Below are 115,343 nucleotides of genomic sequence, written 5' to 3' on the forward strand. Positions count from 1 at the left end.
CAGCGACATTTAAAGACTCCAAAAAATCGGAAGACGTATCGACCCTGGAATTCTCAATATCCTATTAGCTTGAGGACAGTTATTTGCGGCTACTGTGGTGGTTGATTTTGACTCTCGGATTGGCACTTCCGCTGAAGACCTTTGCCGAGTTCGCGCACAAAAGCGAAGGGCAAGTCCGTTTTACATCCAACGCCAATTATGAAAATGGAAGTGAGGACTCAGATTGGATTCTATCTGCAAGGCAATCATCGAATGGACGGTTTTCCCTCGGCGAATTTGGGCTCCGCGGCCAATTGGACAAGTACATTTCTGAGTCCCAAAACGATGCCTTTTCCTGGAGAGGTTCCTTCTCCAGACCTCAGAGTACTGACAATTCTGATTGGACACTATGGTCTGGAATTTTTGGCACCCATTATCTTCAAGGGGCTCCAGGAAACACTGAGTCTAATTTCGACCAGGTTGGTCTCGACATTGGTGCCGAGTTCTTCCATCAACTTGGAACCGCGGAAGCGGCCTTGGGCCCTGCTTATCAATTTAAGTCTTATAGTAACTTCGACGGCCGTAAAGATCACACTCTGTCTGTTTACGGAGAGGTTCTCTTCTCCCCTCAGCGATGGAAACTGATCCCGAGCGGCGATTTTGGCTATACCAATTCAAGCCTCAGCGAGTATTCTAAGCTGTTCCTCACCCTCTCCTTTCGTGCGGAGTTCCAAACCCGGGGTCCGTGGAGTATTGAGGGTGAGTATCTCATCCGCTCGACCAGATTCACTTCGCGCACCATCGCTCAGTCGACAGCCGTGTCACGAGGACGCGGCCAGGTCACCTTTAGTACTGTCGAAACCAACGAAAGTCACAGCTACCGCGAGTTCTCGTTAGCTGGATTTCGGCAACTTTTCGATCAGTGGAAAATCTCCTGCGGTTTTAGGGCCTTAAGTCAGATCTCTAAAAGCGGCATTGAGGATTATTCATCTCTAGAGATGTTTGTCCTCATGACTTCGTCTTACTAATAAACCAACCAAGGGGCTGCTATGTTCTATCGTATTTTTGATCACTTAGGGACGGCACTATTCGTGGGAGTTCTTGCTCTGTCTCTAAATGACACGATCGCGCAGGCTGACGATACAACCGAGATCGAGGCCGCTGAGACGGCCACAGAAGAAGCCTCAAAAGGTGAACACTGGCGCGAAGCTGTCATGGCCAAATATGAAATCTCGGAGGAGCAATACAAAAGTCTTCAGGATCAGGGTCTTAAAGGAAACCAAATTGCTATTGTCGCTGGTCTAGCTAAGGAATCAGGAAAGAGCTTGGACGAAGTTGCTAAGATGAGAACCGAAGATAAAATGGGTTGGGGAAAGATCGCCAAAGAAATTGGCGTTCATCCGAGCACCATCGGACATTCGGTGTCTGCATTGCGCAAAGAGGTGAAGTCGAACCGCCACGAGGCCAAGCAAGAGCGCAAGAGAGAACGACGTCAAGCCAGGGCCGAAAAGCGTGAGGCACGAAGAGCCGCGCGGACGGAAAGAAGAGGTAAAGGACCAAGGAAGTAATTAAAACTGGTCCTCAAAGATGAGCTTCCACTCATCCGGATTGTGGATTTCAATGACCTTGTCCCGCAGATCCTTGCGGGACAATATCTTCTTAAGCACGGGCACAATGTGCTCATCCACTTTGGATAGGATCTTAAACAGCCTAATGGTATGACCGATACTGGCCTCGCGACACCCCTGAGGCAATTCCGATCGCGGCTGCCAAAAGGACTTAGCTTGCCTCTTGGCTGCCCACCAATAATGACGCCATATCGGAAAATTAATAAAAATGATGAGTTGCGCTCTCTCAAAGCGTCTCTCAATGACATCTAGGGGACCGAAGCCGTCAATAATCCATCTATTTTCATCCGCCACTTTGTTGAGAATTTCTCTGGTTTCCTCCTCGGGTCGAGGCTCGAATCCTGACAGGTATTGAATAGAATCCACGTGAGTAATGGGGAGTCGCCTCTTCATTGCAATTTTACGCGCCAAGATGGTTTTGCCTCCGCCACCATTTCCGATAATGGCAATGCGAGTGAAGCGCTCGTCCTGGGTGCCCCGTTCCCTGGGCTCCGGCGTGGATTTCATGCCTAATATTCTATGGATATTCAATTGGAATTGGAAGACCTGAGCCGAGAATAATAGTGAAATGCCCCAGACTCTAGCCTGAGCTTGGGGCATTTCATAGGAAGAAGAAGTGTTTATGAGAAGGAGTCCTTAAGGCCAGCGAGGGCCAAGGACCCGAAAATCCAAATCAATTCATGATCAAATGGTCCAGGTTATTTTTGCTAGAATTGTTAACCGTGTGGCAGACCTGCCTGAGCTCTTCATGAGCAACCTCCAGTCAGCACATCCCTGTTTACCCTGACTTGTTTCATTGCAAGTCACATGCGCGGGTGATCCATCGTCAGATCAAAAAAACCGCTATCTCGGGTATATGTTGATGTTGGAATTGTTACGGCGTCGAGAACTTCGACAGAATTACTTGTGATCAGTCGGCCTCGCTGACACATTTTGGGAGGAAAGCGCCAACTGCTGATCAACCAAGTGATCAAAAACCTGTATGAGATTATCGTGTTGTCGCCTATGCAGCGGGAAGCCCACCGATTCGCCAAGAAGTTCAATTGTCTGGTGAATGGCCTCAACCGTGGACAAATATCCCTGCCGAGGCTGTTTTCGCACGCGAAAGCGGGATTCTCTCTCTGGGGTAAAACAAATCCTCGGTAGCTGAGAAAGGTTTTCGCTTTCTCGAATCATTCTATTGGCTGTTCCCCATGAGCCATCAATCACAAAAACGACCAGTTTTTTCTCAGGAGGAACCAAGTGACTAAGCACCTGATCGTCACACTGACTTAAGTTCAATGATAAACCCTTTGGGTAGAGTATGACTGGGAAAAAGCTTTGGTCTGCTAGGATCTTATTCACTCCCAAATGGTGGCCAAAGCTCTCACCCCTAAAAAGATGGGAATCCTGCAAAACAAGATGGGAGAGCCGTCCTGTCGCAATTCTCTTTCGCGCCTCCACAGGATGGATCAGGATGACGAATTTAATCTTAGGGTCAAAGGCAAGTATTTGGGAGCAATAACAAGCCAACTGTGGTTGAAAGCAAACTCCACAAGAGGGACGAAACCGAGCTCTTTCTCTGAGGTCCTGCTCCAGTTTTTTGGCTCTGTACTGTTGAATATTCAAACCCCATCTCCCAGCAGATTCAACCCTAGCCCATCCCATAAAAAGGGTCTATACTTGCTTTTAATGGAAAATCCTTTTCGCATCAAATACCGTCGCTCAATTCTGATTCCCCTGATTATTGTCATCAATGGAGTGGTTTTCTATAAGTGGCAATCGGCCCCAGCTGACGACCTCAATAGCTATATGGCCCAGAATTTTCTGGTCAGCTGGGAGGCATTGCAACAGGGGCGTGGCTGGGTGCTACTCACCTCTGCCTTTTCTCACCTACACTTTTTCCATTTTTTCATAAACATGTATGTCCTGTTAGGCTTCGGCTCATTTCTTGAAAAAACCCTGGGTAGACTTAGATTCCTAGTTTTTTATTTAATTGCTGGAGTCGTTGGCTCCCTTGCCCACGCCATGGTCTCAGCCTTCTATCTGGGAGACCCCAGCCTGCCCGCTCTGGGAGCCAGTGGCGCCCTGGCGGGTGTCATATTGGTATTTTCGCTCCTATTCCCAAGAGAAAAAATTCTGATCATGGGAATCATTCCTGTGCCGGCGATCTTTGGCGCCGCACTGTTTATTGGCCTTGATATCTGGGGCCTCGTCGCACAGAGCGAGGGGGGAGGGCTGCCAATTGGCCATGGAGCCCATTTGGGTGGCTCTTTTACCGGAATAATTTACTACCTTCTGTTTTTACGTCCCACAATCAGCCGATATCGGCGACAAATCCTGGTGGGATGATAATCTGACGTAAAAGGAGAATCACTGTGAAGACTCAAGGTTTCATGTTGTTAATTGGGATTATACTAGGATGGGCAGGCCCATCCCTGGCTCAACTTGAGGTGAGTAAAATTCCTGAAACCATTGAGCTCAAAGAGAAGGACGGCGGGTGCCTGGATGGTTCGCCGTGGTCAAGCTCAAGCCTCAGCGAAAAGGGCAAGGTTCAGGTTTTGTTCTATGTCGACCCGGATGAAAAAGATGCCAACACCAAATTTGAAGATGAACTCAAAGTGAAGGCTGACGACGAAGGCTACGAGTTTGACTCCGTGGCCGTTATCAACATGGCTGCCACCTGGAAGCCCAACTGGATTATCTCTTCTATTCTGGAAGGAAAGCAGAAGAAATTCCCCGACACCCTATACCTAAAAGATCTTAAAAAAGTTTTGGTCAGTAAGTGGAGCCTAAAAGATGACGCCTACAATGTGGTGATCTTTGATAAGTCCGGCAAAGTGGTCTTCCTGAAATCTGGCGTATTGTCGGCAGAGGAAATGGAATCAGCCTACTCGACAATCAAAGAAAACATGTAAGCCTGTTATCCATGACGGCGCCGATAGGACAGGTCTTTTGCCGCCGTCTCCCAGTCGGGAAACTGAAATTCAAAACCAGATTTCAGTAGTCTCGTGGGAACCACTCGCCTGCTCTTTAGCAGCAACTCGGTATCCGTTCTTAAGACAAGGGCTCCCAGCTCAGCCATCCACTTCGTGGCCGGAAATCCGATGGGAATTCCCAGAGCAAGACGAAGTTTTCCCATGAACTCTTTTTGTGGCAAAGGACCAGGTGCACAGAGGTTCACAGGCCCGTCAATTTCGTCATGGCGAATAAGGAAATCAATGGCTCGGCAGAAGTCCAGATCATGGATCCAACTCACGTACTGGTGACCACCCCCAATTGGGCCTCCCAATCCGAGCATCGTCATCTTGTAGAGGACATCAAACACCCCACCACGACCGGGACTCATCACCATCGCTGCCCTTAAGGCCACCTTCCGCGTTTTTGGAGTCTTCGCCTCAGACAGTTCCCGTTCCCAGGCCTTGGCAATTTCGATGCTGTACCCCCAATAGGAAGGGGCATCCAATTCTTGTCCACCGATAATTCCTGTGTCCTCGTCATTTGCCTGATCAAAACGATGGGAATAGATCGTCGCCGTGCTCATTTGTAACCACAATGCGGGAGGCCTGGATGCGCCCTCAATGGTTTGGCCAATCACCCTAGTGGACTCAACCCGAGAGTCCATCATCTCTTTTAGGTTGGTTTTGGTGTAGCGACAGTCCACGCTCCGGCCGGCAAGATTGACCACCAGATCCGCACCGTCGATAGCCTCAGCCCAATTTCCCAAAGTGCGACCATCCCATTTGATCCAGCCCTTTTCTCCCGAACGGCTAAGGTTCAAAACTTGAATCGCTTTATCCCGAGAAAAGTGCCGCCTAAGGATGGCCCCGACCTGCCCTGAGCCCCCGGCCAATACAATCTTCATCTCTTCTTCTCCAAGAATGGGAGATTGGCTTGCCGCCCCTTGTCCATACAATTTCGCCTGCCCGTTCGCAGGAAAGTCTTTCCCCCAGTCTACAACACAGCACTCTGTTGTCACTTAGGATTCTTGCGATCCACCAACTCTTGGTGTTACCCTTAATCCTTGAGACCAAAGGAGTGAATTTGTGACCAAAAAAGCCAAACTGGAAGTTCGACCTTCAACCTATGAAGACATTGAAGGAGTACAAGAACTCGTTAAAAAGGTCTATCGCGGTATGGGCGGTTATTCCAAGGATTCCCTGCGTGGACAAATGACCAATTTTCCAGAGGGCAACCTTGTCGTTTTGCTGGATGGTAAAATCGTTGGCTACAGCGCCTGCATTATCTTAAAGGAGCAGGATGTTCTCAAACCACACACTTGGTACGAGGCAACGGGCGGTGGCTTTGGCACAACCCACAATCCTAAGGGAGAGTTTCTTTACGGTTTTGAAACCTGTGTTGACCCCGAGATTCGTCGCCACCGAATCGGTGCCCGCATCTATGCCGCCCGCAAACGTCTGGCCAAATACTTGCGTCTTAAAGGAATCGTATTCGGTGGCCGGGTGCCTAACTTCCATCACCATATCGATCGAGTGAAAACACTTAAGGCCTACGTCAAGCAGGTCAAAGCGAAGAAGATCAAAGACCCAACTCTTGAGTTTCACCTGCGCAATGGATTTGAACCCATTGGCATCTTGGAGAACTACCTCCCTATTGACAACGAGTCCCTGGGGCACGCCGTTCATCTGATGTGGAAAAATCCGGAATATGTTTCGCCTAAGGCAAAAAAAGGCTCACTACTTAAACCAAATTTTGTTCGTGTTGTGAGCGTTCAGTACAAACAGCGAATCATTAAGTCGTTCAAAGAATTCGCTAACATGGTTGAGTACTATGTGGACGTGACTTCTGATTATAGGGCTGACTTTGTACTCTTCCCGGAGCTCTTCACCATGCAGCTCCTGTCCATCAAAAATGAACAGGTGCCACCCAATGTGGCCATGGAACACATGACCCAGTATGCAGATCGCCTCAAAGAGATGTTTTACAAGCTGGCGATCAAATATAACGTCAACATTATAGGTGGCTCCCACCCCACACCAGTGGGAAATCACATTGAAAATATCAGCTATATTGCCCTTCGCAACGGAGTGATGCATGAGCAGTCTAAAATTCACCCAACACCGGACGAAAGATTCTGGTGGAATTTTGAGGGCGGCAACGAGGTTAAGGTGATTGACACGGACTGTGGCCCAATCGGCGTCCTCATTTGTTATGACAGTGAGTTCCCGGAACTCTCTCGACACCTAGTCAACCAAGGGGCCTTGATTCTCTTTGTTCCCTTTTTAACCGACAACCGCCAGGCCTATTGCCGGGTTCGTTACTGCTGCCAGGCTCGCGCAGTGGAAAACCAAATTTACGTCGCCACGGCCGGAAATGTGGGAAACCTTCCACGAGTGGCCAATATGGATATTCAATATGCCCAAAGTAGTATCTTCACCCCTTGCGATTTCCCCTTTGCAAAGGATGGAATTGCCGCGGAAACTACACCAAATGTGGAAATGGTGGCCATTGCCGATTTGCGACTCGACACCCTTATGGAAGCCAGAGCAAATGGGGCGGTTAAAAACTTGATGGATCGAAGACACGACTTGTACTCGGTCACCTGGCACCAAAAATAAAGGAGAGTAATCGATGATTCTCACCAATATCGAGATTGTCCCCGGACGAAACATTATTGAGCATTACGGTCTGGTCCAGGGAAACACCATCAGGGCCAAACATGTTGGCCGCGATTTCATGGCTGGCCTCAAAAACATATTCGGCGGCGAACTACGCGGCTACACCGAATTGCTCAGCGAGAGTAGACAAGAGGCCCTTTCTCGGATGATCGAACAGGCCACCGGGGTTGGCGCGGACGCCATCGTCAATATTCGCTTTTCAACATCATCCGTCGCCCAGGGGGCGGCGGAGATTCTGGTCTACGGTACGGCTGTCAAACTGGATTAGTAAATGGTTGAGCTCGTCGTCATTGCCACACTAGTTATTTTGGGCTTTGTCTTTGGACAGATATCCGAAAAGCGTCATTACCGGGAAATAGAAGAGCGTGAAAAGAATCTTCATCACATCCCCGTCGTTAGCGGTGAATGGAAGGAGCATATTGACCCCGATGACGAAGGAGTCGCTGTTAGCGCCGGCACAGTGGTCGCCTCTGATTACTTTAAATCCTTTGTCAGCAATCTGCGCAATATCTTTGGGGGACGCCTCAACGCCTACGAAACCTTGCTCGATCGTGGACGCCGTGAAGCCATACTAAGAGTCAAAGAGAAGGCGGTTCGCCTAGGTGCCCACAAAATCGTCAACTTGAGAGTCGAGACCTCGACGGTCAACTCAGCCGGGGCCCGCCGAGGTTCTATGCCATGTGTAGAGTTGTTTGCCTACGGTACCGCCCTCTACAAGAAGAAGCCCGCAACTGATGAAGTACGTTCCTAAGGAAATCGATCAAAACGTCAATCGTCCAAAGGAGCACCCCCTTGTGGATTTTGTTTGGCTTATTGTCGGCACAGCCGTGGGTATAGCCATTCTTGTGTTCTTGGCTGTTCAGCTTTCGTCTTCTGTCGCCGACCGGATTTCTATGGAGAAGGAAGTTGAGCTTGTCGATAATCAGTTCGGCTGGAAAGGCAAGGAGGGAAATACTCCCCCGACAGCTGGCACTCAGGCCAAGAGTGAGGCGAAGGATCTTCAATTTGCCGACGAAAGGCGGCAGCTTCAATCACTGGTTGACCAATTGTGGTTACCCTTTTCACCTGAGGCCAGCCTACATTTGAGATCCTCTATTGACCCTGCTCCCTTTGAAAATGCCTATATGGGCTTGGGTGGACGCATGGCGGTCACAACTGGGCTGCTGGAAAATTCGGAATCTGAAAACGAACTGGGGTTTGTTATCTGTCATGAGATTGGCCACTTTGTTCATCGTGATGTCATCAGGGGACTCAGCACCCGGTTTATGCTGATGGCCGCCCTCAGCCTACTGGGACTGAGTGATAACAATTTGGGAGTTGTGAATCTTGGAGTTGATTCAAGCCTTCTCTCCTACTCCCGCGACCAGGAGTCAAAGGCTGATGAATTCGCCGTTAGCTGCGCCAGCCAGAAATATGGACATATTGAGGGCTTTGATACTTTCTTTGTCCGGGCCACCAAAAAGAACCCAAAGATATTGGACAACAAATTCTTTCAGTATATGAGCACTCATCCTATCAGTGAGGAGCGCATCAAGCACCTTCGAGACTATGCCAGTATAAAGGGAGTTTCCCCAGAGGGCCCTTTAACCCAACAGACCCTCTGGAAGAAAAAGGCACCGCAAGAAGCTCAATGAGCCTCACTCAGTGATTCGACGATTTCATCCGTCTCGTCATAAACGGCCATCAAGAAATCAGCAAATGCTGTGACGATTTCATTTTCGATGCTCTCCACTCGAAAGGGATTGAGAAGATTGATCTCATTATTGAAGTACTGCATGAGGGCCCGATAGCAATCTCCGTCCCTACGCTTGCCAACCAGCTTATCAATCTTTTTCACAATTTCCCTCTTGCTCGCGTCATCGTGGTAACGGAAGTAGTTGGAAATCATGGCCTGGAGACGCCGGCGATCCTTGCGGTTAATGCCAAAACCGCTGCGGCCGCTTCCCGTCGGACTCAAAGCCCAGTGGTTTTTGATTGAAGCCTTTGTTAGCTCCCCCTCTAACATCATCAGCCCTGACTTGACGTTGAACAGAGACAAAAAGGTGGCCTCAGTCATATCGTTACCCCATGGAGCACTATAGGGGGAAAGCTTGCGCATCAGATGGCGACGCAACTCAGCCGTGTAGACCGTGATATAATCCGTCAACAGGGCCTCACCGTACTCATTGAAGGTGGGGTTCTGGTAGACCGACACATCTGTGTCAGTTAGGAATTCCAGAATGGCCGTGTAAAACTGACGATAGTCATTTCGATACTTAAGAAACTTTTCCAACTCTCCCAAATACATCAGATGAGAAGCATCATTGGCATTGTGGTGAGGGGTGGCTCCATAACTGCGGCCAGAACGCACCTCAGGAGCGAAGTATCCGATATTGTAATAGTAATTGTCCTCATCAATTCGGATCAGAGTTCCTGCTCCTCCGGCAATTCCATAAAACTGGCCGAGGGCATATTTGTCCCCACGGATTTTCATCTTACTGAGCATTTTGCCAACTTGGTCGCTCACATTTTCTGGGGTGTAAGTTCCCAGCTCATCGAGAAGAGCTTCAGTGAACTTCTTCATCAGTTTTTTATCATAGCCAAAGCTTCGCAGGACCCGCTTACCATTCTTATCATCAAAGTTTGACACCGCATAGTCCACTTCATCCCAAGTTGGGAATTCGTACTCGGACTTGTAGTCTTCGTCAAAGTTCACGACGATACCGTCGTCTTGATCGATCATGGTCTGAAGAAAGCTCTGTCCTGCATGGTCTCTAAGATCGATGTAATGCTCTGATTGAATCGCTGCCGGTGTGGCCCAGGATGAAAGTGCAAACAGCAGGGTCGACAGCACCGAAACGTGCCCAAATCGCTTAACAATGGCGTTCATGAATCCCCCAAGATTTTATTGCTACGGGTTAGTTTTTCCCCGGTCTATTTGAGCACTTACCACTGGGAGTCATTGACCGTAACAAAATCTCTCAGGTTCCCCGGTCTTGAAATTTCTTCCCCCCTAAAAGGTACCTGGTACCTATAGGTATTCCAGGTATCTTTTGGTGGCAAAGCCTAATAGATGGGCATCTTCAAGGATCTGACAAATTTTTGGTACTTTTCCTTGGGTAGGGTCTTGAAGTCTTTGGCACTCACAAAGCTATTGAACTTTCTTGCTTTCACCGAGTCCGTTTCGCCCAGAAAGAGAAAGTGCTCGTAGACAATCTCATGCAAAAGAAGTCCAGCCTGATGCTCTTTGCTGAGCTTTTCCCAAAGGGATTTTGAAATATGAATGAGCCGTAATCCCCCCTCGTCCCGTTGTATAGCCAGCTGTTCCAACTTGCACCCCTTGGGGATTGTCAGCTCAAAGCTGTCCTTTACATCGCGGAAGTTTGCATTGTCTATAAACCGAAGGCGGCTCCCTATCTTTTCCAAAACCCTTCGGTACTGCTTATGGAGCTGAGGATTGTGTTGCTCAAGTCGGTCTACCGTCTTGCCGGCGATCTCAAAGTGATCCTTACCCTTTTCAAGCTGGATCTGGATTTTGTCATTTGCCTTGGCTTCATAGTAGTCAAGAAGAAAGACCTTTTCTCCACAGACAATGGCATCTCCTCCATTGCCGACCTGATTGCCTGCTTGCGCTGGAAGTTGAGCCCCGAGAAGAAAAAGGATTAAGATGAGGCAATTCATTGCTGACCCCCGATGACGACTCGGTAAGTTTGTTGGCGGTCGTCCAAGTGTCTAACCACAAAGGTGAAGCCTTTTATCGTTTCGGTTTTTGGAATCTGCAGGAGTATCCACTTTTGTGTTTGCAGATTGGAGGGAAGGCTCAAAGGTTCGTAGAGATGGTCCTCGTTTTTGTAGTTAGCCAACTCAGCCCTGAGAGAATCCAGCTCTGCAGTGGGGGCCTTGTCTTTGATCGCTTTTTCTTTCTTTAAATCAAAGTCGAGCTCCATAGATTTTCGCCAGGAGACAAGATCCTTTCCCAGAATGACCTGAAAGTTAGGGCTGCCTTCCACCTCAGTAACTTCAATTGATTTCACGCGTAGCCAGTTCTCGTTCAGGTTGCGAAAATAAACCTTGATCATACGATAATTCTCAATCGAAAGGCTGGAGATTCCCTCTGCTGTTATTTTTAGGTGACTCACATCCTCACCAGATGTCTGTTGAGCCTCAGTTCCTCTCATGGATTTGACCGATGCACATCCGGAGATAAAGAGTACAAAAATGATGAGCAAGTACTTCATTTTGATTCCTTTACGGTAAGCGGAAACAACTGAATGGAGAGCTGATAAACGTCATCAAGGGATCCTTCCTCAAGGAGATTGGCCATGTCATCCTTGTACTCCTGAGTGATCCGCTTGGCCTCTTCGAGATTGCTGGTGTTGACGGCCATGGTGATCGAGGTGAAGTGACGACGATCAACCGGAATGTGATCAATGCGGTTTTGAGCGAGCCCTAAGATGCCTTTGTGATATCTCCTAATTGAACTTGAAGGGATGTCAGATGTTGTATTGAGCGGATCGGCTACTTGGCGAAACCGCCCCTCAGATATCTGAATAATGCCCATGCGCTGCAAGCGGGCTATCGCCTCGTTGGCCTCGTCCACTTTGATGTTGAGCCGCTGTGCAATCCAGCGAGGATCAGCTTGGTTGTCATCTAGCTCTCCTAAACTCAGGATCGCATAGTGATGCCAATCGCTGATCAAGCGAAACTGGTCCTCGCGCAACACTGTTGTCTTTTGATTCTCTTGTTTTTTTCTCTTGATGGCTCTTAGGGCGCGTGACTGTTCTTTTGGAGTCAGGCCCAGCTTTTCCATAATCATATTTAGCCTCTTAAAGCTGACCCCGCGCTTGCCGGATATGATCTGAGAAAGGGTGGCCGGGGAGACCCCCAGATAGGCCGCAAAGGACCTTAAAGAGTAAGCCCGGTTGTTCTTCTGCCTTCTCTCAAGCTCGACTTTGAGAATCTTACCAATATCCTTCATGAACCTAAGATATTGTTATAGCGCTTATATTTCAAGTATTTTGCAAACATTGTTTCATATTTTGAAACACTATGTGAAACAGTGTTTCGTTTTATCTGGAGCTTTACCCCCTCTTTCCGTTACTTTGAAGGAGGAAAACAAAGGAGTTTTAAATGAAAAACCTAGTACTTTTGTGCCTGCTACTAACCACCGCTGCCTGCTCCAGCATCTCATCAAAGAATGACTACACCGCCGATGAGGCCTACCAAATGCGCCAGGAGCTCAATGCGGATTTCTTCAAGTCGGGCGAGGAAAACCTCAGCCAGGATCAAATCAACAACCTACTTTCCAAAAAGGTGAGCTTTGATCGCCCACTGAAGGTGGCGGTGGTGAAACTCAACCATCTTGTCTCACAGAGCTATAGCTTTAGAAATCCGCACACCGGTTCTATGACCCCGGTGGCCACTAAAAAGAATTCTCAGATTTTCAAACTGATGCTGGAAAAGTCCTCCCGAATTAAGGATATCTCGGTCGTGCCTCAATTCATGATGCCCCGGTCTCCGGAGCTAAGAAGCCTAAGAGATGTCGCTGCCATCATGCAGGCTGATCTGTTGATGATTATCTATACTAAAACTGATTCAGATTATGACTTTTCATTGATCGGCAAGAATGAAGCCAAGGCGGTTGCCACCCTTGAATCTATCGTGGTTGACGTCAAAACAGGTGTCATCCCATTTACATCAATTGCGACAGGTGTCGCTCACCTGAAGAAAGAATCCGAAGACTTCAGCAATGAGGAGTTTCGAGTGAGAACTGTATTGGCTGCCGAAGATCATGCCCTCAATCAGCTTTCGGAAGACATGGCCGCCTACTTCAAGTAGTCCCTCCACAGAATCAAATTGGCTCCGGGTCTCTTTGGTTGCAGCAGCGCAATACAAAAAGATACCCGTGCGGTACCTTTTGAGGTAGTTAGAAATCGTCCTCTAGCTTTCGGGACTTCTGAGACTTTTCCACTGTGGGGCCTCCGGATTTTAGGCGGTCCTCAAATTCCTGAGCCAAGTGGGGATACTGCTGACGAAACCCATCAATGATCTTCTCCACCGGGACGTCGTCGAAGTCCCCATGGTACCGAAGGTATTCCATGTGTTTCTGCCCATCGGCGGTGTACTCCTGAAACATGGAGTCCTCTCGCCCATCAAATTCCAAGGGCTGAACGCCGACCTTTTCGCACAAACTCTTGTCAAAGGCAGGAGTGGCAATAACCCATTTGTTGTCTAAATAGAGCTCCGTGTACCCATGCCAGGCAAAAACATCAGATCGTAACCAAGCGATGAGCTTCTCACTGGCAATATGGTTTTTGACGTCAGCCAGACCAATGCGAGAAGGAATATGCCAATACCTAGCGACAGCTGCCAAAAGACCTGCCTTAGGAATGCAATAACTCTTCCCTACCTCAAGGGCATAGCTGGCCTTAAAGGTTTCTGGCGCAAACGAAAACACGTAAGGGTTGTAGGGAATTTCATCTCTCACCGCCAAGTAAAGGCGCTGAGCCAAGTCAAACTCATCGACAGCACCCTCTCCCCGCTCCTGGGCAAACTCAGACACAAGGGGGTGGTCGAAATCAAAATAGACTGTAGGCTTTAGATACCGATCCATGACCTATTTTCCCGATACCTTGTGTTTTCTTTCCCAACCCCATTTCTTTTCAATAGCCCGCCCTAAATCCTCGACAAAGATCTCTAGTCCCGAGGTCCGATTAGATTCAGAGGGAGCTCTGTCAAAATGGATGGAATCCCTATATATTGTTCCCTGTTCATTTTCAAATACACGTAAGGAGCTGTAAACAGCGAGCCCTTCATCTCCCAAGGCCAACAGATCTTCAACCACCTTAAGGTAGACATAACTGCTGCTATATCTATCGACCATCGATTTTTCCTCCTCTGTAAGGCTTTTATACAAAGCCGGCGTAGGCTGAAGCACAGTCAAAAACTTCTTGCCCGCACTGGAAGCAGCATGGTGAATCTGCCTCACGATGGACTTGTACTCATCCAAGACTCTCGTGCTATGAGACTCTCCATTCAGCTCGTCGGGCTGCGGAGAAAGAATACCCATTGGATTGGGAGTGTCTATTGCAGACATACCGGTTTCATACCTTTTAACCAAAACATCGGTCAAAACCGAGACCACCAAACTAACAAATTGAGAGTGTCGGACCGGGCTGGCCTTAAGATTCTCATTGAAGGAGACTAGTGTCCGAGTGAGAAAATACCACACCGGCGACTTCTCCAATGAGTATAGATAGGCGTAGAATTGAATTGTCGGAGCCCAAAGGCTTTCACCACTCATAACCAAGTAGTGCTCATTAAAACCCTCAATACTTAAAACTGCGTCAACTAGGGGCAGCGCACGAAAGGCCACGATGGACTGAGCCGGTTGTCGATTCCCGGCGACGGCTCCGTTTATCACCCTAAACCTCTCTCGGCCATCAGGAGGTACATAGGCCTCGTTGAGGAATCTCTCTAAGCTGAACTGATTCTCCGGATATGGATAGGCAACCTCCTCAGCAACTGACCCTCCGGTAACCAGAACCGTAAAGAATTTTGAATCATAAGTCCGGGGAATTCTTGCGCCAAAAAACCCTTCCGTATTTGGACCCACACCATCAAGACACCAGTCCCTAGGGCGCCGTACATGAGAAAAGTACGGATGAGGGTACCAGACCAATCCCTCATGGCAGTTGATTGACACCCGCGAAGAGCCACTCTCATTGACAATGGGACCCGTCAGCCTCACCACAAGTTCTGAGACTGCAAGTCCAACGAGTAGCCCTCCCAGAACCAAGGCTGATTTAAACAGGCTCCTTTTCATCACCACCAATTCTAGCACAAGACGACAAGATGTTTACTCTTCTGCGACGACTCAAATGATGCTTCAAGTCCTTAGGCGATAACCGGTCTTGAAGATCCAACGGACCAGAAGAATACAACTGAGAAGGAAGAGACCGATCATGATGAGACTTACCTCCAGACCTACGTCCGCCTTGCCGTAAAAACTCCAGCGAAAGCCACTGATCAAATAAACCACCGGGTTGGCCATGGAGACCTTTTGCCAAAAGGGCGGAAGCATTTTAATTGAATAGAAGCTACCACCCAAAAAGGTGAGTGGAGTAATGATCAACAAGGGGACAATTTGCAGCTTCTCAAATCCATCCGCCCAGATGCCAATAATAAACCCGAATAGACTAAACGTAACTGAAGTCAAAACCAGAAAAAAGGCCATCCACATGGGGTGTTCAATTTCCAAGGGAACGAAAAAGTTTGCTGTAATTAGGATTAGAACTCCGAGGATTAAACTTTTGCTTGCTGCCGCCCCCACATAACCGCAGAGGATTTCAATATAAGAAATGGGCGCTGATAGAATTTCAAAAATGGTTCCCGTAAATCGCGGAAAGTAAATGCCGAAAGAGGCGTTGGCAATGCTTTGAGTTAACACCGAAAGCATCACCAGTCCCGGAACAATAAAAGCCCCATAACTGATGCCGTCAATCTCATTGATACGCGAGCCAATGGCCGAACCGAAAACCACAAAGTAAAGGGAGGTGGAAATCACGGGAGAGGCCACACTTTGGGTCAGGGTTCTCCACATGCGGGACATTTCAAACTTATAGATACTCTGAATTGCCCGCCAACTCATGATCGTTTCACCAATTCCACAAATATTTCTTCAAGAGAGCTCTGCTTGGTAATGAGATCCTTATACTGGATTCCGGCCTGACGCATTTTTTCGAACAACTGGGCGATGCCATTATCTTCTTTTTTGGAATCGTAGGTGTATATCAAGCAATTGTCCTCAACCCGTAAGTCGTAGCCCGCCAGAGCACCCGGAATCTCCTTCACAGGCTCCCAGAGCTCCAGCTTCATTTGTTTGGTGCCGAGCTTCTGCATCAATTGGGCCTTTTCCTCGACCAAGATAATCTGACCCTTGTTGATCACCCCAATCCGATCGGCCATTTGTTCGGCTTCATCGATGTAATGAGTCGTAAGGATGATGGTGACTCCGGATCTTCTTAGACCATGGACCTGTTGCCACATATCCTTACGCAACTCCACATCAACACCCGCTGTCGGTTCATCCAAAAACAAGATCTGAGGTTCGTGAGACAAGGCTTTGGCAATCATCACTCGGCGCTTCATACCACCAGATAGGGTCATCAGCCGATTCTTGCGTTTTTCCCAAAGACTCAGGTCTTTGAGAATTTTCTCGATGTAGGCCGGGTTTGGAGACTTCCCAAAAAGGCCACGGCTAAAGTTCACCGTGTTCCACACGGTTTCAAATGCATCGGTTGTCAGCTCCTGTGGAACTAGACCTATGAGAGATCGGGCCTGTCGGTAATCCTTTTGAATGTCAAAGCCATTCACAGTGATTTGGCCACTGGTGATATTGGCTGTTCCACAAATCAGACTGATGAGGGTTGTTTTCCCAGCCCCATTAGGGCCTAGTAGACCGAAGATTTCACCCGGGCGAATCTCCAGGTTGATATCCTTAAGGGCCTGAAATCCCCCGGCGTAGGTTTTATTTAACTGGGAAACTGATATGATTGAAGTCATGCAGGTGGTAACCTAACACCTGGTGGGTACTATCGGCAATGAGTTCAGTTCAGTAGTGATTGTTCTTCGAAGGATTTTGCAGGAATTTAGATGGACCTAACGCGCAAATCCCGATTTAAACATGACGTCATCGAGAAATTCGAGGATGGCCAGTGCATATTTGAAGAAGGTGACAACGGACGGAACCTCTACATCATTCAAAAGGGCGAGGTCCGCATTCTTAAGAAAATGGGTGACGACGACGTCGAACTTGCCCGATTTGAACGCGGGGACTTTTTTGGTGACATGGGGCTTTTACAAAACATTCCCCGCTATGCCGGGGCCTACGCTGTTGGCAACGTGCGACTACTCATCTTGGGTCGAGCAGGGTTCTTATTGAAGATGCGCCGAGATCCCACCTTTGCCTTTGAAATGCTCCAACAGCTGAGTCATCGGATTAAGGTCTCAAATGACCGTTTACTACAGCTCGTGGAAAAGTCGAAACTACCTACAAGTGAGATCCAAAAGATTCTCCATGATCTTGATGGTAAGGCATGATCACCAGTATTAAATCGGATCGCTTGGTGGTGATCTCGGACTTGCATCTCGGAAATCCCTTTTCAGAGGCCAGCCGCCGCGTTGTGCCCTTTATTCGCTGGGCTGCTGCTAAGGGTTATGACATCTGCATCAACGGCGATGGGCTGGAGATCGCCCAGTCAAGTTTTTCAAAAATCGCCACCCAGGTTCCTGAGTTCGTGCGGGCACTTGGAGATATCCGCCGCAGTGGCTGTGAGATCTATTACATCATTGGCAATCACGACATTCTTCTTGAGCACTTCCTAGAAGACTGGGGAGTGATGAAGGTCTCTCCCTTTCTCAATGTTTCTTCAGGTACAAAGCGCATTCGTATTGAGCACGGGCATATCTATGATCCCTTCTTTGTGAAGCACCCGATTTTGTATGAGACCCTCACCCACTTGGCAGGAATTGTCTTAAAGGTCTGGCCGGCTGCCTATCGCCTGTGGATCGCCTTTGAGGTTTGGAAATCCAAGATGCGCTACAAGAAAACTGGGATCGTGGGAGAGCACCCCAGCTTTTGTGAGGCCGCCCATGAGATCAGCCAGCGGGGATTTGATACGATAATTTTGGGACATACCCATCATCCTGGAGAAAAGGATTTGGAAACCGGAGCTCGGTATTTTAACTCCGGTTCCTGGATGATCTCCTCGCACTATATTGAGATCGACAAGGGCGAGGTTTCTCTTCGCGAATTCAGCAAAGAGACTGGATAATTCTGTTAAAGGTCGCACTTGGGCGCATAGCTTTAGACACCTTGGCCTGGTCGGGATGATAGTACCCACCCATGTCCACAGGCGTTCCCTGAACGCCGTTGAGCTCTTCAACAATCTTACCCTCGTTCTCTTCAAGCTGCTGAGCGATTTGCGTAAACTGAGACTTAAGGTCGCTGTCTTCACCCTGAGAGGCCAGTGCTTCGGCCCAATACATGGCCAAATAAAAGTGGCTTCCGCGATTGTCCAACTCTCCACACTTTCTTGACGGGGACTTGTTCATCTCAAGGAACTTTCCATTGGCCTGATCCAAACACTTGGCAAGCACCTGAATTTTCTTATTGCCTGTTTTTTCCCCCAAGTCTTCCAAGGAAACAGCCAGAGCCAAAAACTCTCCCAGGGAGTCCCAGCGCAGATGATTTTCCTCAACAAACTGCTGAACGTGCTTAGGGGCTGATCCTCCAGCACCGGTTTCATAAAGTCCGCCACCAGCCAAGAGAGGAACAATCGACAACATCTTAGCACTCGTACCCAATTCCAGAATCGGGAAAAGGTCAGTCAGGTAATCCCGCAAGACGTTTCCCGTTACAGAAATAGTGTCTTTCCCTGCCTTCACCCGCTCACAGGTAAACCGAGTGGCCTCAACAGGTGACATGATTTTGATTTCCAAACCTGAGGTGTCGTGGTCCTTAAGATAGGCTTCCACTTTTTGGATGAGATTACTGTCGTGCGCGCGATTCTTGTCCAGCCAAAAAACCGCAGGGGCTCCGGTCGCCCGCGCTCTAGAAACAGCTAATTTGACCCAATCTTTGACTGCGACATCTTTGGCCTGACACATACGCCAAATGTCGCCCTCCTCGACCGAATGCTCTATTAACGATTGTCCAGAACCATCAAGAACCCGAACCTTTCCAGAGCCCTTAATCCAAAAAGTCTTATCGTGGGAGCCATACTCCTCGGCTTTTTTTGCCATCAGGCCAACGTTGGCGACAGTTCCCATCGTGGCAGGATCAAAGGCACCATGCTTCTTACAAAAATCAATGGTCTCCTGGTAAACACCGGCATAACAGCGGTCAGGAATAATGGCTTTTGTGTCACTTAATTTGCCATCTGGTCCCCACATCTTTCCCGAAGAACGAATCGCAGCAGGCATAGAGGCATCGACAATAACATCACTGGGAACGTGCAAGTTGGTGATCCCTTTATCCGAGTCCACCATGGCGAGCTTTGGTCCATTCTCATAACATGCTCTGATATCAGCCTCAATTTCACTGCGCTTGTTGTCTGGCAGCCTTTTCAGCTTAGCCAAAACATCGCCGAGACCATTGCGGGCATCAACGCCGATTTCGTCAAAGGCCACCTGGTGTTTACTGAAGACTTCCTTAAAGAACACTTTAACCGCTTCGCCAAACATAATGGGATCCGAGACCTTCATCATGGTGGCTTTGAGGTGCAGGGACAATAGGACCCCTTGTTTCTTTGCGTCGGTAATTTGCTCACCCAAAAAATTAACCAGTGCCGCACGACTCATCACCGAGGCATCAATTACCTCACCGGCTAGAAGGGATGTCTTTTCCTTGAGTACTTCCGTTTTTCCATCAGCACCGACAAACTCAATCTTCACGTCCGTAGGTTGACTGATCACAACTGATTTTTCACTGCCATAAAAATCACCGGTACTCATGTGAGCCACGTGAGTCTTTGAGTCTGATTTCCACTCACCCATGGCGTGGGGATTGTTCTTTGCGTATTGCTTAACTGCCTTAGCCACTCGGCGGTCCGAGTTGCCTTCACGCAGTACGGGGTTCACTGCACTTCCTAAAACCTTGGCATAACGGTTTAGCGTTTCTGTCTCCTCTGGAGTTTTTGCCTCTTCCGGATAATTGGGGATCTTAAATCCATGCGACTGAAGTTCCGTAATTGCCGCCTTTAACTGAGGGATGGAAGCACTAATATTCGGAAGCTTAACAATGTTTGCCTCAGGAGTTTTTGCCAACTCCCCCAATTCAGCAAGAGCATCGGAGATTTTTTGAGCTTCTGTGAGTTGTTCCGGAAAGTGAGCCAGAATCCTCCCCGACAGGGAAATATCTTTAAGTTCCACTTCCACGCCGGAAGAAGCTGTGTAGGCTTTGATAATCGGTAAAAGACTTTCTGTGGCGAGAGCTGGTGCCTCGTCAGTTTTGGTATAAACGATTTTTGCTTTGCTCATGGTCTTCGGTCCTAAGGAATTTACTCTAATTTATGCTGTGCGTAATAATTTTTGTATGTGGCTAAGATAGCTCAATTAGACTGAGGGATAAAGGGAGAAAAGGGAATGTTCCAGGTTTTCAGGGGTGAATTTCCCCACCAACAGCGAGCTCAGCCTTTGCCAATGAGAATCCAAACACCGACAGCAATGAAAAGACTACCACTCACCCACTTGATGGCTCGTGGATCAAGTAATGTACCCAAGTACTTCCCGGCGATGACCCCCAATACCCCGGCCAAGGAGAGGGCCAGGACCACGGCAAGTAAGACAGAAAGCGTAGATCGGCTTCCGGCTGAGGCCGCCAGTGCTGCAAACTGGGTTTTATCCCCCATTTCAGCCAGAAAGATGGTGGCAAAGGTGGTGGCGAATACTTTCCAATCCATAGAAACTCCTACTCACTCTCCTGTCCGTTACCCCTAGCTCTGATTCTGAAGAACCAAAAGGCCAGGGAGGCTAGTGTAAATATAAGCACGCCACCAAGGATTGAAGCAACAGGCAGGCTCCAAGCCAAGGTCAGGCAGACTCCCAGACCAAGGTGAGCAAATAGCCTGGGGAACAGTCGCGACTGAGCTGACAACCTGAGTGCCGACCAGTTGGCAATGGCGTAATAGGTGAGGATCGCAAATGAGCTAAAGCCAATCGCAGACCGTAAATCGGCAAATCCAACAACCACCGCCACAATCAGGCCAACAGCAACCTCGGCCCGATGGGGAATCTTGTACTTTGGATGAACAGCGCTAAAGACATGGGGCAAATCCCGATTATAGGACATAGCAAACATGGTTCGACTGATGCCAACAAGAAGTGACAACAAAACGCTCAGGGTTGCAACTGCAGCTCCAACACGAATGAGGGGACTAAGATGTGCGTAAGCTGTACGCTCAACAGCCAAAGCCAATGGCGCCCCACTGGCAATCAAGTCCTCGATTGGCAGGACAGACAACACAGTGGCTATCACTACTAAATACAGAACAAGAGTGATCGACAGAGCTGTTATGATTGCCCTGGGAATTGTGACTCTTGGATTGGTGACCTCTTCTCCCAATGTGGCAATTCGCGCATAACCAGCGAAGGCAAAAAACATAAATGCCGCTGCCTGCAGGATTCCCCCTATCCCGCCCCGCTCGGTCCAATTCATCAGTCGAACCACCTCCGGATTTCCACCCAACCAGGCGGCACCCACTGTTAATGCCAAAGTGATGAGGACCACGGCCACCATCAGTTTGGTAGCCGTCACCGTCTTTTTGACACCAAAATAATTGAGTGTCGTCAGGGTTAAAACGGTCAAGACAGCAACCACGTGTGGTGCTGAAGGGAACGCGTAGTGGGCAAACGCCAGGGCCATTGCTGTGCAACTGGCAGTCTTACCAATGACAAAGCCAATTCCAGCCAAAAATCCCCAGTAGTGCCCCAATAGGTTGCGACCGTAGACGTAGGTCCCTCCTGATTCAGGATACTGGGCTGCGAGCTGCGCCATAGTTGTCGCATTCAAAAAAGCCGCAAGCCCCGCCAGCGCAACGGCTAAAATCAGGCCGCCACCAGCTGACACGGCCGCCGGCCCGGCAGCAGCAAAGATTCCCGCGCCAATCATGGATCCAAGTCCTAAAACAACCGCGTCTTTGGTTCCCAATCCGCGATGCAGCCGAGAGTTCGGGTTTTCTGATGTCACTCCAAGCCTCCTATCCTCCCTTGAGTATCTCAAGGCAGCGATTAAAACGATCCGTTCTGTGATCGGCTCGATAGACTAAGCATAATCGGGCGAGAAAGTAGCTCTTTCCCACTTGTTTTTTAAGACCGTTTCTCTGTGCCACATCTTCAGGAAGAATTGCCGCACCACCCAGATCCCGCGCCAGGATAGCTGCAAAGTCGTAGTCCTTGGCCGAAATCAGTCTTACTTCTTTGTTGCCAGGAAAGGTCTTGAGTATCGAGGCTGCAGAGATCAAATCGGGGTTGTACACCACAAAGGGCTCCGGGCGTGCGGACTCAGAAAAAAGAGCCACCTGTTCCTTTTTTAGATTTTTGATGACCAAATCCGGAAATGGCTGAGGGTTGGCCACAAAAGCGAGGTCCAATTCGTGGTTAAGAATCATACGCACAATACTGGGCGAGCGATCAAAAATGTATTCCACCTCTAATTGAGCGGAAGACCTTTGCAGCTCAGCTAATCGCTCTGTAAATTGACAAAGGACCGAATCGTGTCCGCCAACTCTGAGGTAACCCGTCAACTCGTCCGATCGACCAGCCCTTTCGGTTTTGTAACTCTCCCACAACTGACCCTGCAGTTGAATCTGTTCATAAAGCCTTTTGCCTTCTTCAGTTGGGACCAAGCCTCGGTTGGAGCGCACAAAGAGCCGGGCCCCCATTTCATCCTCCAACTTACCCAGGATCTTCGATAGGGCGCCCTGATAGTTGTCTAAACGGTCTGCTGCCTTGGAGAGACTCTTCTCCTCAAAGATAACCAAGTACTTTTCAAATTCATGGCGCAGCACAAGGGCACTCCTGATATTCCATAGTTACATATCCAATATAATATCTATGCTATTCATGTATATCCAAAACCGGGCTATTCTGTGTGGGTTGAATGATCTTATTCCTAGGGGAGGAATGACATGTTAGCTAAGTTGTTAGGTTTTGTTTTAGTTGTAGGTACTCTAAGTGCCTGTGGTTCCGAGGGATCACATAAGCCGGTAGGTGACAACGGAGGGCAATCGGGAGCCAATCAGCCCGGTACCCCCACCCTGAGTTTTGCCCAGGATATTCTACCCGTCGTCCAGAATCGCTGTAGCCTTTGCCACTCTGCAGGATCGGGCCTGCCCTTTTGGGAAGACTACGATGTCATCGTGGCCAAGAAAGACCGAGTCCGACACCGGGTCTTTGTCAGTCAGGATATGCCTCGAGGCAACGCCACCGGCATGACCTTGGAAGAAAGAGATCTTGTCGCCACCTGGATCGACCAAGGGGCCCTACCCTAATTCTATTAACAAAGGCCTCGTTCTCTGGTAGCTCATGGAGCGAGAGCCACCAGAATATGAGGCATATCACGCGACAAACTTTTAATTTCTTTGGCTGGTTAGCATTTGGCCTGGGTGTCATCGGTGCTTTTTTGCCCCTTGTGCCCACCACCCCTTTTATGCTTTTGGCGGCTTACTTTTTCTCCAAAGGCTCTCCACGGTTCTACAACTGGCTTATCAACCTGAAATATTTTGGCCCGCAGATAAAAGATTGGCGAGAACACGGTGTTATTGGCTCCAAGGCCAAAATCCTCGCCAATATCGTTTTGCTCACATTGCTCGTTGGCTACCATTACTTTACCCAACTTCCCATGTGGATAAAAGTGTCAGTTACTGTGGTCTTTGTGGGTATCTTGACCTTTATCAACACTCGGCCAAGTAAAAAGAAGCCCGACAAAACTGGACAAGATTCAGTAGTTTCCTGATTTGATTTTCTTTATTAACAGTTTGGCTTCGATCTTCGTGGCAGAATCTACTTTTCGCCAGTCCTGATTCTCAATGGCACCAATAATTGCGGTAAAGGCATTCAGGTTCAATCTTTCCGGATAGGCCTCGACATATCGAATGCAGACCTCTTCCCAGCCCATGTCGATCATTTCCTCAAGTGACAAAATACCTATTGAGGCAAGCTCATCGGCAGTCACTGGCCCGAGGTTTCTGGCATCGGCAATCGGAGTCAAAGATTTTCCTTTCATACCCATATCCCTTACAAATACTCAGGATTGATATTGGGATATTGTCCTTCAGGACACTGGGATATCCACTGATCCAGCTGCTGAAGAATCGCCTGTTTATCTCTAGGAAGGGTTCCCGCAAGCGGGAACATATTCGAGACGTGATTGGCGCGAAAAATGATTTGCCCAGATTTGGGCTCAATTCCCCCAAGAATTTCTCTCATCTCCCCCAACAGAGCCTTGGTTGTGAGAGGTTCAATCTGACCCTTTTCAATGGACCGGGCATAGGGTGTTTTTGGTACTGGAGTCGTCGACAAAAAGGAAAAGAACTGGGGGGCCATTTGACTGATGATGACTCCCGTATCCCGACAATGGACCGATGAAAGCTCTGTCCCACCTAAGCCCAACATCGCAATCACCGAAAGCTTCCACCCTGCTGATTTGATTTTGAGCCCGGCCTCAAGCATCTCTTCCGCTGTGTTGCCTTTTTTCACCAGTTCCAAAACCTCATCATTCCCCGACTCCATTCCCAGGTAGGCCATATTCAGTCCAAGGTCCGCCAACTGGCGAAGCTCAGCCTCTGACTTATCCAGAATATTCTCTGCTGTTGCGTAGATCCCAAAACGACGAATGCCAGGAAAGCTCTTACGAAAATGCTCCAGGACTGGAACCAATACTTCCATGGGCGCCCCAAGAGCATCCCCATCACAGAGGAACACCTTACCTGACGGCCACATGTGGGCTCCCAGCTGCGCCTTTACCGAATCAATATCGGCCAGAATGTCATTCAATGGGCGAACCCGGTACTTTTTGCTCTGGTACATGGCGCAGTAAGTGCATTTATTGTTCGAGCAACCGAGTGTCACCTGCATAAGCAGGCTATATGCTTCAGACGGCGGGCGATACACTGGTGGTTCAAGGTTCAAAAGTAAGTTCATACTTTGCCCTTTAGGTACATTTGCCGCTTTCTCTCAGGAAACTTCTCAATCGCATAACGAAGCATGGTTCGAGGCATCGTCTTACAGTGCTTTTTCAAAAAGGCCTCAAGTCTCTTCACCTCTTTTTTCCCGGCCTCACGCAAGACCCATCCCACGGCCTTGTGAATCAGATCGTGTTCATCATGAAGGAGAACTTGAGCCAACTTGAAGGCATCGTCCAGATCACCATCTTTCACAAACCAGAGCGTCGATATGATGGCAACCCGCTTTGTCCATAAGCGCTCTGATTTGGCCCACTGGTAAAGGATCTTTCGATTCCTATTTTCCAAGTGCTGACCAACAATACGGGGGCAGGTGACATCAACCAGATCCCAGTTATTGATATAATTGAAGTGGTCAACATAGGTCTTGTAAAGACGCTCTCGTTCTTTGTCCGCCGAAGCCTTCTCGTATTTTTGAACCAAGATAATAAGACCCGCCATTCTCTCTTCGTGGTACTTGGACCTAATGACCCTCTTGGTTTCGGCGAGGCTCAGATCCTTGTACTCTTTGGCTACTTTCCGGCAGTCCGGCATGGTGATTCCGAGAAAAATATCTCCATAACCATACTCGCCTTTACCAGTCTTAAAAAAACTCTGATTTAGCTGTGCCCGCTTAAGGCTTGCAAATTGCCTGAGTCTCTTATGGATTTCGATGATGACCTCCACGAAAATAAATCTCCAGCCCGCCTCGACAATACTGCAACTTGGGATGATAATCATCCTTGATGATTGACGCGCAAATTGTCAAATGGAGCCGACTTGAAGTCATTTTTTGGAGCTTGATGATTGGCTTGGGAGAGGCCTACATCGGCGCCTATGCCTTGGCTTGTGGCTTTTCCGAGAGATACGCAGGCCTTATAGCAACCATTCCCCTTGGAGCAGCCTCCCTGGCCCAATTGTTTGCTCCCAAGCTGCTGCGGCTCCTTAAGGGGCGAAGGCAGTTTGTCGTCGGCTGCGCCATTGCCCAGGCGATGACATTATTTCTTATCACAGGCCACGCCATTTTTGATCGTTCAAGCCCCACTCTATTGATCACCGTCCTCACGCTCTACTGGCTTTTTGGTCTGTCTGCAGGCCCTATATGGAATGCCTGGATCGTATCGATTATCCCCAAAGAGCAAAGGGCTCATTTTTTCTCCAAGCGCGGACCCTATCATGAAATTTCGGTTCTCATCGGCCTGGTCATTTGCGGCTTTGCCCTGGATCGAACTCCAGATGTTCTCCTCGCTTTTTCGGTGACTTTTGTCCTGGCTGGCATCACCCGCCTGGTGTCAGCCTATTCCATGTCGCGTTTACCGGACGAGTCTTCCGCCGGTGCAATAAGGCTTGAGGCATCTAGTGACTGGGGTGCCTTCATAAAATGGTTGGCACAAAAGAAGGTCATGTGGATGATTCTTCTGATTGGCTTTCTCAATCTTGGCGTTTCTGTCGGCTCTCCTTTTTTTACACCCTTTATGCTCAAGCGCATGAAGCTCGACTATGATACCTACATGATGTTGATAGCCATACCCTTTATTAGCCGAGCTATTGCCTATCAGTACTTCGAGCAAGTTATCCGGCGAGTGGGAGTGAAATCGGCACTCATTCCCTCAATGGTGATCATTGCACTTACCCCATTTCTCTGGTCCCAGTTTCCCTATGTTGGAACAATTGTGGTCTTTCAGATTATCGCAGGAATCGCTTGGACAGGATTTGAATACAGTATTCTGATAAAACAGATTTCTGATTTTGGACAGGCTGAAAGATCAAGAGTTCTTACCTGGACGAACTTTGTCGTCGGGGCATGCAACATCTGTGGTGTGACGATAGGATCTCAGTTGCTGGGACGAAGCCCCACTTCGGCAGATTACGCCCGGGTTTTTGAGATCTCCACAATGATGAGGCTCCTCCCCATCCTTGTGGTGTTCGTCATCGACTGGCAGGTATCTAGCCAATACATTAAACGATTCTATATTCGCTTTGTCGGCATTCGAGCCAACCGCGGCGCCGTCAGTAAACCTATCCTCTACGTGGATGAGGGAGGAGAGAAGTAAAGCCTGCCATTAAGCAGGCGACACATCTTCTGGTGGCGACGGAGGCGGCGTTTTGACCTTGCCCAACTTCTTAAGCTTGGGCTTTCTTCTCTTACGAGTTCTTTCAGGAATCAAATCCTTCATGGACTCAAGCTTCCCAAAACATAGAAGTTTGTCGTCAGCCTCAAGAACACGCTCGGATTTTGGATTTGGTATGACTTTTCCCCCACGATGGAGAGTCAGCACATTGATATCCTTTTCTCTGAGGCCGGATTCAACAAGAGTCTTACCAATGTACTCAGAACCACCAGGGATAAAGATCTCACTCACTCCGTATCCGCGACTAACGGTCAACCTTTGTCGAATATCAATCTCAGGGAAATCTACTTTCGCGGCAATGTAATCAACAATGGCACCGGCCACATCAAGCTTGGTACAGGCCTCAATGCCAGCAAGTCCCGGCGAAGAATTGACCTCCATGATCTGGGGTCCGTCGTGCCCCTCAAGCATGTCAACACCCGCAATTCCTAAACCCATAATCTGAGCCGCCCGGATAGCTGTTTCCTTATACTCATCACTTAGCTCGACAGCCTCGGTCGTACCACCACGATGGACGTTACTGCGAAACTCCTGGCCTTGGGCCACACGCCTCATCGCTGCAACCACCCGGTCACCAACAACAATGGCACGAATGTCTTTGCCTTTGCTTTCGGCAACAAATTTTTGAATGAGAATGTTCTGTTTTTGGCTTTGCAGAAGCTCAATGATCGATGTAGCCACTTCCTGAGTATGGGCCAAAAGAACACCAATTCCTTGGGTTCCCTCAATAAGCTTGATGATAATCGGCACCCCACCCACCCGGGCAATTGCGGGCAGGACATCTTTTTTATCGCGCACAAAAGCGGTTTGCGGAATGCCAATTTTGTGTTTACTAAGAATTTGTAAACTTCTTAATTTATCGCGGGAATTCAAAATTCCATCAGCTGAGTTCGCGCAAAAAACACCCATCTGCTGAAACTGCCGTGTCACTGCAGTTCCATAGTAGGTGATTGAGGCCCCAATTCGCGGGAGGACAGCATCGTAATGGCTTAAGCGTCGTTGCCCATAAAACAAATCTGGGTCTTCTTCTTCCAAATCGATGGCAAACTTCAAGGTATTAAGTACGCGAACTTGATGACCTCGGCTCTCACAGGCCTCTTTCAATCGCCTTGTACTATAGGTATTCGGTTCCCGCGATAGAATCGCCAGCTTCATTTATCCTCCACGGCATGCAGAAATGTTCGATGTTCGCCCTGACCGCCCCAAAAATCGGGCCCGGTGATGATCGACCTAGGCATTGATCTTCCTATAGCGTCGGCACATAATCAAACGATCCCGCTATATGTCACGAAAGGACCCCCATTTTATGTCCGCGACCCCGTTTTCTTATTCCCTGACTATCCGCGAAGCCCATTTGGACACCTTTGGACATGTAAATAACGCCACTTATTTGAGCCTCTTCGAAGAAGCCAGGTGGGAACTTGTTACACAAAGAGGCTATGGTCTGGATCAGGTCAGAAGCCGTCAGCATGGCCCGATTATTCTGGATGTCCACCTGGAGTTTCGCAAGGAACTTAAGCTCCGGGAGAAGGTTTTGATCACCACCAAACTCCTGCATTACGAAAAAAGGGTCGGGCAGCTCTATCAGGAGATTGTTGCCGAAAGCAGTCCTGACTTAGTTTTTGCCAAGGCCACTTTTACCTTTGGCCTTTTTGACCTTAAGGCCCGCCGTCTCATCCCGCCAACCGATGCCTGGCTGTATGCCATTGGGGCAAAAGACTCCCTTTTAAAATGAGGAGTTGGGGCCCTTGAGAAAATCCACTTCTTCGGGTGTGGATTCACGACCCAAAATTTGATTACGGTGTGGGTAGCGTCCGAAGCGATCTATGATCGCCTTGTGTTTTAGCTCATAGTCCAGGCCGCCCTCCAAGCCCGGCTGACTAAAGAGCTTCACCGCCTCTTCATGAGCCTTGGGGTCCTCACTATGCATATAGGGCATATAGAGAAAATACCGCCGTCCAACTGGTAACAGATGGTCTTCTTTTGCCTCCACTGCCTGTTTTGCGCACTCAAGAGCCAGAATATCATAGGCAAATGCCTCAGGCGTGTCCCGGAACATGTTTCGCGAAAACTGATCAAGGACAATGACTTCTGCCAACCGCCCCACAGGTGACCGCCGCCAACCCATCAAGCTTTTCTGAGCCGCAGCCCGATGGACCTGGAGGAAGCGATTTTTGATCAAGTCATCAAGCTTTGGATCTTTGGTCCACCACTGTTTAGGACTAAGCTCCTCAAACCAAAAACTTAAAACCAAATTTAGATCGAACTCTTCACCCATTAATCAGTTACCTTTTTCACAAACTGAGACTTCAGCTGCATATCACCAATACCCTTGATCTTGCAGTCGATATCATGGTCCCCATCGACCAGTCGAATTCCTTTGACCTTAGTTCCGACTTTGACCACTAAAGAGGAACCTTTGACTTTCAGGTCCTTGATGACGGTAACCGTATCTCCATCTTGAAGAACATTGCCATGGGCATCCTTAACAACCTTCTCCTCTGAAACCTCTTCTGCTACGACCTGATCCGACCACTCATGACCGCATTCAGGACAAACAAAGAGTTCTCGGTCCAGGTAGGTGTACTCCGAATGACACTTGGGGCAATTTGGCAATTCACTCATTGGCTATGGCTCCTTTTCTACAATTCATATATGCTGGCGAGGTTTCTGTCTAGGCTCGGGCGTTAATTGGACTTGGGGAGGTGCGGGTGAAAAAAGGCGCGGCCATTACGTTGGGGAGTATCGCAGGCTTGTGGGTGGCCCTAACCCTCTTTGTGCAACTTCGCACGGTGGATTCTGTTAAAGTGCATGGTCCTGAGAACTTCCAAAGATCTATGTTAATCGCCTACCAGCCCGATCCTTTTTACCCTTTGGATAAAAAAATTGCCCAGGCCGTCACCCAGGAGTTTGTTGGCCGAGAGTGGCGGGTGGTGGTTGCAACTCACGGCTCCGCGAACTTTCCGTCCACGGACAAATTTGACCTCATTGTGGTTATTGCCAACACTTATAACTGGCGTCCAGACTGGAAGACAACATCCTGGATTTCCAAGTCAGATTTCAAGAACAAGAGGGTGGTCGCCTTTACCCTTGGTGCAGGCAGTACCGAATGGGCGCAGCTGGCACTCGAACAGGCGATCGCAGATTCCGGCGCCGATCTCATTACGAGCAAGACCTATTGGCTATTGCGACCAAATGATGAGAACAAACTGGATCAAAAAAACAGCCAGGTTGCTGTTGATCTGGCCGTTCAGGAAATCAATCGCCTCTCTCTGTAGTTAACTATCCGAGAGCTCTTGAAATAATCTCCACAGGAGAAATGGTGCCAGCCGCAATATTCTGCACCATGTTTTGAATCCTCACTGGAGTGCTGGCACGCATGAGAGTGTGAAGACCTAAGGGTGGCGGCCCATCAGCCTCCATCTTGGCCCTCATGTTCTTGAAAAATTCCATGGCTGATTCTTTTTGGTTGGCTTCTGTTACAACATCGAAGCCAGCCGCCTTTAAAGCCTCTTTGTACTGACGAGGAGAAGCGAGCTTGCAAATTTCCTGCTCTGAGGCCCAGGGCACAGGGTAGGTCATTTCGCCGGGCTGGATCTGCATAACGTCGTAGACCCCAAAGACCCCCCCGGGCTTGAGAACTCTGTTGATCTCAGTGAACAACTTCTCTTTGTCTTCAATATTCATCCCCACATGGAGCATATAGGCGCGATCAAAGCTGTTATCCTCAAAGGGAAGATCCAGGGCATTGCCGTGAACAAGATTCACCCGATTGTTCAATTTCACCCAAGAACAGAGTGAATTACCCGTAGCGATGTACTCTTCCGTTAGGTCCACGCCAGATACCTGGCAATTGAAAGTTTTGGCGACATATCGGGCAGCCCCTCCAAGTCCACAACCGACATCAAGAACCCGACTGTCCTTTTGAACGCCCAGCTGCTTCAGCAGGCGATCAGTGGCCACCCTTCCGCCAATGTGGAATTCATCAACTGGACCTAGGTCCTCCACGGTCACGGTTTCCAGGGTCTTGCCCAGCTTTTCAATTCCCGCCTGAATAGCCGCGAGCAGTGATCCATGTTGATAGTTCTGAGCTACTTTCTGATCTGTAGACACATCATCCCCCCTGGTGGTGAGATCCAGGATAACAGGTTCATGGATGATGTGGAGTAAAGAACTCCTTTATTATACCTTCAGGACCCAGACCTAGTCCGGCTGACTCCAAAATACCTCTGTTTGGTAATCGATGCGCACCACTCCGTTCGTTTGGTGCTTATCAAACAAGTCCTTCAGTTCTTTAATCATCAGCGGATATCCAGGATGGTCTTGGTTGGGAATGTAGGATGAAGAAACCAAACGCCCCTTAAATCCTTCAAAATCGAATTCTTGAAAATTTGCAAAAGTAGCTCGGCTCGGAGCCTGGCCAAAAAACTTGGTTACACTTTCGCCCGCACTGATGTTGCGGTGATTGATCTGCTCATAGTCTGTACTATGACGGACAATCAGGTCTTCATAGGCCGCTGCGAACTCACCTTCAGTTTTCCTATCGTTCCAGACAAACATAATGTGTCCACCAGGTCTTAGAATCCTAGAAAACTCTTTGCCTGTTGCCTCGGGTTCAAACCAATGAAACGCTTGAGCTGCGGTGACCACTTCCACCGACCGAGATTCCAACCCCGTCGCCTCAGATGATCCCGATATTGAATGAAAATTCTGGTAGTCATGGAGAAGCCTTTCAGCCGCCATACGCATCTCCTGATTAGGCTCGATCGCGTAGACCCGATTGCCGTTTTTCAATAAGAGCTCAGAAAAAATACCCGTGCCCGATCCTACATCGGCTATCGAGTGGTGAGTCTCTAATCCCATCTCTTCCTGCATCAATTTTATAATTTCTGCCGGGTAACCTGGACGGTACTTAATGTAGTTTTCAACACGGTCAGAGAACCGACCGGTGGGATTGTGGCGATGACCTTCCATTTGCCTCCAAAAAGTTGTAGCCCATGTACTTGTCACGGTTAGAAGAGCATTTTATTCTCTTTAGGGTCAAGCATAGGGAGTGTGCGTTCCAATCAGGCGGTGGACATGAACCCATTGATAAAGCTCATTAGCGCCGGTTTTGTTTTTGGCATCAAAGGCCTAAGCCTTGTGCTTTACAAAACCGAAGATCATTGGCTCACGCCAAAGGATCAAATTGACTGGGAAGACCTGCGCCTAGTCATTGCCCTCAACCACACCAGCCTGTTTGAACCTCTGTTTATTTCGGTCATTCCCAACTATCGTCTTTGGAGAGCCATTGAGCGATTGGTCGTTCCAATCGCGGATGTGACGATGAAACGCCCTTTGGTCGGCCGCCTATTCAAGTATTTTGTGCCCAATTGTATTCCCATTACCCGCAAGCGGGACGAGACTTGGGATCAGTACCTAAATCGGGCCCGGGACAAGAACTCGCTGATGTTTATTTTTCCGGAAGGACGCATGAAGCGCATCGATGGCCTGGACAAACATGGCAACCCAATGAGTGTTAAGGGCGGCGTGGCCGATATTCTCGCAGAGTTGGATGGTGGAAAAATTCTCATTGCCTACTCTGGCGGACTCCATCACGTCCAGGCACCCGGCCAGTCTGTTCCCAAAGTCTTTAAACGCATCAAGGTCGCCTTTGAGCAGCTGGATGTTCAGGAGTACAAGGCGTCGTTGGCCGCTGACGACGCCCATGATTTCCGCAAAAAAGTCATCGCTGACTTGGAAGACCGCATGCACCAACACTGCAAGGAGATTGAGTCGTGAACAGACAGCTATTTCTCATTTTCAGCCTTGTGGCTCTATTGCATGTACCTGTGGCGACCGGACAGATGGCCATTCGCATTGATCATGACGAGAACGACTGTGTCGACGGGTGGATCTCAATGGATGTGAGGGTTCAGGTGGGCTTTGAGACCTTTGACTTCAATCCGTCTTGCAGCTTTAGCTTCAATGACAGTTTTGCAACAGAAGACGGCATCCAGTGTGAGATCGCAGCAGGGATGTGCTCTGCCTTTTCACCTTACAACCGAATTGAAGTTTCATGTGAAGATGGCTCCAGCGACGGAGTCGATGTTAAATGTCCAGACTAGGACTACACCGGCCTACTTCGATTGAGCCCCGGTGAAAGCCACTTCTGTACTGACATAGTAGCTGCCGCTGGGAGAATCACTAAAGCTGGCGATCTTGAGATCGAGGCGGTACTTCCCTTTTTGCTGCTGCTTTTTAAGTACGTGAAGTAACTTGTCGTAGGCGGCCTTGTCGTCCTTTACGATATCGACCAAGAAGTAGGAATTGGCCGGCCCCTCTTTGAGTTGCATCATCACTTCGATACTGTCTTTTCCGGGGCTAACCTTAAGAACTTTGACATCGTCCAATTCCGCAGCCATGGCAACACCTGATAGGAAAAATAGGCCCACTAATAGCAGATTTAAAAAAGCACTTTTCATATATTCATACCTCATCTTGAACCCTTTGCTCCGACACCACTTCCCTCGATCATCGGCCTGGCTATCCAACCCTTGCCCATGATAGCCCTCATAAGCTGATCCGCACCTGATACCTCCCTAAAGGTACACTTTGCACACGTAACATCAATTTGATCTTTCTTGTATTTATAGGGGTAAATGAACTCTTTAAAGTTGAAATCAGCGATTCCCTCTGCGTAAGCAATGACTTGATAATCATTTTCAAGAGCTCCACGAATGCTTCTTTTAACGCAGGCGCCACCGTTGGCCCCGGTAATCAACAAGGTCCCGATGTCTTGTTCCTTCAGATGTTCCATCAGCGGGCCGCGAAATGAGTTCCGGGGGTCAAACATTCCATCACGGTCCTTTTGAAAGTACCTGACCCGCTTGTAGTCGCCAATGGCCTTCTTGAGAGCTGCGTTTGTGTCACCATAGTTTTCGTATTCCACCACCACGATAGGCAGCCCCAACTCTTTGGCTTTCTGGATCGCAACGACCTGACTGTCAATGATCTGATCCACCTTGGCTTGGTTTTCATCTGTTCCATGATTGCGGTTACGGGTAACAAACCTAGGCTGCATATCAATAATAACCAAGGCCGTTCCCTCGCCGCCTGCTATTGCTGTGGAGACGGCTATCGTCAACACCATCAAAAGGGAGAAACCCATCACCAGGATTTCTCTGTAAGCCTTAAATCTTTTCAAATGTATTCCCCCGGTCCAGGAGCCACTTGCAAACCCCTAAATTCTTAAAGAATTGTTCGGCTTTGCAGCCTGTAAATTTGAGGAAATCCATACCTAGGACTAGACCGCTTCTCTGACTCAATCTTCGGACTCAGGCGCCGACGCCTCATCAAATTGGGCGGGATTCTTCCAGGCTCCTGTCGCCCTATCCACTTCAACACTGAACTCCCAATTTCCGGATCGGGAGTTCAGTTCAACAAAATAGCTCCCAGCCTTGGGCTGGACCTTGATATAGGCCTCCTTGTTTAAGGCCTCAAGACCGACGGAGTAATCACCAAAACTGCTCTTTTCGAATTTGCCGTTTTTTCTGAAGCTTGCATCGATAAACTCGATCTCTTCGGCTGTAACTTGCGTGTTTTGCTTGGCGAGCTCGACGAAAAAGGCGTTCACTGGTGTCTCCACGGTTTTTTTGTCTTCGTGCTTACAGGCCAACCCCGTCACGAGGAAGAGAGCCAGGATTGTAGTTTTGAATAATCGCCCTCTTCTCACTTGCACCTCTCGAAATCTAGTATAAGTTCTTCCCATGAAGTTACAAGGAGCAAGCCATGAACCCTTGGCATGATGTCTCTCTCGGTTCTGATATCCCTCACGCCTTTCCCGCCATTATCGAAGTTCCAAAAGGATCTAAGAACAAGTATGAACTCGACAAAGAGACAGGGCTGATCCGCGTGGACAGAGTTTTGTTTAGCTCGGTTCAGTATCCGGCCAACTATGGTTTTATCCCAAAGACCTACTGTGAGGACAACGACCCTCTGGATGTTTTGGTACTGGGCCAGGAGCCGGTTTACCCGCTGACGATCTTAACAGCAAAGCCCATTGGTCTGATGAAGATGAGCGACCAAGGTGAGTCCGACGATAAAATTATTGCGGTTCACGCCAATGACCCTGAGTACGCTCATTACAGTTCGATCACAGAGCTTCCGCCTCATCGCATGGCAGAGGTAAAAAGGTTCTTTGAAGACTATAAGGCCTTAGAGCACAAAACCGTGGTGGTAGAGGAGTTTTTGGGTGCGACCCACGCGATCAAGAGCCTGGAGGCCGCCATTGAGTTGTATAAAAAGAAGTTTCCCTGATCGTATGGCTTAAGCTTTTACTTAAGACAGTCGGGAAATTTCACATATCCCAGACAGCGACCGTAATGCTCGTAGGTGTCCTCGCGAAACAAAAACCCATTGGCATCCAACTTTTCCAGATCCACCATTCTCAGCGGCTGCACATCGTTGTACCAACTCCCCTTGGGCCCGGGCATGAGGTAGCAGGTTCCCTCTCCACCCTGAGCAAGCGCCGCATTGGTGCAATAGAATCTCTCGCCAGCCAAGGTGCACACCAAAGTGGGGCTTATGCCCTCAGACGGAGAGACACACCTGAGGTTGGCGTAGGCGCCAGAGGCACCACCAACAGAGATCATTATCATAAGTATTTTCAATAGCTTATGGGCAAGGGGGCGTTTGAAGGAGCAAAAATTGTTCGACATCTGTTCAACCTCTGGTTCACCAGGCTCAACCAGTTTTAGCTCTCCTGGATACAACTAGAGTTAACTCAATTTGAGTGCCAAGTCGGCGGTGTAGATAGTCGCCGATGTCGCCCTAAAAATGAGCATTAGGGCTCAGATATCGGCCTAGGATTGAAGATTAAATCTCCCGAGGAGGGAACATAGTCAGATCGAACCTCTCCGGACTCTTCGCTCAAGGCCTTCACGCCCAGTCGGGAAAATAGACCTGGAACACTCCAATACCTGTTGGTCCCTTTGTCAAAATAGTAAAGACTCATGTGAAGATGGGGAACCAGACTGACTCCCGAATTGCCCACACGACCCAAATAATCTCCCACATTTATCGTAGATCCAACGACGACGGACTCAGGTATGGAGTTCCTTTTGAAGTGAAGAAGGTAGAGGTAGAAGTTCCCACCCAAATGGATACCCACGTAGTTGCCGTCTTGTCTCGCCGTAAACTCCCCGCCCTCTAATTTAGCTGGATTATCTGGCTGATTTCGAACCACCTCAACGACCTTGCCCTGCACCGGAGACCAAACCTTCTTGTTCCAGACAACAAAGTCGCTATTGCGGCGCCCGCTCCTCCGATAACTTAGCTTGGTCCGGGAATCGAGCTTCACCAGATCCCAGGCAAAATCCCCGAAACCACTTTCGTTATTGTGGTGGTGCTCCTTGTTGCCGTTGATGACATAGGCCTCTCCCTCCAGGGGTGAGCGGAGAATGGTCAGATTGTTCGCCTTCAAATACGAGTGGAAAGCCGCCACGTCTGCCTCACCAGGTCTCGGCAAGTCCTCTCGCTTTTTTGCCTCAACGACACGCAAGGGCTGATCCGGGCGGGATGGATTAAATACGAGAGCAAAATAGCTGTCTTTGGATCCCCACCACCAGTTCTTGGCCTCAACGACGTGAAGGACTCTCTCTGTTGAAGCGATATGGGGCTTGGCAACGGCCGGACGGCAGCGAAGAGCAGCACTAGCTGACCACTGGGCCAACATCCATAGAACTGCAAAGATAAGGAATCTCATTCTGCGAACCGACATCGCTCCATCATTAAGCACATTCGGTGCCACTAGGCCACTACTCGCGCAAATAGTTGATTCCACCAGAAAAGTTTTCACCAGGTCAGGGCACCGCCTCCCCCCACCTCAATGCCAAGCTGGACTTACATTTTGGCCCGAAAATCCGATCTATGAAGGTGATGGGTTACTCGATACATGTTTCATTTTGCCCGCTTCAGGATTCGCCATGTCCATAGGTCGAATGGGTAAGTACCAGCTTTTTGAGGTTCTCGGCACAGGCGGCATGGGTGAGGTCTACCTGGCCCGAAGTCAGGAAGCTGAATGTATTAGTAAGCTTGTAGCCCTCAAGAAAATTCGACCCGATCTCACGCAAAATGAAAAAATGAAGGCCTTGTTTCGTAGCGAGGCACTTATGGCCATTCGCCTCGATCACAGCAACATTGCCACCGTCTATGAACTCGGAGTGGACCGCGACACCTTTTATTTGGTGATGGAATACGTGGGCGGTATTAGCCTTCGCGATTTGATGTCACGGCAAATGAAAGGTGAGATAGATCTCCCTCCTGAGGTGGCTATTCATTTGGTGTTGGAAATTGGCAAGGCACTCTCTTACGCCCATCGCTTTGTTGATCCCGAAACTCAAGGTGCGGCCCCCGTGGTTCACCAGGACGTGAGTCCTCACAATGTCCTGTTGAATTTTGAGGGGGAAGTTAAACTGATAGATTTTGGCGTTGCCCGCATGGATGCCACCAGCCAGGCCTCCACCCTTAGTGGCGTCATGGGCAAGGTGGATTACATGAGCCCCGAGCAGGCTCAAGGCGGCATCGTCGACTCGACGACCGACATTTTTGCTCTTGGTTTACTGCTGTGGGAAATGCTCAGCGGCAAACGCTACTATGAGTGGGACTCACTCAAGACCATTCACAAAAAGCTTCTCAAAGGAGAGCCCGTCAAAGCGCTGGACAAGAAAGTCGTCGACCACCATAAATTGAATTACATTCTAGGCAAGATGTTAGCACCCAACTCGGGAAGCCGCTATCAAACCGCAGACGCTTTTTTGTTGGAGCTCCAAGAGTATTACCACACCACCCATCCCAAATACAGCCAGGCCCAATTGCGCCGCTCACTCAAAAAATTCTTCGCCCAAGAGCACCAGGCTCACCTGAGCCGTCTGCAGAAGCACAGCTATCACACAGACGAAAAACTCGAAAAGGCTGGTTGAATCGCTTTTACTGCGATCTCTGGCCCAAAAAAGAAGGCTCCCTAGGAGCCTTCTACAACAATGGTTCTCTATTTGCTTTTTGTTCGGAGGAAGTCAGTTTTAGGGCTGACAGCGTCTGAGAATTTTTGTCAGCTGCCGGCCGTCGGCTTTAGTGATAGTGACTTTACCACAAAGGCCGGTATTGAAATCGTAGATCTTTTCTTTGGCAAAGTTCTCGCTGGAGAGTTGCTTAGTCAACTTGCCAGAGACTGGGCAGTCACAGTCTTTGCTAAAGGCTAAGTCTTCGTAAATGGCCTTGGAGTCCACCTTTAATATGTTGTGGTTCACCAAAATTGTTCCGCTTTGGATAACCAGGTCGCCGTTGGCCCTTGAGCCAAGGACAACTAGGTCGCTTTCAGTTTGCACTGACTGATCACCACGCACGCTCACTCCATCTCGACGGATCACTTGCCGATGAAGGCCAGCGATTTCAAAGTTCCGCACGTTGGCTCCGAAAGTTGTCATCACACCACCACCAAGGGACTCACCTTTGTAGTTACTGTGATCAAGCGAATTCCACTTGATTTGGTATTCCCAAAAGTTATTCAACTTTGTGACGCCATCAGAGGTTCTGATAAGACTTCCCGACTGAGGCAAGTCGCCACCAGAAATCCAATCATTACAGGTGGCAGCACTGTCAAAGGCCAATAGGACCTGACCACTCAAGGTGAATTGATCCCAGAATCCAGCCGTACAACTGCCGAAGTCAGCAACAATGGATTGACCATCGGCTGAAGATGAACAGTCTGGGGACCCAAGAGCAGGGGTATAGGGATGCTCTGAGCAATCAATGCCACCACGCTTGAGCATAGGACTGATCTTTTGCAGACCACCTCCGCCGCCTTCGGCGAACTCTTGAGCGGCCTCTTCGTAGGCGCCGAGTGACATTTCAACAAAGTCTTCGTCTTCATCTCCCAACGTACCCACGCCGTTTTGAACCGGCTTTTGCGTACAGTTCATCAGGGCGAGGCTCATCAGAAGCACTATAGAATGCGTCCATATATTGGTAGCGGGTTTCACGGCTATCTCCTTTGGGTAAGCGTCCGTTGCAAGGGAAACCCCCAGGAGAGCCAAAAGTTGCGGCTATTTTCTTAAATTTAATGGCATCTGACGGTGGCTGTATAGGTGTAGCAGGGGACGCCAAATAGGCTCGGGCTACATTTACCGCTAAGAACAACCCAGTTGGAGTAACCGCGCTGAGCGCATTTTTCAAAGGCATCGATTCTGAAGTTAGCTACAGCGGAGGCTTCGTGCCGCCAAGCCGAGGCTCGAAGCCACTCTGAAGTTCCACTTGCCGTAACAATGGAAGAGTTATTTGCCGAGCTGATTGCCGACAAAGCCAAAACACAAAAGACCAAAACAAGCTTTTTCATTTGCGACCCCGATTTCTGCGGAAAACACTTTTCTCCTCTATAGATAAATTAATGCGCCCAATCAATGGGCCTTGAGAAGATTGCCCTGTTTGCGGGACCTTGCCCGGCCCAAAAAGGGACATCTATTGAACACTAACCCATAGAAAACTCGCCCTTTTCTTAAAATCCAAGGGTCCTCGAAAACCCTTGGAAATAGGGCAACTGGGCCTTCCATCGCGAAGATCCGCCCCTGTTATTGAACACAAAAGTGTTCAAAAATTCCCCCAAAAGTCCTCCTAACCATTGACCCCGTATCTATCCAAGGAAAATGATTCTCCCATCACATGAACCGGGGGGTAAGCCATGTGCAACTTGTACGAGTACATGGACTATAGGCAGTACCTGCAGGATTACTGTAGGGCACGCAAACAAAGTCATCCAAATTTTACGATTCGTAGATTGTCTGAGGAAACCGGCTTCGGATCCACCTCTTATATCTCGATGGTGATAACGGGACAAAGAAACCTATCTCTTTCGGCAATTGCCAAACTCAACCACGGACTTAAGCACAAAAAGTCGCAAGCTCAGTACTTTGAATTCCTCGTCAGATACAATCAAACCAAAGAGCCTGAAGAAAGATCCCAGCTTTTGACTCAGCTCACCCGCTTGAGCAAGAGGAGTGGGGCCCCCAGCCGAACTCTCAAGCTCAATCAGTATCTGGTGTTTTCCAAATGGTACTTTTGGCTTATTCGCGAAATGATCCACCTGAAGGATTTTACCCTTTCCTCAACATGGATTTCCAAGCGAATCAGACAACGACTGAGTCAATCTGAGATTGAAAAGGCAGTTGATCTGCTTAGCCAGCTAGATTTAATTCGGGAAAAAGACGGCAGACTCTGGATTGATGACCCGAGCCTGGAAAGTGACTTCAATTTGCCGAGCTCTCTCATTAGGGACTTCCACTATCATATGATTACCCTTGCCCGCGAGGGTCTCCAGCTTCCCCGGGAAGCGAGACACTACGAAGCCCTGACGGTCGCAGTAAGTGAGACCGATATCCAGTACGTGAAGGAAAAGCTCTACGAATTTCGTGAATCCATTAACGAGTATTTGACCAAAAGCCTCAACGACAAAAGTCAGGTCTACCAACTGAATCTCAACTTTTTTCCGCTCACCCAGGGAGAAGAAAAATGAAAAACATCTTCGGCATTTTGATCCTAATTTTGACTCCGATAACTGCTTGGGCCGTCGGCGGCGCCGGAGGAAATGATTTTCTTCGCTACAAACATCCAGTACATGGTTACAGCATCCAATACCCGGTATCCTGGGAGCTGGTTGAGACCTCTAGCAGCGAAACCGAATTTAACAGCCTTCCCTCATCTCTTCCAACCCCTGATGGATCCTTCCTAAAAATCACTGTTGTCGATGGCTACCAAGGTTCTCCCGAGGAATATGGCAGGGACTTTCTATGTGGCACCTGCGATTGGCTCAGAGCTTCTGTAAACAACCTAGTTGGAGTCAATCACACCGGCCAATGGACGTCCGGACCCTACGGTCTCAGGCGTGAAATGTTGGCGGTTCTTCAATTTAGCGGAAAACTCCTAGTGCTAAAGGCAGAGGTCAGTACTTCGCGCGGAGGAGCCGGAATTGTATCACTCATGATTGAATCTCTAAAAGAAGACTCTCAGCTTGGAAAGCAAGAGAGCTCCATCGACTGGGCAAGAATTGACAGCCCCCAATCTACCGTGGGCGGGGCTGTACAAATTCGCCTCAAGGGAATCACTGATCTTGGAGGCTCCGGCAAGGTTGTCGGTCACTTTGCTGATCTCGACAGTAGAATGGAATTTCGATTGCGGGGCTCGCTTCAACCTTCTGGCCATCCCATGGAGTATACTGGTGGATTGCCCCTTGGATTGATTCCTGCTGGCACCTATAAACTGGTAAGCCTTCGTCTGGAATCAGAAGTCGGCACCTTCCATCCCCAGGGTGGCTACTGGGTTGAGGTTTTAGATCCCTCGCGCCGGAGTCTGCCGTTTGCCCTCTGGACGATCACAAACCCTTCAAAGGTCATCGAAGTCAGAGTCGGCGAAGTTGCCAAGATTCCATTCGCGACCAACTTTCAGGCCAATGACTTCATCAGCGAAGGGAGCTGGCCGTTGACCTGGGAGTCGCCTCAGAATTTCTCTGTCGAAATACCTATTCCCGAAACTCTCCCGGAAGGCGAATACAAAATTCAGATTGCTGGAATGGAGAGGATCTTCGTCAACTACAAGCTGTTTCAGTTTCCAGGCCTGATTGCAGAACCCTTTAATGGTCCCGTGGTTGTCGGCTACAGGGATCTTAAAATCAAAGTCGTTAACCCAAATCGCTTGGACTCCCCCTTGAAAATCGTCGGTATTTCAGGGCCACGGGCACAGGTTCGCTGCGGCGATGATGTGGAGTTGCAGGTTGAGTTTAACCATTCCCCCGACAAGGTTTCCGTTTTTCTCCCAGATTCAGCTAGAAACCTCCAATCGGGTCTAGCGGTACGGCTGCCCATTAAAACTCAAGTGGATGGGAATTTTCTCAGGCTATGGGCCGGTTCAAGCTGTTTTTCCACTCGTCCAATCGGGCCCACTGATATGGAACTTCGAGATCTTAAGAGCCATCAAAGGATAAAAGTGACTCTGTGGAAAAACAAAGTCTGGGCCGAAGGTTCAACTATCAACTACTTCGACGCGTTCGGAGAATTTGGCACGTTTGACGTTTTCAACTTCCCTCAGGCGAATCCGGTTTACTTGGTTAGCCCGATTGAATGGTAATTGGTTTTGGAGACGGCCCCTACTGACTGCCACCAATCTTGAAGTTCCTCAGCCTGGGCGAACTCCCCGGAATCCGGGACTCGAACCAGCCCTGAAGCTGAAAGTAGCGGCTGGTTTGATTAAGAGGCCCCATGTCTAGGGAAGGGAAGAGCATCGAAGAATTGACGAACTCTGACCAGAAGGTGGAGCTTGATCCGTCAAAGCCAATGAAGCTAGAGTTATCTGAACAATCAGACTGAGTACACGCTCGAACCTGAAATTGCACACGGTAGGCTCCGCGCTTATAGAGATTTAAAACTTCGGCGTCAGCCATTTGGCGATTCCAAATGGCAAGCTCATCAATCTGCCCCTCTAGAGGATTGGACACGGGAGTAACCGTACCGTCTCCACTGCCAATCGTCGAAGCCCCAATCGCCCAGGGTTCAAAATTGCCCGCCCCACCAGAAGATGCGTCCAGACCTCCGGAATAGGGGTCAGTGGCGAGCGGTTGACCGTCAACATAGAGCTTCATCCCCGCTGCGCCAAATGAGGCCGCTACGTGGTGCCAGCTGTTCAAAGACAAAGGGGTGCAATTGGTCGTAATGGTATTGTCGGCCGTACTCGACTGGATTCTGAGTCTTACTTCAGAGTTCGGAACAACCTTAAGATCAAAGTGTCCACCCGTATCAAAGCCGCTTGAATCTTTTGATACGATTCCATAAGTTCCGCCAGACCCAGTGACCTTAACCCACACGGAAACCGTCCCTTCACTTAAATCGAAATCAGAGTGATGAGGGATTTCCAGGTACTGAGTTCCATCAAATGCCATGGCCCCACCAAAGGCGCCTTGATTGCTCACCGTCGGACAGGTTCCCGTACATGAACCCGTGTGAACAGTGGAGGTTCCTCCAGAGTCGTCAACAAAGGTAGTGGGCGTTCCCGTCTCGTTGAGGTGATATAGAAGAACATTTCCCGTCATACTGACATTTCCGGAAGAATAACCGGTTTCAGTGGTTTGGTTGTTTGGGAGCTCTTTTCCATAGGGTGCCTCAGGCTCCCAACTCAGAATCTGCCAATTGAGACTACCGCCGGCATTGAGAACAGGCGAACGAAACTCACCGTAGAGCTTACCCTGCCTATCATATACGAGCTTGATTTCGCTGGCGGTCAGAGCCCTACTCCAAACAGAGGCCTCATCAAGCTTACCCTTCCAATAGCGAAGATCTCCCACACATCTTTTTCCGATATAAAGAGGCGAACCGTCATTAACCAGGCTTCCTGTCTGGCTAAGGGATGCAATCTTTTTGCCGTCCGCGTAGTAAACCATTTCGGAGCCATTGTAGGTTCCAGCAACGTGGGTCCATTGCCCTTTGGTGATTGTTCCGACGTCCATTCTCTTGTAGCCACCGACTGTGGTTGTCGTGCGGAAGTTGAACTGTGCTCCATTATCGATTCCTAGCATATAGGTCTCGTTATTCACACTCGGCCCTTTGCACAGGAGCGCAAGATCAGTCGTGACAGATGGATCAACCCATATCCAACCCATTACCGTTAGTTGATCACCAGTAATTTCGATTTGTGCTGTGTTAGCCACCTCAATGTAGTCGTTCACGCCATCGAACACCATGCCGCGATCCACTTGGGCCGACTCACAGGTCAAAGTGGCATCACCATCTTTGCTTAGGCCTGGAGTTAAACCTAAAACATCCTGAACACTCGCGTTGTTACCGACCAATCCGTCTGAGCCCTGATCCAAGCGCCAGTAAGCCGCCAGACCGGTAGTGTTAATCCAAGAAGAGTTTAGGGGATAGCTACTGGGTATTGAGGGACTTTGTTCAAGACCGATCCAACCATCTAAGGCATCGTAGGCAAGACCATCAGAACTTCCTTCAGATCCAGCGACAATTCCTGAAAGATTCAAATTAAAATGGGTGGTGATACTCGGGGGCAGCAGTGCATTGGGGTCACCACTAATTGACCCACTGATTTGGTTGTCCCCTAAACGACAACCAAGCATGAAGACCGAGATGGCCAATGTCCCTAAGAAAACGTACCGCTGAGACATGAAGTCCTTCCTATCAATATTATCGACTCCTGCCCCTCCCGAGAAAAGAGTCCACAGTACTTTCGACGAAATCTTAACGGAATTGCGGCTCAATCTGAGAAACTGAGCCATAAACGTTCCAGCTGGAGACTGGTCATTAGGTTGACTTTTTCGGGACAGTATTACCGATAGGCCTTGTCCACCTCTTCTTTGATCAGGCGCCTCAGGCTTTCCATGCCAAAATCATCCAGGGCCCTACCGTTTTCAAAAAAGGTGGGCGTCCCGCGGACGTTAAGAATCCGCAGATGCTCAAATATCAACTCGGGTTTGGAATCATGGTGGCTGCCCCACTGTGGTTGGTAATAAAACAAAAGCTCTAAAGCCTTCCAATGCCGATCTTAGCCTCGCCTCGGCTCTCTAGTTGACGTGCCTTGACTACAAGAATGGTCCGGAATCAGGACCTGGCCCACCCTTTGCTTTGGGACTATGCGGGTCCAATTTAAGGGTCTGGGTAGAGACTAAAGATGTCGATGACATCGGCATACCTTAGATATGGAGCGAAAAATGTCACTTACTACAAAATCTGTCGGTTTCATCGTCACCGCTATGGCTGCCACACTGTCTTTTACCGCAACCGGTAAGGGCCGCCTCCCAATTAGCAAAATGGATTTTCCAACAAAGGTCGTCAGCGTCGATTTCACCTCGGTGACCTCCCCTCGCTATGATCGGGATGGCATGAACGAATTCTTGATCGCTCCAATTTTGTCCTGTGCTAAGGACATTTCGGAGTTTTTACCCCGATCACGGGCTCTGTTTGATCTCGCAAGCGTCCCGGCAGTCCAATCCTACTGCCAACCCATCCATGTAAGGGGGGCCACCGGTAAAATCTCCCTTGGTGCAGAAGAACTCACTACAGTTTATCCAAACGGACAGCTCAGCGTTAAGGCTCCCATCGATGTCTTTGGTTCCGAGACCCACCTCGTGTTGGTGTGGCTCGAACTCAACAAATCAGCCGCTGCTGCCGGCACCATCGTCAACTGGGCTGCGAGTGAGGTTTTCAAAGTTGACTGGGGTTACAATGTTATCGGCTACCATTCTGTTCAGATTATTAACGATGAAAACAAGGGTCATCTGGCAATGAGCCCCACCTCCGAAGGTGTTGGCGAAGGTTCAGCTGTCGCTAGTTATACTATTCAGCCGTATGCAAAGGGCGAAATGGAAAAAACCGATCAGCTCACTTATGAACTGTTATCCCGGAAAACGAGTGTCGCTGACCTGCATGACTTTCGCAACCTTGGTTCTCCATCTGAGCAGATCGTTCACCTGGAAAAAATTGCCAAAGAAATCGGCAATGAGTTTGGACTGAAAATCTCATTAGGGACTTTGGACGCAGGGAACGTGGAAAAATGGCAAGGACGGGTTTATGGTCAACTGGCTCAGATTGAAGACGCCCTTTATACGACAAAAGAAAGACATCCAGATTTAAAGTGGTCCCCTAACACCAAGATCGTTGCCTTTGAAAACTGTGACATTAACCACCTCCCTTCTGACAAATCCAATCCAGTTATTTGCTTTACAACATTTGGAATGTGGCGAAATGCAATGGAACGAGTGGGGCACCGCTCCTGGATTACTTCAGATGAGAACGACCTATTAGGACGTCAGTCTGAAGAATACTACTACTGCAGACGAGAAGCCGGAATCGGCTGCTTACTAATAGGCCTCACCTCGAACGTGGCCGACGTCGCCAACTACAGTCTCCAGTGGGGTGATTTGGCCCTAAGCCAGGTACAAGGCCTTTTCGACAGTGAACACGAGCCTTACTCCCGCAGCAACTACGACTACTCTATGTTTCAGGTTCTGCCTCAAAAGATCATTAAAGCAATGCGTGATGTCTCTTCGCCCGGCTATGATGGCAAGTTGATCAATTTAAAGGGCGGCAAGTAGTCGCTGCCTTACCCCCTGATTCTATCGACGGCAACTCGGCATTTGGAGTTGCCACCCAGATTTGGCACTAAAAAAAGATTATTTTGACCCCGAGTACAGATATTCCAGGTCTTGGGGAGATAATTGTTTAGAAAGATCGATCGACCGCACCGTTCGGTCGGTCTGCTCATTGGTAATCGGACCGATCGCTAACAAGTCTGTTCTTGGATGGGCCAGCACATAGGCGTTGAGCATCTGATCAACGGTATAACTGGTTCCATATTTTTGATTAAACACTTCAGTAAAAGTGACGACCCGATGCCATCGAGCTTCATTTTCGGATGTAAAGATCGAGTGGTAGACATTCTTCCAATAGGGGTCACCTTTAAGGAATTTGTCATAAGCATGGGCCTTGGCGTTCTCCCACTGCGGGGCCGGCTTGTCCAAAATACTGAAGCCGCCAAGAGGAGAATAGGGCATGATTTTGATTCCTTTTTGGAAGTTGGGATCCATCATTTCTTGATGGGTGACTTGTACTCCCAAAGCATGGATGGATCTTTTGCTCATTTCAAACAAAGAAAAATAGGGGCTGTTAATAGTTGGGCGTATCAAGTTGGGCTGAGCTCGGCTGATCTGCACGGATTGGTCAACCCTATCCGCCACCCAGTTTGACCAACCCATCATCCACGCCTTGCTGCGGATTCGGCTATCTGACAGGGACTCCATGATTGTTTTGACTGGTGTTTTCTTCCGTTTGACTGGGTCAAATTCCACCGCATCACCGTCATCTCGGTGCATGAGATAAACAGTGACTTCGCCGTTGAGGTTATTAAGGGTGTGGCCCATCTCCTCACTCACCCGCTCAACAATTTGCCCAGAGTCGCCAAAAAGCCTACTGGCGTAGGTCCCAGCAGGATAGTCACCTTGCTTAATGAGGCTCAGAGCTTGCCTGAGCTCTGCCGAGTGGCTACCGGGTGGAAAATTTTGCGACCAAAACAGGTCGAAGGGAAATCCACCCTTTGAAAGGACGTAAATATCCTTTGAGGGATGTTGCTTTCGCCTTTGCTCTCTCCACTTGCCAAGGCGATACTCCACACCGCCCACGTAGATAGGCGATGTATCAAAGAAGTTAATCCCTAAGTCGGCTGCGTGATCTAAAACTTCAAAAGCCTTGGCGTCGGAGTACTCGGGCCAACCTGGATGCACCCAACCGCCCTGAATCAAATGATCAGTACCCATAACCAAGCGGGAGAAGTTCTTACAGTCGTTCTCGGCCCGACAGATCTTCACATACTCCATGGCCAAAGAGGCTGAGGAAACTAGTCCACTGAGGACCAAAGAAAACAAACGCAATCTCATGATTAAACCCCGGTTGAAGTCACCCACTTAATGAGAGTAGATTTACTCCTAGTTCCCAAGCTCCGCAACAGGGCCCGTGACCGCTGAAAAAGTTATCGGCCTACTTGATCCAACTGATGGGATTTAACTCCGATTTGTTGATTTCTAATTTGAACAGATCGGGACGGGAATAGTGACCACCAATATCCATGGATCTTCGGGCATCGATGACGGCGCCCAAATCATACTCGGAATAGAGAATTCCTTTTTCCTTATTCATGGGGCCTGCAGCCTCGGGACCAAATGGCCGGTAGAGAACCGCATCGCCATTGGATAGCCAGTCTTCTGGATCAGGAAAGACTTCGTTTCTGTGGGGCACATCTTCGGGAATATCCTTTGCCTGAATCGCAGTTGAGCAACCTGCCACCCAACATCCACCCTCGCGGGCAATGTGTCTTAGAGTTCCCAACCATGATTCACCACAATCCCAAGTCGGAGCCAGATAAAGCTCAACGCCTTGGGCGTAAAGAGCGTAGCGGGACAAAGGCATATAGTTTTCCCAGCAGATCAGAGTGCCGATTTTACCTGCAGGAGTCTGAACAACGTTTAGTCCTCTGGCATCTCCCCAGCCCCAAACCATGCGCTCTGGATTGGTAGGGATCAATTTTCGATGTACGTTTAAGATATTACCCTCCGGACAAATGATCGCGTATGAGTTGTAAAGAGTTGATCCGCTGGCCTCGGAGTTGATTTCATGAAAACCAACGGCCACAGTAATACCACTTTGTTTTGCTGCTCTTTGGATCCTGCCGAGCCCATCCTTGCCAAGGTCAACTGAGTTTTCAAATAGGCGATGGTGAAGATCCTTGGATTTTCCCATATCCCCACCCGGCTTGAGACGCCAAACCCAGGATGGATACCCAGGCAAATAGGCTTCGGGAAACATCACCAAGTCCGCGCTATTGCGCGCAGACTCAGCTATCTGATCGCAGACCTGTTCTATGGTACGCGCGAGATTAAGCAACACTGGTGGACTTTGAACAATTGCTAGCTTCTTCATTTGGACCTCACTTTGTTCCCACAGCAACTAAGACTTCACAAGGTCCTTCAAATCGGCCACCCTGTTCGAACTGTCGCAGCTGATCTTCGATTTCCTGCCAAATATCATCTTTTTCCACGTCCGAAGCTGAGGATAACATTTGATGTAAGGCTCCAAATGACTCCTGTTCAAACTGCAAACACTCAGCTGCCGACGAAAGGCGCACAGGGGCATCAATGGCCACGACTTTTACGTCTTTAAAACCAGCATCGACAAAGGCCTTTTTAAGAACCTCTTTGTTTCCCAAACTAAAGGGACCAGGTTGTCCGGGAAGTGGCGCGGGCAGATTTGCCCTTTTGCGAATAATCGATACCGGCAGGGAAAAGAAACCATTTTTTTCAGCAGTCGAGTAGACGACCGCCCCAATCTTTCCACCTTCTTTGAGTTGCTTTCTCATACCTTGAAGCGCTTTTTGTTGGTCGGGAAAATATATAAGTCCCACTCTAGATATCACCGCATCAAAGAGTTCTGTCTCTAGTTCTGCCAGATGCTCACCGTCCATCTCCATCACATCGAGATTATTTAATCCCTCAAGACGAGCCGAAGACTTGGCAAACTTAAGAATCTTAGGTGACAAGTCAGTTGCAAGGACATAACCCTCAGACCCTACCCTTTTGGCGGCGGCGACACTTTGCTCACCAGCTCCGGCAGCCACATCCAAAACCCGCTTGCCCTCATTAAGATCACAGAGATCAAACATTGTTTGAGTCGCAGGGCCAAGCCATCTGGACAAGAGGGGTCCCCACCGGTGCCAGGCCTCAGCGGCTGAGTTCCATTGGGTTCGGGTGGTGGTTTTAAAGGCCTGGGGGTTAAAGGTATTAGGTGTGCTCACTTTTGATCTCCTTTGTTCGTTAGCGACTTTCCCAGTATAAGCTGTTGATTTTTGCTGACAATTGGCCAAATATCGAAAGCAGATGTGCATTTTTGCACAAAAATGGGCGGATTATCGATGCAATGGGACGATCTAAGGTTTTTTCTCGCCGTAGCTAAGACAGGCTCGATCAGCTCAGGGGCCCGGAAGCTGGATGTTCAACATTCCACAGTTTCACGCCGTATTCGTGCCCTGGAGCAACGACTTAAGACTAGGCTCTTGGAGCGGATACAAGGCGGGTATGAACTCACTCCGGCCGGAGAGCAGCTAAAGGCCATCGCTCAACGAATTGAAAATGAGATTTTTGAAGTCGACCAGGTATTGGATGACGAGATCAAACTCTCTGGTCCTCTTCGGGTGGCAACTCTGAATAACGTGGCCTCAACTGTTTTGATGCCTATCTTTAAAGAATTCTGTGAAAAACACCCCGATGTGGAGTTACACATCAACGTGTCTAATCAATACCTGAGCCTCTATCAACGTGAAGCTGATGTCGCGATTCGCCTAACCAATGAACCACCAGACACCCTGATTGGGACTCGACTGGTGACCGTCGCCTCAGCGGTCTATGGCAACAAAGAGTACCTTAAGCAATGCAAACAGGCTGGCCATGATCCGGAATGGATCGGCGTCACCTGCTGCAACTTCCACAAAACGTGGACCAAGCGTGAGTGTGGCAACCGCACTTTTAACTTCTACAGTGACGACACCATTCTCACCCTGGCCTCGATTCGTGAAGGCATGGGGCTTAGTTTTCTTCCCTGCTTTATGGGCGACAGCGATCCCCAGCTTGAGCGATTCATGGAACCAAACTCCGATGACGAAATTGGCCTTTGGCTTCTCTATCATCCGGATCTAAAAAACACCGTCAAAATCAGGGAATTTAAAAGTTTTATGGAGAGCGAGATCCAAAATTACAAACACCTGTTTGCTTAGCCTAAACCCAAAGGCTCCATGCCGGTGTCACCGCCATACTTGGGAAGATCATCTCTGCAATCGAGCCACTTGACGCGATCACTATAGTAAACGTGAGCCTTGGCTTGCTCCGCCATCTCTTGATCTACTGAGGCTCTAGTAAAATGAACTTCCCCGGGCCAGTTTGTAGAGCGAAAAAACAATTGGCTGCCACAGATACTACAAAATTGGCGCTCGGCCTCCATGGTAGATTTATAACAGGTGAGCTGGTCAGCACCGGAGATCATTTGAAACTGCTCCGCCTCTGACTTCACGCCACACCAGGTAACAAAGGCTGCACCATGGGCCCGCCTGCAAATGGAGCAGTGATCGTGGGCCACAAACTTGATGGGGCCTTGTACTTTATATTTAACAGCACCGCAAAGACAGCCCCCAGTATATTCATTCATTTTTTTACTTCTCGTTTCAGTTTTGAAAAAACCAAAGTGTCACGAAACCTGCCATTTTCGGCAGAGTCTTCTCTAAGAGTTCCATCGAGATGGTAATCAAGTCGCCTGGGAACTCCGGCTGACTTCAGATTGAGCGAAGAACAGCGGATTTCAACACGATTAAAGCCAATCTGAAAGCAGATGGTTTCCAATGCCTGTACCGCCGCCGACATGAGCCCCTGGCCTTCGAACTTTCCCAAGATCCAATAACCAATTTCACATTTGGCATTTTCCCAGGAGATCGAGTGAAGGCCGACATTGCCAATGTACTCCCCACTACCCAGCTTAAAGATGCTGTAATCGAACAAAGTGCCTTCGGCCCACTTCTCGTGAGTCATTTTTATGTAACCAATTTCGTCCTCAAGGGTCTGCGTGTACTCAACCCAGGGCAAAAACTCGCCCAATCGGGCCCTATCGGAATCCACGTACTCAAACATTGTTTGAGCCGTTTCCAAAGAGTGCCTTCTGAGCGCAACTCTTTCGGCCACAATTTCTTCCGGAAGTTTCCGAACTTTCATGCCACAAATCCTGTAGGGTGCCTATCTCACTTCACGAAGTGAGCCTCCCAGGGTCCAATGCCTGTGATCTGCATCACTGTTGGTTCAAGCGCCCATACAATATGCACAGCATCTCGCTTGTTAATGTAGTAGTCTCCGGGGCCAAATTTTTGGGCGGTTTCAAGTGTTGCGTCCACCCCAAAGCCGACGGCAGCCTTGCCACTCAAAAGAGTCACGCGTTCGTCTTTCGGGTGGGTGTGGGCCGGCATCACAAATGACTTTCCGAGCCTAAAGCGCACCGTGAACATATCGGGCTTCTTGGGATGCCCCTCCAAAACAAACATTTCGCAATCTTTGGGCAAATTCGGAGGACAGGGCTTCCACTTGATCTCGCCCTCAATCACCCGATGTTGAATCACACCCTCAGGGAAATCGACCACACCAATCGTCTTATGGGCACACCCCGTCACCAACAAGGCCAACAACAAACCCGCTAAATATCTCACTTGGACCTCTCCCCTAAAATTGAACAATTGGACTCGATTGTGTATCTGGGAACTTTGTCAGGTCAAGCGACGTCGCCCGGCACCCACAGAGAACTCATTGATTCGATCACGCCGCCTAACTCCGCTTTAGCTGCTGAATAATGCGATCCAATTGCGACAAAAACTGGGAACGATCCGTCTTCGTCATAGCACTGGGTCCCGTTCCCTTGGACCCCAAATCACGGAGGTGAATATTGAGGTCGCGCTGAGCCAGAGCCGAGCCAATGTTCTCCTCATCCAATTCCCGGCCTTTAGGTCCCAAAACCCGAGCCTTCTTCTCGATGCATCTCTGAGCTAATAAAATGTCCGAGGTCACCAGAATGTCTTTCTCTTGGATATTCTCAGCAATCCAGTCGTCGGCGGCATCAAAGCCACCGGAAACCACTTCCATTTGAATGTTTGGATCTAGAGGTATGTTGATATACTGGTTGGCTACGACAAAGATTTTGAGCCCATAACGTCCCGCTACCTTATAGGTTTCTTCCTTAACTGCACAGCCATCCGCATCAATGAAGACGTCTAACAATTAGCCCTCCTTGGGTGCCAATGTGTTTTTTTAAAGGCAATTTGGACTCATCTTAGGCCCGACAGCGGATGTTGGCAACCACCTGTCTAGGGATTGGCCAGGTCTCTAGCCCCGCGATTTGGTCAGGGGGAAGAACTGAATATTCAGCTGGTAGATGCCATCTCCCCTCTCATCATCAAGGAGATCCAAAAACTTATCTTCGAACTCGTTGATGAGCTCCTTCGCCCTCTCAATTTGCCTTTCTGAAAACGCCAGGGTAACGCCCTTAATTGCGCGGCGATCAATACTAACCTCACGAACAGATTTTTTGGCATTCTCCATCATTTGTTCGTGAAATCGCTTGATTCCCTCGTCCACCACCTCTGATGTGGTTTCCACATTGGAAGCACTCACCCGAAGACGACCCAGAGAGTCTCTATAGATCAAACCCAGTTCAAGAAGGCTGGTGAGGGTTTCCATCGCAACTTCGGGTGCAATCCTGACCTGTAGACGTCCAGCAATCCAATAGGGATTTTCCTGAAATTCGGGGAGACGAACCAGCTCTCTAATTGCAAAGTGATACCAGTTCGACGTTGCAAAGAATGTTTTTGAATCTAGTAGGCTATAACCATTGTATAGGCTCTTTTTCTCCATTTTTTCCATGAGCAGAACTGACAAACGAGGGTTGTCGGTCAGCTTCTGCAGGCGCACCAGATCAAAAAAATAATCTCGCTCGCTCTGGCTAAAGTCGAAGTAATCAGCCAACTTCTCAACAAACTTCGGGCCCGGCAGCCTTTGCCCACGAACTACCATCGTCAGGGCTGAAGTGCTAGCCAAGCCAAGCTCTTTTGACCAAGCCGTATAGCTCCAAGATGGATCATGAAGTTTGACCTCTTCAAAGTGGCACCTGAGGAACTCCCTAAGATCTTTAAATGAGAACACTCTGTTTTGTTGAGGCTGTACCCCTGTGTTTTTTATATCCATACTCGTCTCAAAACAAAAAGCCCAATCGATGGAGGTGTTTCTTAACCTCACCAGAAGAGGCCTCAAAAAAGTCCTGGCTATGGAAGTAACGATTCACATCTCGCACTATGTGTACGTCGCAACTGTCGGTTTGCCAAATCCCACCAATTTCCTGCCGACAGACCCTGTCCCATAGCCACTCATGAATCATCAAAAAAGAATACTGCTGGGGCTGGTCTTCCCGAAGATTCATAACCATTGTTCTCGGGTAGTAGTACTGAATTTGTGCGATTTTGGGCGGGACACTCCCCCAGATCGTACGAATCTCACGCCGAACCGCCTGGTAAAGAAACTTCTTCAGGGCGGTGGTGGTTCCAACCGCAGTTTTGGTGGCCGCGGGGGACAAAGGGGACCCAGTTCCACCGGCGATTCATCTAATGGCATTGATTCCCCAGGCCCATCGACTAACCCTCCCGTGGCCGTCGCCGGTGGTGGCAATGCGACAACAGACGACTCATCGTCCTCCTCGAGTAGCTCCGCCAGTAGTGGTTCAAGCTCTTCTACAAATGATCAGGAGCCAGTGGGACAGGCGACTTCGAATTTGTGGTGGCTAACCGACGTGGAGAAAATTCTGACCTTGGATTATTCAGACCCTGATGGTGACGAAGCCTCCGAGTGTCAGGTGCAAAGCCTGTCCAACTTGGTCGAGTCCACGGCCTGCTCTTGTCTGGCTGGCATTTGCACAGTTGGATTGACTAGTACTCCCGGCTACAGCGGGATGGCCTCGTTTGAATTTTCTGTGGTAACCAACTCTCTGGAAAGTGAATTCGTCGCCAATTCCGTGGAGCTCATACTGGCGGGCGGGCCTTTTCCAGGGACGTTTGAAGACCCATTAAACGCATTAAATTATTCATTCAGTGCCGGAAGCCTTAATTGGAGTTCTGACTGGATTGAGAGCGGTGAGGCCGATGGAGCCATGGCGGGCATTGTTCAGATCAACAACAAAGCCGGTCCCGGGCCCGTTGAGTGTAGCTCGGGTAACTGCCTGCGTATTGGCGATAATAGCCTCTCTGTCACTGGCACCTATAGTCTAGAACGAAAGATGAATCTCATTGGCGCAAGCACTGCCAGCCTGGGCTTTGACTGGCGCCGAGATAGCGCTTTTGGCTATCTGTCGGCTTCGGACTTTCAAGTTGAGATTTCCAAAGACAATGGTGTGACCTGGACAACCATTTTTATTGTCTTGTCAGGGGGCTCAGATGGCTCAATGACCACAGAAAGCATCGACATCTCCAACTAGATTTCACCCTACACAATTATTCGCTTTTCCACTGGAAGCCCGGGGTTAATTGACGGCTACATTTACTTTGACGATGTCGTGGTTACCGCACTGCCCTAGGCCTAGGCAGCGAACGAGGTTTTTGAATCGTTTGATCCACTATCTCTCGGTAGACTGACGACAAAACAGGTATTGGGGCAGGCATGATCTAAGAAGATCTCCCCGTTGTGGTTTTCGATAATTCCTTTGGAAATACTCATTCCAAGGCCCGTCCCCTGACCAACATCTTTGGTGGTGAAAAAAGGCTGAAAGATCTTCTCGGCAATCTCTGGTTGGATACCCGAGCCGCTGTCGATCACTCGAATTTGAACCCGACTGGCATCTGCTAGGATTTGAAGCTCAATCCATTTCTCCGGCAAGCTCCCTATGGCATCCGCCGCATTGACCAACAAGTTGAGGAGAACCTGGGATAGCTGAGTTCCCTGTCCCCTTACAAGTATGGGAACCTCCGGCGAGGTGTATCGCAATTCAATTCCGCCGTCTCGAAGTCGGTGCTTACAGAACTGCAGGGTGTCCCGGATCACCTGGATAATGTCAACCTCATCAAGAGTGTCGGTATCGTCCTCGCGGGCAAAACTTAAAAGCCCACGAATGATATCAGCGATTCTTCCGGTGGTTTTATCGATCTGTTCCGCAATGGATCGGACTGTTTCTCCCTCTTTGGACTTGATCTGCTTAGAGGTGTCGTAAAGCTCATCGACATCCAGCTGAATCACCGCCAAAGGGTTATTGATCTCATGAGCAATACCACTGGCCATTTCACCAAGCGCCGCCATCTTTGCCGACGACACAATCTGTGCCTGCTGATCCAGAATACGCCTTTGTTGATCGTATCTTTCTGTCACGTCGGAGAAGGAAACAATAAATGCCGCCTTGCCAGTGAAGTGCCTGGGGGGCAAGGGATGGGAGTTCAACTGAAGCCAATTCAGTGGCGAAGATCCGCCAATCTCATAGCCAAATACGTAATTCTTAAGGATCATGTTTTTGGAAACGAGTGGGCCCATCTTGCTCTCTGGGAATGAACACAGAGATTTGTCTTCACGAACAATGACCGAAAACACCTGGTCAATACTGGTGTTTTTAAACTCCTCTGTTGTGAGATTTAAAAACTTCTCCGCACTGCGGTTATGGAGAATAACTTTTCCATTGGCGGTACAAACCAAAATGGCTTCACCAAGATGACCCAGGAGGTACTTGTGAAGCACCTCGCTGGTTTCGACCACCTCCTCAACCTGGGCCTTCCGGCGAAACAGGGAGGAGGACAAGACAATGAGGCCCAAGACAGCCACATAAAGCCCAAAGAAGGACCAGTTCCTGTCAAAAAGGGATCCAATGAGGCGGCCCTCTTCATCTCCCGATGCTTCTTGAACGGCATTGGCTTTTTCTGACAACATGAGGCTTAGATTCTGCAGCGCCACCAGGCGTTTGTTAAAATCATCTGGGTCCAAACTGGGCTTATTCTTGATATCTGCCAAGACCTCAAGCCCATCCACCTCCCCTTCTGAGTCCCTAAGTCTCTCTTCGATGTAGGTGGCCATTTCTGCAATTTGATCCTGGGGAATGTTGGCAGTTTTGCTGTGATTGAGGACCAGTAAAGTGATGAGCTTTTCTACGAGTGATTGAGTCGAGAGATGCTTTTGCACCTGGCCCCGATACTCAAAGGCCTGTGTCAGTGAGTCCAGGACCCCTTGCTGATTCTGGCGATTGGCGTGCACAAGCCATCCAAGGCCCGACAGGACCATTGTCGCAAAAAATACGGAAATAATGTTCGCTTTGCGCACATTCATGGTTTCGTTTCGGACGAAAACAAAACAATGTTGAATTAGTTGACGTGTGAGATGCCTATCAAATCTTTTTTAGACTGCAGATGGGCAACAGGGTGGAATTCCCCTCAATCCAGATAGCCATTTGCATCCAAAAAAGTAGATAGGCACCCGAGCCCTGGCCAGCTCCCCGACTTTGCGATAGGCTTGTGTCTATGAAAAAAGTCTTAATTGCCATTGGCGCGCTTGTTTTGGTTTTAGTCGTAGGTGGATTGTTTTTGCCCAACAAATACACGGCCTCTGCGACTTATGAGTTCAAACATTCCAAGGAGAGACTTCACGGCCTCATTGGAAACCTGGAAACTTGGCGGGAGTGGGGCCCGTGGATGGAAGACGATCCGGGAATGAAGATCGAACTGATTGGCCCAAGTGGAGTGGGCGCCAAGCAAATTTGGACCAGCCGCAAGGCGGGCAACGGAAGTCTGACCTTTACGAAATGGGACCCTGAAAGTGGAATCACCTACGACCTGGAGTTTGATGGCTGGCCCCGAGCCACCGCCGGGTTTGAGTACCAGGATATTGAAGGCGGAGTTCGCGTCCACTGGTCAATGGACGGCAAGGTCGCAGTCCCAGTCATCGGCGGATACCTAGCCTTGTTCTTTAAGAAGATGATCTCTTCCTCATTCGAGCAGGGGCTTAAGAACATCGACAACGTACTGAGCAAGAATGAGAACAACAACTGACAGTCGGGCTTTCAATCCATCTTTCCTGGTGATTCTCCAAGCGTAACACAAATCTGAAGTAGGGTGAAGACCCGGGGACTCGAAATCCCGAGCATCCATTGACCATCGCATCCAAAAGGGATGATAGACACCTAAACCATGGCACTTCGACTCGACTTCAACTAAGATTCGCCTGTGCACGTCCTTAATGAATCTCACATTTTGCTGTTTCTGCTTCAGGTATCGGTGTTGCTGGCCCTGGCCCGCACTCTAGGAGTGTTGTGTGAAGAGGTGCGCATTCCGGCAATTGCTGGAGAAATCATTGCCGGTGTGCTTTTAGGCCCTACAGTATTTGGCCGGATCGCACCCGAAGCACAGACTTGGCTTTTTCCCCATGACAACATCCAAAACACCATGTTGGAAACCGTCTCCTGGTTAGGCGTGTTTTTCCTCTTACTGGCATCGGGCTTTCATGTAAACGTCAGGCAGGCTTTGCGAAGCGGAACCACGGCCCTTTCCATTGGCATCATCGGTGTATTAGTTCCTATAGGAATTGGCGTGATCAGCTTCTGGGGACTAGATCCAAGTTATCACGGCCAAGGCGCGAGTGGGCTTTCGTTTACCCTCTTTTTGTCGGTAGCGGGCTCCATTACAGCCATCTCTGTTGTCGCCCGGGCACTTGGCGACCTGGGGCTGGCTGGCTCCAAGGAAGGCGGCCTGGCCTTATCTGCCTGTGCGGTTAACGATCTCTTCGGCTGGCTTTTGTTCACCGTGGTTATTTCACTCTCGACTGGTGATGCCATCGACTTTATTCATTTGGTCACGACCTTTCTGTCGACCTTGGGATTTGTTGCCATTTGTATCGCTGTGGGTGCTCCCACGATCAGTGCCGCTGCTCGCATCATTCATCGCACATCCCTTCCAGATGAGATGGCTTTTCAAACCCTCATTGTCAGCGCTGGCCTGCTGTGTGGAGCCGTGACTCAGTGGCTGGGTATTCACGCAATTTTAGGGTTTTTCTTAGCCGGCACCATGGTTGGTAGTGCTAAAGGCGTTGGCGATCAAATGCGCCAGAGCTTTTCAGATACCGTACATGCCGTGTTTGTTCCGCTGTTTTTCGCCACCATCGGGCTCAATATTGATTTTGTCACCGGGATGGAATTTGGAATTACCGCCTTGTTCATGGCCGTGGCCGTAGGGGGCAAATTCATCGGCGCCTGGATCGGAGCCCTCCTTGGCAAACTCGACAATTCCCGCTCAGTGCTGATGGGCCTGGTGTTTGTTCCCGGTGGAGCCATGGAGATTGTTGTCGGAGCCCTGGCGATGGAACTACAACTCATTGATCAGCGCGTATTCGTGGCCATCGTATTTGCAGCCCTCGCCTCAAGCATCATTGCAGGACCTGCGGTCAGCGCATGGGCCCACCGACTGGGTATCGGCAAAGCATCTGCTGCCCAGCCCAGTCCCAACTAGTTCCAGGGCTTTAACTGAATGACACCAAAATAGAAGTATTCCCTGAGAACGATATCAGGCTTGAAGTGGCAGTAGGCTTTAAAGACCCGACTTGGAGTTACCTCTGATACAACATCAAAGACAGCGTTCTGGCACTTCTCTAAGGTGGCCTTTTTCTCTCCGGCCTCTTTGGTCGAAAAAGTCATCTTCACAATAGGAAGACCTTCAATAATCGGAAAGTCGGCCGAGCCCTTATCTCGTTCATGATAAACGGGGATTTCACCGGGACCAGCATAGGTGACTGCTCCAACCTTGGGCACTAACAAACCAATAACTATAAGTGTGCTAATTATTTTGATCGTTTCCATATGAAATCCTACCTGGTTGATCATCCATGGGCCAGACCTATTTTTAGACGGAGCATGATGGCGCTCCATGAGCGCGACACTTTCGGTTAGGTGCCTAACCCAGCCAAATAAAAAAGCGCCTCTATAAAGAAGCGCTTTTGTTTTAAGCCCCACCAACAAGTGAGGCTCGGTGTTTATCTGTGTTCGATTACTTACAAAATGGAGCGTCGGGCATGATCTGGCAGAGAGCTTCACAAAGAGCGGGATCGCCGAGAGGACAATCGCCTCCTCCACCACCGCCGCCGCCACCGCCACCGGAGGACTGGCCGACATAGATCTTGTAAGAAGAGGCCTGGTTGCCGTTAGCGTCTTTCACAGAGACGGTGGTTTCACCCTTTGCCACACCAGTCAGCATACCGCTCGCATCGATAGTTGCGACCCCAGTGTCTGAGCTAGCGAAGGTCAAAGGTGCTACGCCGTTTCTGGCCGAGAAGGCAAGTTTGTCGCCAACTGCAAGAGTTTCTGCGAAGGGAACAACATACATCTTTTTGTCTAGCAGAGCTGTCATTGCCGCTCCGGCATCCACACGGCAGTCACAAGCTGTTTCAATGCCGACCTTGGCTGCTGTTGACTGAATCAGTGAGCGAACCTCAACACCGGTCATGGTGGGGTCCTGAGCCAAAAGCAGAGCCACAACTCCGGACACCAATGGCGTTGCCATGGAAGTTCCGGATAGGTTGCCGTATTTGTTGTTGGGAAGGGTGCTCATAATGCCTTCACCTGGAGCCGCTACGTCCACCGTGTGCTTACCGTAGTTGGACCAACTGGGCTTTTTGTCACCCTCTCCACTGGCTGCAACCGAGATCATGTTGGGCGTGTTGGCATTGGCTGGGAACACATCTGTACGATCGTTAGACTTCCCATCATTGGCGGCCGCCACCACAAAAATGACTCCAGCCTTGTCAGCTCTTTCCACTGCTTCAATAAGTGGCTTCGCCTGAGACCTGGGAACTGCGGCTCCCCAGCTGGCAGAAATCACGCGAGCTCCCTTTTCGATGGCGTAGTCAATGGACTTGATCCCCGCCATAAGGTCTCCACCGCCATCGGCGCCAAGAAAACGAATCGGCATAACCGAGACTTCAGGGCTCAGACCGATAATTCCCCCGTCAGCCAGGCCAGATGCGCCTAAGCTTCCTGTACAGTGAGTACCGTGTCCGGGGTTGCGGCCAACGATGTCCATTGGATCATTGTCGTTATCTTTAAAGTCATAACCAGGAATCATATTGGCCCGGAGAGATTCGTGATTGTAATCCACACCGGTGTCAATGACGGCAACAATCACGTTCTTGCTACCTCTGTTGCCGGCCTTTTGCCAAGCTTGCTCAGCGTTTACCTTAACGTTGGCCCATTGTTTTTTAAGAGCCATGGGTTCAACCGGAGTGGTGATCGCGCGAAGCTTGAAGTTCTTCACCACATACTCAACGTTGCTGTTCTGTCTGAGAAGTTTTAGAGCCTCTTGCTCTTGAGAGTCTTCAATATTAACTTTCGTCAGCCCGGCAACGGAGTGAGTCTCCATCACACTGAGTCCCACCAGGTTTGAGAACGTCATCATTTTCTGAGACTTCTGCTTCACAATGTATTCGCCCGCCAACGATCCGCTAGCGAAAAAAAGTGCTATCACTGCCAAAATCAATCTTTGATTCATAATCCACCCTCCTTAGTGGTTCCAAAATGGGAACACCTGATCCAACCATGGTCCAGCGTCCTTCGCCAAATTTTTTGTGATAAACCCCTGAAGTAAGGTGCGCGTCGGGTCCTTGGTCCGTATCACCAGTGATACAACCTAGACCTTTTTTGCCCGAACCTAGCCTGACGTCTAGGTCGTGAGTTGAGGTGCCACCCCCAGACCAAGTGTTTTTGAAAATTGAATTTGAAGAGGCTTTGTCCGGATGTTGCCGCCTAATTAGGTTTTATCCTCGATTTAGCTCTGCCGTGCTTAGTCCCCGTTTTATCATGAATTCTATCGCATCATTTGCATTAATATGTTCAATTTCGATTTCCGGGTGAGAATCTTTGAAAACCCTGAAAACCTCATCGACAAAGGCTTGCCCTACGGCGCTTATGCCTTTGAAATCCAAAATCACGTGGTTGAATTTTTCAATTCCTTTTAGAATTCTTTTTGCCTGAGATCGAGAGACAAACCGTTCATCACCCAACTTACTAAATTGAACCAATATATGAGTTTTGTCGAAGGCTTTGGTTTCGGGGTTTTGATAGTGATCGAAAATATCTTGAAGGTCTCTTTTTGAGTTCTTCATTATCTCCATTGTGACTATCGTGCCTTTACCCTTAGAATTTTCCCGATCCTCAATAAACCAATCATCCTGGGAGTTATCCCTAACATACAATAGGCCGTTCGAATATATCGTGAAGACATCAAAAGCTCTGGAACTAAAAAAGATTCCTTCACCACTGTGGTAGTCGGGAGCCGTCGTAAATTTTCCTTTGATCAAATGTAGAACGGACTCTCTGATGTCCTCCAGGTTTAAATATTCCTGAATTTTTCTAAACACGCCAATTCCGTCGTCTGTAATTGTGAGCTCGATTTTTTCAGCATCAACTCCGACATCTACCTTGATTTTTTTGCCCTCTGAGTGATCTACGGCATTATTAAAGATCTCCCCAAAGCCATAGTAGCAGATGTCTTCAACTCCTTTGTCTATGCCCTTAAATGTCGACGATAAGCTATCATCCCAGACTTTGTGCTCTTCGGGATGCTCTACTATTTTGAACACAAGCTCCTTGTTGAGAGCTCCCGCGAGGTAGTACCTTGCCCCCCTTTTTGCTCCCGTCTTTATCAGCTTTTCATTGTTGATGAGTGTATTGATGTGCCTGTGAACCGTCGTCCTCGTGACGCCAAACTTTCTTTCGACCACCTCAACCAGGTCAGAGGGATGTTGCGCAACTGACGTCAGGATAAACTCTCTAATTTTCTCAGCCCTGTCTTTACCCACTGACTCAGTCCTTTTATCGGTTTTGTAACTATCGATACTCTCATTTATAACGGTCTAGACCACTTTTATCAACTAGTTATTTAAATTTTAAGACCTAGTTTTAAATATATGGTAACTGTCCGTGTGAGTATTTATAACTATCTGCTCATCGGCGACCCGGCAGCATCCAGTCAGGCCGATTAAACCCCCAAAAGCCATCCTCAATAGTACATAAAATATTGGAATTATGTATTTTTTCCAGATTTCGCCACCGATTGGCCATTCAAAGAGCGATCACAAACAAAGGCTGGGATCGAGGTGTCAGATTTAACACTATATGGATAGATATAAACAACTAGTTCTATAGGTCAAGCCCCCCCTTGCTCAAAAAGGCCCGACTGCCATGCCCAGTTTAAGCGGGGGGCACCACTCCCCTTCTCCGCCTGGAGCCAGGCGCCTAACGTCTTATGACCTAGCAGCCTCGATAAGTTGTGTGGTTTTTGCAGAGCGGGACTAGTTCACCTTTTTCATTGCGCTTGTAAAGACCATAGTTGTCGGTCAGCTTTCCCTGTTCGTTGCCAATAAAGTACACTTCCCCGTCAGCCATAAAGGCGCTTGTCGGCACAACTCGAAAGTCATCCTCCCAGCCAATCTGGTCGCCGTAATAATTGAATTGCCAAGTCAGCAAGAAGTTCCCACATGCTCCAAAGAACTTGCGAACCTTTTGCCCTGCTGGTTCACTTCTAGAGATCATAACGTCCTTAGGTCTCAGGCTAACTAGAGCCTCCTTTGCCCCACCAATTGAACGCCGGTCCAGGATCTCCGCATCGGGAATGCTTGTATTGTCTTCAGGCAGCCAAATTTTTTGATCGCCAGCCTTCTCACCTTCTTCTTTTGGAGGGCCACCAATCCTCCATAGACCCTCGGCCACCATTACCGTTGGGTGAGTGTGCCAGTGCCCTATATCGGACACCGGCCTCAAGGGTCGAACAATAAGATATCGCATCGTGATCTTCTCATTCCCAACCCTTAAGTCAGAAGGATCGTGAACCTCCAAGCGGCCAACTAAGTCTGCATAGGTAACTGACCCGACCCCCTCAAACTTGACCACCTAGAGTCGAGCGATTAGAGGAGGGTATATGGGAAAACGAGGCAAAAGATACACATCAGAACAGATCATCACCAAGCTTCGGGAGGCTGAAGTCCTGCAAAGTCAGGGTGCCTCTCAGGCACGGATCTGCAAGCAGCTAGGCGTTGCTGTGGACACATACATCCGTTGGCGAAAAGAGTACGGCGGGATGCGAGTCGATCAAGCTAAACGCCTGAAAGACCTGGAAAAAGAGAATCAGCGTCTTAAAAAGCTAGTTGCAGATCTCGCTCTCGACAAGGCAATGCTCGAAGAGGTTAACAAGGGAAACTTCTGAGCCCGGCGCGGAAGAGGCAGGCAGCGGCAATGCTTGTTGAGCGCTTCTCCACTTCTGAACGTCGGGCCTGTAAGGTTTTGGGACTTCATCGCAATACAAAGCGCTACCAGCCAAAAGAAGATAGGGTGAACCGTGAGGTCACCCCCAGGATCATCCACTATGCCGGTGAATATGGCCGCTATGGATACAAGCGAGTGACTGCCCTAGTTCGCGCCGAAGGCTTCAAGATCAATCACAAAAGAGTTTATCGCATTTGGCGACAGGAAGGCCTTAAGGTCCCGGAAAAACAGCCAAAACGAAGTCGTCTGTGGTTCAACGATGGCTCCTGCATTAGGAAACGGCCCGAGTACAAGAACCATGTCTGGTCCTACGACTTTGTTCACGACTACACCTATGACGGAAGGCCCATAAAGATGCTCACAATCCTCGACGAGTTTTCCCGTGAAAGCCTCGCCATTGTTGTAAACCGGAAACTTAACTCACTCGATGTGTTAGAAACACTTGCAGATCTTTTTGTTCAGCGAGGAGTGCCAAAGTACATTCGATCAGATAACGTACTAAATGAGATGGCAAGTTAAAAGTTTAGACAAAGCTCCGCCGTTTGCGGCATCCATTCCGCGAAGAATTCAGAAATCATATCTCACCCGGCTTCCGAACCTGAATGAAAAATGCTTCTACCATAGTGACACAAGGTCGGATGTTATCCGCCTTCACTGTACTTAAAACGAAGTTTAATCTCAGCCGGAAGACCCAAGCATTGTCTACGAGGTCGGTTTATGAGACCGCCTCCACGGCCCGTTGTGAGCGGGTTTTTCCGGTGAGCACAGGCTCGTAAAATGGCCTGTAAATAGTTTGTTCCTTTATCAATTTAAAAATAACTCGTGCCAGCTTTGCGGTCACAGCAGTGTATGCGCGCCGCTTTAGATCGCTATTGGTGGGGTCTGCTTTGACATAGCGATTAAATTTGTCTCTGAAAGTGTTCTCGCGTAGCCGAAGCGCGACTGTTGCCGCAATCCAAAGCGCTGACCTGAGTCGAGCGTTTCCCCGTTTGGAAATTGAAGATCGTCCTCGAAAAAGACCAGATTGTTGAGTAGAAAGATCTAGGCCGCAGAATTTTAAAAACTGCTTCTCGTGATGAAAACGTCGAAGATCTCCAGCTTCCGCTAATATAGTAAGCGCGATGATTGGGCCAATGCCGGGAACTGATCGAAGTATCTGGTAGTCGCGATTGTCTTTTAACTTTTTGTGAGCGATCTTCTCGAGCTCATCTCGCTTTTTGCAAAGCCTCAGATGTTCTTCGAGCATCATTCGAAACATCTGGACAACATTTGACTCCAAAGAAACGGGAACTCCGATGCTTGACCGAGCACACTCATAGAAGTCGGCGAGGATCTCGCCTTTCCCCTGTTTTGATGATAGCAATGCTCGAGCCGAATCAACGAAGGTCGATCTTTCAATCGCGGTCACTGCAGCGGGTGTGGGATATACTGAAAGCAAACGGCCGAACCATCCGGCACGACTTGAACCAAAGAACTTCTCTGCCTCAGGAAAATAGATGGGCAGGTAGTGATTAAGAATACTGTGTTGAAGTCTCGTCTTCCGCAAGGAGATCTGAAAGTGAGAATTTGAAAGCTCTTGGAGATCATTATTGCCTCGAAGAACTGGGTCATGAAATACAGTTGAGATATGATTACGCAGAAGATGAATCATCACTTGAGCATCTTTTGGGTCATTTTTGTCCCAAGTACTGTGGAGCGCTTCTCTCGTTCGTGCAACGGCAAGCGACGATATTAGCCGAACATCGAAGCCTGAAGTTTGTAGGTAGTAAGCAATCGCTCGGTGGTAGTCAGCTGTAGGTTCGAAACCAATCGTGCATGGCAAAGAAAACCCTCGTAAGCGGTCAGCCAGGTCATCAAAATCCTCCCGACAGTTGCGTACGGTTAAGCGCAGACGTCGCCCCTCGGGGGTCTCGATGAGAATGTCATGCTTGTACTTGGCTATATCTATTGCTACCAAAACCTTTAAATCCTGATTAGACTGTTGTTGCATTATTTAAAGCTCCTCTTCGTTGAATTTGCGTTGTAAGCAAACCAAGTTTACGTGGAGGAGCCCTTCCTGACTACTTGCATCTTGAGGTACTACGGTCCGGAATTTATTGCCAAGAGGTTGCAGGACTGGTTCCAAAAACTTAGCGTCAGTCCATTGTTTATAACTCCGGGAAGCCCGTGGGAAAACGGATACATAGAATCGTTTAACGGCAGGCTGCGCGACGAGCTTTTAAACGGCGAGCTGTTTTATACCTTGAAGGAGGCTCAAGTTTTGATTGAAAAATGGCGAAGGAATTACAACACTGTTAGGCCTCATAGCAGCCTAGGTTACAGACCACCAGCTCCTGAGGCATTAACACTTGCTATGTAAACCGCTCGACTGTATGTGGTGCAAAGAGTGGGGTCCGGTCACCTTTAGTCACAGGGACTAATAGCATATCTAGAAGAACGTCTAGGTTTACTTGTGCATCTGGAGTTACCATAACTCATTTTCGGAAATGCTAATTGGAAAGTCATATGCAGTTGTCGGAAATATTGGAGATAAGCCTCGTAAAATTTGCCTGACTTTTGGCCGATAGCTTAGTGTTAAGGAACCATTTTTAGGAGCAACAGTGGCAATACCCAGCTTTAGATCATTTTTAAGACCCGTCCTTGAAATCATGGCAGAGATAAACGAAGTTTCTAATCCGAGGGCAAAGCTGGTTCCTATTGTAAAAGAGAAGATGGGCTTTAGCGATGAGGAAGCCGCTGAAAGGTTGGAGTCTGGCGGTAATAGACTTCAAAATCGTGTTGGATGGGCGTTAACCTACCTTAAGAAATCTGGGCTAATCGAGTCACCAAAAAGAGGCGTGGCCACAATCACTGAGTCTGGACGTAATTTTCTTAACGAGCATGACGGCCCGATCTCACCAAAAGATCTCGAAGTATTTCCTGGTTATTTGGAGTTTAAAGCGGGAAATAAAAACAACGAAAAAAATGGCTCAGCTGAACCTGAAACAGATATTGATGAAATCGATCCAGAAGAAAAAATTAATATGGGCTTCAAAGAAATTAAAAACTCTGTGATTGATGAACTTCAAGAGAAGCTACTTGAGCTTACCCCCACGCAGTTTGAAGAACTCGTATTGAATCTCATTCAGGCCCTAGGCTATGGCATTCAAACAGGGAAAATCGAGCACACAGGCGGTTCTGGCGACTTTGGGATTGATGGCATTGTCCACTTAGACAAACTTGGCCTCGACAAGATATACCTTCAGGCTAAAAGATATAAACCATCCAATAAAATCAGCAGCTCCGAGATTCAAAAGTTTTTTGGAGCCTTAAAAGGAAGACATGCTTCTAAAGGGATCTTCCTTACTACATCCTCATATCAACCGAGTGCCCTGGAATACGCTCAAACTGTCTCCGATACACTGGTTTTACTTGATGGCCGCCAAATAGCCGAGCACATGATCGATGCAAAAGTGGGCGTATCTGCAAAGAGAAAAATCATAATCCCTGAGATAGACAACGACTATTTCGATAACTAAAAGTTCAGTCAGCACACTCATAAGTTATTGATATCTCTAGAATTTCAAATTTTCTTTACCCAGGCGGTTGGCCCCTAAAACAGTGAGACTTGCATCTTGAGTCATGGTGCGCCATAACCCGGTCTGAGACCGGAAAAGGAGCACACAAGATGAAGAAGAGGTACACAGAAGAACAGACAATTGCGGCGGTTAAAAGGCTTGAAGCCGGCATGTCGGCAAAAGAGCTCAGCCGAGAATTGGGCGTCAGCCAGCAGACCCTCTACCACTGGAAGAAGAAGTTTGGCGGCATGGACGTATCGGAGGCTAGGCGCTTGAAGGAGCTTGAGGCTGAGAACGCAAAGCTTAAGCGCATTGTGGCCGACCAGGCCTTAGATATCGTCATGCTCAAGGATGTGAACTCAAAAAAGTGGTAAGGCCCAGTGAGAGCCGGGCCGAGGCGAAGTACTTGGTGAACAAGTACAGTAAGCCTGTGGCCCGTATTTGCCGTCTTCTGGGCCTGTCCGTGTCGACATACAACTATCAAGAGAAGGCCAAAGATGATGGACCTATTCGAGAGAAGTTTGAATCTCTTGTTGAAGACCATCGAAGGTTTGGACATCCAAGACTTTTTGTAATGATGAAGCGAGACATGCCTGGGGTAAACCACAAGCGCACACGAAGGATCTATAGAGAAATGGGACTACAAATAGGTCGAAGAAAAAGGAAAAAACTTGGCAGTCGTGGGCGACTGCCAGCAACCACTGCGTCGGCACCCAACGAGATCTGGGCCATTGATTTTATGTTCGATTACATCGAGTCAGGTCGAAGACTCAAGGTGCTTACAACAGTTGACGAATTTGCCAAGGAGTCGCCCGGAATACTTGTAGACCATTCTATACGCGGCGTGGACGTCACAGCTTTTCTGGATCATCTAGCATGTGGTAATTATCCGAAAGTCATTCGCATCGATCAGGGTACAGAGTTTACGTCTCGCGCAATGCTCGACTGGGCGTACAGGCACGGGATCACTCTTGAATTCACCAGAGTTCGAAAGCCTAATCAGATTATCGAATCATTCAACTCTCGTGTAAGAGACGAGTGCCTCAATGAGCACGCATTTTTTAGCCTAGAGGATGCCAGGCAAAAGATCGATGCCTGGCACTGGAAGTACAACAACATCAATCCGCATTCGGCATTGGGGATGAAATCTCCAGTGGAGTTTGCAAAAGAACGGGAAAGTATGTTAGCAAGTTAACGCCACCTGACTCAGGATTTTTGACTCACAGAATCTTGGGCCAACCGCCAATGTGCCCGATTTATCCTGTGGTACCCCCGGGTATCTTGAAAACTGGAGAATTGCGCTCCTTTGGGTTCACGGAGGGCTGCCGCATAAGCGTTACTCATTTTACAAAACAAAAACAGACAACTCCCGCCCTTTGAACAGTTAAATTTTAGTCCAGGAATCCGATACGGTTTTTATGAGTGAAGTGGCTAAAATTTCAAAAACACAAGAACTACTATTTTCTCACCTTGATAGAGTCAGAAAATCTATTGGTGAAATTAAGATCGGCAGTCCAGAGCAGTTCCCCTATGGGTGGCGTAAAGCAGCTAAAGGAAGAACGGTGTGGCGTATTCTAGAAGAGTGCTTAAACCAAAAGCTAGAAACTTCCAACACAGGGGAGTCAATTTTTACTCCTGCTGATTCTGAAGTGGGCGTATTCGACTTTCATGCAAACTTCGCCTCTGAAAATTGCGAAGGCTTTGTGAATATAAAGTCAGCAACCAAAGGCAGAAAGAATAGCAAAGACGATTTGAGTAAAGCCATCAGGCTTATCGAGTTTTATCAACAGAATCCAAATGCTCACATCTTTATTGCAACTTTTGAAATAGAATTCCTAGATGATATGAAAATTGCTTTACCATCGTGTTATGTGATGCCGTTAGCTTGGATACCTGACGTCTATGTTAACCCAAGCAACAATGGGAACTTACAATCAGCAAAGTACAAAGACTTAGACTTGGCGGTTAAACGCACAAATCAAGAGTTTTATGATGAGTTAGTGAAGGCAAATGAGGTAGCAATTCAAAAGAAGCGTAAAAAGAGCTAAACAAGAATTTCCCTAATTCGATTATTAAATGATTTATTATCTATTTCCCCGCACAATAGACTTCGATATACCTCAGAAAGGTTTTTTGTCAGTATCTCATCATCCTCAAAATTCGGGCAAGGTATGCTTTGAACGTCTCTAGGCTCAAACTTGTTTAGCCCATCGCCCAACTTACGAATATTTTGCCTTACAAGCCCAGCCGCAACATCAGACATCAAAAATGCACAAACCGCATCAAGTAATTCCTGAGGGTGATTGCCTTTAAGAAATAAACCATGAAAACAAGTGAGATTTGCTACTTTCGCTCCGTTAGATATCACTTTCACAGAATCCCGAAAAAACGTACCGATCAATGCAGGGGCTATTTTAATGTTTTCCATGCTATACCAGGGAGTTCTTCTCGCAGGCAGATATTTTTTGTCTACCCCTAAACTTAATCCATGCTCAATGTAAGCAGCAACTCTTGGGTCCTTAGAATCTTTCTCCTTCAAATCAAGTACATAAACTGGTTTGTCGTTAGATTCGATTTGCTCAACTAATTTATCAGTTAGCTGAAGTCCACTAATATGCGTACTTTTTGTTATGCATAATTGGAAATATTTAGGGTTTAGATCCCACTCTTTGATTTTTGATTTGTCGAAAATATAAAAATTATTAGCTCCAGTAGCAAGACCTCTACTACATCTAACAAAGTCGCCAATTTTTCGAGTAAAACTATCGTTTAATTTAACTTCAGTTCCTATCAAATTCCACTTGGACTCGGCCGGAAGTTTGTCATATTCGATTGTGCTAAATATCTTTTCTAGTCCCTTTGCATCCCCTTTTTTGTGGTTCTGCAGAGATGAAAACAGCTTGCTCCAATCATCATTACAATTGATCCTATAGTACCTTAAATTAGAAGATTTAGTTTTTTCAAATAAGACAAGACAGCTAGTAGTAATGGCACTGTCAAACAAATTTAGATTCGAATCGAAAAACACAAAGCGAATATCAATGCCTAGCTTCTTCATGTAGGCTTTGATTGGCGTACCATAGTCGGTATTGAGAAACTCTTTCGGAATTATGAATGCTCCTCGTCCACCGTCTTTGATCTTGTCTAGAACCTTTATCAAAAAGAAATTATAGAGATTTGTCATTGAGGAAATTTTAGCCCCAACAACTTTGGAAAAGTGATCTCTCTTTTCTTGTGACAAGCGAGATACTTTGTAAATGATGTAGGGCGGATTACTGATAGCTCTATCAAACTCAGGGAGTGAGGCGTCTATAAAATCTTGCCCTAGTATTTCTATATTATTGAATGCACCAAGCCTCTCAAGTAGGTCCTGAGACCTTAACCTGAGCTCTCCATCTACCTCATAGCATATCAATTTTTTATACTGACCTTCAAAATGTTGATTTATTGCCCATTCGAAAACACCTAATCCTGAGCCTGGATCTATAATTATCGAATCAGAGGAGGGTGACAGCCATAAAGCTAAGGCTTCAGCTATCTCTGGTGGAGTAAAAAATTGCCCATAGTTTTTTAGGTGATCCTTATCTCTTGTAGAGTAGTAAGAGGAATATTCTCCAGTTATTTGATTCGTGAATAAGTTATTTTCCTCTAACAAGCACCCCTCCAAGATTGGCTTGAACATTACTAAAAAAAGAGACAATGGTCACGGTCATATTGAATTTCCGCATACCGGACATGTCCCACTGGTGTCCCAAAAATGTCCCACCTAGAATGATATCCAGTGATGTACGGTGATATTCAAGAAATCCGCCCCTGATAACCCATTGAAAGTAGTTATTAGGGCTCTTCCCGGTTAAGGGTGGGAAACGCGGCGTTAAAGGCATAAAAAAAGGAACCATCTAATTCCTCTCAGTTTTAAGGTTTGAGTTGCGAAACAAAAACTTTAAACAAAAAGGATCTTCGATGGCTCCTATTCATTCTCGTGTATCACACTTTGTGCTCTCACCTGAACTAAAACTCACTGATCATCGCTTTTTAGGGCGTTTCCAGACCATTTTTGACGTGCATAAAGAATCCTCATTCGAAGTCTGCCCTAAATGCGCTACCAAATCCTTCTCCGTCCACGATCGCAGGTGGGTCAAAATCAAAGATGCACCCATCAGAGGAAATGGAATCCTCCTCAGAATTCGAAAACGACGCTTTAGGTGCCCCGCTTGCAAGGCCGTGTTCACTGAACCCGTCGGACTTGTTCAGAAAGGCTACAGGACCACGAGACGATTTAGAAAAAACCTGGCTTGGTCCTGCAACAACCTCCTTGATCTCAAACGCGTCCAAAAAGCCCACAAATGCTCCGCCTGGCTCGTTTACAAGGTCTTCTATGAACAACTCGAGCTAGAACACAGAAAAATCAAAAACGACCCCTGGCCAAAAACCATTGGCATCGATGAACACACCTTCAAACGCAATAAAAACAAGGGGTACAGAGAGTTCGCAACTGTCCTCGTCGACTACAATCACAGACGAATCAAAGAAGTCGTGCACGGAAAAACTGCTGCTGGACTTCAACGGGATCTCTACCATATACAGGGGCGAGAAAACGTCCGTAACGTCGTCCTCGACCTCTGTGACCCATTTAAAAAGTTCGCCAAAGAACACTTCCCAAATGCTCGCATCGTCGCCGACAAGTTCCATGTGCTCAGAATTCTAAACCCAGCCATCAATAAAAGAAGAACCTCCATCACGGGCGATAAAAGATCCAATCCCGTTAGAAAACTCCTACTTAGAAACGGATTTAAACTCGAGTACTTCGAAAGAAAAGCCCTCTGGAAATGGCTCGATCAAAACCCTGACGTCAAAGAAGTCTACTTCTACAAAGAAGCACTTCATCAGCTCTACCGCACCAAAGGCTACCACAAGGCATCCAGAGCCCTCACAAGGCTTACTGATGAAATGGCCCACTCAAATCTACCCGAAATTAAAACCCTAAGGAAAACCCTCATGAAGTGGAGAAATGAAATCCTGAACTACTTTATAACACGACTTACCAACGCAAGAACCGAAGGCTTTAATAACCTCGCAAAGCTTTACCAGAAGAGGGCTTTCGGATATAAGAACTTCGAAAATTACCGACTCAGACTCTTAAATGCAGGTATTTAGAGGGTTTTAGACGCACTTCCACCATCTACCGAGTAGAACCGTAGAACCGTAGAACCGAAATTACTTAATTAACAATACTCTCGCAGTTAATGCGGCGAGAGGCGCATAATTTGGTGGAGGCGGTGATTCGATCATAAGTTGTTGAATTCACTGCCTCTAAACTCCAATCAACTACAAATTACTACATGTGAGTCAACCACAGCCTTCAGTTTGCTTCGGATTAGACATCCTAATGATTACCAATCCACCCCGAACTACTATTGCAGAGACTATAGCCCCAATCACCAGATCAGGAATATTGCTCTGAAAAAAGTAGACCAAAATACCTGAAACAATGACTCCAGAGTTCACAATAACGTCATTAGCTGAAAATATCCAGCTTGCCTTCATGTGGACTTCACCATCTTTGTGCTTATGAATGAGTGCTAGGCACCAAACATTTGCAATCAAAGCGATGATAGAAATGGAGATCATGTAACTAGATAGTGGTTCACTTCCGAAGTAGAGCTTTCTGGCAACTTCTAAAAGGCATAAAACACCTAAAGAAATTTGCAAAACTCCGCTTAAGTATGCCGCCTGATTCTTTACTTTCAGGCTTCTTCCCACAGCATAGAGGCTCACACCGTAAACTAGAGAGTCTGCTAACATATCTAATCCATCTGCGACCAGCCCAGTGGATTCAGCATATAAACCAACAAAAACCTCTACGAAAAACATCGTAAGATTGATTCCAAGGAGATATTTGAGAGTTTTGGCTTCAACACTAGACTTTGCATCTGGAACATCAGCAATCTCTATTGCAGATGAGGACAAAACCTCACCTGGCAAAGAAATGCTCTCCAATCCATTAATTATCATTGCCTCATCACAATCATGATAGAAGGTCACAGCCCTTTCCTGAAGATCAAACTCCATTCGGGATTGTGGACTGGTTCTTTCCATCATGCCCTCGATCATCTTGATCTCTGAAGGGCAGTCCATTTTGGCAATTCTAATTACGGTTTTTTTCATCCTGCCTATCCTGGGAATCGAACCAGGGTTATTGTGGTGGAGGCGGTGGGAATCGAACCCACGTCCGCAAGCGATTCACATTAAGGCGCTACATGCTTAGTCGATATTTTTAGAGGAACCACAGAGCTTCTACCGACAAAATATCTACGGTCCCTCCCCCAGATTGTTTAAGTGAGTGGCCCTGGAGAAAACAACCAATCACCGAGGTAACTACAGTTACACCTTCCAAATAGCGTTACCAACTACCTGGTCGACGTGCAGCTTAATTAAGCTGCAAATGCATAGTTGTCGTTAGCAACTATAGGTTGCTCGTTTTTAACGAGGTCCACGAGCGCCCCGGCATGCTCCCTAAGCTTCACTACCCACGTCGAAGCCATGTCGCCCCCATATAGGTTTTGATACTTAAAGACTCTTATTTGTAACACAAAGGCCTGGCTTTTGTCGAGAGGGCAGTTCTAAGGTCGCGGAATAAGGGGGTATTCATCAATTATATTGGCGGGCGTAGGAGCGCAACTTTACCCTGTGGGCTGGGTTTCTTCTAATGTTTGCACCCAATCTGTCACTTAAAAAAGGGAGTCTGTATGTTCACTCGTTATTTGGTTCTGGCTGCGGCCATTTGTCTTTTGTCCCCACTGGCCTCGGCGGAAAAGTTCCGTGAAGCCTGTAAAGAGGATATCAAAACCTTTTGTACCGATAAGGGCATTAAGCCTGGTGGCGGGAGAATCCTGTCGTGTTTGAAGGCCCAAGAGGCTAACTTGTCCTCGGGTTGTTCTGCAGCTATGGCTGAGGGAAAACAAAAAATGAAGGACTGGCATGCAGCCTGTAAGGGTGACATTCAAACTCACTGCAAGGGCATTCCTCCCGGCAAAGGCCGCATCCTTTCTTGTCTTAAAACCAAAGAGGACAGCCTGACCTCTGAGTGCAAAACAGCCATGTCGAGTCGGTGATGAAAATCGATATCCGAAAATCTCGCAGACCGCGCACGAACTGTGGCGCGGATTTGCTCTTCTGTTTTGTCGCCTTAACTTTGCCACTCAACCTGGCCTGCACACCAAGCTTTTCGCCTAGAGTGGTCGAGACGCAGACCGGTGATGACCTTCATCTCGGGGGCTCCTCGCAAGACCCCCTTGAGATCCTTGAGGTCGACCCGGACCAGGCCCCGCCTGGTCTCGAATCCGAGTTGATTGAGATCGCAATGGAGAAGGTTGACCCCTCACTCCAAAGACAAGATTCAACGCCAAGTCTTGTGCTTGGAGTTGTGACCAGGGACTTCTCCCATGTTTACTCGCTGGGCGCCTCTCCCCAAGGTGTGCGCCCGAATATGAGAAGTCTCTACCCCATCAGCTCGGTTTCCAAAATGCTCACGGGATTGATTGCAACTACGGCTATAAAACAGGGACTCCTCTCTGGAGAGACACTAGTCTCGTCGGTGATTCGCCCTGAGTTAGCCGGTCTACTTGATTCACGACTCACCATTGATCATCTGCTCAGCCATTATGGTGGCTTCGAAGCCATGCCCAAGAATTTAGATAGCGGTGTCCCCTTGAGTCCTGCCTTTGGCTATTCAATGGAAGACCTAGGGGCATGCCTGGAATCCCTTTGCCCAAGAATAGGGCTGCCTGGAGAGAAGTACCAATATTCCAATCTGGGGCTTGGCCTTCTGGGAGTGGCGCTTGAAGACCACCTAGGTGCCGCCGATTACTCTGAGTTACTCACTCTCTGGTTAACAGATCCTTTCGGCATGAACGACACCGTACTTAGTAGACACATCCTAACGATCGATCCAAATCAACAACGCCTTATCTCGGGAATTGGACAAGGTGGTCAGGATGTCGATCCGGCCCAGATGGGGGTTTTGTCAGGCGCAGGCGAAGTCGTCACCACCGCTTACGACATGGTTTTGTTACTTCAATCCCTGGTGTTTGCGGAATCAGGGTCTTCAGCAGACTTGGCTACCCGGGAGATCGCCTCAATCAACAACACCCACGCCATGGCCGCAGGCTTTGATATCTCCAAAGATCGCCCCTATGTTCTCTACTACAAAGGCGGAAGCCAACCTGGTTATGCGTCATTCATTGTTTGGTCTCCCGAGCTAGGAGCTGGACTTGTCCTTTTATCCAATAGGGGGAGCTTCTCTTCACACACCAAAGATCTCTCGTTCCGTCTCATCGACAGAATCGCCAGCGAGTAGCTAGGGCCCAGGCTTGCAATTTTTCTGGGCCATGGATTTTTTCCCCTTTGAAAGTTTGACCATTCTACATTTCTGACTGGGGCGGTGGATCAAGCCGCCCCTTGTGCGTTAACTGTACTGAAAAGTGTACGGTTATGGGGGCTATTGCCTGCAGGGTCTGTCTCGACCCAAAGGGCTTAGGCCCAGTCGAAATTTCAACAAACAAAGGGGTTTTCTATGTCTCAATTTATGCGCGTTTTGTCAGCCGCATTGATTTTGGTTTTTGCCACGGCTTCGTTTGCAGCCATTAATCCTCAGTCGGTGGTCGCTGAAGATGTGGCCACAGCGGGTAAGCTTGATGAAAAACTGACCGGCCTGGGTCAGCTGGATCTGGAACAACTGATTAATCAAGACACAGTGGAAGATATCTTCCGCACGCCTGCCGGTGGAGAGAAGATGCAAACGGCTTCACTTTGGACTTGCCGGGCTCACACCTACTGCCGCAATGGTCGACGAATGTTGAGTGACCGTCACCTTTTGGTATTGCTGAGCGTCCGAAAATCGCACAGATTTGCCTGTTCGGACGCTCTCTACAGCTGACATGGCGGGTGGGGATCGGCACATCGGTTGCTGGGCATATCTGACGTGTCTAGAAAGAGCGTCATCTACACCTGTGACCACCCCTATCATGTTTCTGCCCGATTCAATAATCGAGAGTGGCTAGAAATCCCGATGAGCTATGCCTTCGGGATTTACGGTAACATCCTGTCAGAAAGTATTGATAGGTATCACATCCATCTTCACGCTTTTGTGCTCATGAACAACCACTTCCACATGATCGTATCTACCCCAGAAAGCAACATTGGAAACTTCCTGAAATACTTTATGACTAAAACCTCAAAGGGCATTGCCAACAGATCCCAGAGAATCAACCACATCTATGGCGGAAGAAATCACAAATCTCTCATCGACAACTCGGTCTACTATGCTCACTGCTTGAAATATGTCCTTCGTAACCCCGTCAAGGCTGGCGTATGCACCAAAGTGGAGGACTACCCATGGTCCTCTATTTCAAAGAAGGGAAACAAAATCTGCCGCCTCATAACACCACTATCTCTTGGCCATGAAGAGCACCTACCGACAAGCACCAAAGAGAGAATCTCCTGGTTTAATGTCCCTCCTCCAGCAGAAGTGGATCGAGTGATTTCCCAAGCCTGCAAAAGATCCATCTTCAAACCCAAAACCGACCACCTCACCAAAAAACACCCCAACCTATTCGCCCACCTCCCGACCCCACGCAGTACCAAAAAGTGACGGTCACCTAACTATTAAAATGGGGCCGTTTCAGAGTTTTGAGCCTGTTCCTGTTTACGATCTTGCAGTTGAATGACGTAGCGTTGGTTTGGCAGTAGGTAGAGTTCAAAGCTCAGAGATTCACCAGAACGAGATGGCCATGCACGGCCCACTCTGTTCCAGGCGGTTTTCTTTTCTACTTGTCCGTTGACTCTTGTTTCATATTCTTTAGCGACAATAACGTCGAAAAATTTTGTACTCATGTTCATTTCCTTCCCTTTGTGGTTGATATATAAAATCTGGCGTAAGTGAGTTTGGTAAAGTAAGTTCGCCAATTGACCAGAGGTAAAAGTCGTAGCAATCGAGAATCACAAGACACCTCTGGAAACGACTCCATAGGAGTAGTCGCCCAGAGCATCCCCACGCATGATTCGTTCATTTTCTATTTGGTTCTGACGAGCCTTCTTTGATCCTCTAAACTCAATGTCTCGCCAAGCCAGATATCCGATGTCTTGCTCAGGTGAAAAATTGCAGTTTATGCAATGTGCGTGCGTTTCAAGTAGTTCATAACTTTGATCCCCGCAGCGGGGACATTTATTGAAATACATTTGCTACCCCTTTCTTGAGCGCCAATCCATTCAGCGCCTTTCACTTATTTAAGTTGCAAGAAAGTGGGCAAGTTGTGCCAAGTTGGTGTCCGTCTGTAACAGCATAGAATTGCGATTGAATTTTAAGTGCATTCAAAAAATGGAACTTTTAAAATGACTAGATAGTTTCAATAATGAACATTCTGGTGGAACAAGAGATGGTTCATTTTCGGGACTTTGGAATTTCAGAACAAAATACTTAGATCTTAGGCACATATTAGGTGCGGAGCATCAAGCCCCATCACACGGATTGCCAATCAACAGTGTTTAAGAAATGCTTCAAAAGGTTTTGATATTCTCATTAACTTTGATAAGTTACTTGCCAATGAGAATCTTTTTATTGGTTTATTTCACATTTTCAATTCTGGTAGACCCTTGGGTCGATAGTAAGCCTAGTGATATAGAAACGCACAATGAAATCCAAGTAGCGTCAACCCAGAGCCAAACAGTTAGTACAGAGGGAAGCCAAGCTTTAGATATTCAACAAAAACAAGAATCCCATCATCACAATGATTGTCCAGAAAGTTGTCCAGAACACACATGCCATCTCGGACATTGTGGGTTTTTAGTTGGTGACCGAATGTCAACTATTCCACCGGCTTCCAATGAACAGTTTAGTGAATACCGTCAATTTGCCCCCAGTGGACCAGTCTTCGGAATTAAAAGACCTCCTAAATTTAATGCGTAAATCCGCATAAAAATAATTTGCACAATTAAATATTTAAAATTTAGGGAGGACTTTATGAAGTCTATATTATCAATTTGCGTTTTAGCATTTATTTTGAGTGCATGCTCAACCTCGCAATCAAGGCGTGATCCAAATTGCGCTAAAAATAGTGACAAGAAATGCGAAAGCTCTACAACTAAATCTTCTCACGATCACTCGAATCATGTGAGAGAGCGTCCATAAGGAGAGAAATATGAGACTTAAGCTATTCATAGGGCTAATTACCCTGCTTTTGTCACACCTTTCTTTTGCACAGGAGGGAGCTATTAGCTCCTCCTGTCAAAAGCCAGGGGATAAAAACAAACTATTTTGGTGCTTAGTAAAAAGTAAACCTGAAGTAAGACTCCAAGAAGTTGACGTTAAAGTTCGTGACAACGCCATATCTGAGGCAGCTCAGATGTTGAACCCCGAACTAGAGATTGAATCCATTGACAATAAAGCAGGTGGGCTAACAAGCGAAGTAACGTTGAAGCACACTTTTGAGTTGGGAGGAAAACGTGGCTCAAGAGAACAGGTCGCTATGGCTGAAAAAGGAATTTCTGAAACGAGACATTTAGCGGAATTGGAAGAAGCTTCTAGAGAATTCGCTGTTAAAATTTTCAGACTTAGACAAATTAATACTGAACTTGAACTTGCCACTGAAAATCTTGAAACCTTTAGAGGCATACAACGGCAATATAAGAAGTTAGGCAGGCTTAACCCAGAGCAATCCGTTTCGGTCTCTGTATTTGAAATCGCAGAGCAGGAAACAGAATTAAAGAAAGAGGCATTATCTCTCAAGAAAAAAAACCAAATTTTGAGTGAGTTTCAGTCAATACTTGGAAGTGGATTTGCATTAAACGAAAAACTGCTGCCAGACTTACGATCCGATTGGCCTAATATAAATGTTGATGAGATTAAAAACTCAACCCATTTGAATCTCAAAAAGAAGTAGATTTAGCGTCAGCAAAATATGGATTAGCAAAATCTGAATCCTGGCCTGACCTTTCAATTGGACCGAAGATTGAGCAAACCACAGGAGACGTAAACGAGACCACATTTGGGGTAGCGCTAAGTTTACCTCTCCCTATTCTTAGCCTAAATGGTGGAGGTAGGGCAAAGGCGTCCAGTGAGCTTCAAAAAGCTGAGTTACAAAGAAAATTAATCTCAAATCGACTGGAACAATACAAAAACTTTCTTTTAAGTTCATATCTTTCGTCTTCAAAGATAGTCCAAAAGTCAGTTAAACGAGCAAATATTCAAAAACGTCATAAAAATCTCCATACTCTTTTAAATAGAGGAGTTGTGAACTCAGCTCTTGTTATTGAGATGCACCGAGAGGTGTTTGAGTTTTATGAAGGCTTGCACGAGCACGAACTCAAGGCCATTGATGCGCTTTGGAGACTATACGCTCTCAAGGGCACATTACTAAAAGAGGAGATTTAAACTGTGAAAAATTTTATTACAATAGTTGCAATTCTAACAATGGGTACATTTTCTTGCTACTCTATAGCTGAAGATGGACACGATCATGACCATAAATCCGAGAGACACGAATCAGGCCATGACAGAGATCACGACCATAAGAATGAAAATCATGACGAACACGAGCATGAAGAAGAGGAAGATGAAAAGCATGGGCATCATGGGGATAAGGAAAATCGCGACAGCCATGAAGGACATAACGATCACGACGATCATGGATCTGAGGACTCCCATGGACACGGGCATGGTGAAGAATCCTTTGGCGAGGGAAAAGCCATTACTGCCGTATTTAATGAGGGGGAGAAATTTAAGCTCTCAATTGAATCAGAAAAACTGCTTGGAATTAAAACCTCACCACTTGAACTAGCTGGTGGTAGCAAATACAAAATTTCAAACGAATCTCTTGTTCGGTATCAGAACCATTTAGGTGTTTTTGTTAAAAAAGATGGCTGGTTTGTTCTTATTAAATTGGAAAAAGCTCAACCTAAAGAAAACTATTTTGTTATTGAATCAACTGAACTGAACAAGGGTGAACAAATTGTAAATTCAGGAGTTTCACTTTTAAGAGTGGCTCACCTTCAGGCATCTGGTCAAGGTGGCAAAGGCCATGCCCACTAAGGAGTTGAACAATGTTAAATAAACTAATTAAAACTGCGATTTATAATAAAGGTCTCACCTTCACACTCACTCTAGTGGCAATTTTTGCGGGATGGATGTCGTTTCAGACTCTACCCATTGATGCCGTTCCAGACATTACAAATGTACAAGTTCAGGTGAATACTGCTGTAGAGGGCTTAATTCCTGAAGAAATTGAAAAGTTCATTACCTACCCAGTTGAGAGTGAAATGGGAGGAATTCCCGATGTGGATGAAATTCGTTCGATCACACGTTTTGGACTCTCTCAAGTGACAATTATCTTTGAAGAAGGAACGGATATTTATAGAGCCAGACAGCTTGTATCCGAAAAACTTCAGTCTATAAAAGATGATCTGCCAGGAGGGGTGCAACCCAAACTCGGACCAATCACGACTGGCTTAGGAGAAATTTACTTTTACGCATTAGAGGCAAAAAAAGAAGCCCAAGGGCAAGAGCGACTCGAACAGCTTATGGAGCTAAGAGCCATTAACGAATGGTTGATAAAGCCACGGCTACTTACTGTTAAAGGAGTTGCCGAAGTCAATGCCATTGGTGGTTATGAAAAACAGTATTTCGTAAAACCCCGCCTAAAGGATTTGTCAAAGTATGGTATCCACTTACATGAAGTCGTCGAAGCCATTGAAAGAAATAACCGCAATACGGGTGGTGGTTACATCCAACAAACGGCTGAACAGCTTTTAATTCAAGCTACAGGATTAGTTCGTTCTCCAAAAGATATCGAAGACATCGTTATTAAGAAGTTGCCGAATTTTAGAACCGTTACTGTCGGTGACATTGCAGCGGTTGCTCTTGATCGAGAGTTAAGAACAGGTGCTGCACTTGTTAATGGACAAGAGAGCATCATAGGCACTGCTCTAATGCTTTTAGGAGAAAATAGTCGAACTGTTGCTCTTGATATTGAAGATAAAATCAAGGAAATCAAAAAAAGTATTCCTGACTGGGTGAAGCTTGAAACAATCTACAACAGGTCAGAGTTAGTCAACAGCACTTTAGGAACCGTAGAAAAAAACCTACTTTTCGGTGCCTTCTTAGTTGCCTTGATACTTCTTATTATCATCGGTAATTTCCGTGTTGCTATTATTACGGCGATTACTATTCCTCTTTCGCTTCTAACTACGTTCATACTTATGCGCTATTTCAATGTGTCCGGTAACTTAATGAGCCTTGGAGCATTAGATTTTGGAATTATTATTGATGGGGCTGTTATCGTTATGGATAACTGTGTTCGATTTGTTTCAAAGAAGGCCAAAGAACATGGTCGACCCTTATCTCGTGAGGAAATCAAGAAGGCGGTTCTTGAAGCGACCATAGAGATTCGCTCTGCCGCAGGTTTCGGGCAAATGATTATTATCGTAGTATTTCTTCCAATCTTTGCTCTAACAGGTGTTGAGGCAAAAATGTTTGTGCCTATGGCAGCCGCATTTTGCTTTGCCCTAGGGTCGGCTTTCATTTTTTCTTTCACTACAATACCAGCACTTGCGGCAAATTTTTTATCAGGAAATGCTTCTAGCAAGCAACCTTGGATCATGACTCAGATAGAGAAGGTTTATAACCCAATCATTCATGCTGCTCTAAAGATGAAACTCGCTATTGTTGGGGTTGGTGTTGGAGCTATCGCTGCTGGCATAATTTTATTTTCTTTTTTAGGGTCAGATTTTTTGCCCCAATTAGATGAAGGGTCCATTGCTGTTCAGTTTGTCAGACCAACAAACATCAGCATAGATCAATCTGTTGAAATGCAAAAACTTTCTGAAAAAGTAATTTTAGAGTTTCCAGAAGTGAGCCGGGTTCTTTCTAGAATCGGAACCGCAGAGGTGGCAACCGATCCTATGGGGCCAAATCTCTCTGATACTTATATTTTACTAAAGGAGAAAACCAAATGGCCATTACAAGATGGTCGCAAGAGAACAAAAAATGGACTTATCGCTGATATCAAAGAAAAATTAGAGTCACTCATTCCTGGGCAGACTCTTATATTTTCTCAGCCAATTCAGTTGAGATTCAACGAGCTTTTAGAAGGAGTACGTGCAGACGTGGCCTTAAAAGTTTTTGGTGAAGACATGGATCAAATAACCGAAGTAGCTGCTCAAGCCGCACAAATTGTGGGTCGTATTCAAGGTGTTGGTGAGGCCGAGGAAGAAACTAAAGGCAAGTCCCCTGTATTAAGAATAAACCCCATTAATTCAGAGCTTCAACGCTTGGGATTGGCCAAGGAAAATGTTCTTTCTACGGTGGAAACTGCAATTGGAGGTACAGAGGCCGGTAGCTTGTACGAAGGAGTAATGAGATTTCCAATCGTTGTACGTCTGAATGAGAATGACCGCTCAAGCTTGGCTTCAATTAAAGAAGTTCCCGTTGGCGTTGGCGAAAACTTTACGATCCCCATTAAGGATTTAGCTGAAGTCAAAATTGAAGAAACCTTTAGCGATATCCGAAGGGAGTCCTCCAAAAAACGAGCCGCCGTTCTTGTCAATGTTAGAGGCAGGGATACAGCAAGTTTTGTTGAAGAGGCTAAGGCGGCAGTCGATAAAGAACTTAAGCTCCCGTCAGGTACTTACATTGAATGGGGTGGGAGTTTTAAAAACTTGGAGAAGGCAAGAAATCGGCTGATGATTGTTGTACCTTTAGCCTTACTTTTGGTTTTCGTAATGATCTTTATGGCATTTAAGAGTTTAACTCAGACCTTTATCATTTTTGGCTGCATTCCTATGGCCCTAGTCGGTGGGGTTATTGGTTTAATGCTAAACGGTTTGAACTTTAGTATTTCCGCTGCCATTGGCTTTATTGCACTTTCTGGTATCGCTGTACTCAATGGCGTTGTCTTGGTGAGCTACTTTAATAAACTCAAACTTGATGGTTTGACGGGAGATGAGTTGATTCGACAAGGAACCAAGATGAGGTTGAGACCAGTTTTGATGACAGCATCAGCGGCTGCATTTGGGTTTCTACCTATGATGCTGTCTACAGGAAGTGGAGCCGAAGTCCAAAGGCCTTTAGCTTCGGTGGTTGTTGGGGGAATTATCTCAGCGACAATCTTGACACTCATTGTTCTACCTATTGTCTATCGACTATTGGAAAGTAAAATGAAAGTTGTCGATTCTGGTATGAGTCACTAATGTCATGAAGAGTGGTCACTCAGTGTACTTGGGAGGTATAAATGGCTGATTCTTGCTGTCAAAAGAAGGGGGACGATTTAAAGTTACTTGCAAAGAGGCAAGCAAATGTTCTTTGGATCGTACTCGGAATTAATTTGACAATGTTCTTTGTGGAGTTTGCATCTGGAATTTATTATCAGTCACTAGCTTTAACTGGTGATTCCTTAGATATGTTTGGCGATGCTTTAGCTTATGGCAGCAGCCTCTATGTGGTTTCAAAAGGAATCTCTGCAAAGGCAAGGGCATCCCAATTCAAAGCAGTTTTGATGATTGTTTTAGGTATCGCATTTGGAGTCAATGCGACATATAAAGTCTTCTTTGAAGCCAATCCCAATCCAACAGCAATGGTAGTCATTGGGGTAATAGCTTTAGGGCTCAACCTTGTTTGCTTGGCCTTACTGAATCGCCACAAATCTGATGACATCAATTTTACGTCTGTATGGTTGTGTTCTCGTAATGACATTATTGCCAATACATCAGTGCTTGTGGCGGCCGGTTTAGTAGCGATTACTGGCACAAAGTGGCCCGATTTAATAGTGGGAGGAGCCATTGCCTTTTTGTTTTTAAGGTCAGCGTTTTTCATACTGAAAGAGTCAAAATCCATTCTTAAAGAGGCTAATGCGTGAAATCATTTTTTGCATAAAGTCATATTGTTTATACGTTTATTTGGCTCTAAATCTAAAATTTTCATTTCTGAAACATCATGAATCCCAATTTTGAAACACTTGAAAAAGTATTTGGGACTTGTTTAAAAATTGAGAAAAATTGGTACTACGCTCTCTTAATTTTCATTTGCTTTATACAAGAGATCAGAATGAACCTTTTTAGAGAAGGGTTCTATAGGTTTAAATTCAAATGACCTGTTTAGATTCATCTCTATTGGGAACTGCTTTACAGACTCAGTTGGATCAATATTTTTCAGGTTCAATTTTTCAAATCGTCTTTTATCGAATTGTACACTATAGATATACTCATCTTCAATGTTCCCAGATTTTTTGCTAATTCGTTGAGTATAGGCGGAGACAACAACCTCGTTTATAGAAGGACTTGAGTTAAAAATATACTGAGAAATGTAAAATCCAAGCCCCAATACACCGTGAGCATATTCCTCATTCATCAGCTTCTTGGTTTTATTTTTTTCCGAAATCTTTCCAGATTTGAGTACCTTCTTGCTATTAGTGATTATGACATCTTCAATTTCCGGCAAATCTAGATCGACCATTACACATCCATTTTTATCCGCTTCAAATGAGATTGAAGTTTCAAAAGGGTGGTCTAAATCCGCCAAACTAGCCTCTATATCTGCGAAAACAGATTCGAGTTCTTTTTCTACATAATCAGGTTGACCATCGATTAAAGCCTTTGCGTCGTGTATCCTGATTTTTTCCTTTTCGGGATGTTGACTCTCCAATTGTCCTATCTCATCATTGAAGTTTTGAAAATCAGTATCTGCTTTACTGCGAGCCTGCTTCCATCCCTTCGTAAAATTTTGAATTCCTCTTATTGTGAAGGCTACTAAAAGGACTGCGCTCACAATGGTTGGAATTGAACCTTTAGATAGAGCCAAACCATAGATAAAGTATAGCACTGTAGATGTTAAGAGCAGCGCAAGATACGCCTTAGTCCAATAGCTTTTCTTAAATTCGTAGATAAATTTTTTCCTATGATCTGAAACTAATCTCTTTAAAGATGGGGATTCAAGGCCATAGATAGCAGGAGAAAAGTCACGTTCACATAATAATTTGTGCCACTCCTCTTTGACTGTAGCTTCTGGAGCAAATGCATGTATTTTGGTAAATTGCTCATAGGCACGCTGCTCTTGATCTAACTCAGCTTCCGCCGAGGCAATACGAAGCTCTTTTTCTATTCGTCGTTCTTCCGCACGCATTCCTCTGCTAGAGCTTGAAGTTCGGGTGGAATAGGAAATTCCGGTGCCCGGTATTCCGAGTGTTTTTGTGACTCCTCGTTTCCCAATTGTGACCCTCGCGCCACGAACACCTGCGGATACACTCATTCCTGTTTTTCCTACATTTAGTCTCAATCCTGGTGCAATTTTTACTGACCTACGAAACCGAAAACTCACTTTCTATACCTCCAAGCTTCTATGTAGCTTATGCACTTTCTTCTTCAACCTCTTCAACCTTTGTTTCTTGGTGAATTAATTGCTTTAAGTGTCGATCGAGTCGCTCAATTTCTGCTTCTCTGTTTTTGGACCATTCAATAGAGTCAACTCGTTCAATTTTCCACCCACGTGTCTCCAGTAAATGTTGACGGGCAATATCTTTATCTCGTCTATATTGATGAAAGATAAAACCATCACATTCGATGCCTAAGACGTAGAAATTTGGAACTGAAGGATGCTGAACAGCCAAGTCAATAAAGTAACCCGAAGATCCCACCTCCGTTACGACTTTGTAACCAAGGCGCTCTAAACAGTTTTTTACATCAAGAGCAAACCTTGACGATTTGCGGGTAGTGAGCACACCTGAAACCGGAAAGGTGTCAAGTATCGAGCGAGCCTTATCAAACATATTCTCAGACATTGACTTGCAGTACTGCAAGTATCGTCCAAATGTTGTTGCGTCCGGGTTTCGAGTGTACTCTTCATTGCCAGTTTCAAGGATATCTGGATCGAACGAACAAAATACTATATTTTTTTTGCGGGCTCTAGTAATCGCGACATTTAATCTTCTACCACCACCCTTAGTGCTTAATGGCCCAAAGTGCTTTCTAAGTTTTCCCCCAGGCGAAGAGGGAGCATAGCCTATCGAGATTAAAATTGTGTCTCGTTCATCACCCTGACAGTTTTCCAGATTTTTAACAAATAATCCCGAAAAAGCATTCTCTTCATGCAAATTAGATACAATATCAAGGGCTCGTCTAAATTCTTCATCGACTTGGCAGCGCTCATCTATAGCTTCCTCAATTGCTTTTTGCTGGGAAACACCCATGGCAATGATGCCCAGGGATTGATAGGGGTCCGATTTAATCAAACTAGATAGTCTATCAACCACAATATTTGCTTCAATTTTATTGCCTTCTTTTTGCTTAAACACGCCATTTTCTACTAAATCAAAACTAATGCTTCCAGTTTCCTCTTTTATATTTGCTGTTGGAGCTGAGATAAGTCGCCCTCCGTAAAATGCCCTATTAGAAAATGCGATTAGTGACTCTGTTTGGCTTCTATAATGCCAGCTTAGCATCTCACTTGGATAGATAAGAGCAGCTATGTCTAGTACGCTTTCTGGCATAACTTCATCATCTTCTTCTAAGGTGTCGGCAGCAGAACTAAAAAATGTTGTCGGTGGCATTTGTTTTTTATCTCCAACTACAACCATTTTTTTTGCCCTATATATGGATGGGATAGCATCCTCCATTCTTACCTGGGACGCTTCATCGAAAATAATGAATTCAAATAGCCCAATGGAATTTGGTAGGATTTGGCTAATACTTAGTGGGCTCATTAGCCAGATCGGCTTAATCGCTAGCATTGCATTTAATGCGCCCTTTTCCATTATTTCCCTAGGACTGAGAACGCGACGCTGTTTGTTTGCTTCTCTTTCCAAAAGACTGATTCCAAAGTCATCAGCTTTTTCAGCTAATGGTTCAGCTTTTGTATGAACAACATCAGTAGCTTCTGTTTTATGTTGCTTCATTAGACTTTTTAAGTGAAAAATTCTCTGCTTTTGAACCCCTCTATCATAAAGCCTTAGAGCTTCCTGCTCAATCCGAATTTTATCATGCCATGCGTGTACTGCTTGGCCAGTTAAATGATGTGACCACTTTCCGTTGCTTTGAGTGAATGAGTTCACGATTAATTCTTTTAAATCATCACAATTAAAATTTTGTGCAATTTTTCGAATTGTAATATCTATTCTGTCCAATGACTCAATGTCTTTCGACGAGCTCACTAGATTTGCGACTATTCTTTCGAAATTCCCCTCTTCAAATGACCAGTCATTTTTTTTATCAAAATAACTATCGATCTGCTCACAAACTTTTTCAATTGCAACACGCGTCCCTTTCGCTAGTTCCAATAGATTTTTGAGTTGAAGTACATTTTTGACAATTGTCGAATAACTACTATCAATGGGTATTAGCTCTAGACGTTCTAAATTTGAAAATAATTTACTGAAATGGTTTAACTCACCATTCAGTTCTATAAGAAAATCTAAAGATTTTGAAAATTCAGTCTTGCTAGGAATATTTTCTACGCCAAGAAGAGATATTTCTCGATCGAGATCACTAAGCTTTTCAAAAAATGATATAGCATCAACATACAGTTGAAGGTCATGTTCTTCTTTTGGATTCTTAAACAAAGTTGCTCTTAAACTCTTGTGCTTTCTGTAATTAGCGGTAAACCATCTCCAAATACTTGTGTGCGTTCTGTAATATTCTAACACTTGTTTTACAACTTCTATATCCACACCATTTTTTAGTGGCGCTACCCTTTTTAGCAAATCCTGTAATTCTGGGATTATATTTTTTAGCTTCCCAATGATTGCTTTATATGTAGCCTTCTTATTATTGCATTTGTCCCAGGCTTGTTGCCAATAGGGGCTTTTGTCTGCATCGACTTCGACAGAAGAGAGTGCGCTATCTTTTTCAATCAGTTTTAGGTAGTTTAGCCCGTCATTTATTTTATGTGAACTTTCATCAATATTTTTCAACTCATAACAAAGTTCCGAAAATCGCTTTGAACATTCATTTAGACTGTTAGTTAGAGTATTGTCTGCCAGTATCACTTCTGCCTTTTTCCACAGCCAAGGATGAGTGTTGTAGTTTTCTATACGGGAGACTAAGATTTCCAATTCATCTAGCCGTGCTCCTAACAACTCAAGCTCTTCAAAAGTTCTTTGCGATGCAAAATTTCCTAATCCTTCGTGCTTAATCACGTCTTTTAGATCCGCATATAGAGTTAACATGTCGGATACGGCCAGTCCTGAGTTATAGACTTCTGATGTTACCGCTTCCGTATAGGTATTTAATTCGCTTTTAATGTGATCTAGCTCCTCACAGAGTTGGTCCCATTTTTTCGTTGTTTTGGGGAAGTCAGACTTATTGTAAGCATCAATGAATCTACCGTATAGGTCACTACGATCTAAGTCCGAACTATGTATAAGAGCCGCTTTTGAATCTAGGTTCGTTTTTACTAATCGAGAGTAAACTACGTCTAGTGCTGCTCTCTTTTCAGACACAAATAGAACGGTCTTTCCCTCTGCTACAAGATTTGCAATCATGTTGGTGATTGTTTGGCTTTTACCAGTTCCTGGAGGCCCCTCTATTACTACTGCTCGTTCTTTGGAAACCCTCTCCATTGCTCTGTGTTGAGAAGAGTCTGTGTCCATAACAAAATGGTTTAGATTTTCTTTGTAGCAATCCAAATCTTTATCTGAAACACGACTATTTTTACTGTGCGACTGAGATTCTGGTTGTCCCATTAACATCTCTTGTAAAATAGGGTGAGATTCTCCAGACTCCATAATTTCGTTGTAATCATTTAGCAAAGCCATTTTACTTGCATTTATCTGGTCAACGTAAAAAACATCAAACAGTAAAAATTTTCGATTTGTCACAAATTTATGAGCCCACAATTCATCTTCATTAAGCTGTTCCTCAATTGGAAAGGGAACTCTTTCAATAATTTCTCCATCTTCGTTTTTGATAGTTTTGTGTGTCCTGGGTATCGTTGGAACATCTTTGTAAGCAGATGGTGAAGCAAATACTGTTTCTATTTCTAGCTTTTCAAGTTCATTAATGATGAATTCAATTCCCTTTTCAACAGTATCTTCTTCAATACATTCAGGAAGAATTACCCCAAGGTGGTCTTTAAAGTATTGTCTCAGAGTCGGATTTAAGGTTAAGCCTTCTTCTTCAAGAATTAATGTAAACTTACCCGTTTTAGATTTATCAATATCAATTGGTAACTTGAAAATTGGGGTTATAGCCATCCTTCCGACTGCAAACTCAGAACTCAAATGCCATCCCAGAAAAGGGCCTAGTAACCAAGCACCAGATATACCAAACTCTCTTTGATATTTATTGTCAGACAAGCGGACCTTATCTATTTGCTTTTCAATTTCTGGCAGGTTGAATTTTTTTAAAGAATAATGATCTGATAAATCTAATTTACCCTTTGACAGTACCTCGTTTATCACTCCGTTTGACATCCTAATGGGAGAAAATTTTTTGAAATACAATTCACGAGCATCACTGGAAACTTCCGAAGGGAGTTTAGGAGGTTTTGATAAATTTAAGTACGCTGATCTTGAGTGTTTAAAATAAAGTTCTTTATTTCTTCGTGTAAAGTTGACGAGAAGACGCTTATATTTTTCTAATTTTTCTCGAATAATTTCTAAGTTGAACAATGGTCATACCTCTATAATCTCCTCGGCCAAAGCACTGCTGAGATTTAGAGAAATTCATTAAAAATTTCATTAGGTTAAACGAACAAATTACCAAATTTAGAGGAGTTAATGCGCTACAGTGTAAATAAAATCACTTTAACCTCCAGTCACTTTTAATACCCTTGCACTGATGCGGCACATTATGACTCATCATTAAACAAATTCGGTCTCAAGGAGGTAGTTCAGAATTTGGAACACAATAAATCCCAAATTTGAAACACTAATAATTTTATTTGGGACTTGTTTAAAAATTGTGCTACACCTGCAAAACCTTTACTGGAGAGGGTTTTGGGGTGAAAGCAAATTTCAAAATATTGTTAGTCGAAGATATGGAGTCCTTCCGAGATGCCGTCACACAGCTTCTCGGTGTCTACAATGACGTCACCGGTGCTTCTAGCATCGAGTCGGCAAGGCAAGCCCTGCAAAAGGCTGCATTCGATGTCGTGATTCTTGATAAGGGACTGCCAGACGGCGACGGAATAAGTCTCATTTCTGAAATTAAAGACATAAACCCCAATGCGGTAGTCATCATGCTCACTTCCGATTCAGATTTCAGTACAGTAAAACGCTGTATCGCTCTGGGCGCTGATGACTACGTGATTAAGTCAGACAACATCATTCCTGATTTGTTGGTGCGAATTCCCGTGGCTGTTTCAAAGGCCGCTTCAAACAGAAGGCTAATAACACTAGAGCAACAAGTTAAAGATGCTTTCCGATATGAAATCGTTGGGAAGAGTCCAGCAACTATGCAACTTAGAGAAAGCATTTTGGATTTACGAGGCACTTCGGCGCACGTTTTAATTACCGGCGAAAGTGGAACAGGCAAAGAACTTATTGCCCGCCGATTAAACGCTATTGAAGACGATGGGAAACGTCCATTTGTTGCAATCAATTGCGGAGCTATTCCAGAAAATCTTTTAGAGAGTGAACTTTTCGGTCACAAAAAAGGTTCGTTCACGGGAGCCACGCAAGACCGACCTGGCCGCTTTGAATTAGCCCACAACGGCGACCTTTTTCTTGATGAAATTGGTGAAATGCCTCTATCTGCTCAGGTTCGTTTACTTAGAGTTATTCAAGAAGGCGAGTTTACTCGTGTAGGTGATGATCGCACAATAAAAGTTAAGTGCCGGGTAATAGCCGCCACAAACAAAGATTTAGAGCAAATGATTGCTGAGGGAAAGTTTCGTGAAGACCTTTATCATCGCCTGAATGTAGTCCGAATTGAGACGGCACCTTTAAGATTACGAATGGAAGATATACCTGATCTGGCCAGGCTCTTCACATTACAAATAGGTGGTGCAAACTACAAAATAGATGACAAAGCTATCAGGGAACTGGGTGACTATGATTGGCCTGGCAACATTCGAGAACTTAGAAACATCATTGAACGGGCATGTATTTCTGCTCGACGAAGATCATCTGAGCAAATTGAATACGACGACATTTCCATTCAAGCGCCCAAGAACTCTGCCTATAGATTAAGGCAAATCACATGCTCTCTGCCAGAATCGCCATCTGATCTAACGCCGGAAAACTACAGAGAGTTCTTTATAACAGCAAGCCGGGAATACTTTAGAGCAGCACTGGAAGCCGCCAATGGAAACATAAGTGAAATCGCAAACAAAATTGGCGTTGGCCGAACAACGGTCTTTAGACGTATTCAAGAATTAGGACTCAAAGCAGACAAAAAAATTGCTGCTTCAAAGTCACATTTACCATTTTATAGATCGCAACCATTGGGACGCGAGAAACAGGGGGAACTATGAAGTTAAATATTTTATACGCCATTGCGCTGACGATGATTAGCTTTAGCCCCATAGCAAAAGGAGGAGATGAAATGCCAACTGCACAAGAAATAATAGACAAACTCGACTTAACCCCATTGCCAGAAGAAGGAGGTTATTATCGAGAAACATATCGAAGCGAAGGCGACAAATTGCCAGCCAGAACTTTTGGAATTGATGCAGACACAGGCAGATCAATCAGTACCGCGATTTACTATATGGTTACTGCTGACAGCTTCTCTGCGATTCACAGAATCAAAAGCGATGAGGTTTTTCACTTTTATGGTGGCGACCCAGTAGAAATGATTCAATTTGACGACCAAGGAAACCTACAAAGGTTCATTTTAGGTAATGACATACTTGCCGGAGAAACCCCTCAAGTCGTCGTACCCAAAGGTGTTTGGCAAGCACTACGACTTGTAGATGGTGGAAGCTGGGCACTACTAGGCACAACCGTAGCCCCAGGCTTTGAATTTGAAGACTTTGAAATTGGTACAAGAGAGCAGATGACTGAACTTTTCCCTCACTTAAGAAACGACATCCAAAGATTTACTAGGGAGCCAGGACAAGAGAGGTAATTGAGTGAGGTTTTCCAAAAAGATTTTTATATCAGTCTTTGTCGCTACATTTATTGTAGGTGGGGGCATCATTTGGACAGCACACTACTTCGTAAGCACTAACACCAAAGAAAAATTCATTTCCCAATATTCTGTATTGACGAAAATATTGGGGGATACTCTAACGCGCCTTGATTCCAACACTGAACAACTCATGCTTAATGCCGCAAATGTGGTGGCTGCTCGTGATGCAGAAAGAGGACTGCTATCGACTGAAGAACTAAAGGCCATGAGGTCAGAGCTGAATGTTACCCACATTTTTGTTACGGATCGCAATGGAAAATTCATTCGTTCAACAAATGAAGATCCTTCGTTAATTCCAAATTTATTTTCATTTTCTGACGAATACAAAAAACTGATACAGGGAACCAAAAAGTTACATGCAACCCCTGTTATCCAGCCCAATCCGGAACCTAAACCCTATAAGTTCCTTTCTATAGCCAACAGAGATAGATCACGCATTATTGAAGTTGGAGTTCGAGTTGATTTTATTGCTCGTACTCTTGCAGAAGCAATTGGCGCTGACAAAAATGTCGTGTCTATGGCCATGTATTCACCAAAGGGCACTCCATTTGGTCGGTTTGCCGCCAAAGATGTTAAATTTGAAAAGGATACAGCAATTTTCCCTATAAATTTTGAAACAGTAGAGTCATCAGATAGTTTTAAGTTCTATTCAAAGGTTACATCAAGTCACCCGAGCTGTTCGCAGTGTGATAAATCTGGAACTTCAATCAATGGTGAATACTACTATGTCTTAGAGTCCGAAGTGTCTAAGAGCGAGCTAAACGCAATGCTTGCCTCCACTACAAAGGCAAGTATCACCCTATTATTCTTTAACCTTCTCTTGGCTTTGGGAATCAGTCGTTTTCTGTCTCGCCGTTTAGTGCGAAATATTGAAAAGGCGGTGTCTAAGGTTCGTAAAATCAAAGACCACGGACAACTTGGTGATCGCATAAACTTAAAGGGTAAAGATGAAGTGGCGTTTTTGACCCGTGAGTTCGACAACCTTTTGGGAGCAATGGAGAAATCCCGAGAAAAAGTCATCGAAGCTGAGAGGGTTCAAGCTAAAGTGCAAATGGCTAGAGACGTTGCCCACAATATACGCTCCCCAATTTTGGCAATTGAAATGATGTTGCCAACTTTGATTGGAGTGCCTGAGCGGATGAAACGCGTCCTCAAGAATTCCGTGAAGGAAATTAAGGGCCTTTCGGAAAAATTAAAACAAAAAAATGAATCTGGTGATTTCAATTTAGAACGAAGGGCTATAACTGACGAGTTGCTTTTTTTGCCTGTTTTTTTGGATGAGATAGTAAGCCAAAAGAATTTGGAGTTTGGAGAACATGGCTTCATCAACATTGAGTTTAGGAATAAAGGAAACCCCAGTAATGAGTTTGTAAGAGTTGATCCATTGGAACTCAGGTCTATTGTTTCAAATTTGGTAAATAATGCTGCTGAATCATTTGGCGCAAATAGCGGTACCATAGAAGTGAGCTGCCAAGATTTAGACTCTAATATATCGGTTAGTATCGCTGACACTGGCTCTGGAATCCCACCAGAGTATTTGAATCGACTTGGCCGTGAGCAAATTACATTTAAAGGATCTGAAGGAAGAGGTGTTGGATTGTTGCATGCATTCCGAACAGTTGAGAGTTGGGGTGGCAGAATCAAGATAGATTCAGCGCCAGGAAAAGGTACAGTCGTCGCTATTTTCCTACCTAAATTTCCACATTTGTCCAAGTTCGAATCGTCATCTGACGAAAGGTTAAAACGTGACGTGCATTGATCTTTCGTTAGTTTGGAGCAAAATCGTCATTTGGTTCGAGTTGATGATTCGTTTCGTCAATCAGGTTGTGCTTGAAACGATGCACATATTGGGTCCGGCATACAAAGAATCGATCTATTTACTTGTCCTTGGGATATTAATATTTCTTTTGAGAAAACACTTTGCACCCTGGTTGCCGCAGAGAGCCATAGAACCAGAGGGCGGAGTAAGTTTAGATACAATTAAAAAACCAAAAATCGAACTGTCACTTCGTCTCAATAAGTCAGTCTATTTCGTTCAATTCCCACTTAGCTTGCTTTTAACGGCATGTCTTACTCTCGGTTTTATCGAGTTTTTAAACATTATCCTAATCCTCGGATTGGATTGGCCGTCGGAAAACGTTGGCTTACTTGCAAATCGTATTGCTGTAGCTACAGCCGCAGTCTCAATTTTATTTCCGGTTGCTCTACTGATTATTGATAATGAATGGGGTGACAATTTAGGGTCCGTATCAAAGTCGCAAACACTTTTGAGTTATTCCCATGCGTTGCCCATGGGGGTTTCACTATTGGCTGGAGTCGGGCGATTTTCTTTTCCATTGCATCCATATGCAGGCGGTGTCGTAGCCGTTTGGTCTATCATGGTTGCAGCATGGGTATTTTATCGACTGGTACGTGTTGTATTGTTTCCAACCTTACGTAAGGGTGCTGAAGAACAAGTAATTAAGGACCAAGTGTTTAGGTCTATGATTAGATCGGCTGAAGAAAGAGTCGGATTTTCTAATACGAAAAGAGCTTTTGATAGGTCAAAGGAAGGTGAGATCGAGTTTACTCCCTATCGATTTCGAGACGAAAAATACGAGGCTCTGCTGGACGTTACTGCTGAACAGGCAGGTGTACTAGATGAAATAGATGCCAAGGAACTGATTTCGCTCTTTAATAAAGTGCTCTCTTTTCTTTCAGATATTGCTGGAACAGCTGGGGCTTCAAACGGAGCAGAAGAGGAAAAGCAGTCACCAATTTTGAAAATGGAAATTCGTGTTCATGTCGGTCAAGAGCTTTCACCTGGACGTCAGTTGGCAGAATTATATGTACGTAAAAACGTGGATGGACAAAAGAGACGTGTAATAAATCTATCTAAATATAGGACACTTTTCAGGCATTGTTTTAAATTCAGTCGCGCCGTAGACCAGGGCTTGATCCTTGAGCAGTTCAAGGAATTTTGTAATGAATTGCGATTTAAGGTACTCAGGTTTGCCAAGGAAGGAAACTTAGAGGAACTTACTAAAATAGAGCGCTATCTCGGTGCCTGGCTTGATGCACAAGCTGATGCTTTTGACGTATTCAAGATTAAATATGATGCAACAAAGTCAGAAAGCGAATTGACCAATTCTTTGTTTAGCCCCAGCTCGGAATGGAAGCCCATCCGGGAAACACTGGAGATAATTGGTGAGTCGGCACGGACATCTTTAAAACTCGATAAGTCAGACAATCCAGAGTTTGTAAAAAAAGTTACAGATATGGTCGATTCACTATTTATTAAGATGGCGAAGCGCAAGGAAATGCTATCTTGTACCCAATTGCTTTGGGAAAATTTGCGAATTTGGGTAACTTGCACTAGGCAAAATAAGGTTGCTGGAGCATGGATATCTAAATCCATCTTCTCGTCACTCGAATCCTTTTTTAGATATTATGTTGTTTCACTGGCCAAAGATGAAACGGAAGAAACTGAGGAACGATCGCAGGCGATTGAATTCACTGAAGCCATTTACTCGATTGCACAAGAATACTTAAGATGGTCTCTGATAAGTACTGACATTGAACAGTATAGAAGCTTCTTGAATTTCGTAGAAAGGAACCCAGAGTTTTTTAAGTATGACGACGTTGAGCATAGGATTGAAATGCTTGAGATTTATCAGCGCCACAACAAGCTAGACAGTTCATCAGCAGAGCAACTTGAAAAGCTTCGTTCAGAAATGAAATTGATAAAACAGGTTGAAGAATGGCGTGACGAAATTTGTGTTGGCCAAGGGACTCTTGTAATCATGATGATGGCTGGCGAAGCTCGTGACGATAGAAAAACACTCGGTCTGGAAAAGGCAACAGAGTTCATAAAATTGTTGCTTCACAGAATGCCTACCAATATCACGGATGCTTTACGTTTACTGTACAAGATTTCCAAACGAGGCGCCGATGACTTTTGGCGCTGGAAGCAGTGGGAACACATTCCCACGATCGATGAGGGCTCTGGCGCCAAATTCATGATGTTTAATTTGTTTTTGGATCGATATCTCAGTCTCAACCTAATTAAAGCTGCGTCAGAAGATGCGGATGAGTTCGAGTTTGATGAGAGTTTGTTGGATAGAGATTTACAATATAAATTATCGCTCGGTGATAACTGTATACAGAAAAAGCTGGATGAAAACATTAAACTAGCTCAGGAACTGAAAATTATCCCAGAAGGGGAAACGGCCGAGCTGAAGGAAAGGCTCAATAAATTTATAGATGCATATGTGAAAAAAACGGAAGATCAGAGAAAACAGAAGTTGGTAATTACTAAACTGGACCCCGAGATTATTTCTCAAATCCCAAAGGAGTTTGATGACTCTTTCATTGATGCCTCAAGGTTGCGCCCCTGGATTAGGGTTATTAAAAAAGAGGAGAAGGTAAAAGAAAATGTATCAAAGAGCGAATGGGGGGCTAGACGGCTTTACCAACGTGAGTTTTTCGTAAAAGATCCCAATGTCCATTATGCAAGTTCGTTTGGGTCTGAATATGGTTCAGGCTTTGCACGATCCGAAGATGAGTTTATTTTCAAAGAGGTAGTAAAAAAGTGTGAGTCGGTCGGCGACGTGACATTAAAGGAGGCAATTGACCGAGCAAAAACTATAATTGATATATCAAGAGCATTCGTCTTGGTTTCAAGGGACCCTGAATTGATGCGTTCGTTACGAAAAAGTAATGAATACGAGCCTATTTATAGAGCAAGCAGAGACGTGGTTGAAAAATATCAAGTTAAGCCTGACGGGTTTTTTGTTACAGAGTCTAAAAGAATCCCAATTTATCAATTGTTTTTTCAAGACCAAGAATCGCGCGGATTGGTTGTTGTTGCCGAACATGAGTCAATAATACTTGAACAGACCGTGTATCTTGGTGATCCAAAATCGCAAGTATTAAACAAGTCAGGCTTCCTGTTCAAAATAGAAGACCCACTTACGGATTCTGCATTCAGGGATCAGCTTATCTCCGAAAGCAGAGATTGGCTCAAGGACGTTCCTCAAGAAGAGCAAGCCAAGATGGCCGCTCTGTATGTAGGAATGAGCTTTCTAGAGAGGATTGAGGTGAAAGTGCCTGATCCGAAAAGAATTGTTTCAGGCACCCTGAAAACTGAAGATATCGAGGGATTATAGTTAATGTTAGTTCCTAAACCTCTTCGCCTCCTCCGGAAACACCACTATTGGCTTCCAGTCGATCTTCAAAACATCCCTAGAGTGTTTTTCGATCTGCTGGACGCATTGGCGCGACCAGCAGAATTCAGATTCAGATAGTGAAATCCCAAACTGCAAAAGAGCAGCGATGAGCATTAATCGTAGTAATAGTGTAATCATGGCAGACCTCCTAGTTATTCTTTGAAAGTGATTGAAGTACGGGATGAGCTGTTTGCAATTGCTCAGGGGACATCTCTTGGACGATTTCCAGGCACTCCTTTCTCAAATCTTGAGGTAAAGGCACCTTGCCAGAGGCGAACATCTCGTAAGTTTTTCGTGTGGCTCCATATGCCGGGAGCAATGCCTCCAAATGATGAGGATGCACACGAACCCGCCCGTGTTCCAGGTGGTTGATGATCCCATCTTTCAGGCCAGAGGCTTTGGCTGCACCTCGGTGCTCAATCCAGCCTGCTGCCGCAGAAATTGGAGTGTACGACTCTCTTTGGTTTTGTGTTTTGACCGCTTTTCTTAGACATAGTAGTTCCTTTCTATGTGTGTAGGCACATTTCACATAGGCATGGAACTCTAACTGTTTGAAAATTGACTTGGTTTTCTTACTCCCTCTTTTGTTTTCTAAGCGTGTAGTTTTGCAAAACACACTCAAAAACGTGGGGCAAGAATGGGGCAGATGTGGGGCAAAGCCGATTAACATTCGCTAATTTCGGCTAACGATCCCCAGGTGAACTCGCGTCTGCGGGCCTCCTGTTTTAGTTCATGGTTTAATGGGTTTAGGTTTTCCCCCGCTTCGGGGGACTTACCAGTTGAAAAATTTGGTGGAGGCGGTGGGAATCGAACCCACGTCCGCAAGTGTTCCACATTAAGGCGCTACATGCTTAGTCGATATTTTTAGAGGAACCACAGAGCTTCTACCGACAAAATATCTACGGTCCCTCCCCCAGATTGTTTAAGTGAGTGGCCCTGGAGAAACCAACCGATCACCGAGGTAACTACAGTTACACCTTCCAGGTAGCGTTACCAACTACCTGGTCGACGTGCAGCTTAATTAAGCTGCAAATGCATAGTTGTCGTTAGCAACTATAGGTTGCTCGTTTTTAACGAGGTCCACGAGCGCCCCGGCATGCTCCCTAAGCTTCACTACCCACGTCGAAGCCATGTCGCCCCCATATAGGTGTTGAATACTCAAAGACTCTTATTTGTAACACAAACACCTGGCTTTTGTCGAGAGGGCTCTTCTAAGGTCGCGGAATAAGGTGGCTTTAGTCATTTTTATTGGCTGAGGTGGGGGCGCAACTTTACCCTGGTTGCTGGGTTTCTCCTAAAATATTCACCTAATCTGTCAGTTAAAAAAGGGAGTCTGTATGTTCACTCGATTTTTGGTACTGGCTGCGGCCCTGTGTTTGTTGTCACCACTGGCCTCGGCAGAAAAGTTTCGCGAATCTTGTAAGGACGACATTAAGAAATTTTGTACCGACAAGGGTATTAAGCCCGGCGGAGGGAGAATCCTGTCCTGCTTGAAGGCCCAGGAAGCCAACCTCTCCTCCGGCTGCTCAGCGGCCATGGCTGAGGGAAAGCAAAAAATGAAGGACTGGCATGCTGCCTGTAAAAGCGATATCCAAACTCACTGCAAAGGCATTCCCCCTGGAAAAGGACGGCTTCTGTCCTGCCTGAAAACAAAAGAGGATAGCCTAACCTCTGAATGCAAAACGGCCATGTCGAGCCGATAATGATAACCCAATGGCGTAATTTTCGAATGCCGCGCACGACTAGTTGCGTGGCTTCCCTTTATTTTCTCGTTGCTTCAGCGATTTTACTTAATCTAGCCTGCTCTCCTCAGTTCTCTCCCAGGGCGGCTGATATGCTGGGCGATGACAGTCGGCTGCTCGGGGATCATCCACAGAACCCTCTTGAGATCCTTGAAATTGACCCGGACCAGGCCAGCTCTGAGCTCGAGTACGATTTGATCGAACTCGCAAAAGAGAAGGTTGACCCCTCTATCTCAAGGCAAGACTCAACGCCTAGTCTGGTGCTTGGGGTTGTGACCAGGGATTTCTCCCATGTTTACTCATTGGGGGCTTCTCCCCAAGGCGTGCGCCCAAATATGAGAAGCCTCTACCCTATCAGCTCTGTTTCCAAAATGCTCACGGGGTTGATCGCCGCAACCGCCATCAAAAAGGGACTCTTCTCTGGGGAGACATTAGTACGCTCAGTGATTCGGCCTGAGTTGGCGAGTCTCGTTGATTCACGACTAACCATCGATCACCTGTTAAGCCATCATGGCGGCTTCGAAGCCATGCCCAAGAATCTGAATAGCGGCAATCCCTTAAGCCCAGCTTTTGGCTATTCAATGGAGGACCTGACCGCCTGCTTGGAATATCTTTGTCCAAGAATAGGGCTGCCTGGCGAGAAGTACCAATACTCCAATCTAGGGCTTGGCCTTCTCGCAGTCGCCCTTGGTGACGGCTTAGATACTACCGATTACTCTGAGCTGCTCGCTCTCTGGTTAACTGACCCTGTAGGCATGAAGGATACGATACTCAGTAGACACATTCTGACAATTGACCCAGATCGATATCGCATTATCGCGGGAATTGGAGAAGGTGGTCGGGAGGTCGACCCGGCCCAGATGGGAGTACTGTCGGGAGCGGGCGAAGTTGTCTCCACTGCTTTCGATATGGTTTTGTTACTCCAATCCCTTGTTTTTATGGAACCGGGGTCCTCAGCAGACCTTGCCACTAGGGAGATCGCCTCTATAAATAGTACCCACGCCATGGCTGCAGGCTTTGATATCTCAAAAGATCGCCCTTACCTTCTCTACTATAAAGGCGGAAGCCAGCCTGGTTATTCGTCGTTCATTGTTTGGTCTTCTGAGCTAGGAGCTGGAATTGTCCTTCTATCCAATAGGGGGAGCTTCTCTTCGCACACCAAAGATCTCTCCTTCCGCCTCATCGACAGGATCGCCAGCGCGCAGCTCTGAAATAAACCCATATTCATGCAATCTTTTCGCGAACAACCTTAGCAAATATTCACTCAAATCAAGGTTGCTGGCCGCATTGAGTCACGCGGGGTATCTGTGGACAAAAGTGTACGGTTTGGGGCCTTTGGCCCGGTAGAAATAACAATAAGGGGTTATCTATGTCTGTATTTACGCGGATTTTGTCCGCTCTCGCACTCACGTTCTTTGCCACGTCCACCTTGGCCGCAATTAATCCAGCTTCTTCCCTTGAAGACGAAGGGGTTGCTACAAAGATTGAAGAACAATTGACCGGATTGGGTCAGTTGGACCTTCAACGCCTGATCGACACCGATACTGTTGAGGACATCTTTCAAACACCCGCCGGCGGTGAAAAGATTCAAACGGCGGCCCTTTGGACTTGTCGGGCTCATACCTACTGTCGCAATGGCAGAAGGATCTCCTGCTGGTCTCAGGGCTACTCCTGCTACTCACAAGCGGATGAGGGTGTTCAGGTCTACTGCCAGGCCAATGGTGGCGCTCGCTGGTCCCGGGCCACTTGTCGCTAATTAGCCTTTAGCTTGTGGTGCCAGACGTACCATTTTGGTTGCGGCTGGCACCCAACTATTCGAAGTACTCACCTTTGGGCCGCCTCAAGGAGTAGTCCTCCATGAGATAGTTAACAACCGGATTTTCCACCACTCGCTTGGTGGAGCTGAGGAAAAACTCCTCATAGACCCCTGATAAATATCCCAGCTTAAATAGCTTATGTTCGTCTATCATCGACTTTACAGCGAACTCCGGTTCTGCGATAAGCCCCGCGCCATCACATGCCAGAAGCTTCTGAACAGTTGTGTCCTGAGCTTCAGATAGAACCTGAACAGAGATCTTTTTACTAGTGAAAAAGTGGTCAATGTCATGCCTCAACTTACTGTGCAGGGTTGGCAAGATCATCGGTTGGTTTTTAAGAGAAGCGGGAAAGCCCTTTTTTAGGTGAATGAACTTCTTGGCTCCATAAACTCCAATTTTGAAGCGCGCAATGGATCGACTAAAGACAGACTTGTCGTCCGCAGGAATAACTAGGTGATTGGAAACCACCACGTCAACTGAGTGGCTAATGAGTTGCCTATAGAGCTCATCCCCCGTGCCGTCGAGTGCGGTCACATGGCAGTCTTGGAATCGACGAGCCGACTGCATGATATTAACAACCAGATTTTTCGGCACACTGTCTAGAGAGCCAATCGTTATATGGGGACGGATCGAGTGAGATTTACTGCTGAGAACCTCCAGTAATTCTCTACCAAGGCTGTGGATTTGATTGGCGTATTTGAGAGTCGCCTTGCCGGCATCAGTCAGAATCAACTGACGATTCCGCCGCTCGAAGAGCTTTTGGTCGAAAAACTCCTCCAACTGTTTTAACTGGGCACTTAAGGCCGGCTGACCCACCATCAGCTTCTCTGAGGCCCTGGAAATGCTTCCCTCCGTGGCGATCGATCTGAAGTACATTAAGTGATGATAGTTTAGCCAGTTCATGGTCCAGCCTTTAATTCGATTTAAACGAAGTATTTAATAAGATTAATATATTTTTATAAATTATCAAATGCCTGTAGTCTATAGGAAATCGACCAAACAAGGAGGCAGACATGACAAACAAGGTCCAAATTAAGGTGAGTGGAAATGAGTTCAACCAATCTCATGCCCACCGTTTAAACAATGTGCTCACCCAAGTCGAAGAAATACTGCCTAGATCCTCCACTCTCAATGGACACATCACGGGTAGCGAGGGCCAATACCATGGCCGTATTCATATTTACACCAGAATAGGCGCTTTTGTGGCCAGAGCCAAAGCAAGGAATATTTTTACCTTGATTGCTAAACTTCAGGCGAAAATTCTAAGGCAGATTGTAAACTGGAGAGAAAAACGAGCCGCCAAAAAGAGATATCTCCGTCGGAAGAGGAAATTAGTGCTATTACCTAGTCAAGATTAATCCCTAGATTCTGACTTTATCCGAAGGGACGCCTGATGGCTGGCCAATCAACGCCGAATAACCTGGTTCGAAAGACATTAGACAAGGTGACATCGCCAATCCAGGCCTTCGTCAAGCTTGAGAGCTCAAGCGGGCTAGTCTTGTTGGCCTCTGCTCTCTTTGCAATGGTGTTTGCTAACAGCGAACTGTTGTCAGGCGATTATTTTCGACTCATTAATTTGCCTATCAGTCTGTGGATTGGTTCCTTTGGGTTAGATAAAACTCTACTGCTATTTGTGAATGATGGCCTAATGGCCATCTTCTTTTATCTCGTTGGCCTAGAAATCAAACGGGAGCTTCTTTCTGGCGAGCTCTCCACTCCGGCCAAGGCGTCTTTTTCCATCTTTGCCGCCTTAGGAGGGATGGTTGTTCCAGCCATTTTGTTCGTCTCGCTAAATCCAAGTGCACCACAGAGCGCCGGCTGGGGAATTCCCATGGCGACAGATATTGCCTTTGCACTGGGAGTTCTTACCCTGTTCGGCAAACACGTCCCTGCAGTGTTAAAGGTGTTTTTACTCGCTCTTGCAATTGTGGACGACCTCGGTGCTATCACTATTATTGCGCTGTTTTATACTAATGAAATCGCCGCAAACTATTTGGGATTAGCAGGAATGAGTCTGTTTTTACTTTTTCTGCTCAACTATGCAGGCTTTCGAAACGTAGTCATTGGAATAATTCTTGGGATTATTACTTGGCTTTGCTTCCTAAAATCAGGGGTACATGCCACCTTGGCTGGAGTGTTCCTGGCTTTTCTTACGCCTGCAAAACCAATTGCTGCGAAGGGCTCTGAAGAGATCTCCAAGTCAGCCATACTTGATCAGTATATCCATGCCCTTCATCCCTGGGTTGCCTTTTTGATTATGCCCGTATTTGCGTTTTTTAATGCCGGCGTCGATTTAACTGGTTTTGAGTTAAAGGCCTTAATAACCAGCCCCGTAGCCCTCGGGGTCATCGTGGGACTGGTCCTTGGAAAGCCGCTTGGAATTCTACTTTTTACTTACTTTTCGGTAAAGCTTGGCTGGGCAAATCGTCCCCCCGGGGTTTCATGGATGAATATCACCGCCATTGGATTTATTGCCGGAATCGGGTTCACGATGTCCCTGTTTATCAATAGCCTGGCCTACTCTCAGCCCGAATTTGCGATGCAGTCAAAAATTGGCATACTGTTCGCCTCAATAATTGCTGCTGTGTTAGGCTCCGCCCTTTTATGGGCGAGTCGGGTCGGCAAGAAAAGGATCGCTGGTCCCGGGCCACTTGTCGCTGATTAGTCTTCAAGCAGGATCTTGCGCCTTTCTGGGGCGACAAGGCTGTAGACACAAGGAACAACAAATAAGGTGAACAGGGCGGAGAGCAAAACTCCGCCGATTACCGTTAAGGCCATGGGGATGCGGGTCTCGGCACCCGGCCCCAGGGCCAATGCTGGCGGCAGGGCTGCAGCCAGAGTGGAAACTGTGGTCATCAAAATTGGTCTTAACCTAATGGGACAGGCCTCCATGATGGCGTCCCTTAAAGGTGTTCCCTTGTCACGCAACTGATTAGTGAACTCAACTAACAGAATACTGTTTTTCTTCACAATGCCCATGGTGAGAAGAATCCCAATGACTGAATAAATATTCAGAGTCTGTCCCCCCAACCACAGGGCAATACCCGAACCAATCAGGCCAAAGGGAATGGCCAAAAACACCACCCAGGGATCAAGGAAAGAATTAAACTGGCTGGCCAAAACCATGTAGGCGATGATAAGGCCCAAGAGCATAATGATCACGGTCTCAAGAAGCTTCTCCCTTGGCGTTTCTGAGAAGCGAATAAAATATTTCTCTGGCAAGACGCTAGCGGCAATCTCTTCCACCTTAGAGATGGCTTTACCTTCGGTCACACCCGTAACCAGTGAGCTATCCACCCTGACGCCACGAATGCGGTCTTCGCGATAGACGTACTGAGGGGATGTAGTTGAGTTGACGTCTACTACTTGGGCTAGGGGCAAAAGCTCGCCCCGGTTGTTGCGCACGAGAATGGGGCTGATGTCCTCAACCCTTTGCCGGTCCTTTTCCTGAAGCTGAACAAAAACCGGGAAGCGACGGCTCCCCTGGGTGTAGTTGGTGGCGACCACACCACCAAAGGTGGCGTTGATGACATCGGCGATTTCTGAGACCTCAACCCCTGAGCGAATGGCCTTTTCCCGATTGGGAGTGATTTGCACTTCGGGTAGTCCCCGGGCATCGTCTGAGCGCACACCAACGAACAACCCGGAGTCTTCCATTTGGGTTTTCATGACGTCAAAGAGCTCCTTTTGTTTTTCCGGGTCAGGACCACTAATCGTGTATTCAACCGGATTTCCCCTTCGCCCCCCAAGGTTCGTACCCCAGCGGTCGCGAATAAAGACCTTCATGCCCTTAATGTTCTCATCCAACTGGGCACGGAGATCATCCACCACTTCGGGCTGGGATTGGGCGCGGTCTTTGCGGTCCTTGAGGATTACAATGCCGTTTCCGCGATTGCCCTGTCCCCCGGCACCAAAGCCGCCAATGGCAACAAAAACTCTTTGTACGGCCGGATGAGCCATCGCAATTTTTTCGAACTCTTTGATCTTTTCGTCGGTGTACTGCATGGACTTACCATCAGGAGCCAAAAACATCACCGAAACCATGCCCCGATCCTGGGGGGGCACAAACTGAGTCTCAAGTTTTTTAAATACCAATGCCGAACCGGCAAACAATAGCAAAGACAGGAGGAGTACCAAGCCTCGGCGCTCAAGGGCTTTATTTAATAGACCTGAGTAAATGTCCTTGAGCTTAAGCATGAACTGATCAAAGCCCCTACCGAAAGCCGTTGCCCTCTCCCCAACCCTGAGAAACTGAGAACATCGCATCGGAGCCAGGGTGAGCGCCTCCAAAGAACTAAGGGAAACCGCAATGGAGATGGTGACGGCAAATTCTAAAAAGAAGCGGCCCTCGATACCTGGCATGAATGAAATGGGTATAAAAATTGCGACCAGGGCCAGTGTGGTGGCAATCACGGCAAAGGTGATCTCGCGACTTCCTTTGTAGGCGGCATTGACTTTGTCTAGCCCCATTTGGCCATAACGAACAATATTTTCCAGCATAATAATGGCGTCATCCACCACCACACCGATGGCCAAAGCCAACCCCAGAAGAGAAAAGGTGTTCAGTGTAAATCCCAGCCAATTAATGATAATAAAGGTTCCGATGATGGCCGTAGGAATCGCCAAAAGAATATTTATTGTGGCTGACCAGGAACCCAAAAAAATCCAACATACCAAAGAAGTGAGAAGAGCCGAAAGAATGAGAGTAAAAACTAACTCATCCACACTCTCACGGATAAATTGGGTGCGGTCGAAGTTGACGGAAAGGCTTGTGCCTTCGGGCAGCTCTTTGTTGAGGGACTCTATTCGCTCCTTCACCCGGTCAGCAGTGGCGGCGGCATTGACTCCTCTTTGTTTTTGGATAGCCATGCCAAGAGCTGGCTTGCCATTGACCCGAGAAATGCGCTTGAGGTTTTCCACCCCTTCGGTGATCTGGGCCACGTCCTTAATTCTTAAAGGCACAAAATTAGGCGAGCCGCCCCGGCGGCTAATCACCATGTTGGCAAATTCCTCTTTAGTCGAGGCCTCACCCATGATGCGGATGAGGTCTTCTTTGTCAGCCAACTCCAGCTTACCAGCGGGAAGTTCCTTGTGCTCGCGACGAATGCTGGCCACTACGTCCTGGGAAGTTAGTTGATAGCGCCTGAGCTTTTGCGCATCCAAATCAATGCGCAACATGGGCTCGTGATAGCCAAAGGGCCTGACTTCGGCCACACCTTCGACGGTGGCAAACTGATCTCTGACTCGATCGCGAAAGAGGATCATGTGTTCGCGAAGGGAGTAGTTTTCGGCGACCAAGGATAAATACATGATGGGCTCATCGTCGGCGTTTGATTTGGTCACCGTCGGTGGCTCCATGGAGTCGGGCAGTAGCCTTTGCGCCCGCCCTAATAAGGTCTGAACCTCCTGCAATGCAAAATCAATATTGCGATCAAGGCCGAACTCCAAGGTGATGCGGGCGGAGTTGCGCTCGGCCACCGAATCCATTTTATTAATGCCTTCCATGGCGACGAGCACACTTTCGACGGGCTCGATCACGTCTTTTTCGATGACTTCGGGGGTGGCTCCCTCATAGGAGTAGCGAACTGTCACGGTGGGAAAATCCACATCCGGATTTTCGTTAATACCCATTTGGTTGAAACTTAAGATTCCAAAAAAAATCAGCCCAAACATGAGAATCCAGGCGAAAACGGGGCGACGAATCGACAGTGAAGATAAACTCACGGCCTGACTCCCGCTGCCTGATGGAGCTCGTAGAATAAATTTTTGGCTTGAAAGTGACTGCGGTTGGCGGCTCGCTTGACTTGAAGGAGGTCATCCAAAGCTCGTAAGACATCCAGGTCGGACACCAAACCCGAGCGAGATTCACGAATGTGTTCCCGATAGCTTCTTTCCGCTGCCGCGACGGCCTCTTGGAGTTTTTTGTATTCACCAACCTTCATGGCGAGGGACTGACTTAATCTCTCCAGAGCAAGCTGACTCGCTCGCTTGAGATCTTCATACTCAAGCTCCAGTTGGCGGCTCTCTAGAGTTTTAATGCGCACATCCGCATTGGTTGCTCCGCCGCCGTAGAGTTGCCACTTGGCCGTCACGCTCACATCCCAATCAGAGGAAGCCAGCACCCCGGCCCGGTCCAAATAATAGTTACCGGTCAGGTCTACCTCGGGAAGATAGTCCCCTTTTGCCGCTTTGGTCTCGGACCGAGATTGTTCAAGGATAAGTTGAGCGGCCTTAAGTTTAGGTAGGGCTTCCACATCGATCGTGGGCTTAATATTTGTCCAATTGACTTGGGCACCAAGGGGATCTTCTACTTGGGCGATTTCCACCATCCCAGTGAGTTTGGCCAACTCCTCTTTTGCCTTAAGAAGTTCAATTTTTTGCGCCTCAATGTCAGCACTCACCCGCGCCATTTGGCTGCGAGCCGAATAGAGTTCGGTTTTTTTAGATCGGCCAATGCTCACCCGATTGGTCAGATATTTGATCCTCTGATCAAGAAGGGCCGCTTGCTCAGAGAGAATCTTGCCTTCATTCTCCACTGTCAGGTAATCGCAAAAACCCTGGGCCAACTCGGCATAGAGGTCGACTTCCTCTTGTACCCGGGTCCACTTGGCAATATCGGGGTATTTTTTTGCGGCCTTGAGCAAATGATATTCGGATCCACCCTGAAACAAGGCTTGCCTCAAAGTCACTTGGGCCGTGTGCTGGTGACCTTCGCCAAAGCTTGAGGTCACCCCCGATCCACCCACTTCTTCCCGCCAGGTATTGGTGGAGCTGATTTCAAGTTCAGGCAATACGGACGAATAGGCCTCACGCTTTTGCGCCTGGCTGATTTCTTCGCTCAACGTTTGATTACGGATGCGGGAGGTGTTCTCTTTGGCCTTTTCGAAGGCCTCGGACAAAGTCAGGCCCCGAGCCCCGAGGGTCACAAGTAATAAACAGGCCAAAGTGCTTCCGTGCAATGCAGGCTTGAGTCTCAGCATAACCAAACCATTTTGCCATATATTGAGAGGATAGCTACTGCCGAATGGATTTGATCCCAAGTGGCTACGGCGCATCAGTTGGGCGACTTTACTTTTTCCGGGCGGTCGATTAAGCTGAGTTTCAGTTTTGGGGTGAAGGCCCTTTTATCACCACTTACCAGGAGGTTTTTATGATTGTAGCAAAGACTTTGTCAGCTGACCTCCGCGTCTTGGGTTGATTGCAATTCCAATAAAACCAGCGCGCTCCAGGTCAGCTGTTATGAGCTGAATTTTCGGTTATAATTTTATCTTGGAGCTTTAAATGACAATTAATGAATTTGGCTGGGAAACCTTTGAGTGCTTTCTTGAGGGCATGGACCGGCAGTTAAACTTTGATCCGCGCACCATTGGCCGTGTCGCCCAGGTGCAGAGGGATCTTTTTGGCGTGATCTGTGAGGCCGGCTATCTGTGGTGCGAACTCACCGGCAAACTTCGTCATGAGGTAGAAAACTCGGTGGAGCTTCCGGTGGTGGGGGATTGGGTGGAGCTCAGTCCCCCATTCACGGACGCCGGTGGTGAGTGGAGTGCTTTGATCACCGGGGTTTTACCGAGAAGGAGTTTTTTGGCGCGAGGGGGGCATGCGCGAGGGACCCAGGTGTTAGCGGCTAACGTTGATCGAGTGATGGTGGTGATGTCGGCAAACCTGGATTTTAAGGTCAATCGCCTGGATCGCTACATGGCCTTGGCGGCAGCGGGTAACTGCGACGCGGCCTTGGTGTTATCCAAGGCAGATCTTCATCCGCATATGGAAGAGCTGGTAAGTCAGGTTAAGGCCCGCCACCCGGATCTACCGGTGTTTGTGACCAGTGTGGTGAGCCAAACAGGACTCAAGGAACTGGCCGAGTCTCTGCTCCCCGAAAAGGCCTACACTTTTGTGGGCTCATCAGGCGTTGGTAAATCAAGTCTGGTGAACTTTATGATGGGCCGTGAAGTGCTGGCGGTGAGTGGTATTCGTGAAGACGACGATAAGGGACGTCACACGACAACCCACAGAGAGATGGTGAAACTTGAGAGCGGAGCCTTGCTTGTCGACACCCCCGGCTTGAGAGCCGTGGGATTAGTCGATGAAGACGAAGCCCTTGAAGCCACCTTTGGTCAACTCCATGAGCTCGGTCAAAGGTGCAAGTTTCGCGACTGCACCCACGACACTGAACCTGGTTGTGCGGTGAGAGCAGCACTTGAGTCCGGCGAACTCGACCCACAGACCTGGGAGAGTTACGACAAACTCAAGCGCGAGCAGGCCTTTGAACTGCGCAAACAGGACAAGGCCATGGCTGCAAACCATAAAAAACATTGGAAGACGATCACGCAGAATTGGCGTGTGAGAAAAAAACACGAGGGCCGGTAAATACCGGCTCTCGTTTTACGCTTCTATATGTGACTATTGCCTATAAAAACAAACTTCGATGCCCGGTCGATGTTTACTTTTGAGCCGCCTTCAATTTTTTAGTCAGGTCTTCGGTCAGCTCAACGGGTTCGTGTAAAGGTTGGTCAACTGACCATACCGTTTTCTTTAGATACAACCCGGTCATAGCAATGGTCCACAGAACGAAAATTGCGTAATTGTAGAGTGCTTTCACGCGTCTACGCTTACTCCAGTTCTTATTCATTGTGGATTCCCCCTATAAACTCATCTTTCCCTGCCCATTACTACTGCAAGGGGTGGTCCAGAAGTGTTTGTAATCAGGGGGTTTTTGTTCTCAAATTGAGTCGCGAAGATTAAGAGTGACCACAAGATTTGTCGCCTAGTTTGTTGACGATGGAAGGCGCCATCAACCTTGGTGTTTCATCTAAAGACGCTCTTGAAATGTGATAGCTGATTTTTTGATCCGATTAAAAAGTCCGCCCCGGACCTCCACCAGGTCCGGGGCGCCCCAATTCATTGACGATCTCTCAGTAACCCTTAGTGATGAGCGTCCACTGTTTCCAACATTCACACTCTCTCAACACAACACCAAGTACTACTACCACCCCAGCCTCAGCTTGCCCTTTTCTTTCCCGAGTCAGCCCTCGGATCGCTCACCAGACTAGATACGTACCACATTTTGCCGTTTCCATCTCGAAGCCCCGCAACTTCAAGAGACAGAAGTGCAATCAACACCTACTGGGTGATCATCAATATGTCGAATCGCAAATTTAAAATGAGGGTCCGCCTCATCGGCGCTTCTGGAGTTTTCCTGGTCAGATAACTCGCCTGTCGACCCTGCAATACTCGCGGGCAAGAAATACAATTCCTATACCAGGGTTTTTAGGCCTTAATGAGGTCTTAACCTGTTGAAATGACTTATGGGTCCCAGAGCCCGCACCGACCAAATAGGGAACTTGCGACCCATTTTCGCGTCACCGGGCTCGGAATGAGTGCCTGATCAGCCAGCGGGCCTGAGCTCCATGGCCGGAACCTGGTCACCGAGGAAGGTCTTTTTGTAGTTCTCCCACTGCATCCCATTGAGGTCATAGTCATAGAGCATGATCGAATAAGGTGTCTTGGGATTGTACTTGGCCAACTCTGCCAGCCACTCACCAAGGGTCATGTCGTGGCTGGGGTGACCCCAAATGGTGGTCTCTTTGAAGAAGGGCCTTTCCATAATCTCGGTCTGTATTTGCTTAAAGGTCTTAAGCGAAGCCCCCTTAAGCCGACCTGGCTCGCCGGTTTTGATTTTCTCCGACAGGTCTTCGGCACTCATTTTGGTTTGCTTCTTGAGTTTTGAGAATAGAATCCAAAAGCGGATCATCTCAAACGAAGCCCCATCGAAGTACATCAGGCGGCCATCTTCACCGTCGCCAGTGAGGAGGTCGTCGTCTTCAAGGGATTCCAGGTCGTCTTCGTCAAAACGGTTGTAGCCCAGGGTCTTAAGCCCCTGAAGATCTTTAACCGCTTGATCTGTCATGTCGACGATGATGAAGTTCTCGCCCGCATAGCTGGGCTCATCCACCTTCTCAGGGAAAATGGCGCCCAAGTAACCGGGCTCACCAATCAAACCGTTGCGACCCATGCGGATTTTGGCCTTGGCCTTGCCGTCAAAATCAAGCTTTGGGAGAACATCCGAAGGGGTGAAGTCAGCGTTGTTGATGATCACCGATTTGTAGGCGCGATCAAACAGCTCGGTGAAATCATCATAGACTTTGTAGACCATGTGAACAACCACCGCACTCAAGGCCAGAGCACAGCCTGTCAGGTGTTTGCCCTTAGCCAAAGACTCAATCGCCGTTGAAACCTTAGTGGATTTTTTATTCTGCCAGTAGCCGTAGAGCTCTTCGTACTCAGCCGGCACATTGGCTTGGGTGGTTTTCATAAACGAGAAGTGGCGGGTAAAGCCTGTGCCTTTCCAGCCACCTTCGTCGTTGTAAGGCCACTCAAAACTTTGCGCGATGGCCTCGGTGGTGGCTCGCGCCTGGGTGGCAAGCTTTAAGCGAAAGGCCTGCTGTGAAGCCTTGTCGGCAATCGCTGAGGGGAAAAACTGGCGCACCACTTGTTTGGCCACCGTCGCCGCCTTTGATTTCACCTTGCCTGAGACCTGAAGACACAGAGCCAAACACTTTTCGCCCTTGAGATCGGCAAAGCTCTTTAGCTTTAAAGGGCTGCCCGCTTTGATCTGAATGTCCTGCTTGAGGTTTTCCACCACTTCGACCCGCCAGCCGAGTGAACTTAAAAAGTTCCACTGGTTTTGGATTTCAGCTTTGCTGGCCACTTCCTGCTTAAGCGCCTGATCCATCTCCCCCTGGCTCAAACCAAGTGCCGAGAGCTGAAACAGCAGGGCAAATAAAATCAGGAAACTAAACGAGCGATGGGCTTTATGGGACGAAAGCATCTGGACCCCCTTTTGGATAAGGGCAATCCTAGACAAGGAGCTACAGACCCGCACCGCTAGCGGCTGCTAGTAAAATATTTTACCCATTATTGAAACCGAAACCAGGAATGATCTCCACACCCTAGTAAAGATGTAAACCCCACTCGAACCCCTTACCAGGGCGGCTGTTCACCCAGAATCTGAGCGGGATCGCGGTTGAGCTCGATTTGCCGGTCCCACTCGTAGCGAAGAAAGCTCTTCATGGTAGAGAGGGCTTCGGCGTCCTCATACTCAGCCGGCTTATCGCAGCTGGAGCCCGGGTGGTAGGTGGATGGGGCACAATAGCTTAACTTCACGTCATCGATATCGCTCGTTTGCGCCATCACCCAATCGCGAACTGGGGTGGGCCCTTGGGGATTAATGGCTGGATCAAACACATAGACTTGGCCACCAATGCGTACCACGGGAGCTGTGTGATACCACCAGGTGACTGATCCTGAAGGGCTGTTGTCGGTTTGCACTTCCAGACTGCCGAAAATAAAAATACGTGTCGGTTCGGTGTAGCCTCGACCAGACAAATACTTTTTCATCATCGCAGCCCGAGCGTAACAACCATCATCGGGATAAAGCCAAGTCAGGCGGCGCTTAAAAATCGGAGCCTGAAGGGGGTCGTCGAGATCCCTTTGGTCACGGACCTGAAAGAAACCGGTGAGAAGCTCATCCTCGCTCCCCCATGTGACCACCTTGTTGTGGTTCAACTGGCTAAAGGGAACCGCCACACTTTCAGCATTGTCGCGTGACCAAGCCATGGGAAATTGGCGATCCCACTGCTGGTAAAAACGCTCGCGGGCCTGTTGCCAGCTCTCGCCCGGCAGGCGTTTTTGCGAGGCAAACTCTCTAACCGAGTTGTTCTGTGCTGAGACTTCCGCCAAAGTTTTGTGAGTCCCCACGAGGGTGATCACTAGAGTGACGAAAAAAAGCAAACGCCTTAAAAACCCCTTGTCCATGGTGTTTCCCCCCATCCCGAATTTCACTTTTGATAGTCAAAATTAAATCCGGGTCCGAGCCCTAACCCAAGGAGATTCTTATTTTGTTGCAGTGCATTATTCGCTGTGTTAGGGTGCTCTTTAAAGAGAGGACTTATGCGTTTCTACCAAATCTACACTCATACCCCTTCAACCAAGACGCCCCTGCGTCGCCGGTTTCTGAAGTTACGTCCACTGGTTAAGACCGCAGCAGGCAAGTGATTGCCCAAGGTTTTGTCAGTGAAGATTTTCCATGTTTGAGCAGTAAGCTTTACGCCTGGAACGAACAATTGATCTCATTGTTCAATCACTCGTGACCTATTTCCCTCTCAAAATACCCACAAAACCTATTTCTCGCCGCATCCATAAGAGGAGGAAATTCCTTTCATTATTAGGGCTTTATCAAAGTAACAAGTCTTGCGTAAAAGTGACCTTTGAGGGCACCAGTGAGAGCGCAATCTAAAAAATAAAGCCCGTTGAGTCGAATTCACCCTTGGCCCACTCCTTGCTATTCACAAGGTCCTGCGGAACGTTGGTTGTTGTGGAACGTTGATTGTAGGTCTTGCTTGGGCTTTAGCGATGAACTCTTTCCCCCTCCCCCTCGATTGAAAGACTGTTGGAACCATCCAGTTCCTTCTCGTTTAGCGCTAAGGCACCAAGCAGGCCGTTTAATTCTCACCAAAACGCCCTGTAAGAGCCCTTACTGGGAAGCCCCTTCGATAGTATTAGATACCGGGAAAAGTTGAATATTGAGCTGATAAACGCGCTCTCCCTTGGATTGGGAGCGGCTGACCTTGATGTCCTTGAGCAGGCGTTTTTTGAGCTGACGGACCTCAAATTTGATCTTTTCAAATTCCTCTTTGGTCAGAGCCATGGTGAGGGCACCAATTTCCCTCTCTGTGGGATCGTCCTGAAAGAGGGACTCAAGGCCTAAGTAAATCAATTCTGCCTGGATCTTGCGAACCATGGCCACAGGGATGGACTCATAGCCATTGACCAACTCGCGGCCTTTGGTGAGTTGTCCGTCGTCTGAGCGCTTGAGCTCTCCTGATTCCACCAGAAGATCAATAGCCCTTTTGAGCTCATCCACCGACACCCGATCTCTCAGCGTTCGGCGCAGCTGAACAGGATCAAAATCCACACCTTGCTGATCGGTCAGGGCGTGGAGAACCCAGGACACCCAACCAGGGACCTTATCCCATGCCTCGGTGTTGATCTCACCACTGCGGATTTGTTTTTTCACCCGCAATTCACTGAGGGCCTTCAAATAGCGATTGCGCTCCAAAGGATCGCGGGCCTGGCCATAGAGCACCAGGGCCTTAAACTCACGGGCTTCTTCTTTAGATAGCCCCAGAGCCTTGGCAAACTTCTTCACCATGTCCATGGAGAGATTGCGCTGACCTTCGATAATCAATTTTAAATAATTGGGTGATTTGATGTCAGCCGATGCGCTAAAGGCGGCGTAGGAATAAGGACGAACCGCTGAACTCAGGGTCTTCTTTTTGTAATCGTAAAAATCGCTCAGGAATTGGCGGAAATCCGTGTACTCAGAAAGCACCGGCGAACGAAAGGCCTCGCCAAGCTCACGTGAAAGTGATGCTGTCTCTGTTGAAATCCCCATGATGTGTTCCTCTGATGACGAACCCATCTTCCCACAAAGGTTTGATTTGTAAAAGAAATTCTTATTGGGGCGGCGCATGAGTCGGCCGCCCGATTTAAAATCGCCTTAGTTTTTTTGCTTCTGCAGGAGATACATGAAGTCGCGAGCCTCAAGAATCTCACTGGTAATGGTGAGCAAAGTGTTTTCTGCAACGCCTTTCAGGTGAACCTGGAGAACCATGTTGCCGTTGCCGTCGTTACTGAGCAACTTCACGCGAGAGATGTAGTTCTCAAATTTACCCTGATCATTCGTAACTCGACCTGTGGTTTCCCGCAGAAATCCGTTCACGCCCAAATTGGCTTGGTAGTCACGAGCGTCGTCGGCCAGCATCAGTGGTCCAGAAATCACCAGCACATCCTGCTCAGGCTTTTCAATAGTCGTGACTGACCAAAAAGTCAGAGTGAATGCCGAGCGGCCATAGGCCACGGCAAACGAGCGGAACTCCACATCGTTAGCACCAGGAGCACGCATCGGAGGAGGCATACAGTTGTTGTTGCCACTCATCCGACAGGCATTGATGGCCTGGACTGCATCGTGGGTGTTTTTCATGTAGAGCATGAACTCTTTGTACTCGTCGTTCATGGACTTGAGAGACTTCTGGTAGTCGCGCATGGGGAATTGAACATGAACATTACCAATGCGGTGAACGGCAAAGGCCGTCTTACAGATTTCACCGGATTTGGTAAACTGGTCAATGCGGATCACGGTGTTTTCACAGCTCTCCATGTTGGCGTCGAGACAAACCACACTGGCCTTAAAGACAAAATCGTCACCTGAAGTCTCAGCCGACTCGTCCATTACCGCTCGGTTGTTCACATCCAGGTGGCCTCTGAACTTGGCGCTCACGGGGCCCGCGGGACCATCAAAAATGATTTCAGCAAAAACCTTGCGATTACCCTCATTGGCCTCAATGCTCACTGAGCGAATGGCGAGA

The 115,343-nt window shown here is 47.2% G+C and carries 117 protein-coding genes, 2 other RNA genes and 1 pseudogene (2 of these 120 cut by a window edge); 56 read left to right on the forward strand and 64 right to left on the reverse strand.

Features of this window, described 5'->3' with window-relative positions; translation table 11 throughout:
* The 3 genes in view from H6624_12380 to H6624_12390 are tightly spaced (at most 21 nt apart) and all read left to right on the forward strand, a layout consistent with a single transcriptional unit that may run on beyond the window.
* Positions 1–68, forward strand: the final stretch of a protein-coding gene (locus H6624_12380) for a caspase family protein (GenBank protein MCB9085140.1). The gene continues 1,453 nt to the left of window position 1, outside the view; the window shows 68 of its 1,521 coding nt (coding positions 1,454–1,521); the start codon falls outside the window, past its left edge; it ends in the stop codon at positions 66–68.
* Between the two features lie 15 nt (positions 69–83).
* Positions 84–1,007: a hypothetical protein gene (locus H6624_12385; GenBank protein MCB9085141.1), complete on the forward strand. Its 924-nt coding sequence runs from the start codon at positions 84–86 to the stop codon at positions 1,005–1,007.
* 21 nt (positions 1,008–1,028) lie between these two features.
* Positions 1,029–1,547: a hypothetical protein gene (locus H6624_12390; GenBank protein MCB9085142.1), complete on the forward strand. Its 519-nt coding sequence runs from the start codon at positions 1,029–1,031 to the stop codon at positions 1,545–1,547.
* On the opposite strand, the gene H6624_12395 is transcribed toward H6624_12390, so the two are convergent.
* Positions 1,548–2,114: a hypothetical protein gene (locus tag H6624_12395; protein MCB9085143.1), complete on the reverse strand. Its 567-nt coding sequence runs from the start codon at positions 2,112–2,114 to the stop codon at positions 1,548–1,550. It abuts the gene before it with no gap.
* A 393-nt stretch (positions 2,115–2,507) separates the two neighbouring features.
* On the reverse strand, positions 2,508–3,215 hold the full coding sequence (locus tag H6624_12400; protein ID MCB9085144.1) for a DTW domain-containing protein: 708 nt from the start codon (positions 3,213–3,215) through the stop codon (positions 2,508–2,510).
* A gap of 63 nt (positions 3,216–3,278) precedes the next feature.
* Here H6624_12400 and H6624_12405 point away from each other — a divergent pair, with 63 nt between their 5' ends.
* Both H6624_12405 and H6624_12410 read left to right on the forward strand, forming a co-directional pair.
* A complete protein-coding gene (locus H6624_12405) occupies positions 3,279–3,938 on the forward strand; it encodes a rhomboid family intramembrane serine protease (protein ID MCB9085145.1) in 660 nt (219 codons plus the stop codon).
* A 44-nt stretch (positions 3,939–3,982) separates the two neighbouring features.
* A complete protein-coding gene (locus H6624_12410; GenBank protein MCB9085146.1) occupies positions 3,983–4,504 on the forward strand; it encodes a transcriptional regulator in 522 nt (173 codons plus the stop codon).
* 5 nt (positions 4,505–4,509) lie between these two features.
* Here the strand turns inward: H6624_12410 and H6624_12415 are convergent, their stop codons facing one another.
* Positions 4,510–5,451 (reverse strand): TIGR01777 family protein, encoded by a 942-nt coding sequence (locus tag H6624_12415; protein ID MCB9085147.1) that lies wholly within the window; start codon positions 5,449–5,451, stop codon positions 4,510–4,512.
* Between the two features lie 271 nt (positions 5,452–5,722).
* On the opposite strand from H6624_12415, the gene H6624_12420 reads away from it, so the two are divergent.
* The 4 genes from H6624_12420 to H6624_12435 are packed head-to-tail and all read left to right on the forward strand — an operon-like array spanning position 5,723 to position 8,859.
* Positions 5,723–7,165 (forward strand): carbon-nitrogen hydrolase family protein, encoded by a 1,443-nt coding sequence (locus tag H6624_12420; protein MCB9085148.1) that lies wholly within the window; start codon positions 5,723–5,725, stop codon positions 7,163–7,165.
* Positions 7,166–7,178: 13 nt separating this feature from the next.
* Positions 7,179–7,493: a YbjQ family protein gene (locus H6624_12425; GenBank protein MCB9085149.1), complete on the forward strand. Its 315-nt coding sequence runs from the start codon at positions 7,179–7,181 to the stop codon at positions 7,491–7,493.
* A gap of 3 nt (positions 7,494–7,496) precedes the next feature.
* Complete coding sequence (locus tag H6624_12430; GenBank protein ID MCB9085150.1) at positions 7,497–7,976, forward strand: heavy metal-binding domain-containing protein; 480 nt, start codon at positions 7,497–7,499, stop codon at positions 7,974–7,976.
* Positions 7,960–8,859 carry a M48 family metallopeptidase gene (locus H6624_12435; protein MCB9085151.1) on the forward strand — a complete coding sequence of 300 codons (900 nt, stop codon included), beginning with the start codon at positions 7,960–7,962 and terminating at the stop codon, positions 8,857–8,859. The genes H6624_12430 and H6624_12435 overlap by 17 nt, the downstream gene beginning before the upstream one ends.
* Here H6624_12435 and H6624_12440 read toward each other — a convergent pair.
* The 4 genes from H6624_12440 to H6624_12455 form a co-directional block, all read right to left on the reverse strand.
* Positions 8,853–10,094: a hypothetical protein gene (locus H6624_12440; GenBank protein MCB9085152.1), complete on the reverse strand. Its 1,242-nt coding sequence runs from the start codon at positions 10,092–10,094 to the stop codon at positions 8,853–8,855. The two genes, H6624_12435 and H6624_12440, sit on opposite strands and share 7 nt — an antisense overlap.
* A 176-nt stretch (positions 10,095–10,270) precedes the next feature.
* Positions 10,271–10,885: a hypothetical protein gene (locus H6624_12445; protein ID MCB9085153.1), complete on the reverse strand. Its 615-nt coding sequence runs from the start codon at positions 10,883–10,885 to the stop codon at positions 10,271–10,273.
* The gene (locus H6624_12450; GenBank protein MCB9085154.1) at positions 10,882–11,442 is read right to left on the reverse strand and encodes a hypothetical protein; all 561 of its coding nucleotides are present in this window, start codon (positions 11,440–11,442) and stop codon (positions 10,882–10,884) included. The genes H6624_12445 and H6624_12450 overlap by 4 nt, the downstream gene beginning before the upstream one ends.
* Positions 11,439–12,182: a TIGR02147 family protein gene (locus H6624_12455; GenBank protein MCB9085155.1), complete on the reverse strand. Its 744-nt coding sequence runs from the start codon at positions 12,180–12,182 to the stop codon at positions 11,439–11,441. Before H6624_12455 ends, H6624_12450 begins: the two co-directional genes overlap by 4 nt.
* 152 nt (positions 12,183–12,334) lie before the next feature.
* Here H6624_12455 and H6624_12460 point away from each other — a divergent pair, with 152 nt between their 5' ends.
* Entirely contained in the window at positions 12,335–13,042 is a 708-nt protein-coding gene (locus tag H6624_12460) for a hypothetical protein (GenBank protein ID MCB9085156.1), read from the forward strand.
* Between the two features lie 88 nt (positions 13,043–13,130).
* On the opposite strand, the gene H6624_12465 is transcribed toward H6624_12460, so the two are convergent.
* The 4 genes from H6624_12465 to H6624_12480 form a co-directional block, all read right to left on the reverse strand.
* Positions 13,131–13,817, reverse strand: coding sequence for a transglutaminase domain-containing protein (locus tag H6624_12465; protein ID MCB9085157.1), 687 nt, complete (start codon positions 13,815–13,817; stop codon positions 13,131–13,133).
* Between the two features lie 3 nt (positions 13,818–13,820).
* Positions 13,821–15,029, reverse strand: a complete 1,209-nt coding sequence (locus H6624_12470; GenBank protein ID MCB9085158.1) for a hypothetical protein — start codon at positions 15,027–15,029, stop codon at positions 13,821–13,823.
* Positions 15,030–15,092: 63 nt separating this feature from the next.
* Positions 15,093–15,854: an ABC transporter permease gene (locus tag H6624_12475; GenBank protein MCB9085159.1), complete on the reverse strand. Its 762-nt coding sequence runs from the start codon at positions 15,852–15,854 to the stop codon at positions 15,093–15,095.
* The gene (locus tag H6624_12480; GenBank protein ID MCB9085160.1) at positions 15,851–16,768 is read right to left on the reverse strand and encodes an ABC transporter ATP-binding protein; all 918 of its coding nucleotides are present in this window, start codon (positions 16,766–16,768) and stop codon (positions 15,851–15,853) included. The genes H6624_12475 and H6624_12480 overlap by 4 nt, the downstream gene beginning before the upstream one ends.
* Positions 16,769–16,858: 90 nt before the next feature.
* Here H6624_12480 and H6624_12485 point away from each other — a divergent pair, with 90 nt between their 5' ends.
* Complete coding sequence (locus H6624_12485) at positions 16,859–17,305, forward strand: cyclic nucleotide-binding domain-containing protein (GenBank protein MCB9085161.1); 447 nt, start codon at positions 16,859–16,861, stop codon at positions 17,303–17,305.
* A complete protein-coding gene (locus H6624_12490) occupies positions 17,302–18,039 on the forward strand; it encodes a UDP-2,3-diacylglucosamine diphosphatase (protein MCB9085162.1) in 738 nt (245 codons plus the stop codon). Before H6624_12485 ends, H6624_12490 begins: the two co-directional genes overlap by 4 nt.
* On the opposite strand, the gene H6624_12495 is transcribed toward H6624_12490, so the two are convergent.
* The 4 genes from H6624_12495 to H6624_12510 form a co-directional block, all read right to left on the reverse strand.
* The gene (locus tag H6624_12495; GenBank protein ID MCB9085163.1) at positions 18,020–20,245 is read right to left on the reverse strand and encodes an NADP-dependent isocitrate dehydrogenase; all 2,226 of its coding nucleotides are present in this window, start codon (positions 20,243–20,245) and stop codon (positions 18,020–18,022) included. The two genes, H6624_12490 and H6624_12495, sit on opposite strands and share 20 nt — an antisense overlap.
* A gap of 149 nt (positions 20,246–20,394) precedes the next feature.
* Entirely contained in the window at positions 20,395–20,667 is a 273-nt protein-coding gene (locus H6624_12500) for a TMEM165/GDT1 family protein (GenBank protein ID MCB9085164.1), read from the reverse strand.
* 8 nt (positions 20,668–20,675) lie between these two features.
* Complete coding sequence (locus tag H6624_12505) at positions 20,676–21,875, reverse strand: APC family permease (protein MCB9085165.1); 1,200 nt, start codon at positions 21,873–21,875, stop codon at positions 20,676–20,678.
* Positions 21,876–21,963: 88 nt separating this feature from the next.
* A complete protein-coding gene (locus tag H6624_12510) occupies positions 21,964–22,773 on the reverse strand; it encodes a LysR family transcriptional regulator (protein ID MCB9085166.1) in 810 nt (269 codons plus the stop codon).
* 120 nt (positions 22,774–22,893) lie between these two features.
* On the opposite strand from H6624_12510, the gene H6624_12515 reads away from it, so the two are divergent.
* Positions 22,894–23,256 carry a hypothetical protein gene (locus H6624_12515; protein MCB9085167.1) on the forward strand — a complete coding sequence of 121 codons (363 nt, stop codon included), beginning with the start codon at positions 22,894–22,896 and terminating at the stop codon, positions 23,254–23,256.
* Positions 23,257–23,312: 56 nt separating this feature from the next.
* Positions 23,313–23,720 (forward strand): YbaN family protein, encoded by a 408-nt coding sequence (locus H6624_12520; GenBank protein MCB9085168.1) that lies wholly within the window; start codon positions 23,313–23,315, stop codon positions 23,718–23,720.
* Here the strand turns inward: H6624_12520 and H6624_12525 are convergent.
* Genes H6624_12525 through H6624_12535 form a run of 3 tightly spaced genes read right to left on the reverse strand, consistent with a single transcriptional unit; the run spans position 23,706 to position 25,668 of the window.
* A complete protein-coding gene (locus tag H6624_12525; protein ID MCB9085169.1) occupies positions 23,706–23,990 on the reverse strand; it encodes a TfoX/Sxy family DNA transformation protein in 285 nt (94 codons plus the stop codon). The two genes, H6624_12520 and H6624_12525, sit on opposite strands and share 15 nt — an antisense overlap.
* Before the next feature lie 11 nt (positions 23,991–24,001).
* A complete protein-coding gene (locus H6624_12530) occupies positions 24,002–24,907 on the reverse strand; it encodes a radical SAM protein (GenBank protein MCB9085170.1) in 906 nt (301 codons plus the stop codon).
* Positions 24,904–25,668: a DNA alkylation repair protein gene (locus H6624_12535; GenBank protein MCB9085171.1), complete on the reverse strand. Its 765-nt coding sequence runs from the start codon at positions 25,666–25,668 to the stop codon at positions 24,904–24,906. Before H6624_12535 ends, H6624_12530 begins: the two co-directional genes overlap by 4 nt.
* A gap of 5 nt (positions 25,669–25,673) precedes the next feature.
* Between H6624_12535 and H6624_12540 the strand changes: the two genes are divergently transcribed.
* A complete protein-coding gene (locus tag H6624_12540) occupies positions 25,674–26,981 on the forward strand; it encodes an MFS transporter (protein MCB9085172.1) in 1,308 nt (435 codons plus the stop codon).
* A gap of 9 nt (positions 26,982–26,990) precedes the next feature.
* Here the strand turns inward: H6624_12540 and H6624_12545 are convergent, their stop codons facing one another.
* A complete protein-coding gene (locus H6624_12545) occupies positions 26,991–28,214 on the reverse strand; it encodes a RimK family alpha-L-glutamate ligase (GenBank protein ID MCB9085173.1) in 1,224 nt (407 codons plus the stop codon).
* Between the two features lie 151 nt (positions 28,215–28,365).
* Between H6624_12545 and H6624_12550 the strand changes: the two genes are divergently transcribed.
* Complete coding sequence (locus H6624_12550; protein MCB9085174.1) at positions 28,366–28,794, forward strand: acyl-CoA thioesterase; 429 nt, start codon at positions 28,366–28,368, stop codon at positions 28,792–28,794.
* Here H6624_12550 and H6624_12555 read toward each other — a convergent pair.
* Positions 28,786–29,337 carry a DUF924 domain-containing protein gene (locus tag H6624_12555; protein MCB9085175.1) on the reverse strand — a complete coding sequence of 184 codons (552 nt, stop codon included), beginning with the start codon at positions 29,335–29,337 and terminating at the stop codon, positions 28,786–28,788. The genes H6624_12550 and H6624_12555 overlap by 9 nt on opposite strands.
* Complete coding sequence (locus H6624_12560) at positions 29,337–29,684, reverse strand: alkylphosphonate utilization protein (protein MCB9085176.1); 348 nt, start codon at positions 29,682–29,684, stop codon at positions 29,337–29,339. The genes H6624_12555 and H6624_12560 overlap by 1 nt, the downstream gene beginning before the upstream one ends.
* 86 nt (positions 29,685–29,770) lie before the next feature.
* On the opposite strand from H6624_12560, the gene H6624_12565 reads away from it, so the two are divergent.
* Complete coding sequence (locus tag H6624_12565) at positions 29,771–30,337, forward strand: hypothetical protein (protein ID MCB9085177.1); 567 nt, start codon at positions 29,771–29,773, stop codon at positions 30,335–30,337.
* Between the two features lie 4 nt (positions 30,338–30,341).
* Here the strand turns inward: H6624_12565 and H6624_12570 are convergent, their stop codons facing one another.
* Together H6624_12570 and H6624_12575 are read right to left on the reverse strand one after the other, a co-directional pair.
* Complete coding sequence (locus H6624_12570) at positions 30,342–31,172, reverse strand: class I SAM-dependent methyltransferase (protein ID MCB9085178.1); 831 nt, start codon at positions 31,170–31,172, stop codon at positions 30,342–30,344.
* A 90-nt stretch (positions 31,173–31,262) separates the two neighbouring features.
* Positions 31,263–32,033 (reverse strand): class I SAM-dependent methyltransferase, encoded by a 771-nt coding sequence (locus H6624_12575; protein MCB9085179.1) that lies wholly within the window; start codon positions 32,031–32,033, stop codon positions 31,263–31,265.
* Positions 32,034–32,138: 105 nt separating this feature from the next.
* Between H6624_12575 and H6624_12580 the strand changes: the two genes are divergently transcribed.
* Together H6624_12580 and H6624_12585 are read left to right on the forward strand one after the other, a co-directional pair.
* On the forward strand, positions 32,139–32,840 hold the full coding sequence (locus H6624_12580) for a 1-acyl-sn-glycerol-3-phosphate acyltransferase (GenBank protein MCB9085180.1): 702 nt from the start codon (positions 32,139–32,141) through the stop codon (positions 32,838–32,840).
* Entirely contained in the window at positions 32,837–33,166 is a 330-nt protein-coding gene (locus H6624_12585) for a hypothetical protein (protein ID MCB9085181.1), read from the forward strand. The genes H6624_12580 and H6624_12585 overlap by 4 nt, the downstream gene beginning before the upstream one ends.
* 12 nt (positions 33,167–33,178) lie before the next feature.
* On the opposite strand, the gene H6624_12590 is transcribed toward H6624_12585, so the two are convergent.
* The 3 genes from H6624_12590 to H6624_12600 form a co-directional block, all read right to left on the reverse strand.
* Positions 33,179–33,523, reverse strand: a complete 345-nt coding sequence (locus H6624_12590; GenBank protein MCB9085182.1) for a hypothetical protein — start codon at positions 33,521–33,523, stop codon at positions 33,179–33,181.
* An 11-nt stretch (positions 33,524–33,534) separates the two neighbouring features.
* Positions 33,535–34,245: a cysteine hydrolase gene (locus H6624_12595; protein MCB9085183.1), complete on the reverse strand. Its 711-nt coding sequence runs from the start codon at positions 34,243–34,245 to the stop codon at positions 33,535–33,537.
* A 117-nt stretch (positions 34,246–34,362) separates the two neighbouring features.
* Positions 34,363–34,773, reverse strand: a complete 411-nt coding sequence (locus H6624_12600) for a hypothetical protein (GenBank protein MCB9085184.1) — start codon at positions 34,771–34,773, stop codon at positions 34,363–34,365.
* A gap of 56 nt (positions 34,774–34,829) precedes the next feature.
* Here H6624_12600 and H6624_12605 point away from each other — a divergent pair, with 56 nt between their 5' ends.
* Positions 34,830–35,357 carry an inorganic diphosphatase gene (locus H6624_12605; protein MCB9085185.1) on the forward strand — a complete coding sequence of 176 codons (528 nt, stop codon included), beginning with the start codon at positions 34,830–34,832 and terminating at the stop codon, positions 35,355–35,357.
* Positions 35,358–35,374: 17 nt separating this feature from the next.
* Here H6624_12605 and H6624_12610 read toward each other — a convergent pair whose 3' ends face one another.
* Both H6624_12610 and H6624_12615 read right to left on the reverse strand, forming a co-directional pair.
* Positions 35,375–35,698, reverse strand: coding sequence for a hypothetical protein (locus H6624_12610; GenBank protein ID MCB9085186.1), 324 nt, complete (start codon positions 35,696–35,698; stop codon positions 35,375–35,377).
* 185 nt (positions 35,699–35,883) lie between these two features.
* Positions 35,884–36,849 carry a M23 family metallopeptidase gene (locus H6624_12615; GenBank protein ID MCB9085187.1) on the reverse strand — a complete coding sequence of 322 codons (966 nt, stop codon included), beginning with the start codon at positions 36,847–36,849 and terminating at the stop codon, positions 35,884–35,886.
* Positions 36,850–37,024: 175 nt separating this feature from the next.
* Between H6624_12615 and H6624_12620 the strand changes: the two genes are divergently transcribed.
* Positions 37,025–38,020, forward strand: a complete 996-nt coding sequence (locus H6624_12620; GenBank protein ID MCB9085188.1) for a serine/threonine protein kinase — start codon at positions 37,025–37,027, stop codon at positions 38,018–38,020.
* 99 nt (positions 38,021–38,119) lie between these two features.
* Here the strand turns inward: H6624_12620 and H6624_12625 are convergent, their stop codons facing one another.
* On the reverse strand, positions 38,120–39,079 hold the full coding sequence (locus H6624_12625; GenBank protein ID MCB9085189.1) for a hypothetical protein: 960 nt from the start codon (positions 39,077–39,079) through the stop codon (positions 38,120–38,122).
* A gap of 77 nt (positions 39,080–39,156) precedes the next feature.
* Positions 39,157–39,432, reverse strand: a complete 276-nt coding sequence (locus H6624_12630; GenBank protein ID MCB9085190.1) for a hypothetical protein — start codon at positions 39,430–39,432, stop codon at positions 39,157–39,159.
* A gap of 342 nt (positions 39,433–39,774) precedes the next feature.
* On the opposite strand from H6624_12630, the gene H6624_12635 reads away from it, so the two are divergent.
* Both H6624_12635 and H6624_12640 read left to right on the forward strand, forming a co-directional pair.
* Positions 39,775–40,605, forward strand: a complete 831-nt coding sequence (locus H6624_12635) for a TIGR02147 family protein (protein MCB9085191.1) — start codon at positions 39,775–39,777, stop codon at positions 40,603–40,605.
* Positions 40,602–42,212 carry a hypothetical protein gene (locus H6624_12640; protein MCB9085192.1) on the forward strand — a complete coding sequence of 537 codons (1,611 nt, stop codon included), beginning with the start codon at positions 40,602–40,604 and terminating at the stop codon, positions 42,210–42,212. The genes H6624_12635 and H6624_12640 overlap by 4 nt, the downstream gene beginning before the upstream one ends.
* A 19-nt stretch (positions 42,213–42,231) precedes the next feature.
* Here the strand turns inward: H6624_12640 and H6624_12645 are convergent, their stop codons facing one another.
* Both H6624_12645 and H6624_12650 read right to left on the reverse strand, forming a co-directional pair.
* Positions 42,232–44,256 (reverse strand): LamG domain-containing protein, encoded by a 2,025-nt coding sequence (locus H6624_12645; protein ID MCB9085193.1) that lies wholly within the window; start codon positions 44,254–44,256, stop codon positions 42,232–42,234.
* Between the two features lie 161 nt (positions 44,257–44,417).
* Positions 44,418–44,606: a hypothetical protein gene (locus H6624_12650; protein MCB9085194.1), complete on the reverse strand. Its 189-nt coding sequence runs from the start codon at positions 44,604–44,606 to the stop codon at positions 44,418–44,420.
* 193 nt (positions 44,607–44,799) lie between these two features.
* Here H6624_12650 and H6624_12655 point away from each other — a divergent pair, with 193 nt between their 5' ends.
* Positions 44,800–46,182: a hypothetical protein gene (locus H6624_12655; GenBank protein ID MCB9085195.1), complete on the forward strand. Its 1,383-nt coding sequence runs from the start codon at positions 44,800–44,802 to the stop codon at positions 46,180–46,182.
* Positions 46,183–46,260: 78 nt separating this feature from the next.
* Here the strand turns inward: H6624_12655 and H6624_12660 are convergent, their stop codons facing one another.
* The 3 genes from H6624_12660 to H6624_12670 form a co-directional block, all read right to left on the reverse strand.
* Positions 46,261–47,520, reverse strand: coding sequence for an aldo/keto reductase (locus H6624_12660; GenBank protein MCB9085196.1), 1,260 nt, complete (start codon positions 47,518–47,520; stop codon positions 46,261–46,263).
* A 100-nt stretch (positions 47,521–47,620) separates the two neighbouring features.
* Entirely contained in the window at positions 47,621–48,559 is a 939-nt protein-coding gene (locus H6624_12665; GenBank protein ID MCB9085197.1) for a carbon-nitrogen hydrolase family protein, read from the reverse strand.
* 7 nt (positions 48,560–48,566) lie between these two features.
* A complete protein-coding gene (locus H6624_12670) occupies positions 48,567–49,520 on the reverse strand; it encodes a class I SAM-dependent methyltransferase (protein MCB9085198.1) in 954 nt (317 codons plus the stop codon).
* Between the two features lie 27 nt (positions 49,521–49,547).
* On the opposite strand from H6624_12670, the gene H6624_12675 reads away from it, so the two are divergent.
* On the forward strand, positions 49,548–50,405 hold the full coding sequence (locus H6624_12675) for a LysR family transcriptional regulator (GenBank protein MCB9085199.1): 858 nt from the start codon (positions 49,548–49,550) through the stop codon (positions 50,403–50,405).
* Here the strand turns inward: H6624_12675 and H6624_12680 are convergent.
* From H6624_12680 to H6624_12705, 6 genes are all read right to left on the reverse strand, one after another.
* Positions 50,402–50,833: a GFA family protein gene (locus tag H6624_12680; protein MCB9085200.1), complete on the reverse strand. Its 432-nt coding sequence runs from the start codon at positions 50,831–50,833 to the stop codon at positions 50,402–50,404. The two genes, H6624_12675 and H6624_12680, sit on opposite strands and share 4 nt — an antisense overlap.
* Complete coding sequence (locus H6624_12685) at positions 50,830–51,390, reverse strand: GNAT family N-acetyltransferase (protein MCB9085201.1); 561 nt, start codon at positions 51,388–51,390, stop codon at positions 50,830–50,832. Before H6624_12685 ends, H6624_12680 begins: the two co-directional genes overlap by 4 nt.
* A 26-nt stretch (positions 51,391–51,416) precedes the next feature.
* The gene (locus tag H6624_12690; protein MCB9085202.1) at positions 51,417–51,875 is read right to left on the reverse strand and encodes a cupin domain-containing protein; all 459 of its coding nucleotides are present in this window, start codon (positions 51,873–51,875) and stop codon (positions 51,417–51,419) included.
* 115 nt (positions 51,876–51,990) lie between these two features.
* Positions 51,991–52,440 (reverse strand): YaiI/YqxD family protein, encoded by a 450-nt coding sequence (locus tag H6624_12695; protein MCB9085203.1) that lies wholly within the window; start codon positions 52,438–52,440, stop codon positions 51,991–51,993.
* A gap of 105 nt (positions 52,441–52,545) precedes the next feature.
* Complete coding sequence (locus H6624_12700) at positions 52,546–53,403, reverse strand: TIGR02147 family protein (protein MCB9085204.1); 858 nt, start codon at positions 53,401–53,403, stop codon at positions 52,546–52,548.
* A 7-nt stretch (positions 53,404–53,410) separates the two neighbouring features.
* Entirely contained in the window at positions 53,411–53,635 is a 225-nt protein-coding gene (locus tag H6624_12705) for a hypothetical protein (protein ID MCB9085205.1), read from the reverse strand.
* A gap of 30 nt (positions 53,636–53,665) precedes the next feature.
* Here H6624_12705 and H6624_12710 point away from each other — a divergent pair, with 30 nt between their 5' ends.
* The gene (locus H6624_12710; GenBank protein MCB9085206.1) at positions 53,666–54,682 is read left to right on the forward strand and encodes a hypothetical protein; all 1,017 of its coding nucleotides are present in this window, start codon (positions 53,666–53,668) and stop codon (positions 54,680–54,682) included.
* A 101-nt stretch (positions 54,683–54,783) separates the two neighbouring features.
* On the opposite strand, the gene H6624_12715 is transcribed toward H6624_12710, so the two are convergent.
* Positions 54,784–56,508: a GHKL domain-containing protein gene (locus H6624_12715; protein ID MCB9085207.1), complete on the reverse strand. Its 1,725-nt coding sequence runs from the start codon at positions 56,506–56,508 to the stop codon at positions 54,784–54,786.
* 191 nt (positions 56,509–56,699) lie between these two features.
* On the opposite strand from H6624_12715, the gene H6624_12720 reads away from it, so the two are divergent.
* Together H6624_12720 and H6624_12725 are read left to right on the forward strand one after the other, a co-directional pair.
* Positions 56,700–57,227, forward strand: a complete 528-nt coding sequence (locus H6624_12720) for an SRPBCC family protein (protein MCB9085208.1) — start codon at positions 56,700–56,702, stop codon at positions 57,225–57,227.
* Between the two features lie 174 nt (positions 57,228–57,401).
* A complete protein-coding gene (locus H6624_12725; protein MCB9085209.1) occupies positions 57,402–58,679 on the forward strand; it encodes a cation:proton antiporter in 1,278 nt (425 codons plus the stop codon).
* On the opposite strand, the gene H6624_12730 is transcribed toward H6624_12725, so the two are convergent.
* The 4 genes from H6624_12730 to H6624_12745 form a co-directional block, all read right to left on the reverse strand.
* Positions 58,676–59,026, reverse strand: coding sequence for a hypothetical protein (locus H6624_12730; protein MCB9085210.1), 351 nt, complete (start codon positions 59,024–59,026; stop codon positions 58,676–58,678). The genes H6624_12725 and H6624_12730 overlap by 4 nt on opposite strands.
* A 187-nt stretch (positions 59,027–59,213) precedes the next feature.
* Positions 59,214–60,710, reverse strand: a complete 1,497-nt coding sequence (locus H6624_12735) for a S8 family serine peptidase (protein ID MCB9085211.1) — start codon at positions 60,708–60,710, stop codon at positions 59,214–59,216.
* Positions 60,711–60,975: 265 nt separating this feature from the next.
* The gene (locus H6624_12740; protein MCB9085212.1) at positions 60,976–62,019 is read right to left on the reverse strand and encodes a DUF4325 domain-containing protein; all 1,044 of its coding nucleotides are present in this window, start codon (positions 62,017–62,019) and stop codon (positions 60,976–60,978) included.
* Positions 62,020–62,470: 451 nt separating this feature from the next.
* A complete protein-coding gene (locus H6624_12745) occupies positions 62,471–63,004 on the reverse strand; it encodes a hypothetical protein (protein ID MCB9085213.1) in 534 nt (177 codons plus the stop codon).
* 133 nt (positions 63,005–63,137) lie between these two features.
* Here H6624_12745 and H6624_12750 point away from each other — a divergent pair, with 133 nt between their 5' ends.
* Together H6624_12750 and H6624_12755 are read left to right on the forward strand one after the other, a co-directional pair.
* Complete coding sequence (locus tag H6624_12750) at positions 63,138–63,422, forward strand: transposase (protein MCB9085214.1); 285 nt, start codon at positions 63,138–63,140, stop codon at positions 63,420–63,422.
* Between the two features lie 29 nt (positions 63,423–63,451).
* Entirely contained in the window at positions 63,452–64,000 is a 549-nt protein-coding gene (locus H6624_12755; GenBank protein ID MCB9085215.1) for an IS3 family transposase, read from the forward strand.
* Between the two features lie 196 nt (positions 64,001–64,196).
* Here H6624_12755 and H6624_12760 read toward each other — a convergent pair whose 3' ends face one another.
* On the reverse strand, positions 64,197–65,471 hold the full coding sequence (locus H6624_12760; protein MCB9085216.1) for an IS110 family transposase: 1,275 nt from the start codon (positions 65,469–65,471) through the stop codon (positions 64,197–64,199).
* 93 nt (positions 65,472–65,564) lie between these two features.
* Between H6624_12760 and H6624_12765 the strand changes: the two are divergent.
* The 5 genes and pseudogenes from H6624_12765 (at position 65,565) to H6624_12785 (ending at position 69,086) form a co-directional block, all read left to right on the forward strand.
* Positions 65,565–65,840, forward strand: a pseudogene (locus H6624_12765) (transposase).
* Positions 65,841–66,081: 241 nt separating this feature from the next.
* On the forward strand, positions 66,082–66,999 hold the full coding sequence (locus H6624_12770; protein MCB9085217.1) for a restriction endonuclease: 918 nt from the start codon (positions 66,082–66,084) through the stop codon (positions 66,997–66,999).
* A 149-nt stretch (positions 67,000–67,148) separates the two neighbouring features.
* Entirely contained in the window at positions 67,149–67,412 is a 264-nt protein-coding gene (locus tag H6624_12775) for a transposase (protein MCB9085218.1), read from the forward strand.
* On the forward strand, positions 67,406–68,233 hold the full coding sequence (locus H6624_12780; GenBank protein ID MCB9085219.1) for an IS3 family transposase: 828 nt from the start codon (positions 67,406–67,408) through the stop codon (positions 68,231–68,233). The genes H6624_12775 and H6624_12780 overlap by 7 nt, the downstream gene beginning before the upstream one ends.
* Positions 68,234–68,456: 223 nt before the next feature.
* Positions 68,457–69,086, forward strand: coding sequence for a hypothetical protein (locus tag H6624_12785; GenBank protein MCB9085220.1), 630 nt, complete (start codon positions 68,457–68,459; stop codon positions 69,084–69,086).
* Here H6624_12785 and H6624_12790 read toward each other — a convergent pair.
* Positions 69,083–70,693 (reverse strand): N-6 DNA methylase, encoded by a 1,611-nt coding sequence (locus H6624_12790; protein MCB9085221.1) that lies wholly within the window; start codon positions 70,691–70,693, stop codon positions 69,083–69,085. The two genes, H6624_12785 and H6624_12790, sit on opposite strands and share 4 nt — an antisense overlap.
* A 308-nt stretch (positions 70,694–71,001) precedes the next feature.
* Here H6624_12790 and H6624_12795 point away from each other — a divergent pair, with 308 nt between their 5' ends.
* The gene (locus tag H6624_12795) at positions 71,002–72,195 is read left to right on the forward strand and encodes an ISL3 family transposase (GenBank protein MCB9085222.1); all 1,194 of its coding nucleotides are present in this window, start codon (positions 71,002–71,004) and stop codon (positions 72,193–72,195) included.
* Positions 72,196–72,387: 192 nt separating this feature from the next.
* On the opposite strand, the gene H6624_12800 is transcribed toward H6624_12795, so the two are convergent.
* A complete protein-coding gene (locus H6624_12800; protein ID MCB9085223.1) occupies positions 72,388–73,206 on the reverse strand; it encodes a cation transporter in 819 nt (272 codons plus the stop codon).
* 34 nt (positions 73,207–73,240) lie between these two features.
* Positions 73,241–73,592, reverse strand: a transfer-messenger RNA (tmRNA) gene (gene ssrA, locus H6624_12805).
* Positions 73,593–73,787: 195 nt separating this feature from the next.
* Between ssrA (H6624_12805) and H6624_12810 the strand changes: the two genes are divergently transcribed.
* The 4 genes from H6624_12810 to H6624_12825 all read left to right on the forward strand — a co-directional run bounded on the left by H6624_12810 (position 73,788) and on the right by H6624_12825 (position 76,690).
* The gene (locus H6624_12810; protein MCB9085224.1) at positions 73,788–74,153 is read left to right on the forward strand and encodes a hypothetical protein; all 366 of its coding nucleotides are present in this window, start codon (positions 73,788–73,790) and stop codon (positions 74,151–74,153) included.
* The gene (locus H6624_12815) at positions 74,153–75,397 is read left to right on the forward strand and encodes a beta-lactamase family protein (protein MCB9085225.1); all 1,245 of its coding nucleotides are present in this window, start codon (positions 74,153–74,155) and stop codon (positions 75,395–75,397) included. The genes H6624_12810 and H6624_12815 overlap by 1 nt, the downstream gene beginning before the upstream one ends.
* Before the next feature lie 216 nt (positions 75,398–75,613).
* Positions 75,614–75,976, forward strand: coding sequence for a hypothetical protein (locus tag H6624_12820; protein MCB9085226.1), 363 nt, complete (start codon positions 75,614–75,616; stop codon positions 75,974–75,976).
* A 45-nt stretch (positions 75,977–76,021) separates the two neighbouring features.
* Positions 76,022–76,690, forward strand: coding sequence for a transposase (locus H6624_12825; protein MCB9085227.1), 669 nt, complete (start codon positions 76,022–76,024; stop codon positions 76,688–76,690).
* A gap of 14 nt (positions 76,691–76,704) precedes the next feature.
* Here H6624_12825 and H6624_12830 read toward each other — a convergent pair whose 3' ends face one another.
* Positions 76,705–76,932, reverse strand: coding sequence for a hypothetical protein (locus tag H6624_12830; protein ID MCB9085228.1), 228 nt, complete (start codon positions 76,930–76,932; stop codon positions 76,705–76,707).
* 658 nt (positions 76,933–77,590) lie between these two features.
* On the opposite strand from H6624_12830, the gene H6624_12835 reads away from it, so the two are divergent.
* From H6624_12835 to H6624_12860, 6 genes are all read left to right on the forward strand, one after another.
* Complete coding sequence (locus H6624_12835) at positions 77,591–78,004, forward strand: hypothetical protein (GenBank protein ID MCB9085229.1); 414 nt, start codon at positions 77,591–77,593, stop codon at positions 78,002–78,004.
* Between the two features lie 232 nt (positions 78,005–78,236).
* Positions 78,237–78,977 carry a hypothetical protein gene (locus H6624_12840; GenBank protein ID MCB9085230.1) on the forward strand — a complete coding sequence of 247 codons (741 nt, stop codon included), beginning with the start codon at positions 78,237–78,239 and terminating at the stop codon, positions 78,975–78,977.
* Between the two features lie 350 nt (positions 78,978–79,327).
* Entirely contained in the window at positions 79,328–79,468 is a 141-nt protein-coding gene (locus H6624_12845; GenBank protein MCB9085231.1) for a hypothetical protein, read from the forward strand.
* A 3-nt stretch (positions 79,469–79,471) separates the two neighbouring features.
* On the forward strand, positions 79,472–80,125 hold the full coding sequence (locus H6624_12850; protein MCB9085232.1) for a hypothetical protein: 654 nt from the start codon (positions 79,472–79,474) through the stop codon (positions 80,123–80,125).
* 11 nt (positions 80,126–80,136) lie between these two features.
* A complete protein-coding gene (locus H6624_12855) occupies positions 80,137–83,280 on the forward strand; it encodes an efflux RND transporter permease subunit (GenBank protein ID MCB9085233.1) in 3,144 nt (1,047 codons plus the stop codon).
* 41 nt (positions 83,281–83,321) lie between these two features.
* Positions 83,322–83,945, forward strand: coding sequence for a cation transporter (locus tag H6624_12860; protein ID MCB9085234.1), 624 nt, complete (start codon positions 83,322–83,324; stop codon positions 83,943–83,945).
* Positions 83,946–84,100: 155 nt separating this feature from the next.
* On the opposite strand, the gene H6624_12865 is transcribed toward H6624_12860, so the two are convergent.
* Together H6624_12865 and H6624_12870 are read right to left on the reverse strand one after the other, a co-directional pair.
* Positions 84,101–85,402, reverse strand: coding sequence for a DUF4236 domain-containing protein (locus H6624_12865; GenBank protein ID MCB9085235.1), 1,302 nt, complete (start codon positions 85,400–85,402; stop codon positions 84,101–84,103).
* Positions 85,403–85,430: 28 nt separating this feature from the next.
* Complete coding sequence (locus tag H6624_12870) at positions 85,431–89,687, reverse strand: AAA family ATPase (GenBank protein MCB9085236.1); 4,257 nt, start codon at positions 89,685–89,687, stop codon at positions 85,431–85,433.
* Between the two features lie 332 nt (positions 89,688–90,019).
* On the opposite strand from H6624_12870, the gene H6624_12875 reads away from it, so the two are divergent.
* The 4 genes from H6624_12875 to H6624_12890 all read left to right on the forward strand — a co-directional run bounded on the left by H6624_12875 (position 90,020) and on the right by H6624_12890 (position 97,298).
* Positions 90,020–91,492: a sigma-54-dependent Fis family transcriptional regulator gene (locus H6624_12875; GenBank protein ID MCB9085237.1), complete on the forward strand. Its 1,473-nt coding sequence runs from the start codon at positions 90,020–90,022 to the stop codon at positions 91,490–91,492.
* A gap of 71 nt (positions 91,493–91,563) precedes the next feature.
* Positions 91,564–92,088 carry a cupin domain-containing protein gene (locus H6624_12880; protein ID MCB9085238.1) on the forward strand — a complete coding sequence of 175 codons (525 nt, stop codon included), beginning with the start codon at positions 91,564–91,566 and terminating at the stop codon, positions 92,086–92,088.
* 4 nt (positions 92,089–92,092) lie between these two features.
* Positions 92,093–93,910 (forward strand): HAMP domain-containing histidine kinase, encoded by a 1,818-nt coding sequence (locus H6624_12885; protein ID MCB9085239.1) that lies wholly within the window; start codon positions 92,093–92,095, stop codon positions 93,908–93,910.
* A 43-nt stretch (positions 93,911–93,953) separates the two neighbouring features.
* The gene (locus H6624_12890) at positions 93,954–97,298 is read left to right on the forward strand and encodes a hypothetical protein (GenBank protein MCB9085240.1); all 3,345 of its coding nucleotides are present in this window, start codon (positions 93,954–93,956) and stop codon (positions 97,296–97,298) included.
* A gap of 6 nt (positions 97,299–97,304) precedes the next feature.
* Here the strand turns inward: H6624_12890 and H6624_12895 are convergent, their stop codons facing one another.
* The 3 genes from H6624_12895 to ssrA (H6624_12905) all read right to left on the reverse strand — a co-directional run bounded on the left by H6624_12895 (position 97,305) and on the right by ssrA (H6624_12905) (position 98,499).
* Positions 97,305–97,496 carry a hypothetical protein gene (locus tag H6624_12895; GenBank protein MCB9085241.1) on the reverse strand — a complete coding sequence of 64 codons (192 nt, stop codon included), beginning with the start codon at positions 97,494–97,496 and terminating at the stop codon, positions 97,305–97,307.
* Positions 97,497–97,506: 10 nt separating this feature from the next.
* Positions 97,507–98,028 carry a helix-turn-helix domain-containing protein gene (locus H6624_12900; GenBank protein MCB9085242.1) on the reverse strand — a complete coding sequence of 174 codons (522 nt, stop codon included), beginning with the start codon at positions 98,026–98,028 and terminating at the stop codon, positions 97,507–97,509.
* A 119-nt stretch (positions 98,029–98,147) separates the two neighbouring features.
* Positions 98,148–98,499: a transfer-messenger RNA gene (ssrA, locus tag H6624_12905) on the reverse strand.
* A 196-nt stretch (positions 98,500–98,695) separates the two neighbouring features.
* Between ssrA (H6624_12905) and H6624_12910 the strand changes: the two genes are divergently transcribed.
* The 3 genes from H6624_12910 (at position 98,696) to H6624_12920 (ending at position 100,856) form a co-directional block, all read left to right on the forward strand.
* A complete protein-coding gene (locus H6624_12910; GenBank protein MCB9085243.1) occupies positions 98,696–99,061 on the forward strand; it encodes a hypothetical protein in 366 nt (121 codons plus the stop codon).
* 26 nt (positions 99,062–99,087) lie between these two features.
* A complete protein-coding gene (locus H6624_12915) occupies positions 99,088–100,311 on the forward strand; it encodes a beta-lactamase family protein (protein ID MCB9085244.1) in 1,224 nt (407 codons plus the stop codon).
* Positions 100,312–100,469: 158 nt separating this feature from the next.
* Positions 100,470–100,856, forward strand: a complete 387-nt coding sequence (locus H6624_12920; protein ID MCB9085245.1) for a hypothetical protein — start codon at positions 100,470–100,472, stop codon at positions 100,854–100,856.
* 55 nt (positions 100,857–100,911) lie between these two features.
* Here H6624_12920 and H6624_12925 read toward each other — a convergent pair whose 3' ends face one another.
* A complete protein-coding gene (locus tag H6624_12925; GenBank protein ID MCB9085246.1) occupies positions 100,912–101,820 on the reverse strand; it encodes a LysR family transcriptional regulator in 909 nt (302 codons plus the stop codon).
* A 110-nt stretch (positions 101,821–101,930) separates the two neighbouring features.
* Here H6624_12925 and H6624_12930 point away from each other — a divergent pair, with 110 nt between their 5' ends.
* On the forward strand, positions 101,931–102,275 hold the full coding sequence (locus H6624_12930) for a hypothetical protein (GenBank protein MCB9085247.1): 345 nt from the start codon (positions 101,931–101,933) through the stop codon (positions 102,273–102,275).
* A 35-nt stretch (positions 102,276–102,310) separates the two neighbouring features.
* The gene (gene nhaA / locus H6624_12935; protein MCB9085248.1) at positions 102,311–103,582 is read left to right on the forward strand and encodes a Na+/H+ antiporter NhaA; all 1,272 of its coding nucleotides are present in this window, start codon (positions 102,311–102,313) and stop codon (positions 103,580–103,582) included.
* On the opposite strand, the gene H6624_12940 is transcribed toward nhaA, so the two are convergent.
* Positions 103,579–106,641: an efflux RND transporter permease subunit gene (locus H6624_12940; protein MCB9085249.1), complete on the reverse strand. Its 3,063-nt coding sequence runs from the start codon at positions 106,639–106,641 to the stop codon at positions 103,579–103,581. The two genes, nhaA and H6624_12940, sit on opposite strands and share 4 nt — an antisense overlap.
* Entirely contained in the window at positions 106,638–107,897 is a 1,260-nt protein-coding gene (locus H6624_12945) for a TolC family protein (GenBank protein MCB9085250.1), read from the reverse strand. The genes H6624_12940 and H6624_12945 overlap by 4 nt, the downstream gene beginning before the upstream one ends.
* A gap of 301 nt (positions 107,898–108,198) precedes the next feature.
* Here H6624_12945 and rsgA point away from each other — a divergent pair, with 301 nt between their 5' ends.
* Positions 108,199–109,284, forward strand: a complete 1,086-nt coding sequence (gene rsgA, locus H6624_12950) for a ribosome small subunit-dependent GTPase A (protein MCB9085251.1) — start codon at positions 108,199–108,201, stop codon at positions 109,282–109,284.
* 73 nt (positions 109,285–109,357) lie between these two features.
* Here rsgA and H6624_12955 read toward each other — a convergent pair whose 3' ends face one another.
* The 5 genes from H6624_12955 to H6624_12975 form a co-directional block, all read right to left on the reverse strand.
* Positions 109,358–109,546, reverse strand: a complete 189-nt coding sequence (locus H6624_12955) for a hypothetical protein (protein ID MCB9085252.1) — start codon at positions 109,544–109,546, stop codon at positions 109,358–109,360.
* Between the two features lie 756 nt (positions 109,547–110,302).
* Complete coding sequence (locus H6624_12960) at positions 110,303–111,745, reverse strand: hypothetical protein (GenBank protein ID MCB9085253.1); 1,443 nt, start codon at positions 111,743–111,745, stop codon at positions 110,303–110,305.
* Positions 111,746–111,897: 152 nt separating this feature from the next.
* Positions 111,898–112,731, reverse strand: a complete 834-nt coding sequence (locus tag H6624_12965; GenBank protein MCB9085254.1) for a hypothetical protein — start codon at positions 112,729–112,731, stop codon at positions 111,898–111,900.
* Positions 112,732–113,449: 718 nt separating this feature from the next.
* Positions 113,450–114,370, reverse strand: a complete 921-nt coding sequence (locus tag H6624_12970; GenBank protein MCB9085255.1) for a TIGR02147 family protein — start codon at positions 114,368–114,370, stop codon at positions 113,450–113,452.
* Positions 114,371–114,475: 105 nt separating this feature from the next.
* Positions 114,476–115,343, reverse strand: the 3' portion of a protein-coding gene (locus H6624_12975) for a PT domain-containing protein (GenBank protein ID MCB9085256.1). 527 nt of this gene lie beyond the right edge of the window; the window shows 868 of its 1,395 coding nt (coding positions 528–1,395); the start codon falls outside the window, past its right edge; the stop codon is at positions 114,476–114,478.

It is taken from the genome of Pseudobdellovibrionaceae bacterium (genome assembly GCA_020635075.1).
GTDB lineage: Bacteria > Bdellovibrionota > Bdellovibrionia > Bdellovibrionales > UBA1609 > JADZEO01.

What these genes read in the sequence shown, in the direction of transcription:
- H6624_12660 (MCB9085196.1), bottom strand. Translation starts at nt 47,520, where the DNA reads ATGAGATTGCGTTTGTTTTCTTTGGTCCTCAGTGGACTAGTTTCCTCA.
- H6624_12685 (MCB9085201.1), bottom strand. Translation starts at nt 51,390, where the DNA reads ATGAAAGTTCGGAAACTTCCGGAAGAAATTGTGGCCGAAAGAGTTGCG.
- H6624_12420 (MCB9085148.1), top strand. Translation starts at nt 5,723, where the DNA reads ATGGGCGGTTATTCCAAGGATTCCCTGCGTGGACAAATGACCAATTTT.
- H6624_12670 (MCB9085198.1), bottom strand. Translation starts at nt 49,520, where the DNA reads ATGCACATCTGCTTTCGATATTTGGCCAATTGTCAGCAAAAATCAACA.
- H6624_12760 (MCB9085216.1), bottom strand. Translation starts at nt 65,471, where the DNA reads ATGCAACAACAGTCTAATCAGGATTTAAAGGTTTTGGTAGCAATAGAT.
- H6624_12810 (MCB9085224.1), top strand. Translation starts at nt 73,788, where the DNA reads ATGTTCACTCGTTATTTGGTTCTGGCTGCGGCCATTTGTCTTTTGTCC.
- H6624_12555 (MCB9085175.1), bottom strand. Translation starts at nt 29,337, where the DNA reads ATGGGTGAAGAGTTCGATCTAAATTTGGTTTTAAGTTTTTGGTTTGAG.
- H6624_12665 (MCB9085197.1), bottom strand. Translation starts at nt 48,559, where the DNA reads ATGAAGAAGCTAGCAATTGTTCAAAGTCCACCAGTGTTGCTTAATCTC.
- H6624_12955 (MCB9085252.1), bottom strand. Translation starts at nt 109,546, where the DNA reads ATGAATAAGAACTGGAGTAAGCGTAGACGCGTGAAAGCACTCTACAAT.
- H6624_12645 (MCB9085193.1), bottom strand. Translation starts at nt 44,256, where the DNA reads ATGTCTCAGCGGTACGTTTTCTTAGGGACATTGGCCATCTCGGTCTTC.
- H6624_12425 (MCB9085149.1), top strand. Translation starts at nt 7,179, where the DNA reads ATGATTCTCACCAATATCGAGATTGTCCCCGGACGAAACATTATTGAG.
- H6624_12590 (MCB9085182.1), bottom strand. Translation starts at nt 33,523, where the DNA reads ATGAAAAGTGCTTTTTTAAATCTGCTATTAGTGGGCCTATTTTTCCTA.
- H6624_12390 (MCB9085142.1), top strand. Translation starts at nt 1,029, where the DNA reads ATGTTCTATCGTATTTTTGATCACTTAGGGACGGCACTATTCGTGGGA.
- H6624_12855 (MCB9085233.1), top strand. Translation starts at nt 80,137, where the DNA reads ATGTTAAATAAACTAATTAAAACTGCGATTTATAATAAAGGTCTCACC.
- H6624_12455 (MCB9085155.1), bottom strand. Translation starts at nt 12,182, where the DNA reads ATGAAGGATATTGGTAAGATTCTCAAAGTCGAGCTTGAGAGAAGGCAG.
- H6624_12910 (MCB9085243.1), top strand. Translation starts at nt 98,696, where the DNA reads ATGTTCACTCGATTTTTGGTACTGGCTGCGGCCCTGTGTTTGTTGTCA.
- H6624_12830 (MCB9085228.1), bottom strand. Translation starts at nt 76,932, where the DNA reads ATGAGTACAAAATTTTTCGACGTTATTGTCGCTAAAGAATATGAAACA.
- H6624_12680 (MCB9085200.1), bottom strand. Translation starts at nt 50,833, where the DNA reads ATGAATGAATATACTGGGGGCTGTCTTTGCGGTGCTGTTAAATATAAA.
- H6624_12795 (MCB9085222.1), top strand. Translation starts at nt 71,002, where the DNA reads ATGGCTCCTATTCATTCTCGTGTATCACACTTTGTGCTCTCACCTGAA.
- H6624_12560 (MCB9085176.1), bottom strand. Translation starts at nt 29,684, where the DNA reads ATGAGTGAATTGCCAAATTGCCCCAAGTGTCATTCGGAGTACACCTAC.
- H6624_12460 (MCB9085156.1), top strand. Translation starts at nt 12,335, where the DNA reads ATGAAAAACCTAGTACTTTTGTGCCTGCTACTAACCACCGCTGCCTGC.
- H6624_12535 (MCB9085171.1), bottom strand. Translation starts at nt 25,668, where the DNA reads ATGATTATCATCCCAAGTTGCAGTATTGTCGAGGCGGGCTGGAGATTT.
- H6624_12900 (MCB9085242.1), bottom strand. Translation starts at nt 98,028, where the DNA reads ATGTTAATCGGCTTTGCCCCACATCTGCCCCATTCTTGCCCCACGTTT.
- H6624_12750 (MCB9085214.1), top strand. Translation starts at nt 63,138, where the DNA reads ATGGGAAAACGAGGCAAAAGATACACATCAGAACAGATCATCACCAAG.
- H6624_12465 (MCB9085157.1), bottom strand. Translation starts at nt 13,817, where the DNA reads ATGGATCGGTATCTAAAGCCTACAGTCTATTTTGATTTCGACCACCCC.
- nhaA (MCB9085248.1), top strand. Translation starts at nt 102,311, where the DNA reads ATGGCTGGCCAATCAACGCCGAATAACCTGGTTCGAAAGACATTAGAC.
- H6624_12835 (MCB9085229.1), top strand. Translation starts at nt 77,591, where the DNA reads ATGCTTCAAAAGGTTTTGATATTCTCATTAACTTTGATAAGTTACTTG.
- H6624_12440 (MCB9085152.1), bottom strand. Translation starts at nt 10,094, where the DNA reads ATGAACGCCATTGTTAAGCGATTTGGGCACGTTTCGGTGCTGTCGACC.
- H6624_12580 (MCB9085180.1), top strand. Translation starts at nt 32,139, where the DNA reads ATGAACCCATTGATAAAGCTCATTAGCGCCGGTTTTGTTTTTGGCATC.
- H6624_12745 (MCB9085213.1), bottom strand. Translation starts at nt 63,004, where the DNA reads ATGCGATATCTTATTGTTCGACCCTTGAGGCCGGTGTCCGATATAGGG.
- H6624_12435 (MCB9085151.1), top strand. Translation starts at nt 7,960, where the DNA reads ATGAAGTACGTTCCTAAGGAAATCGATCAAAACGTCAATCGTCCAAAG.
- H6624_12485 (MCB9085161.1), top strand. Translation starts at nt 16,859, where the DNA reads ATGGACCTAACGCGCAAATCCCGATTTAAACATGACGTCATCGAGAAA.
- H6624_12755 (MCB9085215.1), top strand. Translation starts at nt 63,452, where the DNA reads ATGCTTGTTGAGCGCTTCTCCACTTCTGAACGTCGGGCCTGTAAGGTT.
- H6624_12520 (MCB9085168.1), top strand. Translation starts at nt 23,313, where the DNA reads ATGAGGCATATCACGCGACAAACTTTTAATTTCTTTGGCTGGTTAGCA.
- H6624_12525 (MCB9085169.1), bottom strand. Translation starts at nt 23,990, where the DNA reads ATGAAAGGAAAATCTTTGACTCCGATTGCCGATGCCAGAAACCTCGGG.
- H6624_12630 (MCB9085190.1), bottom strand. Translation starts at nt 39,432, where the DNA reads ATGAAAAAGCTTGTTTTGGTCTTTTGTGTTTTGGCTTTGTCGGCAATC.
- H6624_12735 (MCB9085211.1), bottom strand. Translation starts at nt 60,710, where the DNA reads ATGAATCAAAGATTGATTTTGGCAGTGATAGCACTTTTTTTCGCTAGC.
- H6624_12405 (MCB9085145.1), top strand. Translation starts at nt 3,279, where the DNA reads ATGGAAAATCCTTTTCGCATCAAATACCGTCGCTCAATTCTGATTCCC.
- H6624_12915 (MCB9085244.1), top strand. Translation starts at nt 99,088, where the DNA reads ATGCCGCGCACGACTAGTTGCGTGGCTTCCCTTTATTTTCTCGTTGCT.
- H6624_12545 (MCB9085173.1), bottom strand. Translation starts at nt 28,214, where the DNA reads ATGAAGCTGGCGATTCTATCGCGGGAACCGAATACCTATAGTACAAGG.
- H6624_12675 (MCB9085199.1), top strand. Translation starts at nt 49,548, where the DNA reads ATGCAATGGGACGATCTAAGGTTTTTTCTCGCCGTAGCTAAGACAGGC.
- H6624_12430 (MCB9085150.1), top strand. Translation starts at nt 7,497, where the DNA reads ATGGTTGAGCTCGTCGTCATTGCCACACTAGTTATTTTGGGCTTTGTC.
- H6624_12800 (MCB9085223.1), bottom strand. Translation starts at nt 73,206, where the DNA reads ATGAAAAAAACCGTAATTAGAATTGCCAAAATGGACTGCCCTTCAGAG.
- H6624_12715 (MCB9085207.1), bottom strand. Translation starts at nt 56,508, where the DNA reads ATGAATGTGCGCAAAGCGAACATTATTTCCGTATTTTTTGCGACAATG.
- H6624_12970 (MCB9085255.1), bottom strand. Translation starts at nt 114,370, where the DNA reads ATGGGGATTTCAACAGAGACAGCATCACTTTCACGTGAGCTTGGCGAG.
- H6624_12415 (MCB9085147.1), bottom strand. Translation starts at nt 5,451, where the DNA reads ATGAAGATTGTATTGGCCGGGGGCTCAGGGCAGGTCGGGGCCATCCTT.
- H6624_12890 (MCB9085240.1), top strand. Translation starts at nt 93,954, where the DNA reads ATGATTCGTTTCGTCAATCAGGTTGTGCTTGAAACGATGCACATATTG.
- H6624_12515 (MCB9085167.1), top strand. Translation starts at nt 22,894, where the DNA reads ATGTTAGCTAAGTTGTTAGGTTTTGTTTTAGTTGTAGGTACTCTAAGT.
- H6624_12965 (MCB9085254.1), bottom strand. Translation starts at nt 112,731, where the DNA reads ATGGACAAGGGGTTTTTAAGGCGTTTGCTTTTTTTCGTCACTCTAGTG.
- H6624_12720 (MCB9085208.1), top strand. Translation starts at nt 56,700, where the DNA reads ATGAAAAAAGTCTTAATTGCCATTGGCGCGCTTGTTTTGGTTTTAGTC.
- H6624_12920 (MCB9085245.1), top strand. Translation starts at nt 100,470, where the DNA reads ATGTCTGTATTTACGCGGATTTTGTCCGCTCTCGCACTCACGTTCTTT.
- H6624_12635 (MCB9085191.1), top strand. Translation starts at nt 39,775, where the DNA reads ATGTGCAACTTGTACGAGTACATGGACTATAGGCAGTACCTGCAGGAT.
- H6624_12815 (MCB9085225.1), top strand. Translation starts at nt 74,153, where the DNA reads ATGAAAATCGATATCCGAAAATCTCGCAGACCGCGCACGAACTGTGGC.
- H6624_12930 (MCB9085247.1), top strand. Translation starts at nt 101,931, where the DNA reads ATGACAAACAAGGTCCAAATTAAGGTGAGTGGAAATGAGTTCAACCAA.
- H6624_12960 (MCB9085253.1), bottom strand. Translation starts at nt 111,745, where the DNA reads ATGCTTTCGTCCCATAAAGCCCATCGCTCGTTTAGTTTCCTGATTTTA.
- H6624_12880 (MCB9085238.1), top strand. Translation starts at nt 91,564, where the DNA reads ATGCCAACTGCACAAGAAATAATAGACAAACTCGACTTAACCCCATTG.
- H6624_12530 (MCB9085170.1), bottom strand. Translation starts at nt 24,907, where the DNA reads ATGAACTTACTTTTGAACCTTGAACCACCAGTGTATCGCCCGCCGTCT.
- H6624_12655 (MCB9085195.1), top strand. Translation starts at nt 44,800, where the DNA reads ATGTCACTTACTACAAAATCTGTCGGTTTCATCGTCACCGCTATGGCT.
- rsgA (MCB9085251.1), top strand. Translation starts at nt 108,199, where the DNA reads ATGACAATTAATGAATTTGGCTGGGAAACCTTTGAGTGCTTTCTTGAG.
- H6624_12490 (MCB9085162.1), top strand. Translation starts at nt 17,302, where the DNA reads ATGATCACCAGTATTAAATCGGATCGCTTGGTGGTGATCTCGGACTTG.
- H6624_12395 (MCB9085143.1), bottom strand. Translation starts at nt 2,114, where the DNA reads ATGAAATCCACGCCGGAGCCCAGGGAACGGGGCACCCAGGACGAGCGC.
- H6624_12575 (MCB9085179.1), bottom strand. Translation starts at nt 32,033, where the DNA reads ATGGAAGGTCATCGCCACAATCCCACCGGTCGGTTCTCTGACCGTGTT.
- H6624_12700 (MCB9085204.1), bottom strand. Translation starts at nt 53,403, where the DNA reads ATGGATATAAAAAACACAGGGGTACAGCCTCAACAAAACAGAGTGTTC.
- H6624_12610 (MCB9085186.1), bottom strand. Translation starts at nt 35,698, where the DNA reads ATGATAATGATCTCTGTTGGTGGTGCCTCTGGCGCCTACGCCAACCTC.
- H6624_12480 (MCB9085160.1), bottom strand. Translation starts at nt 16,768, where the DNA reads ATGACTTCAATCATATCAGTTTCCCAGTTAAATAAAACCTACGCCGGG.
- H6624_12945 (MCB9085250.1), bottom strand. Translation starts at nt 107,897, where the DNA reads ATGCTGAGACTCAAGCCTGCATTGCACGGAAGCACTTTGGCCTGTTTA.
- H6624_12605 (MCB9085185.1), top strand. Translation starts at nt 34,830, where the DNA reads ATGAACCCTTGGCATGATGTCTCTCTCGGTTCTGATATCCCTCACGCC.
- H6624_12860 (MCB9085234.1), top strand. Translation starts at nt 83,322, where the DNA reads ATGGCTGATTCTTGCTGTCAAAAGAAGGGGGACGATTTAAAGTTACTT.
- H6624_12925 (MCB9085246.1), bottom strand. Translation starts at nt 101,820, where the DNA reads ATGAACTGGCTAAACTATCATCACTTAATGTACTTCAGATCGATCGCC.
- H6624_12470 (MCB9085158.1), bottom strand. Translation starts at nt 15,029, where the DNA reads ATGAAAAGGAGCCTGTTTAAATCAGCCTTGGTTCTGGGAGGGCTACTC.
- H6624_12820 (MCB9085226.1), top strand. Translation starts at nt 75,614, where the DNA reads ATGTCTCAATTTATGCGCGTTTTGTCAGCCGCATTGATTTTGGTTTTT.
- H6624_12450 (MCB9085154.1), bottom strand. Translation starts at nt 11,442, where the DNA reads ATGAAGTACTTGCTCATCATTTTTGTACTCTTTATCTCCGGATGTGCA.
- H6624_12445 (MCB9085153.1), bottom strand. Translation starts at nt 10,885, where the DNA reads ATGAATTGCCTCATCTTAATCCTTTTTCTTCTCGGGGCTCAACTTCCA.
- H6624_12540 (MCB9085172.1), top strand. Translation starts at nt 25,674, where the DNA reads ATGATTGACGCGCAAATTGTCAAATGGAGCCGACTTGAAGTCATTTTT.
- H6624_12640 (MCB9085192.1), top strand. Translation starts at nt 40,602, where the DNA reads ATGAAAAACATCTTCGGCATTTTGATCCTAATTTTGACTCCGATAACT.
- H6624_12730 (MCB9085210.1), bottom strand. Translation starts at nt 59,026, where the DNA reads ATGGAAACGATCAAAATAATTAGCACACTTATAGTTATTGGTTTGTTA.
- H6624_12705 (MCB9085205.1), bottom strand. Translation starts at nt 53,635, where the DNA reads ATGAATCTTCGGGAAGACCAGCCCCAGCAGTATTCTTTTTTGATGATT.
- H6624_12495 (MCB9085163.1), bottom strand. Translation starts at nt 20,245, where the DNA reads ATGAGCAAAGCAAAAATCGTTTATACCAAAACTGACGAGGCACCAGCT.
- H6624_12775 (MCB9085218.1), top strand. Translation starts at nt 67,149, where the DNA reads ATGAAGAAGAGGTACACAGAAGAACAGACAATTGCGGCGGTTAAAAGG.
- H6624_12505 (MCB9085165.1), bottom strand. Translation starts at nt 21,875, where the DNA reads ATGATTGGCGCGGGAATCTTTGCTGCTGCCGGGCCGGCGGCCGTGTCA.
- H6624_12475 (MCB9085159.1), bottom strand. Translation starts at nt 15,854, where the DNA reads ATGAGTTGGCGGGCAATTCAGAGTATCTATAAGTTTGAAATGTCCCGC.
- H6624_12550 (MCB9085174.1), top strand. Translation starts at nt 28,366, where the DNA reads ATGTCCGCGACCCCGTTTTCTTATTCCCTGACTATCCGCGAAGCCCAT.
- H6624_12895 (MCB9085241.1), bottom strand. Translation starts at nt 97,496, where the DNA reads ATGATTACACTATTACTACGATTAATGCTCATCGCTGCTCTTTTGCAG.
- H6624_12785 (MCB9085220.1), top strand. Translation starts at nt 68,457, where the DNA reads ATGAGTGAAGTGGCTAAAATTTCAAAAACACAAGAACTACTATTTTCT.
- H6624_12620 (MCB9085188.1), top strand. Translation starts at nt 37,025, where the DNA reads ATGTCCATAGGTCGAATGGGTAAGTACCAGCTTTTTGAGGTTCTCGGC.
- H6624_12410 (MCB9085146.1), top strand. Translation starts at nt 3,983, where the DNA reads ATGTTGTTAATTGGGATTATACTAGGATGGGCAGGCCCATCCCTGGCT.
- H6624_12840 (MCB9085230.1), top strand. Translation starts at nt 78,237, where the DNA reads ATGAGACTTAAGCTATTCATAGGGCTAATTACCCTGCTTTTGTCACAC.
- H6624_12500 (MCB9085164.1), bottom strand. Translation starts at nt 20,667, where the DNA reads ATGGATTGGAAAGTATTCGCCACCACCTTTGCCACCATCTTTCTGGCT.